Annotated in this window: 98 protein-coding genes, 1 other RNA gene and 5 pseudogenes (1 of these 104 running past the window's edge); 26 read left to right on the forward strand and 78 right to left on the reverse strand. The window is 42.7% G+C overall.

The genetic code is table 11. The features are described from left to right. Window positions 1-204: the 3' portion of a helix-turn-helix domain-containing protein gene (locus tag PSI14_RS09725; RefSeq protein ID WP_273575794.1), read on the forward strand. 48 nt of this gene lie to the left of the window's left edge; only the last 204 of its 252 coding nucleotides appear in the window; the start codon falls outside the window, past its left edge; the stop codon is at window positions 202-204. 49 nt (window positions 205-253) lie between these two features. Here the strand turns inward: PSI14_RS09725 and PSI14_RS09730 are convergent, their stop codons facing one another. Next, on the reverse strand, window positions 254-616 hold the full coding sequence (locus PSI14_RS09730) for a hypothetical protein (RefSeq protein ID WP_273575712.1): 363 nt from the start codon (window positions 614-616) through the stop codon (window positions 254-256). Between the two features lie 366 nt (window positions 617-982). Between PSI14_RS09730 and PSI14_RS09735 the strand changes: the two genes are divergently transcribed. The 5 genes from PSI14_RS09735 to PSI14_RS09755 all read left to right on the forward strand — a co-directional run bounded on the left by PSI14_RS09735 (window position 983) and on the right by PSI14_RS09755 (window position 5,657). Beyond that, window positions 983-1,327 carry an HNH endonuclease signature motif containing protein gene (locus PSI14_RS09735; protein WP_273575713.1) on the forward strand — a complete coding sequence of 115 codons (345 nt, stop codon included), beginning with the start codon at window positions 983-985 and terminating at the stop codon, window positions 1,325-1,327. Between the two features lie 323 nt (window positions 1,328-1,650). Further along, window positions 1,651-2,559 carry an oxygen-dependent coproporphyrinogen oxidase gene (gene hemF / locus PSI14_RS09740; protein WP_273575714.1) on the forward strand — a complete coding sequence of 303 codons (909 nt, stop codon included), beginning with the start codon at window positions 1,651-1,653 and terminating at the stop codon, window positions 2,557-2,559. Window positions 2,560-2,805: 246 nt separating this feature from the next. Continuing rightward, window positions 2,806-3,870: a M4 family metallopeptidase gene (locus PSI14_RS09745; protein WP_273575715.1), complete on the forward strand. Its 1,065-nt coding sequence runs from the start codon at window positions 2,806-2,808 to the stop codon at window positions 3,868-3,870. Between the two features lie 213 nt (window positions 3,871-4,083). Continuing rightward, window positions 4,084-5,142: a M4 family metallopeptidase gene (locus PSI14_RS09750; RefSeq protein ID WP_273575716.1), complete on the forward strand. Its 1,059-nt coding sequence runs from the start codon at window positions 4,084-4,086 to the stop codon at window positions 5,140-5,142. 272 nt (window positions 5,143-5,414) lie between these two features. Next, a complete protein-coding gene (locus PSI14_RS09755) occupies window positions 5,415-5,657 on the forward strand; it encodes a protealysin propeptide domain-containing protein (protein WP_273575717.1) in 243 nt (80 codons plus the stop codon). A 466-nt stretch (window positions 5,658-6,123) separates the two neighbouring features. Here the strand turns inward: PSI14_RS09755 and der are convergent, their stop codons facing one another. From der to trmJ, 25 genes are all read right to left on the reverse strand, one after another. After that, window positions 6,124-7,614: a ribosome biogenesis GTPase Der gene (gene der / locus PSI14_RS09760; RefSeq protein ID WP_273575718.1), complete on the reverse strand. Its 1,491-nt coding sequence runs from the start codon at window positions 7,612-7,614 to the stop codon at window positions 6,124-6,126. Window positions 7,615-7,776: 162 nt separating this feature from the next. Then, complete coding sequence (gene bamB / locus PSI14_RS09765) at window positions 7,777-8,949, reverse strand: outer membrane protein assembly factor BamB (protein ID WP_273575719.1); 1,173 nt, start codon at window positions 8,947-8,949, stop codon at window positions 7,777-7,779. Between the two features lie 16 nt (window positions 8,950-8,965). Next, window positions 8,966-9,586 (reverse strand): YfgM family protein, encoded by a 621-nt coding sequence (locus PSI14_RS09770; RefSeq protein WP_273555073.1) that lies wholly within the window; start codon window positions 9,584-9,586, stop codon window positions 8,966-8,968. Between the two features lie 12 nt (window positions 9,587-9,598). Continuing rightward, window positions 9,599-10,876 (reverse strand): histidine--tRNA ligase, encoded by a 1,278-nt coding sequence (hisS, locus tag PSI14_RS09775; RefSeq protein ID WP_273575720.1) that lies wholly within the window; start codon window positions 10,874-10,876, stop codon window positions 9,599-9,601. A 170-nt stretch (window positions 10,877-11,046) separates the two neighbouring features. Then, the gene (gene ispG / locus PSI14_RS09780; protein WP_273575721.1) at window positions 11,047-12,168 is read right to left on the reverse strand and encodes a flavodoxin-dependent (E)-4-hydroxy-3-methylbut-2-enyl-diphosphate synthase; all 1,122 of its coding nucleotides are present in this window, start codon (window positions 12,166-12,168) and stop codon (window positions 11,047-11,049) included. 139 nt (window positions 12,169-12,307) lie between these two features. Continuing rightward, complete coding sequence (gene rodZ, locus PSI14_RS09785; RefSeq protein ID WP_273575722.1) at window positions 12,308-13,366, reverse strand: cytoskeleton protein RodZ; 1,059 nt, start codon at window positions 13,364-13,366, stop codon at window positions 12,308-12,310. Window positions 13,367-13,487: 121 nt separating this feature from the next. Then, window positions 13,488-13,850: a fimbrial assembly protein gene (locus PSI14_RS09790; RefSeq protein ID WP_273575723.1), complete on the reverse strand. Its 363-nt coding sequence runs from the start codon at window positions 13,848-13,850 to the stop codon at window positions 13,488-13,490. A gap of 129 nt (window positions 13,851-13,979) precedes the next feature. Further along, window positions 13,980-15,158 (reverse strand): dual-specificity RNA methyltransferase RlmN, encoded by a 1,179-nt coding sequence (gene rlmN / locus PSI14_RS09795; protein ID WP_273575724.1) that lies wholly within the window; start codon window positions 15,156-15,158, stop codon window positions 13,980-13,982. A 242-nt stretch (window positions 15,159-15,400) separates the two neighbouring features. Next, entirely contained in the window at window positions 15,401-15,829 is a 429-nt protein-coding gene (gene ndk / locus PSI14_RS09800; protein WP_273575725.1) for a nucleoside-diphosphate kinase, read from the reverse strand. Between the two features lie 415 nt (window positions 15,830-16,244). Further along, on the reverse strand, window positions 16,245-16,562 hold the full coding sequence (locus PSI14_RS09805; RefSeq protein ID WP_273575726.1) for a hypothetical protein: 318 nt from the start codon (window positions 16,560-16,562) through the stop codon (window positions 16,245-16,247). A gap of 67 nt (window positions 16,563-16,629) precedes the next feature. After that, window positions 16,630-16,836 carry a helix-turn-helix domain-containing protein gene (locus PSI14_RS09810; RefSeq protein WP_273575727.1) on the reverse strand — a complete coding sequence of 69 codons (207 nt, stop codon included), beginning with the start codon at window positions 16,834-16,836 and terminating at the stop codon, window positions 16,630-16,632. An 8-nt stretch (window positions 16,837-16,844) separates the two neighbouring features. Next, the gene (locus PSI14_RS09815; RefSeq protein WP_273575728.1) at window positions 16,845-17,405 is read right to left on the reverse strand and encodes a DUF2975 domain-containing protein; all 561 of its coding nucleotides are present in this window, start codon (window positions 17,403-17,405) and stop codon (window positions 16,845-16,847) included. Between the two features lie 224 nt (window positions 17,406-17,629). Further along, window positions 17,630-19,963, reverse strand: a complete 2,334-nt coding sequence (pbpC, locus tag PSI14_RS09820; RefSeq protein ID WP_273575729.1) for a peptidoglycan glycosyltransferase PbpC — start codon at window positions 19,961-19,963, stop codon at window positions 17,630-17,632. Between the two features lie 57 nt (window positions 19,964-20,020). Beyond that, entirely contained in the window at window positions 20,021-25,123 is a 5,103-nt protein-coding gene (locus PSI14_RS09825) for an alpha-2-macroglobulin family protein (RefSeq protein ID WP_273575730.1), read from the reverse strand. Window positions 25,124-25,430: 307 nt separating this feature from the next. Then, a complete protein-coding gene (locus PSI14_RS09830) occupies window positions 25,431-25,859 on the reverse strand; it encodes an enhanced serine sensitivity protein SseB C-terminal domain-containing protein (protein WP_273575731.1) in 429 nt (142 codons plus the stop codon). Between the two features lie 182 nt (window positions 25,860-26,041). Next, window positions 26,042-27,337: an aminopeptidase PepB gene (pepB, locus tag PSI14_RS09835; protein WP_273575732.1), complete on the reverse strand. Its 1,296-nt coding sequence runs from the start codon at window positions 27,335-27,337 to the stop codon at window positions 26,042-26,044. Window positions 27,338-27,514: 177 nt separating this feature from the next. Next, window positions 27,515-27,709, reverse strand: coding sequence for a Fe-S cluster assembly protein IscX (gene iscX / locus PSI14_RS09840; RefSeq protein WP_092519081.1), 195 nt, complete (start codon window positions 27,707-27,709; stop codon window positions 27,515-27,517). A gap of 14 nt (window positions 27,710-27,723) precedes the next feature. Next, window positions 27,724-28,059 (reverse strand): ISC system 2Fe-2S type ferredoxin, encoded by a 336-nt coding sequence (fdx, locus tag PSI14_RS09845; RefSeq protein ID WP_047962953.1) that lies wholly within the window; start codon window positions 28,057-28,059, stop codon window positions 27,724-27,726. Between the two features lie 2 nt (window positions 28,060-28,061). After that, complete coding sequence (gene hscA / locus PSI14_RS09850; RefSeq protein WP_273575733.1) at window positions 28,062-29,909, reverse strand: Fe-S protein assembly chaperone HscA; 1,848 nt, start codon at window positions 29,907-29,909, stop codon at window positions 28,062-28,064. Between the two features lie 128 nt (window positions 29,910-30,037). Further along, the gene (gene hscB / locus PSI14_RS09855) at window positions 30,038-30,559 is read right to left on the reverse strand and encodes a co-chaperone HscB (RefSeq protein WP_273575734.1); all 522 of its coding nucleotides are present in this window, start codon (window positions 30,557-30,559) and stop codon (window positions 30,038-30,040) included. A gap of 78 nt (window positions 30,560-30,637) precedes the next feature. After that, window positions 30,638-30,961, reverse strand: coding sequence for an iron-sulfur cluster assembly protein IscA (iscA, locus tag PSI14_RS09860; protein ID WP_092519085.1), 324 nt, complete (start codon window positions 30,959-30,961; stop codon window positions 30,638-30,640). Between the two features lie 108 nt (window positions 30,962-31,069). Beyond that, window positions 31,070-31,456, reverse strand: a complete 387-nt coding sequence (gene iscU, locus PSI14_RS09865) for a Fe-S cluster assembly scaffold IscU (RefSeq protein ID WP_099113763.1) — start codon at window positions 31,454-31,456, stop codon at window positions 31,070-31,072. 24 nt (window positions 31,457-31,480) lie between these two features. Then, complete coding sequence (locus PSI14_RS09870; RefSeq protein ID WP_273575735.1) at window positions 31,481-32,695, reverse strand: IscS subfamily cysteine desulfurase; 1,215 nt, start codon at window positions 32,693-32,695, stop codon at window positions 31,481-31,483. Window positions 32,696-32,764: 69 nt separating this feature from the next. Beyond that, window positions 32,765-33,256 carry a Fe-S cluster assembly transcriptional regulator IscR gene (gene iscR, locus PSI14_RS09875; protein ID WP_273555056.1) on the reverse strand — a complete coding sequence of 164 codons (492 nt, stop codon included), beginning with the start codon at window positions 33,254-33,256 and terminating at the stop codon, window positions 32,765-32,767. Window positions 33,257-33,521: 265 nt separating this feature from the next. Continuing rightward, a complete protein-coding gene (gene trmJ, locus PSI14_RS09880; protein ID WP_273575736.1) occupies window positions 33,522-34,256 on the reverse strand; it encodes a tRNA (cytosine(32)/uridine(32)-2'-O)-methyltransferase TrmJ in 735 nt (244 codons plus the stop codon). Window positions 34,257-34,381: 125 nt separating this feature from the next. On the opposite strand from trmJ, the gene suhB reads away from it, so the two are divergent. Next, window positions 34,382-35,185 (forward strand): inositol-1-monophosphatase, encoded by an 804-nt coding sequence (gene suhB, locus PSI14_RS09885; RefSeq protein WP_273575737.1) that lies wholly within the window; start codon window positions 34,382-34,384, stop codon window positions 35,183-35,185. Between the two features lie 91 nt (window positions 35,186-35,276). On the opposite strand, the gene PSI14_RS09890 is transcribed toward suhB, so the two are convergent. Next, window positions 35,277-36,518: a 3-phenylpropionate MFS transporter gene (locus tag PSI14_RS09890; protein ID WP_273575738.1), complete on the reverse strand. Its 1,242-nt coding sequence runs from the start codon at window positions 36,516-36,518 to the stop codon at window positions 35,277-35,279. Window positions 36,519-36,607: 89 nt separating this feature from the next. Continuing rightward, window positions 36,608-37,861 carry a serine hydroxymethyltransferase gene (gene glyA, locus PSI14_RS09895; protein WP_273575739.1) on the reverse strand — a complete coding sequence of 418 codons (1,254 nt, stop codon included), beginning with the start codon at window positions 37,859-37,861 and terminating at the stop codon, window positions 36,608-36,610. A 344-nt stretch (window positions 37,862-38,205) separates the two neighbouring features. Between glyA and hmpA the strand changes: the two genes are divergently transcribed. Then, complete coding sequence (gene hmpA / locus PSI14_RS09900) at window positions 38,206-39,411, forward strand: NO-inducible flavohemoprotein (RefSeq protein WP_273575795.1); 1,206 nt, start codon at window positions 38,206-38,208, stop codon at window positions 39,409-39,411. A gap of 201 nt (window positions 39,412-39,612) precedes the next feature. Here the strand turns inward: hmpA and glnB are convergent, their stop codons facing one another. The 6 genes from glnB to PSI14_RS09930 form a co-directional block, all read right to left on the reverse strand. Continuing rightward, window positions 39,613-39,951 (reverse strand): nitrogen regulatory protein P-II, encoded by a 339-nt coding sequence (gene glnB, locus PSI14_RS09905; protein WP_045958055.1) that lies wholly within the window; start codon window positions 39,949-39,951, stop codon window positions 39,613-39,615. A gap of 15 nt (window positions 39,952-39,966) precedes the next feature. Next, window positions 39,967-41,589 (reverse strand): NAD+ synthase, encoded by a 1,623-nt coding sequence (locus PSI14_RS09910; protein WP_273575740.1) that lies wholly within the window; start codon window positions 41,587-41,589, stop codon window positions 39,967-39,969. A gap of 161 nt (window positions 41,590-41,750) precedes the next feature. Beyond that, on the reverse strand, window positions 41,751-43,088 hold the full coding sequence (gene glrR / locus PSI14_RS09915) for a two-component system response regulator GlrR (protein WP_273575741.1): 1,338 nt from the start codon (window positions 43,086-43,088) through the stop codon (window positions 41,751-41,753). Between the two features lie 2 nt (window positions 43,089-43,090). Continuing rightward, the gene (qseG, locus tag PSI14_RS09920) at window positions 43,091-43,978 is read right to left on the reverse strand and encodes a two-component system QseEF-associated lipoprotein QseG (RefSeq protein WP_273575742.1); all 888 of its coding nucleotides are present in this window, start codon (window positions 43,976-43,978) and stop codon (window positions 43,091-43,093) included. A gap of 6 nt (window positions 43,979-43,984) precedes the next feature. Further along, window positions 43,985-45,424 (reverse strand): sensor histidine kinase, encoded by a 1,440-nt coding sequence (locus tag PSI14_RS09925; protein WP_273575743.1) that lies wholly within the window; start codon window positions 45,422-45,424, stop codon window positions 43,985-43,987. Between the two features lie 1,025 nt (window positions 45,425-46,449). Further along, complete coding sequence (locus tag PSI14_RS09930) at window positions 46,450-46,788, reverse strand: hypothetical protein (protein ID WP_273575799.1); 339 nt, start codon at window positions 46,786-46,788, stop codon at window positions 46,450-46,452. 620 nt (window positions 46,789-47,408) lie between these two features. Between PSI14_RS09930 and PSI14_RS09935 the strand changes: the two genes are divergently transcribed. Then, entirely contained in the window at window positions 47,409-47,696 is a 288-nt protein-coding gene (locus PSI14_RS09935) for an E492 group microcin (RefSeq protein WP_273575744.1), read from the forward strand. A 163-nt stretch (window positions 47,697-47,859) separates the two neighbouring features. Here PSI14_RS09935 and purL read toward each other — a convergent pair whose 3' ends face one another. Next, a complete protein-coding gene (purL, locus tag PSI14_RS09940; RefSeq protein ID WP_273575745.1) occupies window positions 47,860-51,747 on the reverse strand; it encodes a phosphoribosylformylglycinamidine synthase in 3,888 nt (1,295 codons plus the stop codon). Between the two features lie 266 nt (window positions 51,748-52,013). Between purL and mltF the strand changes: the two genes are divergently transcribed. Then, window positions 52,014-53,492 (forward strand): membrane-bound lytic murein transglycosylase MltF, encoded by a 1,479-nt coding sequence (mltF, locus tag PSI14_RS09945; RefSeq protein ID WP_273575746.1) that lies wholly within the window; start codon window positions 52,014-52,016, stop codon window positions 53,490-53,492. Between the two features lie 66 nt (window positions 53,493-53,558). Here mltF and tadA read toward each other — a convergent pair whose 3' ends face one another. From tadA to PSI14_RS09960, 3 genes are all read right to left on the reverse strand, one after another. Then, the gene (gene tadA / locus PSI14_RS09950; protein ID WP_273575747.1) at window positions 53,559-54,086 is read right to left on the reverse strand and encodes a tRNA adenosine(34) deaminase TadA; all 528 of its coding nucleotides are present in this window, start codon (window positions 54,084-54,086) and stop codon (window positions 53,559-53,561) included. Window positions 54,087-54,359: 273 nt separating this feature from the next. Then, a complete protein-coding gene (locus tag PSI14_RS09955) occupies window positions 54,360-55,181 on the reverse strand; it encodes a DNA-3-methyladenine glycosylase family protein (RefSeq protein WP_306309256.1) in 822 nt (273 codons plus the stop codon). 155 nt (window positions 55,182-55,336) lie between these two features. Continuing rightward, the gene (locus PSI14_RS09960; RefSeq protein WP_273575749.1) at window positions 55,337-55,981 is read right to left on the reverse strand and encodes a hypothetical protein; all 645 of its coding nucleotides are present in this window, start codon (window positions 55,979-55,981) and stop codon (window positions 55,337-55,339) included. 358 nt (window positions 55,982-56,339) lie between these two features. Here PSI14_RS09960 and PSI14_RS09965 point away from each other — a divergent pair, with 358 nt between their 5' ends. After that, entirely contained in the window at window positions 56,340-56,600 is a 261-nt protein-coding gene (locus PSI14_RS09965; protein WP_273575750.1) for a YfhL family 4Fe-4S dicluster ferredoxin, read from the forward strand. Window positions 56,601-56,602: 2 nt separating this feature from the next. On the opposite strand, the gene acpS is transcribed toward PSI14_RS09965, so the two are convergent. The 12 genes from acpS to trmN form a co-directional block, all read right to left on the reverse strand. Continuing rightward, complete coding sequence (gene acpS, locus PSI14_RS09970) at window positions 56,603-56,983, reverse strand: holo-ACP synthase (protein WP_273575751.1); 381 nt, start codon at window positions 56,981-56,983, stop codon at window positions 56,603-56,605. After that, the gene (gene pdxJ, locus PSI14_RS09975) at window positions 56,983-57,714 is read right to left on the reverse strand and encodes a pyridoxine 5'-phosphate synthase (RefSeq protein ID WP_273575752.1); all 732 of its coding nucleotides are present in this window, start codon (window positions 57,712-57,714) and stop codon (window positions 56,983-56,985) included. The genes acpS and pdxJ overlap by 1 nt, the downstream gene beginning before the upstream one ends. A 68-nt stretch (window positions 57,715-57,782) precedes the next feature. Continuing rightward, on the reverse strand, window positions 57,783-58,520 hold the full coding sequence (gene recO / locus PSI14_RS09980) for a DNA repair protein RecO (protein WP_273575753.1): 738 nt from the start codon (window positions 58,518-58,520) through the stop codon (window positions 57,783-57,785). A gap of 9 nt (window positions 58,521-58,529) precedes the next feature. Further along, window positions 58,530-59,435, reverse strand: coding sequence for a GTPase Era (gene era / locus PSI14_RS09985; protein WP_273575754.1), 906 nt, complete (start codon window positions 59,433-59,435; stop codon window positions 58,530-58,532). Then, window positions 59,432-60,112, reverse strand: a complete 681-nt coding sequence (rnc, locus tag PSI14_RS09990; RefSeq protein WP_273575755.1) for a ribonuclease III — start codon at window positions 60,110-60,112, stop codon at window positions 59,432-59,434. Before rnc ends, era begins: the two co-directional genes overlap by 4 nt. Window positions 60,113-60,329: 217 nt before the next feature. Beyond that, complete coding sequence (gene lepB / locus PSI14_RS09995; protein WP_273575756.1) at window positions 60,330-61,301, reverse strand: signal peptidase I; 972 nt, start codon at window positions 61,299-61,301, stop codon at window positions 60,330-60,332. Between the two features lie 20 nt (window positions 61,302-61,321). Further along, on the reverse strand, window positions 61,322-63,118 hold the full coding sequence (gene lepA / locus PSI14_RS10000; protein WP_273575757.1) for a translation elongation factor 4: 1,797 nt from the start codon (window positions 63,116-63,118) through the stop codon (window positions 61,322-61,324). A gap of 212 nt (window positions 63,119-63,330) precedes the next feature. Next, the gene (gene rseC, locus PSI14_RS10005; protein WP_273575758.1) at window positions 63,331-63,795 is read right to left on the reverse strand and encodes a SoxR-reducing system protein RseC; all 465 of its coding nucleotides are present in this window, start codon (window positions 63,793-63,795) and stop codon (window positions 63,331-63,333) included. After that, window positions 63,795-64,754: a sigma-E factor regulatory protein RseB gene (gene rseB / locus PSI14_RS10010; protein WP_273575759.1), complete on the reverse strand. Its 960-nt coding sequence runs from the start codon at window positions 64,752-64,754 to the stop codon at window positions 63,795-63,797. The genes rseC and rseB overlap by 1 nt, the downstream gene beginning before the upstream one ends. Window positions 64,755-64,843: 89 nt before the next feature. After that, a complete protein-coding gene (gene rseA, locus PSI14_RS10015) occupies window positions 64,844-65,488 on the reverse strand; it encodes an anti-sigma-E factor RseA (protein ID WP_273575760.1) in 645 nt (214 codons plus the stop codon). Window positions 65,489-65,520: 32 nt separating this feature from the next. Then, window positions 65,521-66,096: an RNA polymerase sigma factor RpoE gene (gene rpoE, locus PSI14_RS10020; protein WP_273575761.1), complete on the reverse strand. Its 576-nt coding sequence runs from the start codon at window positions 66,094-66,096 to the stop codon at window positions 65,521-65,523. Window positions 66,097-66,515: 419 nt separating this feature from the next. Continuing rightward, window positions 66,516-67,298 carry a tRNA(1)(Val) (adenine(37)-N(6))-methyltransferase TrmN gene (gene trmN, locus PSI14_RS10025; RefSeq protein WP_273575762.1) on the reverse strand — a complete coding sequence of 261 codons (783 nt, stop codon included), beginning with the start codon at window positions 67,296-67,298 and terminating at the stop codon, window positions 66,516-66,518. Between the two features lie 143 nt (window positions 67,299-67,441). On the opposite strand from trmN, the gene srmB reads away from it, so the two are divergent. Beyond that, window positions 67,442-68,788 carry an ATP-dependent RNA helicase SrmB gene (gene srmB, locus PSI14_RS10030; RefSeq protein ID WP_273575796.1) on the forward strand — a complete coding sequence of 449 codons (1,347 nt, stop codon included), beginning with the start codon at window positions 67,442-67,444 and terminating at the stop codon, window positions 68,786-68,788. A gap of 126 nt (window positions 68,789-68,914) precedes the next feature. Here the strand turns inward: srmB and PSI14_RS10035 are convergent, their stop codons facing one another. Then, window positions 68,915-70,012 (reverse strand): Tle-like phospholipase domain-containing protein, encoded by a 1,098-nt coding sequence (locus PSI14_RS10035; RefSeq protein WP_273575763.1) that lies wholly within the window; start codon window positions 70,010-70,012, stop codon window positions 68,915-68,917. A 221-nt stretch (window positions 70,013-70,233) separates the two neighbouring features. After that, window positions 70,234-70,617, reverse strand: a complete 384-nt coding sequence (gene grcA, locus PSI14_RS10040; protein WP_273575764.1) for an autonomous glycyl radical cofactor GrcA — start codon at window positions 70,615-70,617, stop codon at window positions 70,234-70,236. A gap of 332 nt (window positions 70,618-70,949) precedes the next feature. Between grcA and ung the strand changes: the two genes are divergently transcribed. Next, entirely contained in the window at window positions 70,950-71,639 is a 690-nt protein-coding gene (gene ung, locus PSI14_RS10045) for a uracil-DNA glycosylase (protein WP_273575765.1), read from the forward strand. A 94-nt stretch (window positions 71,640-71,733) separates the two neighbouring features. Here ung and grpE read toward each other — a convergent pair whose 3' ends face one another. Beyond that, window positions 71,734-72,315 carry a nucleotide exchange factor GrpE gene (grpE, locus tag PSI14_RS10050; RefSeq protein WP_273575766.1) on the reverse strand — a complete coding sequence of 194 codons (582 nt, stop codon included), beginning with the start codon at window positions 72,313-72,315 and terminating at the stop codon, window positions 71,734-71,736. Between the two features lie 124 nt (window positions 72,316-72,439). On the opposite strand from grpE, the gene nadK reads away from it, so the two are divergent. From nadK to bamE, 3 genes are all read left to right on the forward strand, one after another. Continuing rightward, window positions 72,440-73,318: an NAD(+) kinase gene (nadK, locus tag PSI14_RS10055; protein WP_273575767.1), complete on the forward strand. Its 879-nt coding sequence runs from the start codon at window positions 72,440-72,442 to the stop codon at window positions 73,316-73,318. Between the two features lie 134 nt (window positions 73,319-73,452). Then, on the forward strand, window positions 73,453-75,126 hold the full coding sequence (gene recN / locus PSI14_RS10060; protein ID WP_273575768.1) for a DNA repair protein RecN: 1,674 nt from the start codon (window positions 73,453-73,455) through the stop codon (window positions 75,124-75,126). A gap of 112 nt (window positions 75,127-75,238) precedes the next feature. After that, entirely contained in the window at window positions 75,239-75,583 is a 345-nt protein-coding gene (gene bamE / locus PSI14_RS10065) for an outer membrane protein assembly factor BamE (protein ID WP_273575769.1), read from the forward strand. Window positions 75,584-75,634: 51 nt separating this feature from the next. On the opposite strand, the gene PSI14_RS10070 is transcribed toward bamE, so the two are convergent. Together PSI14_RS10070 and PSI14_RS10075 are read right to left on the reverse strand one after the other, a co-directional pair. After that, window positions 75,635-75,928, reverse strand: coding sequence for an RnfH family protein (locus PSI14_RS10070; RefSeq protein WP_273575770.1), 294 nt, complete (start codon window positions 75,926-75,928; stop codon window positions 75,635-75,637). Beyond that, entirely contained in the window at window positions 75,921-76,355 is a 435-nt protein-coding gene (locus PSI14_RS10075; RefSeq protein WP_273575771.1) for a type II toxin-antitoxin system RatA family toxin, read from the reverse strand. The genes PSI14_RS10070 and PSI14_RS10075 overlap by 8 nt, the downstream gene beginning before the upstream one ends. 157 nt (window positions 76,356-76,512) lie before the next feature. On the opposite strand from PSI14_RS10075, the gene smpB reads away from it, so the two are divergent. From smpB to PSI14_RS10095, 4 genes are all read left to right on the forward strand, one after another. Continuing rightward, window positions 76,513-76,995, forward strand: a complete 483-nt coding sequence (gene smpB / locus PSI14_RS10080) for an SsrA-binding protein SmpB (RefSeq protein ID WP_273575772.1) — start codon at window positions 76,513-76,515, stop codon at window positions 76,993-76,995. A gap of 50 nt (window positions 76,996-77,045) precedes the next feature. Then, window positions 77,046-77,409, forward strand: a transfer-messenger RNA (tmRNA) gene (gene ssrA, locus PSI14_RS10085). A gap of 538 nt (window positions 77,410-77,947) precedes the next feature. Further along, window positions 77,948-79,231, forward strand: coding sequence for an integrase domain-containing protein (locus tag PSI14_RS10090; protein WP_273575773.1), 1,284 nt, complete (start codon window positions 77,948-77,950; stop codon window positions 79,229-79,231). Continuing rightward, a complete protein-coding gene (locus PSI14_RS10095; RefSeq protein WP_273575774.1) occupies window positions 79,221-79,976 on the forward strand; it encodes a hypothetical protein in 756 nt (251 codons plus the stop codon). Before PSI14_RS10090 ends, PSI14_RS10095 begins: the two co-directional genes overlap by 11 nt. A gap of 23 nt (window positions 79,977-79,999) precedes the next feature. On the opposite strand, the gene PSI14_RS10100 is transcribed toward PSI14_RS10095, so the two are convergent. The 7 genes from PSI14_RS10100 to PSI14_RS10130 form a co-directional block, all read right to left on the reverse strand. Beyond that, on the reverse strand, window positions 80,000-82,867 hold the full coding sequence (locus tag PSI14_RS10100) for a DUF927 domain-containing protein (protein ID WP_273575775.1): 2,868 nt from the start codon (window positions 82,865-82,867) through the stop codon (window positions 80,000-80,002). Continuing rightward, window positions 82,867-83,082, reverse strand: coding sequence for a hypothetical protein (locus PSI14_RS10105; protein WP_273575776.1), 216 nt, complete (start codon window positions 83,080-83,082; stop codon window positions 82,867-82,869). The genes PSI14_RS10100 and PSI14_RS10105 overlap by 1 nt, the downstream gene beginning before the upstream one ends. A 71-nt stretch (window positions 83,083-83,153) precedes the next feature. After that, window positions 83,154-83,363, reverse strand: coding sequence for a helix-turn-helix transcriptional regulator (locus tag PSI14_RS10110; protein ID WP_273575777.1), 210 nt, complete (start codon window positions 83,361-83,363; stop codon window positions 83,154-83,156). Between the two features lie 268 nt (window positions 83,364-83,631). After that, the gene (locus tag PSI14_RS10115) at window positions 83,632-83,979 is read right to left on the reverse strand and encodes a hypothetical protein (RefSeq protein ID WP_273575778.1); all 348 of its coding nucleotides are present in this window, start codon (window positions 83,977-83,979) and stop codon (window positions 83,632-83,634) included. Further along, complete coding sequence (locus PSI14_RS10120; RefSeq protein WP_273575779.1) at window positions 83,979-84,542, reverse strand: hypothetical protein; 564 nt, start codon at window positions 84,540-84,542, stop codon at window positions 83,979-83,981. Before PSI14_RS10120 ends, PSI14_RS10115 begins: the two co-directional genes overlap by 1 nt. Next, window positions 84,535-84,777 carry a hypothetical protein gene (locus PSI14_RS10125; RefSeq protein ID WP_273575780.1) on the reverse strand — a complete coding sequence of 81 codons (243 nt, stop codon included), beginning with the start codon at window positions 84,775-84,777 and terminating at the stop codon, window positions 84,535-84,537. Before PSI14_RS10125 ends, PSI14_RS10120 begins: the two co-directional genes overlap by 8 nt. Next, window positions 84,770-85,282 carry a host cell division inhibitor Icd-like protein gene (locus PSI14_RS10130; RefSeq protein WP_273575781.1) on the reverse strand — a complete coding sequence of 171 codons (513 nt, stop codon included), beginning with the start codon at window positions 85,280-85,282 and terminating at the stop codon, window positions 84,770-84,772. Before PSI14_RS10130 ends, PSI14_RS10125 begins: the two co-directional genes overlap by 8 nt. Before the next feature lie 668 nt (window positions 85,283-85,950). Between PSI14_RS10130 and PSI14_RS10135 the strand changes: the two genes are divergently transcribed. Continuing rightward, window positions 85,951-86,220, forward strand: a complete 270-nt coding sequence (locus PSI14_RS10135) for a hypothetical protein (RefSeq protein WP_273575782.1) — start codon at window positions 85,951-85,953, stop codon at window positions 86,218-86,220. Window positions 86,221-86,355: 135 nt separating this feature from the next. On the opposite strand, the gene PSI14_RS10140 is transcribed toward PSI14_RS10135, so the two are convergent. After that, window positions 86,356-86,787, reverse strand: a complete 432-nt coding sequence (locus tag PSI14_RS10140; RefSeq protein WP_187651270.1) for an antiterminator Q family protein — start codon at window positions 86,785-86,787, stop codon at window positions 86,356-86,358. A 637-nt stretch (window positions 86,788-87,424) separates the two neighbouring features. Between PSI14_RS10140 and PSI14_RS10145 the strand changes: the two genes are divergently transcribed. Further along, window positions 87,425-87,916 carry a hypothetical protein gene (locus PSI14_RS10145; protein WP_273575783.1) on the forward strand — a complete coding sequence of 164 codons (492 nt, stop codon included), beginning with the start codon at window positions 87,425-87,427 and terminating at the stop codon, window positions 87,914-87,916. A 1,402-nt stretch (window positions 87,917-89,318) separates the two neighbouring features. On the opposite strand, the gene dinQ is transcribed toward PSI14_RS10145, so the two are convergent. The 6 genes and pseudogenes from dinQ to PSI14_RS10170 all read right to left on the reverse strand — a co-directional run bounded on the left by dinQ (window position 89,319) and on the right by PSI14_RS10170 (window position 93,140). Next, a complete protein-coding gene (gene dinQ / locus PSI14_RS20170) occupies window positions 89,319-89,471 on the reverse strand; it encodes a damage-inducible type I toxin DinQ (protein WP_370688841.1) in 153 nt (50 codons plus the stop codon). Window positions 89,472-89,969: 498 nt separating this feature from the next. Continuing rightward, window positions 89,970-91,521: pseudogene (locus PSI14_RS10150) on the reverse strand (hypothetical protein). Next, window positions 91,518-92,057 (reverse strand): baseplate complex protein, encoded by a 540-nt coding sequence (locus PSI14_RS10155; protein ID WP_273575784.1) that lies wholly within the window; start codon window positions 92,055-92,057, stop codon window positions 91,518-91,520. Before PSI14_RS10155 ends, PSI14_RS10150 begins: the two are co-directional and overlap by 4 nt. Further along, window positions 92,029-92,757 (reverse strand): hypothetical protein, encoded by a 729-nt coding sequence (locus PSI14_RS10160; RefSeq protein ID WP_273575785.1) that lies wholly within the window; start codon window positions 92,755-92,757, stop codon window positions 92,029-92,031. The genes PSI14_RS10155 and PSI14_RS10160 overlap by 29 nt, the downstream gene beginning before the upstream one ends. Then, a pseudogene (locus PSI14_RS10165) lies at window positions 92,757-92,942 on the reverse strand (tail fiber assembly protein); the annotation flags it as partial. The pseudogene PSI14_RS10165 and the gene PSI14_RS10160, both read right to left, overlap by 1 nt. A 15-nt stretch (window positions 92,943-92,957) precedes the next feature. Further along, a complete protein-coding gene (locus PSI14_RS10170; RefSeq protein WP_273575786.1) occupies window positions 92,958-93,140 on the reverse strand; it encodes a hypothetical protein in 183 nt (60 codons plus the stop codon). 161 nt (window positions 93,141-93,301) lie between these two features. Between PSI14_RS10170 and PSI14_RS10175 the strand changes: the two genes are divergently transcribed. Beyond that, entirely contained in the window at window positions 93,302-94,186 is an 885-nt protein-coding gene (locus PSI14_RS10175) for an IS982 family transposase (protein ID WP_273575787.1), read from the forward strand. 55 nt (window positions 94,187-94,241) lie between these two features. Here PSI14_RS10175 and PSI14_RS10180 read toward each other — a convergent pair whose 3' ends face one another. The 4 genes from PSI14_RS10180 to PSI14_RS10195 form a co-directional block, all read right to left on the reverse strand. Beyond that, window positions 94,242-94,586 (reverse strand): hypothetical protein, encoded by a 345-nt coding sequence (locus tag PSI14_RS10180; RefSeq protein WP_273575788.1) that lies wholly within the window; start codon window positions 94,584-94,586, stop codon window positions 94,242-94,244. An 11-nt stretch (window positions 94,587-94,597) separates the two neighbouring features. Next, complete coding sequence (locus PSI14_RS10185; protein WP_273575789.1) at window positions 94,598-95,743, reverse strand: peptidogalycan biosysnthesis protein; 1,146 nt, start codon at window positions 95,741-95,743, stop codon at window positions 94,598-94,600. After that, on the reverse strand, window positions 95,737-96,531 hold the full coding sequence (locus PSI14_RS10190) for a class I SAM-dependent methyltransferase (protein WP_273575790.1): 795 nt from the start codon (window positions 96,529-96,531) through the stop codon (window positions 95,737-95,739). The genes PSI14_RS10185 and PSI14_RS10190 overlap by 7 nt, the downstream gene beginning before the upstream one ends. A gap of 397 nt (window positions 96,532-96,928) precedes the next feature. Then, window positions 96,929-97,087 (reverse strand): hypothetical protein, encoded by a 159-nt coding sequence (locus PSI14_RS10195; RefSeq protein WP_273575800.1) that lies wholly within the window; start codon window positions 97,085-97,087, stop codon window positions 96,929-96,931. Here PSI14_RS10195 and PSI14_RS10200 point away from each other — a divergent pair. Further along, a pseudogene (locus tag PSI14_RS10200) lies at window positions 97,058-97,325 on the forward strand (transposase family protein); the annotation flags it as partial. The gene PSI14_RS10195 and the pseudogene PSI14_RS10200 overlap by 30 nt on opposite strands. A 516-nt stretch (window positions 97,326-97,841) precedes the next feature. On the opposite strand, the gene PSI14_RS20175 reads toward PSI14_RS10200, so the two are convergent. Both PSI14_RS20175 and PSI14_RS10205 read right to left on the reverse strand, forming a co-directional pair. After that, on the reverse strand, window positions 97,842-97,916 hold the full coding sequence (locus PSI14_RS20175; RefSeq protein ID WP_370688842.1) for a hypothetical protein: 75 nt from the start codon (window positions 97,914-97,916) through the stop codon (window positions 97,842-97,844). A 94-nt stretch (window positions 97,917-98,010) separates the two neighbouring features. Next, window positions 98,011-98,108: pseudogene (locus PSI14_RS10205) on the reverse strand (IS6 family transposase); the annotation flags it as partial. A gap of 166 nt (window positions 98,109-98,274) precedes the next feature. Between PSI14_RS10205 and PSI14_RS10210 the strand changes: the two are divergent. Together PSI14_RS10210 and PSI14_RS10215 are read left to right on the forward strand one after the other, a co-directional pair. Further along, entirely contained in the window at window positions 98,275-98,988 is a 714-nt protein-coding gene (locus PSI14_RS10210; protein WP_273575797.1) for a hypothetical protein, read from the forward strand. Then, window positions 98,981-99,295: a YjeO family protein gene (locus PSI14_RS10215; protein WP_273575791.1), complete on the forward strand. Its 315-nt coding sequence runs from the start codon at window positions 98,981-98,983 to the stop codon at window positions 99,293-99,295. The genes PSI14_RS10210 and PSI14_RS10215 overlap by 8 nt, the downstream gene beginning before the upstream one ends. Before the next feature lie 32 nt (window positions 99,296-99,327). On the opposite strand, the gene PSI14_RS10220 is transcribed toward PSI14_RS10215, so the two are convergent. From PSI14_RS10220 to PSI14_RS10230, 3 genes and pseudogenes are all read right to left on the reverse strand, one after another. Then, window positions 99,328-99,807, reverse strand: coding sequence for an Hcp family type VI secretion system effector (locus tag PSI14_RS10220; RefSeq protein ID WP_273575792.1), 480 nt, complete (start codon window positions 99,805-99,807; stop codon window positions 99,328-99,330). Window positions 99,808-100,096: 289 nt separating this feature from the next. Then, complete coding sequence (locus tag PSI14_RS10225; RefSeq protein WP_306309261.1) at window positions 100,097-100,357, reverse strand: transposase; 261 nt, start codon at window positions 100,355-100,357, stop codon at window positions 100,097-100,099. Then, window positions 100,345-100,535: pseudogene (locus tag PSI14_RS10230) on the reverse strand (hypothetical protein); the annotation flags it as partial. The pseudogene PSI14_RS10230 and the gene PSI14_RS10225, both read right to left, overlap by 13 nt.

Consider the following 100,535-nt stretch of genomic DNA (forward strand, 5'->3'; position numbering starts at 1 on the left):
TTACGTAAGCGTGGTACGATCTTAGCGGCTGTTTCTCGTGAGGTGGGACTCAGTTCATCGACATTAGCGAATACACTGTCACGCCCTTGGCCTAAAGGGGAATGGATTATTGCGGATTATCTCGGTATACATCCCTCAGAAATCTGGCCTAGTCGGTATTTTGATGCTGATGGGCAGTTGATTGAACGTAAGGCTCGCAATTAATACATAGGTTAGCTGTTATGCAGCCAGCATTATTGCTGGCCGCTGTTGGCTAATGTGCTAATCGATAATTAGGATCGTCATTATGAGTGAAATGAGTCTGAATAATTTCACATGTCCATGCTAAAACTAAGCATAGACCTGAATTTTTGATTCCCCATTTTCTAGATTCATTTCCTACATATACACTGTATAGATCGTTCATTCTCTTTTCGTAATCTTCTTCAAACCTAAAATGCTCATCAAGGTGTAAGCTCAGATCTATATCTTTACCACAACTTTGTTTAAGAAATTTTAATAATTTCTTTTGGTAAATAGCATCATGGACTTCGTCAATAGTAATGTCATTATATTTTCCTGAATCAATAGCTGAGTTTAATTGAAGAATAAGTAAAGTAACAAATGAACTTTTCATTTATAAAAAACCTCAAAAAATTATCAAAGGATTATTATAAGATATTAGATATGTCCTTCAAGTAATAATTACTGTTGTATTTAACTGTAATGACTGATTGGTTTTATTTATTTAAAATCAATTAATTAATTATTAAGCACAAAATATAATTCATTCCTAATGAAGTTGTTTAAATTTTACACAGAGACGTTTTTTTGGCTGTAAAATAATAAATTTTAAATTATAATACCGCCTTGTTGAATTGATTGTGTGATAGCGTTCTATTTTTTTATGATATGTGAATGCTAATTAATTTTTTGTTTTTCATAAATTATGGAATATAGTTAAATAATAACTATAGTCTATGATTAATTTAAGGAACTAATAATGTCATTTTCACCACAAATCATAAATCAGGTTTGGAATAAAGCATATTTTGTTGATTCAACCAATGAAGCCAACGGGTATAGAGAAGATCAATGTGGGGCTTGGATACAAAAAAATGCGTATGGAAATAGAAATGATAAATATGGATGGGAAATAGACCATATAACACCTAAATCTAATGGTGGAACTGATCAATTATCTAATCTAAGGCCTTTACATTGGGGTAATAATGCGGCTCGTCAAAATGGAAGGCTAAACACAAACAAGCCTGCAGTGAGAGCCAATGGCACAAAAAACGAGAAATTGACACAAGCGACTTTCGGTGAGGTGTATTTTGAAATGTGAAATTAAGTGACCCTGTTTCTGTTTTTTGACTCTCCTTCGGGCAGGGATATCAGTTAATTGTAACTTCGATCTATCAATAGATTCCGACGGAATTCGTTGCAAACCCTTCACAAGGTCAGAACGCTTAGCGTACTGACCTCGTTTTATTGATCACAAATTCACTCTTATTCTTTCCTTTCTTTTCTTTTACACTGTTCTTATCTTATGTCTTGTTTATAGGCTTGTTCAGCGTTCTATGTATAAACAATTGCATAAACAAACAAAAATAAAATCGTTAAATAATTGTAATTATTTAAATAATATCAAAGAGTTATACTTTAATTATGAATATACCTAATATATATCAAGTGAAGAATTTTTTCCTCTTATTGCAGGATCACATCTGCAAGCAACTGGAACAGCTTGATGGTCAATCAACTTTCATGGAAGACTGTTGGCAACGAGAAGAAGGCGGCGGCGGGCGGAGCCGTGTGCTGACTGAAGGTAAAGTTTTTGAAAAAGCCGGGGTGAACTTCTCACATATAGCAGGGGCTTCAATGCCTGCTTCCGCCACAGCCCATCGTCCAGAATTGGCGGGTCGCAGTTATCAGGCTATGGGTGTTTCCCTTGTCATTCATCCACTTAATCCCTATGTTCCAACGAGTCATGCAAATGTGCGTTTCTTTATTGCTGAAAAAGAAGGTGAGACTCCTGTATGGTGGTTTGGTGGTGGTTTTGATCTCACGCCTTATTATGGTTTTGAAGAAGATGCCATTCATTGGCACACCGTCGCCAAAAATTTATGTCAGCCTTTTGGCAATGATATTTATCCAAAATATAAAAAATGGTGTGATGATTACTTTTTTATAAAACACCGAAATGAACCTCGTGGCATTGGTGGTTTATTTTATGACGATTTAAATACGCCCAATTTTGATACCAGCTTTAGTTTCACACAAGCTGTCGGAAATGGATTTTTATCTGCTTATTTACCTATTGTAGAACGAAGAAAAGATATCGCTTGGGGTGATCGTGAAAGACAGTTCCAGTTATATCGCCGAAGCCGCTATGTTGAATTTAACCTTGTCTGGGATAGGGGAACTCTCTTTGGCTTGCAAAGTGGTGGAAGAACTGAATCAATATTAATGTCCATGCCCCCATTAGTACGTTGGGAATATGGTTATTCTCCAGAAGCTGACTCTCCTGAATCTGAGTTATACACTTCATTTCTAATAAAAAAAGATTGGGCATGACAATTAAAAACAGGAATATAAGGAAATTTCTTTATTCCTGTTTTTAATTTTTTTAAAAAAATAATTTTAAATTCCTAACGTATTTATCATAATACTGATAAAAAAATTTATTATTTTTCATTAGCAATACCCTGCCATAAAAAATCAATACTCATACTAATGACTCGTCTATTAATTACAGCTAGTATTCGATCCGGGCCCGAGAAAAAACACACACAACATCTAAAGACAAAAAAGGGTATTATTATGAGCGATAATCAAACCAATATATATAGCTTAATTCCTCCATTTGTTTTAGAACATATCTCTGACGATTGTGATACATGTACGAATCAATATGTATTAAAAACATTAGATCATGTTTATCAATTAATGCATACTCCTGCTGAAGAAACTATATCTCAACAGGAAAACCTAGTAGGAAAAGATGATAAACTGCACCGTACTATCTATAATGCCAAAAATAAAGAGAAGTTCCCTGGGGAAGAATTATCTCGTAGTGAAGGCATGTCAGAAAATTCAGATGTTGCGGTTAATGAGGCGTATGATTATCTTGGCAAAACTCATGAGTTCTATAAAACAGTTTTCGGCCGCAATTCTCTTGATAACGAAGGGATAAAGTTAGTTGCTACAGTACACTATGGTACAAACTATCTGAATGCATTCTGGTCCAGAAAACAAATGGTATTTGGCGATGGTGATGGAAAATACTTCAATCGTTTTACCTCTGCCATTGACATTATAGCCCATGAGTTGACGCATGGCGTCATCGAAAGTGAAGCAGGACTGGATTATATCTACCAATCTGGTGCGTTGAATGAATCTATCGCAGATGTATTTGGTATTATGGTTAAACAATATTTCGATAACCAAAAAGCCGATGAGTCAAATTGGTTATTAGGCGAAGGTTTACTAGGCGAAAAGTTTAATCCAGATAATAAACCTAATGTCGCTTTGCGCACCTTTATCAAACCAGGAACAGCATTTTCTGGAGATAAACAAGTTGGTCATATGGATCAATATGAAGAACTTCCTTTTACAATTGACAATGGAGGCGTTCACATATATTCAGGCATTCCCAACAGAGCATTTTATTTAGTGGCGATGGAATTGGGGGGCTATACCTGGGAAAAGGCGGGCAAAATTTGGTATGAAACGCTATTGGATAATCGCCTGTCTTCAGATGCAGATTTTGAAGATTTTGCCAAACTTACGGTTGATAATGCAAAGCATTTATTCGATAAAAAAATTGCAGATGTCGTCAATAACGGCTGGGAAGAAGTTGGTATTCTACTTCCAAAAAGAAATTAAATTAATTAAATATCAATTAAAATTATAATCAGTAACATCAAGATAATACTGAAAAATAGATAATAAAGGGTTAAGGACAACCCTTTATTACATTCATAAATTAATATATTAAATCCCCAAAAAAATCATTCATTAGTAGCCAATGACACCATTTAGATTCATAATTAATATAGGCTACAATATATTTATAACATCTAAAATAAGGATATTATTATGCGTAGAAGTCAAGATAAACTAAACAAATCCGGTATCATTCCACCATATTTATTAGAATATGTTGTTAAAATCTGCGGTCAAGTCGACAAAGCACACATATTAAAAACATTAGATCATGTTTACAATCTAATGAATAACCCTGTTGAAATAGATACTTTAGCTCATGGATATCAGCCAGGCTCTGATAATAAATTAAATCGAACTATTTATAATGCCGAACATAATGATCAATATCCAGGTAAAATATTAATTTTACGTGAAGGCATGACTGTAATCAATGACATTCCAGCCACTGAAGCTTATAATTATCTTGGTAAGACATATGAGTTTTATAAGGAAATTTTTGGCCGTAATTCAATTAATAACCAAGGTCTTAAATTAGTTGCCACTGTTCATTATCAGAAAAATTATATGAATGCATTTTGGGATAATAATCAAATGATCTTCGGTGATGGTTATGCTCCCTACTTTAATCATTTTACATCGTGTATTGATATTACTGCGCATGAATTAACCCACGGAGTAATTGAAAGTGAAGCAAATCTTGATTATGCCTATCAGTCCGGTGCATTAAACGAATCTATCTCAGATGTATTCGGTATTATGGTGAAACAGTATGCTAATAACCAAAAAGTCAGCGAATCTGATTGGTTGATAGGCCAAGGGATATTTGGTCCTGCACTTAACCCGGACAATGACCCTAACATTGCCTTGCGCTCATTCAAAAACCCCGGGCTAGCAAACCCAAAAGATAACCAAGTTGATCATATGGATCAATATCAAGATTTATCTGTCAGAGATGACAACGGGGGTGTCCATAAATATTCAGGCATTCCTAATAAGGCATTCTATTTATTGGCAATCGCGTTGGGAGGATATTCATGGGAGCAAGCCGGAAAAATTTGGTACAACACATTATTGGATAAACGTTTATCCCATAAAGCCAGCTTTAATGATTTTGCACAGCTGACCGTTGACAATGCTAATATATTATTTGATAAGAAAATTTCAAATATTGTGACTTATTCATGGAATCAAGTCGGAATACTGCTCTAATCATTAAAGACCAGGGAAGGTCTTGATTATATTTATATATCCTACACTTCCTCTACTCATACCTACCGCCTGAGCCAGATTTTCAATTTTTTCAAACTTGCAAATCATCAATAAAACACCATTCTCTATTTAATGAAATTAATTATTTCACTGCTTCATCTCACATTATAAAAATTTACATTTTTAGTAGTGACTAACATGGTTAATTTAGTTACCATTTAGGTTAGTCTAAATATAAACCAACACGACAACATGTACAAAAAGGTATTATCATGAGTAAAAATAAATCGAGCAAACAAAATATAATCCCTCCTTATTTATTGGAGTATATTGCAAAAACCTGTGATGCTAATGATAAAGAGTGTATTTTGAATACATTAGATCATATTAATAAACTAATGGAAAAATCAATCAATGAAGCCTCCTCAGCCCCTAAAGATGACCCTTTGCTCTATAAAAATAGAAGTATTCCTAAATCAGAAGGCGAAGGCAGCTATCAATCATCAGGAAAATAAATTTAGGAAGAAGATTTTTTAAAATAAATCTTGTTTTAGAAAAGCATTCCATCAGAGAAACAAATAAAGAATGCTAAAAAAATTTAGTTGAAGTAAAGTAAAATATAGTATTATTAATTGATTTACATACTAATTAAGCTAGACAATAATAAAAACACCCAAATTAATTCAGCAGACTTACCATAAATTAATTGATATTCTTGAAGTTTCTTTCAACTAATTAATTTTGCTTTTAACATTATTTTTAATGTTTATGATAGTCAAATTCTTTTCTTAGAAAAAAGAAATCGAAAAATCACAAGGTCATAATTTTCTATTTAACAAGAAAAAATTATGAATTTACTCAATAATAAAGGGCTGAAACAGCCCTTTATTTATATACCCTTTGTCTTTCTCTTTCAAGTTGCCTCTTTGTTGACTGTGACACACCTTGAAATCCATTGGATATAGCAGTATTTTTAAATAATTAACGTTTTTTCAGATGTTCCATCAAGCGCTTACGTTTACGGAGCTGAGTTGCTGTTAATGTATTTTTCTTATCCGCATAAGGGTTGGCCCCTTCTTTAAATTGGATGCGGATAGGTGTTCCCATCACCTTCAAAGAACGACGGAAATAATTCATCAGATAACGCTTATAAGAATCCGGTAAATTCGTCACCTGATTACCATGGATAACCACGATAGGCGGGTTATATCCACCAGCATGAGCATATTTCATTTTCACTCTGCGGCCGCGAATCATCGGTGGTTGATGATCATCTTCTGCCATGCGCATTATACGGGTCAATAAGGAAGTGCTAACGCGGCTGGTAGCGCTTTCATAAGCTTCCAGAATTGACTCAAATAGATTCCCAACACCGCTACCATGTAATGCAGAAATAAAGTGAACACGAGCAAAATCAACAAAGCCAAGACGCAAATCAAGCATATCTTTAACGTGATCTTTATCTTCCTGACTCATGCCATCCCATTTGTTTACAGCAATAACCAGAGAACGACCACTGTTAAGGATAAAACCAAGCAGCGAGAGATCTTGATCAGAAATGCCTTCACGAGCATCCACGATCAGCAACACAACATTGGCATCTTCAATCGCCTGAAGTGTTTTAATTACAGAGAATTTTTCAACTGTTTCAGTGACTTTCCCACGCTTACGAACGCCTGCTGTATCAATTAAAATATATTCACGGCCATCACGTTCCATGGGGATATAAATGCTGTCACGAGTTGTTCCCGGCATATCATAAACAACAACACGTTCTTCACCTAGGATACGGTTGGTTAATGTGGATTTACCCACATTAGGGCGGCCAACAATCGCAAGTTTCAGAGGCAAGGTTGTAGGATCAAATGCCTCCTCTTCTTCCTCTTCAGCAGAAGCATCCAGCTCAGCTTGCTCCATTTCTGCCCAATAAGCGGCATTAGCTTCTTCTTCAGTCAGTTCTACTTCTTCCGTTTCTTCTTTATCAGAAAACGGCAACAGCGCATGTTCAATCAGCTGTGTCACGCCACGACCATGAGAAGCAGCAATGGAATAAATATCTCCCAGCCCCAGTGAATAAAATTCAGCTGTAGAGGTGTCAATATCAATACCATCTGTTTTATTCGCCACCAAGAAAGTTGCTTTTTCACGGCTACGCAGATGCTTGGCAATCGCATGGTCAGCAGGCATCAGACCCGATCTTGCGTCAACCATAAAGAGAACAATATCAGCCTCTTCTATGGCCATAAGAGATTGCGTAGCCATATGCGTTTCTACGCCATCTTCTGTACCATCGATACCTCCCGTATCAATGATGATGAATTCCTGCCCTTCAACCTCTGCCCGTCCATACTTACGATCACGGGTTAAGCCAGGGAAATCCGCTACCAGAGCATCTCTGGTTCGGGTTAATCGGTTAAATAAGGTGGATTTTCCAACATTGGGGCGCCCAACCAGCGCAACGACAGGTATCATTTTTTTGATGCCTCATGACTAAATTTAAATCGATATCCTGCTGAAAGTGACCTCTCAATGTTGTTCACCATAGCAAGATACAAAGATACTAAAAAGACGAAACGGCCCCTGTTACTATTCAGGAGCCGTATAATTTCGTGTTAATTAAAACACACTCTGGAATTAGCGAGTATACAGGTAAACTGTCCCGTCCTTCGCTTGTACCATCAGTTTATCGCTGGCAACAACCGGGCGGCTCAACAGGCCAGAACTATCAACCTTATGCTGCGCCACAAATTTGCCATCAGCCATATTCAACCAATGCAGGTAACCTTCACCATCACCAACAACCAGATAACCATTATACATTTCTGGAGCTGTCAGGTTACGGTGCAAGAGAGCATTCTGCGACCATAAAGTCACACCATCACTCTTGCGCAGGGACAAGATACGGTCATTTTGATCAACAATGAAAATATTGCTGTCAGTGATAACCATATCATTCACCGATCCTAGTTCACGTTTCCAAATGATCTGACCTGAACGCATATCCATTGCCACTAAATTGCCGTTATAAGCAATGGCATAGATAATATTGTCAGAAATGACCGGAGTCATATCAACATCATTCAGGCGAGCTATTTCGGTAGAACCCGTTACCTGAGAAATACGCTGTTGCCAAATCAGTTGCCCCTGAGACAACAAAACGGCACTGATCCGGCCATTGTCTCCACCTACAACGGCCGCACCATAAGCCACGGCAGGAGCAGATTCACCACGAACTGATAATGAAGGCGTATCCATGTTAACTGACCAAGCAACGCTACCATCAGTTTCTTTCAATGCCTGCAACATACCATTGCCAGTATGAATCAAGACAAAGCCATCACTCACTACAGGACGGGATAACGCTTCACCAGCAACCGTTGATTCCCATTCAACTTTGCCGTTCGTTGTATCCAACGCAACGACTTTTGCCTTTTCTGTTCCGACATATAAGCGATTACCGGATACAGTCAAACCACCAGAAAGCAACGCTGGCAAGCGAGATGATAGTAAACCTGCTTTTTTTGACAGATCCGTTGCCCACAACTCTTTGCCGCTGTCTATATCAAGTGCTTTGATAACCCCATTACGATCAGCAACGTAAACCGTTGAACCCTGCCAAGCTGGTGATAAATGAGAGTAATACTGCCCAGTGCCATTCCCAACGGACTTATCCCAAACGATACGAGGTTTGAATTGACTTTCAACCTTCGGCAACGGTGACATTGTTACCGTATCCTGTTCGCTGGAACAACCTGCCAGCAGAACAGAAGCAACCAGCCCAACCAAGAGTGTTTTTCGCAGTTGCATTATGAAGTTGACTCCCTTAGTTGGATAAATTATTAAGTTTAATTTTCATGAATTCTTTGATTACCTGAGGGCCATCAGATCCAAGCCCCATGGAATATGCGGCACGCGCGCCAGCGATATCTCCTTTTTTGGTCAGAATATCCCCACGAATATCCTCAACCATCACTTGCCATCCCTTGCCTTTGACCAGCTCCAGCGTTTTCAACGCAGCATCCGTTTTATCTTCCGCCAATTGAACCCGAGCCAAACGAATGTTAGACAAAGCTTGCATATCCTTATCTTTGGCTTTACCAGAGGCTACCAGCAAATTTTTCTCTGCCTGAGCCAAATCATTTTGGGTAATAGCCTGTTTTGCCAGCTCCAGATCCGCCATAACACCGTAGACATTATTCGTTTCATTAGCGAATTTTTCTGCGGCAACAACGCTTTCTTTCGACCCCGATGCCAATGATTTGTTCAATTTTTCAAATACTGCCGCCGTGCCATGTAATTGGTTTGTTTGATGAGTCTGCCAGTAACGCCAACCAATCAACGCACCAATGCCTAACACTAAACCAACAGCGAGGTATTTACCGTTGGTAGATAAAAAACGCTTTATCGCGTCAACTTGTTCAGTTTCAGTGGTATAGACTTGCACTAGAGTCTCTCCTTAGCCTAACAGCTCGCTCAAACGCGCTGCGACCGTTTGTTGTGACAACGTTTCTTGCTCACCGTTTCGTAAATCTTTCACTGTGATATTGCCAGCTTGGATCTCATCTTCCCCAAGGATCAAGGCAACTTTGGCACCGTGTTTACCCGCGCGCGCCAACTGCTTCTTAAAGTTGCCTCCGCCATGGTTGGTCATCAGACGCAATTCTGGCAGTTGATCACGGATTTTTTCTGCCAATATCAATGCTGCTTGCTGGCTGCTTTCACCAAAGGAAGAGAGATAAACATCGGCAACTGTCAGATCAGCAACAAAATCAGGATTAACTTCCTGCACTAACAGAACCATACGTTCCATGCCCATTGCAAAACCAACTGCTGGTGTTGCCTTGCCGCCCAATTGTTCAACCAAGCCATCGTAGCGACCACCTGCACAAACAGTTCCCTGCGCACCCAAAGCAGATGTCACCCATTCAAAAACAGTACGGTTGTAATAATCAAGGCCGCGAACCAGACGTTGGTTGATACGGTATTTGATACCTGCGCTATCAAGTATCTGGCACAGCCCATCAAAATGTTCTTTTGATTCGCCATCAAGATAGTCAAACAGCTCCGGTGCATCATTAAGAAGTTGCTGAATTTCAGGATTTTTGGAATCCAATACCCGCAGTGGGTTGGTATACATACGGCGCTGGCAATCTTCATCCAGCTTCTCTTTGTGCTGTTCAAGGAAAGCGACCAGTGCTTCACGATAATTGGCGCGGGCTTCCAGTGAACCAATGGAATTCAGTTCAAGTGTAACGTGATCAGCAATACCCAGTTCACGCCACCAGCGTGCTGTCATCAGAATCATTTCAGCATCAATATCCGGCCCTTGCAGACCAAACACTTCAGCTCCCAGCTGATGGAATTGACGATAACGGCCTTTTTGTGGACGCTCATAACGGAACATAGGCCCGATATACCATAAGCGCTGTTCCTGATTGTACAGCAGACCATGCTGAATACCGGCACGGACGCACCCTGCCGTATTTTCCGGGCGCAGGGTTAAGCTTTCACCATTGCGGTCGTCAAAGGTGTACATCTCTTTTTCGACAACATCGGTCACTTCCCCAATAGCACGTTTGAATAACGGGGTCTGCTCTACAATCGGTGTCCGTATTTCGCTAAAACCATAACCTGACAGCACGCGCTTCACCGTAGATTCAACTCGTTGCCAGATGGCCGTTTCAGCAGGAAGACAATCGTTCATGCCACGAATAGCTGGGATATTTTTTGTCACGTTTTATCTCTTATTAATATTTATTTAATGCCGTCGATTATAAAAGCGAATGTTTGTCTTTCAAGTTGCAGCTTGGTTATCTGAAACTCAAAATTCATTGGATTATAGGTAAAGGGCATAAGATAAAAGGCATAGCTGGTGCATGATAACATGCGCCAGCATTAAGCATCTTATTCATCAAGCTGATTGACGCTAATCCGGTTGTTCACATCCAAGACAGCTGCCTTCGCTCGAATTTTTGCTTCAAGCTGATCAATCATATTTTTATTATCAAGACGCTCTTTTTGACGAATCCCATCTTGATAAAAGCCGCTTTTTGTTCTCGCTCCCGTTACGCCAATTGTCGAAACTTCTGCTTCCCCGGGACCATTCACGACACAACCAATGATAGAAACATCCATCGGTGTAATTAAATCTTCAAGACGCTGCTCAAGTGCATTAACCGTACCAATAACGTCAAATTCTTGACGCGAACAAGTTGGGCAAGCAATGAAATTAATGCCCCTTGAACGAATACGCAATGATTTCAGTATATCAAAACCGACTTTAACTTCTTCTACCGGATCTGCGGCCAACGAGATGCGCAGAGTATCGCCGATGCCTTCTGACAATAAAATGCCAAGACCAATTGAGGATTTCACCGCGCCAGCACGGGCACCACCTGCCTCAGTAATACCGAGATGCAACGGTTGATCAATTTTTTGTGCCAGTAAACGATATGCGCCAACCGCCAAAAAGACATCAGATGCCTTGACGCTCACCTTAAATTGGTCGAAATTCAGGCGATCTAAAATATCAACATGACGCATTGCTGATTCAACCAATGCTTCTGGTGTAGGTTCGCCGTATTTTTCCTGTAGATCTTTTTCCAACGATCCACCATTGACCCCAATACGAATTGGAATGTTATTGTGGCGGGCACAATCCACAACCTGACGGATACGTTCTTCGTTACCGATATTGCCGGGATTGATGCGCAGACAGTCAACACCATATTCCGCGACTTTTAATGCAATGCGGTAATCGAAATGAATATCGGCCACAAGAGGAATATTGACCTGCTGTTTGATAGACTTGAACGCTTCGGCTGCATCCATTGTTGGAACTGAAACACGAACGATATCAACACCAACACGCTCTAACGCCCTAATTTGATTGACTGTCGCCTCAACATCAGTTGTCCGTGTGTTCGTCATTGATTGCACCGCAATCGGTGCGCCATTCCCTATGGGCACATTACCGACATAAATACGCGTAGATTTACGTCTTTTTATCGGTGATTCATTATGCATTTTTACATTACTCCCCTACATCCCTGTATTTTGTTTATAAAAATTACAACTATGCTGTGGTGAATAATACACGCTGTGATAAATAATACACACAGGCAAACATGAATTCTTATTCAATGTTTGCCCAAATTTAAGGGGTTTATTTCAGTTGCAATTTAGTAGTGGCATTTTTCTTCACAAATGAACTTAGATCCACTGGTTTTCCTTGAAACAGAACCTCAACCTCAGAAGGCGCGCCAATCGTCAATGAGTAAAGCGATTTACCGGAAAATTTCAGGCTATTACCTTTCTTTTTGATGCCGCTGAACAGCACCTTGCCTTTAGCATCTACAACTTGCAGCCAGCATTCCCCTTTGAAATTCAGAACTAATTCATTGTTGCTCACCGCACTGATATTACTCACATCAACCGATGACGGACTTACAACAGAATTTTTCGCCTCTGCATTAGTGGAAGAAACCATATTTTCTGATATTGCATTTGTTGCTGGCTGAGCTAACTGATTTGTTACCGATTGATTAACAGGCAATGACTCTGCTTTAGGTATGGAAGATACCGGAACATCGCTGCTTACATTTTTGTTTACTACCGCACCATTTACTTCTGCTGGTGACGTTTTTTCTTGAGGTGCATTATCTTGGGAAGCTGCCCCGGATTGGCTGTTTTTAGCAGGAGCGGATATATCATTCCCTCCCGCACCTGGAGCTACCGAACTCTTTTCAGAACCTGTTACCTGAGCACTCTTGGCACCAGATTGTTCAGATATTGGAGACTGGGCTGTCTGTTGTGCTTTATAGTCCTGCCACCACCACAAGACTGTCATTCCTAATAACAAAATGATAACAACCCATGTTATCTTCATTAACCAACCATCACGCCTCTTGCGTTTTTTCCCTGCTGAAAAACTTTGCATAGGAGACGTTTTTATAGCCTTGGATGGCATCTGTTTATCCAAAACACTCAAGATTTCAGACTCAGGTACTTGAACCAATTTTGCATAGGCACGAATATACCCACGCAAAAATGTCGGTGAAATATTTGACGGGATATTATCTTCTTCAATATCACGAACAGTGGACAGTTTAAGACACAAGCGATCTGCCACAGTTTGCTGAGAAAGCTCATGCTTTTCACGAGCCTGACGCAAAATCTGACCTGTTGTCAGATTGGCTTCTTCTGGGTAAGTTTCAGTCTTCATTATTAGCTAGGGACACTGGTACTGTTCTGGGTTTAAAGAATTTACACAAATTAAATTAATAGAACACATCACTTAATTTGAGTAGTGAAATCATCTAACGACTGCGTCGAATGTAAAAAAATCATCTATCACAGCTATAACGGCTTGTGCTATTTTTCATACTTTCCGCGATCAATTGCTCCGCTTTTTCATACTGCTTTTGTTCACAAAGAAAAATATAGTAGTGATGCACTACAGTATCACTTCCAGCCGTATACTGCATAGCCATTCTATAGTGCTGACTGGCGGTTTCTGGTCGGCCTGCATATTGTTCATGCAATGCCATGCCTAGATGTGCTTCTGAATGAAGAGGCTCCGCCAGCAAGACTTTTTGAAAATGATATTTAGCGGCCGGTAAATTTCGTTCCGACAAATAAGCCCTCCCTAGCTGCAATCGTGTATCTATGGCAACAACCTGATGAGCACGATGCGTTGCTGGTTCCACACATCCCGTTAACAGGTTAAAACAAACTATAGTCCAAATTATTGATTTCCGTATCATACCATTTTCATTTATAAGATTATGTCAAACTTCGCCAGATTTTTAGCCATTAATCGATATTAAAACAGAAAATTAGACTGCTTTTACCTGAATAGGTTCACCTGTCAGACGTTTTTTCAGTGTTCGTTTTGTTCTATCAATCACATCACCGGCAAGCTGCCCACATGCGGCATCAATATCATCTCCCCTCGTTTTACGCACGATGGTCGTAAAACCATATCCCATCAGGACCTTGGAAAAACGATCGATTCGGCTGTTCGAGCTGCGCCCATAAGGTGCGCCCGGGAACGGGTTCCACGGAATCAGGTTGATCTTGCTAGGGGTATCTTTCAGGCATTCCGCCAATTGATGGGCTTGTTCAACGCTGTCATTGACATGGTCAAGCATTACATATTCCACCGTAACACGTCCCTGATTCGCATTGGATTTTGTCAGGTAACGACGCACGCTGGCCAGAAACTCTTCAATATTGTACTTACGGTTAATGGGTACGATTTCGTCACGAATGTCATCAGTAGGTGCATGCAAGGAAATTGCCAGTGCAACATCGATCATCTCACCCAGTTTATCCAGTGCAGGAACAACGCCAGAGGTTGACAATGTCACACGGCGTTTTGACAGACCAAAACCAAAGTCATCCATCATGATTTCCATTGCTGGCACGACATTGTTCAAATTGAGCAATGGTTCTCCCATGCCCATCATCACCACGTTGGTTATGGGGCGACGGCCACTGGATTTCAGTGATCCGATAATCTTGGCGGCACGCCAGACTTGACCAATAATTTCAGAGACTCGCAGATTGCGGTTAAAGCCCTGCTGAGCAGTAGAACAAAATTTACACTCTAAAGCACACCCCACCTGAGATGAAACACACAGTGTCGCACGATCATCTTCTGGGATATAAACCGTTTCAACCTGTTGATCACCTACAGTAATCGCCCATTTGATTGTGCCATCAGAGGAGCGTTGCTCTTCTGCAACTTCTGGTGCTTTGATTTCAGCAACTTGTTGCAATTTCGCCCGGAGCACTTTGTTGATATCGGTCATCAGCTCGAAATCGTCATAGCAATAATGGTAAATCCATTTCATGACCTGATCGGCACGAAAAGGTTTTTCTCCCATATCGATAAAGAATTGACGCATTTGTTTACGGTTAAGGTCGAACAAATTGATTTTACCGTTTTTCTTTTCAGGTATGACGGATACAGCGGAGGTTTCAGGTGGTACGGTTTCGTTAAGTTGGGACATTTTTACATCGCCTCGTTGTTACACTTTCGGCTCTATGCTGATCTAATTTCAGCACTAAGTTTTCATGCGGTAACTGCCAATTCAATGATCATTCTCTTTTTAGGCCAGATTGCATTTGAGCCAAATTGAATGAACATTGAAATAAAATAATAAACGCCCCGCTGAATCAAATCAGTGGGGCGTATCATTGTACAAACTTTACTGTTTATATGCTACTGAGATGCTACATGTAGCTAAGGGCTTTAAAAGCGAGGAAAAACTTCATCATCACTGAAAAAGTAAGCAATCTCGCGACTTGCAGATTCCACAGAGTCTGAACCGTGAACCGCATTTTCAGTAAAGCTGTCTGCATAGTCTGCACGCAGAGTACCTGCCAAGGCATTATCAGGATTAGTGGCGCCCATCAGATCACGGTGACGTTGAACCGCATTCTCGCCTTCCAAAACTTGTACCATAATTGGGCCAGAAGTCATAAACTCCACCAGACCATCAAAGAAAGGGCGGCCTTTGTGTTCAGCATAAAAACCTTCCGCCTGCTCACGAGTCAAATGCAGCATTTTGGCCGCAATGATTTTAAACCCTGCGCTTTCAAAACGAGCATAGATAGAACCGATAACATCTTTCTTAACTGCGTTGGGTTTAATAATGGAAAAAGTACGTTCAATTGTCATTGGGTAACCTCTTTGGCACTTTCAGCGATGATTCGATGATTTGTTATAATTTTTATGTCCCACACAAAACCGGAGGGACAGCTCTACCCTGTATCAGATATCTGACAGGAATAAAAATAGGCGTTGATTATAGGAGGAGACTTTCTGCTTGCCTACAAAAAACACAACATTTTATTAAAACTTTCTTAGCGAAAATTATCATTTTTTAGCATAAATCACATTTTTGCTTGATTACATCCTACAAGTTAAACTGATTTACTAATATTTAACCTTAATATCGGATAAAGTATCTGCATTGTATGTTGTTCTCTCATGCTCTGTTAATTCTATAAAATAATGCCTATTCAGGCGAATAAATCCCAAATAGGCATTCTGATCAGGATCATTGAATTGGTGTTTTTTAACTGAATATCAATTACAAAACTGTATCTGTGACACATTGAACAAAAGGTTTAACCACATCGGTCATTTCCTTATTTAATGGTTTATTAGTTTCATCAGAAACTTTAAGTTCCCCTTTTAATCGCTCATTAGTATCTTTGGTTGTTTTATCCAATGTACCAATAATGCTAATGGTATATTTACGGTCTATGGGTAATAAATCTGTACATTTTATCAATGCTCCCTGTTGGACAGGCTCTTGGTTATGTTTAATACTTGTCACTGATGTATCAGCAAAAGATGCAGGAATATAAAATGCTCCCAGCAATAAAACATATGAAAAATATTTCACCTTATTTCCTCACTGTTGACGTTTAATTAATCTCTCAATCTATTGGGTATAATGATTGAATCACTGACTAATCTTCTTTAAACTCCAATATATCCCCAGGTTGGCAATCCAAATATTGACAAATGGCATTCAGGGTAGAAAATCGAATACCTTTAATTTTCCCTGTTTTCAGCAGGGAAAGATTCTGTTCAGTAATACCAATGGCTAGAGCTAAGTCTTTAGATTTAACCTTACGTTTTGCCATGACCACGTCAAGATTAATAAGAATTGCCACGGTATCCCCTATAAAATACTCTGATTTTCTTCATATATATCACATGCTTGATAAAGAATACGCGAGATAATCGTCAGACAAACTGAAATGAAAATCGCAACAAAATGGCTGGAAGTTAAGCTTACTGAAATAAAGCGTTCACCTACTGGCGCAGATATTGTTAACCACAACGTTAATAGAGGTTGACACAAAATGTCTAAGATACTCCATAAAATCACTCCCCAACCTGCATATTCTAAATATTTAACCGTACCTTTGGAGAAATAATCACCTTTTCTATAATTGCCGAACAATCGATAAAAAGCCCAAAAACTGCCAACTAACGATAATAGTGGGATGGTTGATATCAATATTCCTCCCATTAACTTCCATGCACCAAAAGTGTCCTTATCAAAATGGGATAATATTCTCCCAGTCAGTGCAAGCTCCAATCCATATTTTTCCAAAATTAATTTTGGTTCCAGCCAGCTAAGAACATTCGCCACCATCACGGCAATAATAATCAATAACGATAATTTAGACATCAGCAAACTAAGTGTCGTTATTCGTGTGAGTTTTGAATTGTGCATTATGCATATTATCCATTTTTGAATTTAGATCAAATTATAAACGAAGATTATCGTAAAACAATAATTTTTTATCGTTAAATATGAAATAAACTGCATGTGGAAACAAAAAACATGGCTAACACCATGTTTTTAATGAAATTATTTATGGGGAATTTAATGTCAAAAGAAGTTTAATGCCAAAAACAATGCTGAGATCACTTCAACACAAGTCACCTCAACATGAGTCACTTCAACACAAAATTGATTGAGCTGATTTGTCCACTCAAATCCAAGATACTGAGCTGATATTTACCTGGTTGTGATAAAGTCTTACTCCAAGATTGGTTATTTTTTGTCACAGCAACTTGCTCACCATTCAAAAACCACCATTGCTTACCACTGCCTCCTTGTGTCGTAATCCGCAAGTCCAAATCCTTTTTACCCGGAATACGCTTCAATACTTCTCCTTCACGAATTCCAATAATCAATAATGGTGCTTGATCCATTTTCATGGGTGGGCATTGTTGGTTAATGGGAGGAAGCCGATTTGCACGACGTTCGTTAATGGGTAACCATGCTTCTAACGAGATTGGCCACAGGCTTATCGTTTCAAGATGGGCATCAGGACAATCAGGCGCAACACGCAAGCCATTTTTATCCAGCCATATCCGTTCGTTGATCCCTGAAATACCTTCCTGTTCCACGGCAGATAGTGTTGGGGGAATCGTATTATCCAAAATCCAGCTCAAACGACGCTGCCGACAGTTATTGCTACCTTGGGACAGGATAGTTCCGCTCGGCCAGCAAATGATTGCTTGCGTGACACTGGCTGGTCGAGGATCAATAGGAATACGCATTGAGCTATAACGCAAATTCTCCATTAATAATCCATTGATTTGATTCATGATTGGTATCGCCGTGGCATACCCGAACTGACCAATAACAGGAGTTCCGTCTGGTCTGCCGACCCAAACACCTATGGTATAACGCGCATTCAGGCCAATTGCCCATGCATCTCTATAGCCATAGCTTGTACCTGTTTTCCATGCCAGCGGGACACTGGCGGGCAAAATATTATCGGGTTGAGGGAGTCCTTCTCCCGCCATAATCCTTCTGACAATCCAAGCCGCCCCGGCAGAGAACAATTGCCTGTTCCGTACTTTTTGTTGCGGTGTAAAACGCAGTGGAGATACTTTTCCCTGACGGGCAAAAGCACTGTATGCCGAAACCAATTCATCCATACGAGCGGCAGTCCCTCCTAAAATAAGGGATAAATTCGGTTCGCTGCCCAATGGGAAGCGCAGTTTCGTTCCCACATTGCGTAAATTAGCCGTAAATCGTTTGGCACCATAGGCTTCAAGAAGTTGTACAGCGGGCAAGTTCAACGATCTGACCAAGGCATCACTAGCACTCACCGGCCCATTGAATCCACTGTCAAAATTACCGGGTCGATAGTCATTAAAGAGACGAGGAACATCCTGCAATAAAGACTCAGCATGAATTAACCCATCATCCAACGCCATAGCATATAAAAAGGGTTTCAATGTGGAGCCGGGCGAACGCCACGCGCTTATCATATCCACATGCCCAAAACGACTGTCATCCTGAAAATCTACAGAACCAATATAAGCTTTAACAGACATGTCAGAGTGATCCACAACTAATACGCCAATTGATGTTTTGGCTGCCAACTGATATTTCCAGTTGAGTACTATGTCTTCCAATTGACGTTGTAGACCAGTATCAATGGTCGATTGGATCACTTCCTGCTGATTTTCATTCGTCATTCGCCTTGCTAATAATGGCGCAAGATGAGGAACCTGACGTGGAGCCAACCATATGTTTTCCTCTTTGATATCAGCCACTTTCTTCTCTGACCAAACATGATACTGCGCCAGTCGCTGCAATACCTTATCACGTGCTGCTTGTGCTCGTTCTGGATAGCGATCCGGCCGTAATCTGCTGGGGGCTTGTGGCAATACAACCAATAACGCCGCCTCTCCAGACGAAAGTTCTGACGGTGATTTCCCTAAATAAGCCCAGCTTGCAGCTCCAACACCCTGCAATGTGCCACCAAAAGGCGCTCGATTCAGGTACATCTCCAAAATTTCATCTTTTGAATAGTGCCATTCCAACTGCAATGTGCGCCAAATTTGTTTGAATTTTCCCGCAAAAGTACGTGGATGTGGATCTATCAGTCGGGCAACCTGCATGGAAATGGTACTGCCCCCTGATACTATTTTTCCTGCGCGAAGATCTTGCCATGCAGCCCGTAAAAGGGAGAGCGGATTGATACCGGGATGTTTATAGAACCAGCGATCTTCATAAGCCAGTAGTGCCTGAAGATATTCTGGAGAAACTTGATCTAAGGTGATGGGATAACGCCAAATCCCCTCGCTGTCAGCAAAACGCCACAACGGTGAGCCATCAGCTCCCACCACTACACGCGCCATTTTGACGTTATATATGGGCAACGGCCAGATTTTATCTGCCAACCACATTGTGGTGGAGGAAACCAACACAATAGCCAGCGTAACCGTCAAGATAAGCAGATAACTTCGGGAGAATAATTTTCTCATTAAAACCGTATCCGAAAAGAGATAGCCCCTATCTTCCGGGATAGAGGCTGATGATGATTAACGGACAACTTCCAGTCTTGAGTCGGTTTCACCCACGGCACGCCAGTTAGGGACATACATGGATTCAACCTGTGGTGCTGGTACTTGATAAACTCCTGGTGCAACTGCACGAGCCAAATACAGTAATGTCACTGATTTATAAGATGGCACAGCAACAGCGGCAACAAAGCGATCATCACGGTATTCGATGTGACGGATATCCGCATTTTGCATTTCTTCAATAAAATCTTTCAAACCCGTCGCACTGTCATTCAAGCTGGCACTGCTGGCTGCCAGGTTTTGGTTTTCAATCTCCAATCCGGCTGGCAGTAAATCTACTATCAATGCATCCGGCACTGATTGGCTTGCACTGACTTCCAACTTAACAACGATCATCTCCCCACTTTTCATATGTCCGATGTGGGCTGTATGACCTTCTAAGTCAAAGTAAGTACGCTTAATTTTCAAAACATTTGAGTGCGGTTTAGGGGTATTCAGTAGATATCCCACTATATTCAAGCGCGAGTACAGTGTACTGTCACCACGGTTGCTGATATCCACACCTTTTGAAAGCTGGTCTGCCGTTAATGTCTCAGTCAATGCACTATCACGGTTAATTGGCGGCATTTGCTGGTTAATTGCTGCTTTCCACGATTGTTCAGTAGCGCCAATAAAGTAACGTCCAGCCAGATACAGCGAATTACTCTCCTGTGTTGAGAAGTAACGGTGACTAGACAATTCATTGGATAAATTAAGCAATTTTTCGTCACGATCCTTCTGCAACATATTGTGCTCTGTCAACAGGGCAACAATCAGCGCATTATCACGGATAACACTGCCATAGTCACCCAACCCATAACCAGGTTCGCGGGGTTTATTAACGCCCAAACGAACGGCATCATTGCCACGGGTATTATCACCCATCATTTTCAGTGCAATTCCCAATTGAACCAGAGACAAGCCACTTGCTGCCTGCCCCCGACGTTCATAAAGCTGTCTCAACCCACTCAACGGTGCTTTCTGCTGATTAGCCAAGACCAAACCTGCATAGGCCTGCACAGAAAATTGTGTCGCTATACGCGAACCATTGTAGCGATCAGTGATAATGGTTCTATCTTGCAGGTAACGCAGTAAACGGTTATTAGCTGTTTTCAGGGCATCAGCGGGAACGCTGTATCCCTGCTGGGTTGCACGAAACAGAAAATCCGTCGTATAAGCAGTCAACCAGAACGCTTCATCACCATTACGATTCCACAACGAAAAGCCGCCATCATGGCGCTGCATGCTCAGCAAATGTGTAATCCCCGCCTCAATGGCCTTTCTGCGCTTTTCATCACTTTGAGTATTGATACCCAGCTTTTTCAATTCAGCCTCATTGGAATAGAGTGACGGATAAAGCCCGCTCACTGTCTGCTCTAAACAACCATAAGGATAAGCATATAATTCACGAATATAACGGGCGATTTGCAATGGTGGACTGCTGGTCAGTAATAACTGTCCTTCTACCGTTTCTGGAGCCAAATCTGAAATGGCTGCCAGTGGTAATTGCCAATTTTGACCTTGGTGAATCACATCAGAAAATTGGATAGTTTTGGCCGGATATGCAGGGCGAACACCTATTTTCCAACTGTTTTTATACTGCGTCAGTTTTTCGTCAGGCAGGTTCAGGCCATCAATGGTCAGGGAGACTTCGCCCTGTCCAAATCCATAATCTGCTTTGACCGGAATTTTAACTGTTGTACGTTTCCCTTTTTCCAATATGAGTTTTTTGCTTGTCACACCTTGTAATTTGACCAATCCTTCAGCAGTAAACTTCAATGTCAGGACTTGAGGTTGCTCAGTTGAATTGGTGATATCCAACGACAGTTGGGACTGATCGCCTCCCGCCATAAAGCGAGGCAATGACATTTGAGTAATGACCGGTGCTGCGACAATGATTTTATGTTCATTGTGACCATATTCATCACTACTCCATGCCTGTGCCATCAATCTGAGTTCTCCATTGAAATCTGGAATAGGCAGGGTAATCTCACCTTCCCCATCAGCATTCAAAGTAACTGGCTTGGCTTGCTCTGCAATAATTTTGACTTCCGTTAATGGTTTTTTACCCCCTCGCTCCAGAGCACTATCATTCCCATCTCCACCAAAGCGCAGATTTGCCTGACGACCTTCCGCTTCAATCAGATGACCGTAAACATCATATTGATCAACGCTATAGCGTTTACGACCAAAGAACGCTTCATAAGGATCGGGAGTTTTAAAGTTAGTAATACTTAATACCCCTGAATCTACCGCTGAGAGCAGAACATTAACTTGTTTAGGAAGTTGTTGCCCCTGCTGAGGAGTTACTTTGATTTTGACTGTGAGATCCTGATTTGGACGCATCTTATCAGGTGCATTCAAGGCTAAGTTCAGCTTACGCCCCTCATCCATCAGTGGCAGATGTAATACACCGATTGCCCGCTTAGGTGTTGCCTGACGGGATTTATCACCTGGACGCACTACAACCGCAGTAAGATACAAATCATGGCGTGCCCACGCCTGATTAATGGGAATCTCAACATCCAAACCCTTTTCTGGAACATCTATTTCCTGCCACCACAACGGGCCATCACTGGATTCTACCAACAAATAACCTTTACCCTCTTGTGGTGCAACCAAGCGCACTTTCACTTTCTCGCCCGGTTTATAGGCAGGTTTATCCAGTGACAATTTGACTTGATCCGGGCGTACTGCCCCAGTACCTCCAGTATTATCCTGCCATGAATAACCCGCCCAGAAATTTAAGCTAGTAACGATCTGATTTTGTGGATTTACAACTTCAATTCGATAAGCTCCCCAATCCACAGGGAAACTGATTTTAGCTGTACCATTTTCCGCAGTCTGAACATGTTCATCAGCCATTACCAAATCTTTCTGGTCATAACCCGAATCCCAACCAGTACTGTCAGACCAACGCCAATAGTAATCACGACGTTCATATATCAGACGCGCCCTTAATTCTGACGCAGCATATTTTTTACCACTGGCATCCACATAAACTATTTCAAATTCTGCCAGTGAATTTTCATCCACGTTATAGCGGTGTTCATCATGGCCAGTGCGATAATTATAAATTACCTTTTTATTGAACAACGGACGTATACCAACCAATTTTTCAGCAGGCCAGACAGCCTGTTCAGCCCGGCGTGTCACCGGACGCCCGCCAGACTCCAGCAAACTGGCCTGTACAATGACTGTCACCGGAGATGTGACGGATTTCCAGTTACTACTGCTGACAGAAAGGTTGGTTTTCCCTTCACTGTCTAAGGTTAAGTCAAATTCATCCAGTGTCCGCCTCAAATCCGTTTCTTTTACAGAGCCAAATTCATATCCCGGTAATTTTGCCACGGCATTACGGGCAGGACGCAAGAACAATTGCCCTTGCAAACGATTATCAGTAGCAGGAGCGCCATACAGGTAACGACCCGTTATGGCGAATTCAACATTTTGATCGGTCAATACAGGCTGATTATTAACGTTTCCTTTAATCTCAAGTGCCATTCGTTCAGGCATGAAATCTTCAACGTTAAATTTGTAATATCGTGGCACGTTATCACCTAAGTCAAATCGCAGTGACCACATCCCTGTTTCGGCCTCACGGGGAATCGAGTAACGATATTGGTACAAACCGTTTTCCGCTTGCCAGACAAAACTGCGAACAACCTGGTTATCTGCTTTCAATACATCCACTTTAACTGGCTGTGATTTAAGCGGATGACCATCAGCATCACGCAGTAAGCCATTAACGATCAATGTTTCTCCTGGTCGATAAAGATCTCTTGGACCGAATACGAAAAACTGTTTGCTATATCCTTGTGGCCCACCAATATCAAATTCAGAGAGATCCAATGCTGGTGAATCCAAGTCGATCATACTGGTATGTCCATTCTGGGTTGCCAGTAATAATTTTGCTTTGTCACTTTTTTCCAGCGAAGCATGTCCATCGCTATCTGTCGTTGCTTTTGCCACCGGTTGCCCTTTGGCGTCCAATAAACGAACTTCAACGCCTTTCAGGCCAGAGCCTTGTTCCAGTGATTGGGTAAAGACATCAATTCTGTTCAGATAACTGTGCATGGAGACGCCAATATCACTCAATGTGAACAGGGTTATTGGATTACTATAGGTATATTTTCCCGCCTGTTGCATAACTGCCAGGTAAACGCCATCTTTTTGCAGTTCTTTGATATTACTGAGCGGCAGCAATATTTTTTCACGGGTATTAACGATAGGGTTGAGATCAAAACGCCCTGTATAGACTAATTCAGTTTCTTGCAATAATTCCTTGGAGTTCCAATAACTCATGTTACTGCGGTATTGCCAGTTGGCGATAAATGAAGGCAATGCTTCATCTTTGATGCGGAAAAAATTAACATCTACGCGATCAACATTGAGGGCCAGAACAGGTAATCCTTCTGCTGCCTTGCTGGGTAGCAATAAGCCTTTGCTGGCAAAGCCAACGGTAGGAGTGATAGGCGCTGTATTAAATTTTTTCTGATAACCTGTCGTCAATCTACGCTCATTGATGCCTTTTATACCTTCATCAACCGTTAATCGTAATTCACGGGAAGGCGGTAAATGGCGCAATCTGAGTTCCATCTGGTTATTGGAAAGCTCCCATGCACCATCCAATTTTCCCGATTTCACATCAACAAGGTGCATTTTTTGTGAGAAATTTTGGTTAGGCTCCAGAGGAACGGAGAATGTCACCACCATTGCGCTGGCACCATCCAATTGCAGTTCGGAAGCATCCAAGATGGTGACATCTTTACCTGCATAGCGTTTTGCCAGCGTTCTGATATCTACTATAGATTCTGTAGCCTTGGGTTCCTCGGCCTTAGGTTTCACAATTTTGGATTCTGTGTATTTGGATTCTGCAACTTTATCCGTCGATGCTTCTGATTTAGCTTTTGCATCTTGAGAGTTGCTATTTTGAGATAATGATGTGTGCAGCTTATCTTTTTCAGGGTTTTCGGATTGATCGCATCCAGATAGCGCGAATAATGAAAATAACATGGCGAACATCACCGCCAGATATCGCTTTCTCCTTATCACCCATTGCCACAATTGTCGTTGATACATAACCATAATCCTTATCAATTTACCCGATATGCCGGAGTATTCTTTTTTGGATGTTCATTATGGTACTTCTTATCTTTCATAACCAAAGAGTAGAAAAAAATAACTAAATTTCTGATCAAAGAGAAATGCGTCTTATATTTATACCCCATGTTCTTGCCGATTTTCGATGCTCCTCGCAATATTCGTTTAGCAAAAATTATCAAATTACAAGGAAAGTAGAACGCAAAAGTAGATCGTAAAAAAGTAGATCATAAAAACCATGGGGTAAAATTGGTGAAAAATAGTGCCATGTTACAGAATTCAACCACTATTGATTGACAACAGGAATGGTATCACGCAACCAACTACCTAATTTACGCTGATAAAAAGGTTGAGTATGCTGAATCAAGTAATGGCTAATACCTCGTTCTTTTTCATCCAGCAAGCAGAAATCGACAGATTCGTCTTCATCGAGATATTCGCAAGCCAATTCACCTGCTTCTTGAAGCAAAAAATTAATCTCACTGTCTGTCAATGTCGCACTGAATTCCAAACCAATTAACAAATTGGGTTTTTCATCCACATTTTTATCATGGGCCATGACTAAAAAAGCTCGCCGAACAGATTTATGCTGTTTGAATAAATCAATCAGTGACTCAATAAGCTCAGCTGGCTGTTCTTCTGGCTGACTCAGAGTAATGCGGCTTCCGCTAGGAACCTTTATTTCGGTAGAGATAGGCCCATTTGATAAACTCATGAAAATCTCCGAACAATGTTGTTTAACTAATTGTTGTTTAACTAAATGTTGTTTAAATAAATATTGTTTAAATAAATGTTGTTTGAGTTAATGCTGTTTGAATTGAAGTAAAACCATTAAAAATTTCAACAATAGCTCCCCATAAAAGGAGCTATTAAGAAAGCTATTTTTAATTTATTCCATTATCTTGCTTTTGCCAGCAATAAATTAGCAATCGTGCGCACACCATAGCCTGTTGCACCCGCAGACCACTGTTCAACAGATGATTTACGGTAAGTTGCTGAACAATCGATATGTACCCAACCTTTTTTGTAATTTTCTACAAAGTGAGACAAGAACGCTGCTGCTGTGCTTGCTCCTGCCGAATGTGCGGGTGACGCAATATTATTCAGATCAGCAAAATTGGATGGCAGTTGGCTACGATGGAATTCCGCCAGAGGTAAGCGCCAGAATAATTCATTTTCATTATCTGCTGCCGCCATTAAGTCAGATACCAATTGATCATCAAAGCTCAGTACTGAATGGTAATCATTGCCTACTGCTATTTTTGCTGCGCCAGTCAAGGTAGCAGCATCAATAATAAGTTGCGCTTTTTCCGCGCTGGCATCAATCAAACCATCAGCCAGAACCAGACGACCTTCCGCGTCCGTGTTCATCACTTCAACCGTTTTGCCGTTTCGATAGTGAATGATATCTCCCAATTTGAAAGCATTACCACTCACCATGTTATCAGCGATACTCAAAAACAGTTTTACGCGATGTTTCAATCCACGGCTGATTGCCAGAGCCAACGCTCCCGTTAATGTCGCAGAACCACCCATATCTGATTTCATAGATTCCATGAAATTCGAAGGCTTGATACTGTATCCACCGGAATCGAAGGTAATGCCTTTACCAACCAAGCAGGCAAAAACAGGTGCTTTTGCATCTTTTGTCGGATTGAAATCTAAGGCCAAGAACACAGGGTCACGGGAAGAGCCGCGACCGACAGTATGTACACCGGCATATCCCTGTTCATGCAATTCATTTCCTTTGATGATTTGATAACTAACGGCATCTTCCGCTACATCAGTCAGTAAATTAATCGCTCTCTGGGCAAGCTGTTCTGGCCCCAAGTCTTCTGCCGGAAGGTTGATGGTATCACGTACCCAATCAATGAATTTGATCCTTCTTTCCAGTTCTTGTTTTTCCATCGCGGGTAATTGCGGCCACTCAATTGTGCGCAATCCCTTAGGTGAACGGAAACCCAACCAGAATGCCCAACTTTTTTCCAGATCCCAACCATCACCCACTAAAGCAATATTGCGAATTCCTTGCCCATCAATTTTACGTCCAGCGCGTTGAATTGCACCCAGCTTTCCATTGCCTTCCAAATGGATAGTGATTCCCTGCTCGCTTGAACTAATTAATGCTCTTTCACCCCAGCAAGCGCTAGCTGGCTCATAAGACAGTGTTATTGGCATGATTTGCTTTGTCATTTTTTCTCACTTCTTATCTTATTTGTTCACTGTGTCACATCGCTCACTGTTTCACAGTAAGGGTTTATTGATATAAAAAAACTGGCGATTGCCAGTTTTCCATTAAATTCAGACTATGCCAAGTTATTGAACAAGGATCGGTGAGCTTGCGCTATTTTTTCTTGGGCAAATTTCGCACTACTCGTATTCATCCAACCATACTAGCAAAATAGCTTCCAATATTTTTTCATTGGATTTCTGTGGATCATCATCAAAACCATCCAGCTCACAAATCCATTCATGCATATCGGTGAAACGTACTGTTTTAGGATCTAAATCAGGAAATTTATCATACAACGCTTCGCCGATATCACGACAGTCAGACCATTTCATTTTCCGCTCTCCTGTCAGTGTTCACGCGCATGGTTAATGGTGTATTTAGGGATTTCAACAACTAAATCCTCATCGGTAACTTTGGTCTGGCAGCTCAATCGGCTTTCCGGCTCCAGCCCCCATGCCTTATCCAACATGTCATCTTCCAGTTCAGTGCTTTCTTCCAATGAATCAAAGCCTTCTCTGACGATACAGTGGCAAGTGGTACACGCACAGGATTTTTCACAAGCATGTTCAATTTCAATGCCATTGCGTAATGCAACATCCAAAATTGACTCGCCTTCCTTAGCGTCCAATACTGCTCCTTCAGGGCAAAGTTCGTTATGAGGTAAAAATACAATTTTAGGCATAATTAAATCTCATCCACAGAATGACCCGCCAAAGCCCGGCGGATTGATGTGTCCATACGGCGCGCTGCAAATTCCTGCGTTTGTTTGTCCAATTGTTTAATTGCACTTTCAATCGCATCAGGGGATGTCCCTTGAGCACTTTCAATTAATACTTGTGCGGCAGCATCAATGGCCGTTTGTTCTTCTTGAGTCAGTAAATCCGCATCTTTTTCCAATGCACTGGTTAAACTTTCCAACACCCGAGCCGCTTCGACTTTCTGTTCAGCCAATTTACGTGCCTGGATATCTTCCTGCGCGTTAGTCATGGAATCTTTGAGCATGTGAGCGATTTCTTGATCCGACAAACCATAGGAAGGTTTCACCTGAATGGAGGCTTCAACGCCCGTGGATTTTTCCAGTGCGCTAACGTTCAACAGACCATCCGCATCGACCTGAAAGGTCACACGAATGTGTGCTCCACCAGCTGGCAATGGTGGAATACCACGTAGTGTGAAACGCGCCAGTGAACGGCAATCATTGACCAATTCCCTCTCGCCTTGCACCACATGAATGCTCATCGCGCTTTGACCATCTTTGAAAGTGGTAAATTCTTGCGCTTTTGCAATGGGAATAGTGGTATTACGTGGAATGACTTTTTCCACCAGCCCTCCCATTGTTTCCAAACCCAGTGACAGCGGGATAACATCAAGTAACAGCATTTCGCTGTCTGGTTTGTTGCCTACCAGAATATCGGCTTGAATTGCAGCGCCAACAGCGACAACTTTGTCTGGATCGATAGAAGTCAGCGGCTCACGGTCAAAAAATCCGCCTACCATAGTGCGCACCAACGGAACTCGCGTTGAACCGCCAACCATGACAACCTGCAAAACCTCATCAGTTGTCACGCCCGCATCTTTCAGCGCCCGACGGCAAGAGAGTAGTGTGCGTTTGACTAAAGAAGTAATCAATTCATTGAATTCGGAGCGGGTAATACTGCTCTGCCAGTCAGCAATGCTGATTTCTGCCCGATCTGCCTCACTCAAGGTAATTTTGGCTTGAGTGGCAATATCCAGCAACTGACGCTGCAATTTGTGGTCGTTATCGCTGATTCCAGCCTGATCACGTATCCAATTTGCCAGCAGTGAATCAAAGTCATCACCACCGAGGGCGGTATCTCCCCCTGTTGCCAGCACTTCAAACACTCCCCGGCTAAGGCGGAGAATGGAGACATCGAATGTTCCACCACCAAGATCGTAAACGGCGATTACACCCTCCTGACCGGAGTCAAGGCCATAGGCAACGGCTGCCGCAGTAGGTTCATTCAAGAGGCGGAGAACATGCAAGCCAGCTAAGCGAGCAGCATCTTTAGTGCCCTGACGCTGTGCGTCGTCAAAATAAGCGGGAACCGTGATCACGACACCATCAAGTTTACCATCCAAGGTTTCTTCTGCCCGTTGTGTCAACGATTTCAATATTTCAGAAGAAACCTGAATAGGATCGACGAATCCCGCTACGGTATTGATCAATGGCAAACCATTTTCACTTGCCTGAAGCTGATATGGCAGGTTGGGATAACGTTTTTGAATGTCTGCCAAAGAGCGTCCCATCATACGCTTGACTGAGCTGACAGTATTGACAGGATCAGATGCAGCTTGCTGACGCGCCTGCCAACCGACTTGAATGTCTTCTTGACGATATTGCACAACAGAGGGAAGCAAGTGACGGTTATCACTGTCTGCCAATGTTTCAGCCTGACCGCTACGGACAGTCGCAACCAAAGAGTGAGTTGTACCAAGATCAATCCCCGCAGCCAGCCGACGCTGGTGTGGTGCAGCAGATAAACCAGGTTCGCTGATTTGTAATAAAGCCATGTGTGCCCCTATAAATCTATATCATCCGAAATCTATATCAGCCAAAATCTATATCAGCCAAAATCTATTCAACTGAAATCCATTCAGCCAAAAATTATTCTGAACAATATGATTCAGCTAAAAGTCAGTTAAAAGTCATCCAATAACCGTTCTTCCAGTTGTTCAACCTGCTGCTGTAATCTATCCAGAAAGCGTAATTTACGGACTGTATCGGCTGCAATTGACCATTCGGCAGCATTTAGTTGCTGTTCCATCTGCTCACTACGCGTTTTAATCATTTTATTCAAGCGAGATGAAAAACCGTTCAATGCTGTTTCTGGATCCACGCTATGTTCAATGGCATCAAGCTCTTCACGTAACTCCAACTGCTGCATTAGAAAAGCCGTATCTTGCATCGTGTGCTGTTCGTTGGATAGATCAAATCCCTGCTGAGATAGTATGTATTCAGCACGTTTCAAGGGATGTTTTAGCGTCTGATAACCGTCATTGATAGTAGCGGCTTGTTGAAGTGCCAGCGTTTTTTCACGTTCTGGCTGGTTGGCAAAACGATCAGGATGAAACTGGCGTTGCAATTCCTGATAGCGGGTCGCCAACTGTTCACGATCAATCGCATAACGTGTGGGCAGCCCAAATAAAGTAAAATAGTCCATAAGTTACTCTTGTTTTGCAAATACAATTAGTTTCGCAAAATACAATTAGTTTCGCAAAATGTGGGTAAAAAAATGGGATTAAACGTGGAAACTTTCCCCACAACCGCATTCGCTGGAAACATTGGGGTTGTTGAATTTAAAGCCTTCATTCAGACCTTCTTTAACAAAATCCAACTCAGTACCATCAAGGTAAAGGATGCTTTTACCGTCAATGATGACTTTCACGCCCTTATCTTCAAAAATTTGGTCTTCTTCATTAATTGCATCAGCAAATTCAAGTACATATGCCATACCAGAGCAGCCGGAAGTTCTCACTCCCAAACGCAACCCGACACCTTTTCCTCGATTGTCAAGAAAGGCCAAAATACGTTGGGCTGCACTTTCTGTCAGGGAAATTGACATACAACACCTCACTTTAAAACTAGTAAAGGTGGATATTGCAGCAATATCCACCAGAATTATTTTCTTTTTACGAATTCTTTTTTGCGAATTCTTTCTTTATGAAAAGCGTTATTTGGCTTGGCGCTTGCTCTTGTAATCAGCAATAGCTGCTTTGATAGCATCTTCTGCCAAAATAGAGCAATGGATTTTCACTGGTGGCAGTTCCAATTCATCAGCAATCTGAGTATTTTTAATCGCCTCAGCCTGTTCCAATGATTTACCTTTCATCCATTCTGTTACCAAAGAACTGGATGCAATTGCAGAACCACAACCATAGGTTTTGAAACGCGCGTCTTCGATGATACCTTCATCGTTGACTTTAATTTGCAGTCGCATAACGTCACCACAAGCGGGTGCACCTACCATTCCACTACCCACTGAAGGATCTTCGCTGTCGAATGAACCAACATTACGTGGGTTTTCATAGTGATCAATTACTTTGTCGCTGTAAGCCATATCGTTACTCCTGAAACCGTCTGATTAATGATGAGACCATTCGATGGCGCTGATATCCACGCCCTGTTTGAACATTTCCCATAATGGAGAAAGATCGCGCAGGTGACCAATCGCGTTGTGAATCAACTTGATTGTATAGTCTATTTCTTCTTCTGTGGTAAAACGCCCCAAAGAGAAACGAATAGAACTGTGTGCCAGTTCATCATTCATGCCCAGTGCACGCAGGACATAAGAAGGCTCCAGACTCGCTGAAGTACATGCTGAGCCGGAAGATACCGCCAAATCTTTCAATGACATCATCAATGATTCACCTTCAACATAGTTGAAGCTGACATTCAAAATGTGTGGCGCACCCAGTTCCAAATCACCATTCAGGTAAACTTCTTCAATATCTTTGATGCCGTGCCACAAACGCAGACGCAAACCACGCAGACGTTCTGCCTCTGATTCCAGCTCTTCTTTCGCAATACGGTAAGCTTCACCCATGCCAACAATCTGATGGACCGGCAATGTACCTGAACGCATGCCGCGCTCATGACCGCCACCATGCTGTTGTGCTTCGATACGCACACGTGGTTTACGGCGAACATACAGCGCCCCAATTCCCATCGGGCCATAAAGTTTATGAGCAGAAAAAGACATTAGATCAACTTTCAGCTTGCTGATGTCAATCGGTAATTTACCAACGCTTTGAGTTGCATCAACATGGAAAATAATGCCACGGCTACGGCACATTTCACCAATGGTCATGATGTCCTGAACAATACCGATTTCGTTGTTGACATGCATGATGGAAACCAGAATTGTATCTTCGCGCATGGTAGCTTCCAGCTCTTTCAGATCAATCATGCCATTGCTCATTGGTGCCAGATAAGTGATCTCAAAGCCTTCGCGCTCCAGCTGGCGACAAGTATCTAAAACTGCTTTGTGTTCAGTTTTGCTGGTGATGATGTGCTTGCCTTTCTTCTGATAAAATTTTGCAGCACCTTTAATTGCGAGGTTATCTGATTCTGTTGCACCTGAAGTAAACACGATTTCACGCGGGTCTGCTCCAATTAAATCAGCAATTTGATTACGCGCAATATCAACCGCTTCTTCAGCTTGCCAACCAAAACGATGTGAACGGGAAGCCGGATTACCGAAGATCCCGTCAATAGTTAAATAATTCATCATCTTTTCAGCAACACGTGGATCAACTGGTGTTGTTGCTGAATAGTCCAAATAAATGGGTAATTTCATTGCTCACATGCTCCGTAAGACACTTTTAATACTTTCATTGCCACATAAGTATTTGTATTTGCCGCAAGGTTACGCTCGCAGGTTAACGTTAATCATCTCTTGAGACCTACCGTTGGTACGGCGTTTATCGCTGTCTTGACGATCAGCAACATTTAATACTTCTTGGTTATTCACTAATTCTTCTAAACTGATGCTACTCAGAAAACTCGTGATGCGATCACTGAGGTCACGCCACAAGGCATGAGTCAAACACCGATCGCCACCTTGACAGCCTTCCCTGCCCTGACAACGAGTGGCATCAACGGATTCATCAACAGCTGAAATCACTTCGGCAACGAAAATTTTACCGGTATCTCTACCCAATAAATAACCGCCACCTGGACCACGGACGCTAGAAACCAGACCATTTTTACGCAGGCGGGAAAACAACTGCTCAAGATAGGAAAGGGATATTCCCTGACGTTCAGAAATGTCGGCTAATGGCACCGGCCCTTCTTGTGAATGCAACGCCACATCCAGCATGGCTGTTACTGCATAACGTCCTTTTGATGTCAGTCTCATAACAAAAACTCCGTGGTGAAATATGGGTAAAATTGTGGCATTCCTGACTATTTTAGTCAACTATTTAACCAAGTAATTTACTCAACTATTATTTGGCTGCCTTTTACTTTTCTCACCTACCTACTTTCGGCTTTCCAACGGCTTTCCGCTATATTTCCCAGTGATTTCTTTCTGTCATTTCCTACTATATTTTTTAATCACACCAATATTTTTTGATCACACCAGCATTTTTTGATCACACCGGTATTTTTTATACCGCATCAGTTTATTTTTTATCCCACTTTTCCATCGAGGTCAGTATACCACGCAGGATATTCAGTTCTTGGGTTTCTGGACGTGCGCGGGTATAAAGACGTCTTAACTTATTCATTATCTGACCCGGATGTGCTTTGCGGATAAAGCCAGATTCGTGCAATACTTGCTCAAGATGCTGATAAAAACGTTCCATATCTTCGACAGGCGGATATTCTACCCCGTGCTCTGGAGACGTTGCTTCTTCTGGCTGTTCTTGAGCCGCAAGGTGTGCCATGCGAATTTCATAGCTAACCAATTGAACAGCCATAGCCAAATTCAACGAACCGTATTCTGGGTTGGTTGGAATATAAAGGTGATAATTACACTTTTGCAGCTCTTCGTTAGTCAAGCCTACACGTTCACGACCAAAAACAACGGCAACCGGAGAGTGACTGGCAGTTTTGACACAACGCTCGCCACATTCACGTGGCTCAACCATTGGCCAAGAGAGAGTTCGGGAACGGGCACTGGTTCCAATGACCAACTCACACCCAGCCAATGCCTCATCCAACGTATTCACGATCGTTGCATTGCCGATAACATCACTTGCACCGGCTGAAAGTGCGATAGCGTGAGAATCAGGCTGGACAAGAGGATTCACCAGATATAGATTGGTCAATCCCATCGTTTTCATGGCCCTAGCGGTTGATCCCATGTTACCCGTATGGGAGGTTTCTACCAGAATAATGCGGATATTCTCTAACATGACGGCTTTTAAATTCAGTATAAGAGCCGAATATCTTAACACAGCATTAGTCATTTTGACGAACTACTGCTATAATGTGCGCCGATTTGTTTCTCGTTCTTTAAAATTCTGGTGGAAGATACCCCATGCATCCGATGTTAAACATCGCTATACGCGCTGCGCGTAAAGCCGGCAACTACATTGCCAAAAGCTACGAAACTCCTGATGCTATTGAAGCAAGCCAAAAGGGCAGTAACGATTTCGTCACCAATGTTGATCATGAAGCAGAAAAGCTGATCATTGACATCATCCGCAAATCTTACCCTAAGCATACAATTATCACCGAAGAAAGTGGTGAGCACTTAGGAGAAGAAGACGATTTCCAATGGGTTATCGATCCACTGGATGGCACCACCAACTTTATTAAACGTCTTCCCCATTTTTCTGTTTCGATTGCCGTGCGTATTAAAGGCCGCACTGAAGTGTCCGTTGTTTACGATCCAATGCGCAATGAACTGTTCAGCGCAACTCGTGGTCAAGGCGCTCAATTAAATGGCTACCGTCTGCGTGGTGCCAATGCCCGTGATCTGAATGGAACTATCCTTGCAACTGGTTTCCCATTTAAAGCCAAGCAGCACTCTATTCCTTATATGAATGTGCTGGGTAAATTATTTGAACGCTGTGCGGATTTTCGCCGCACTGGCTCTGCGGCACTGGATTTGGCGTATGTTGCTGCGGGACGCGTAGATGGCTTCTTCGAAATTGGCCTGAAACCGTGGGATTTCATGGGCGGTGAACTGCTGGTACGTGAATCAGGTTGCATCATCACAGATTTCGTTGGCGGCCATAACTACACCAACTCCGGCAATATCGTTGCGGGCAGTCCACGTATCGTTAAAGACATTCTGTCTGAAATGCGTGAAGAATTGACGGAAGCACTGAAACGTTAATTCGTTGATTATTAAATAAATATAATTTGGGCAATGTTATTTTCAGGGCACCTATTTGGTGCCCCTTTTCTTATCTTCTCTTCGCGTTTAATCAGTTTGCAAGTGCATGGGCTTCAACTTTTGGTCTCAGAAACAGGGCTGGCAACGCAACCAGCGCCATAACCCAAAATATGCCACTTCCTATATGTTCATACATGAAACCAGCAATTATACTCATGACGGCAATACCGCCTCCCATGGCTAAAGCAGAGTAAGTTGCCTGCAACCGGATAATTTCGTTTTCTTTTCTGGCACCAATAAAGCGCATCGCTGCCAAATGGCAAACAGTAAAAGTGCCGCAATGCAGGATTTGAATAATAATCAATACGGGTAATTCGGTCGATATTCCCATTAATCCCCAACGAATAACACCACAAACTCCTGATAACAGCAGCAAATTACGTGCACTCCAACGGCGGAATAGCTGTTTGCTGAAAGTAAAAATTACAACTTCCGCCACAACTCCCAACGACCAGAGATAACCAATGGTTGATGAGGAATAACCTGCCTGCTCCCAATAAATGGAGCCAAAACTGTAGTATCCCGCATGGGCAGCCTGCAATAAAGTTACGCATACTAAAAACTGCCACACTGATTTTTCGGACAAGAGTTCTTTAAAAGAAACAGTATTCGTATTTGCAGCCTTAATTTTACCTACCGGCATGACAGAAGGTTTCAACATCATTCCCAGTAGCATGGCTGTGATACTGAATAACAACAAAGCAAGAATAATACGATGTGTTCCAAATAATTCGCTGCCAATCCAGTCATTTAAACTGCCAAAAGATATATTCCAACCAAAATCCAAATTACTGACTGAGAAATTTATCCCATCGGCAGACATTAATATGCCTGTTAACGAGGAACTAATAATAAATGCAATTGATCCCCAAACTCTTACCTTGCCATAATCAAACGTAAATTGTTTTTGCCATGTTCCAGCCAAAGCATCTGATAAAGGGACTAGTGGTGAGAAAAATAAGTTAAAACCTATCATGACAAAGAAAAGCCATGCCCAGTGACTACCGAATACAAAGCCAGTGGCAAAAAGCAATGCCAACAATGCAAGGAAGCGCAGAGCATTAATTAATTTAGACGGATCTTTTATCGTAGGAGAGATCACTAGGCTACCGATAAAACGGGAAACTAATCCAACACCTAACAATATTCCTATCATTGAAGCTTCAATACCTTCACCTTTTAACCAGACAGACCAAAAAGGCAAAAATATTCCAAAAGAGAAAAAATAGGTGAAATAACCCAATCCTAGCCAAAATGTTGATGGAACAACCATCCAAATTCCCCCATTTTTTAATGCAAAAAAACCCGCTCAAAACTAACGTTATGAGTCGGGCTTAGTACTAAACTACATTTTATTTTAAATTATGCGTAAACCGGATATTTTGCGCAGATATTCAATACGTTTTGCTTAACACTTTCAATGATCGCTTCATCATTGATGTTATCCAGCACATCACACATCCAGCCTGCCAGTTCGCGAGTTTCAGCTTCCTTGAAACCACGACGGGTAATTGCAGGCGTTCCGATACGAATACCAGAAGTGACGAATGGGCTACGCGGATCGTTAGGCACACTGTTTTTGTTAACAGTGATATTGGCACGCCCCAACGCAGCATCAGCCTCTTTACCCGTAATGTCTTTATCCACCAGATCCAGCAAGAACAAATGGTTTTCGGTTTCCCCGGAAACAACTTTGTAACCACGTTGCAGGAATACTTCTACCATTTCTTTCGCGTTCTTGGCGACTTGATGTTGGTAAACCTTAAATTCAGGCTCCATCGCTTCTTTCAATGCAACTGCCTTACCAGCAATAACGTGCATCAATGGGCCGCCCTGAGAACCAGGAAAAACAGAAGAATTCAGTTTCTTGTAAAATTCTTCATCGCCACCTTTTGCCAAAATCAAGCCACCGCGCGGGCCAGCCAGAGTTTTGTGCGTTGTAGTTGTCACAACATGCGCATGAGGAACAGGGTTTGGATAAACACCAGCAGCTACCAGACCCGCCACGTGAGCCATGTCAACGAACAGGTAAGCACCAATTTCATCGGCAATTTCACGCATCTTCGCCCAATCAACAATACCGGAATAAGCAGAGAAGCCACCGATAATCATTTTAGGTTGATGTTTTTGTGCCTGAGCACGAATATCTTCGTAGTCGATTTTGCCAGCATCATCAATTCCATAAGGAACGATATTATAAAGTTTACCGGAGAAGTTAACTGGAGAGCCGTGAGTCAGGTGGCCGCCGTGCGCCAGATTCATCCCTAAAACAGTATCGCCGGGTTTTAGCAATGTCATATACACCGCAGCATTTGCCTGAGAACCAGAGTGCGGCTGGACATTAGCATAATCTGCACCAAACAGCTCTTTTGCGCGGTCAATCGCAAGTTGTTCAACTACATCGACATATTCACAGCCACCGTAGTAACGTTTACCCGGATAGCCTTCCGCATACTTGTTAGTGAGCTGAGATCCTTGAGCCTGCATAACTCTTGGGCTGGTGTAGTTTTCAGAAGCAATCAATTCAATGTGTTCTTCTTGACGACAAACTTCCTGTTCCATCGCTTGCCACAGTTCGGGATCGTAATTCGCAATATTCATTTCACGCTTTAACATTTGGTTCTCCTGACTCAGCTACATCTCTAAAAAATACCCCTGAGGGCCAGAATGTTACACAGTGTAAACTCTTTTTATCGAATGAGATAGTCTTGACAAAACAAATTACGCAAACGTTTGCATTGCGCATTAGTAGCCCATTGGAAGCTGAATACCCTAGTATTGAGCCAATGATTTCAGATTTATCAATGATATTTGTGATCTTGATCGAGATTTACATTGATATAAATTCTAATTTTTTGATTTAAATCAATATGATTATCTTTTCTCAGATTGATATATTCCCAAACCCAATAAGTTGCATTTAAAATACAACTTATAAACTACGGCATCATTTGAGAAATATTCAGGAGTTCCCCATGCTAGACAGTCAGGTCATCGCAACCATAAAATCCACCATCCCGTTAATTGTTTCTACAGGCCCTAAACTAACTGCGTATTTTTACGAGCGCATGTTCAAGTATCATCCTGAATTAAAAGATATTTTTAATATGAGCCACCAGATCAATGGTGATCAGCGTGAAGCTCTTTTCAATGCTCTTTGTGCATATGCTGCCAATATCGATAATCTGTCAGCGCTATTACCCGCCGTAGAAAAAATTGCCCATAAACATACCAGCCTCAACATTCAACCCAAGCATTATCAAATTGTAGGTACGCATCTTCTGGCAACACTTGATGAAATGTTTCATCCTGGTGACGAAGTTCTTGATGCTTGGGGAAAAGCCTACAACGTATTGGCTGGTGTATTTATCAATCGGGAAGAGGAAATTTATCAAAGTGGTGAGTCGTTGGAAGGCGGTTGGCGTGATGTACGTCAGTTCCGTGTTAGCCGGAAACAGCCACAGAGTGAAGTCATCACTAGCTTTGAGTTTGTCCCTGTTGATGGTGACAAAGTGATGGATTACAAACCAGGGCAATATTTGGGCGTCTATATAGAAGATTCAACATTTGAAAACCGCGAAATCCGTCAATATTCACTGACTGCCGCACCAAACGGAACCAGTTATCAAATTGCCATTAAACGTGAATCTCAGGGCAAGGTTTCAAATCACATGCATGATAATGTACAGGAAGGGGATATCGTAATGTTGGCAGCACCACGCGGTGATTTCTTCCTTGATGTGCAAACTGATACGCCAGTGACACTGATTTCTGCGGGTGTTGGTCTGACTCCAATGATGAGTATGCTTCAATATCTGCATCACCAACATCATACTGGCTCAGTAAATTGGTTCCACGCAACAGAACATGGCGGCTACCACGCTTTCGCCAATAAAGTCAATGAGATGTCTGAATCCATGCCTGATTTGTATTCACAAGTTTGGTATCGTGAACCAAGAGATACCGATCAGAAAGGCATTCATTATCAACACATCGGGCTTATGGATTTATCTCTTGTGAAAGACGCAATAATGGTGGAAGGGATGCAATTCTATTTCTGCGGACCCGTGGCTTTCATGCAACATATCGCCAAGCAATTGTTGGCAATGGGCATTGATGAACAACATATGCATTATGAATGTTTTGGCCCACATAAAGTAATTTAATACAGCTTGTTTAATACACAAAAATAAGTGATAACGGTTTCATTATCGGATATTCCACACTCCATCTCTCATTAGGATGTGGGCTAACCGACAATGTTTCCGTTATCACTGTTTTCAGATGATTTAGTTTCAGATGATTTAATGCAACTGATTCAGTTTCAATTGATGCAGTTTCAATTGATGCCATTTCAATTGATTAAATTAAATCGCTTCTTCGTCCTGCTCACCCGTTCGAATGCGTACAACACGGGCAACATCGAAAACAAAAATTTTGCCATCGCCAATTTTGCCTGTTTGTGCAATCTGCATAATTGTCTCGACGCAGGTATCAACAATATCATCCGGTACAACAATTTCTATTTTTACTTTAGGCAGAAAATCCACCATATATTCTGCACCACGATACAACTCAGTATGCCCTTTCTGACGACCAAACCCTTTTACTTCTGTCACGGTCATACCAGTGATACCTACTTCAGCCAGAGCTTCACGCACATCATCCAGCTTGAAAGGTTTGATAATTGCATCAATCTTTTTCATGAAGTTTTCCTGTTATTACCAGTTTTTACGCCCGAAACCAGAAGTAATCGGGTAGCGCCTGTCTTTACCAAAATCACGCTGTGTAATGCGTGGGCCAATAGGTGCCTGACGACGCTTATATTCATTGATATCAACCAGCCGGATCACCTTACGGACGATGGTTTCATCAAAACCTTCAGATACCAAATCAGTCACTGATTTGTCTTTTTCAACATACCCTTCAAGAATAGCATCCAGCATGTCATACGGAGGAAGGCTATCCTGATCCAGTTGATCCGGCGCCAACTCTGCTGATGGAGGACGATCAATCACACGCTGAGGAATAGCCGGAGATACTGTATTACGATATTTAGACAACGCAAATACCATCGTTTTAGGAACATCTTTCAAAGCATTAAAGCCACCAGCCATATCACCATATAGGGTTGAATACCCTACTGCCGATTCACTTTTGTTGCTGGTCGTCAATACCAAGCGGCGACGCTTATTAGACATCGCCATCAAAATCACTGCACGGCAACGTGCCTGCAAATTCTCTTCTGTCGTATCTTTTTCTGTTCCCGCAAACATCGGTTCAAGCTGTGTCATAAACGCATCAAACATAGGTTCGATGGAAACAACGTCAAACTCAACACCCAATAATTCTGCTTGTTCTCTGGCATCGTGAATACTCATTTCTGAGGTATAGCGGAATGGCATCATGACCGCCTGCACATGATCTTTCCCTAAAGCATCCACGGCAATCGCCAATGTTAGCCCTGAGTCAATCCCACCAGACAAACCAAGCAAAGCACCTTTAAAGCCGTTTTTCTGCACATAATCGCGCACAGAAAGCACCAAGGCCTTATAGATTTGCGCCAGTGGTGGCAATTGAGGGATAGGAGCCGCCATTGGCTCAATATTCATATCATTGAAACGGCATTGTTCAATATGTTCCTCAAACGCCGCCATACGATGGGTAATTTCACCATTTGCATCAAAGACTTTAGAACAACCATCAAAAATGAGCTGATCTTGTCCCCCTACCTGATTGAGATAGATGATTGGCAGTTGGGTGCGCTGACAGTGAGACTTAATTAATGTACTGCGGATATTCGGTTTTTCACGATTATAAGGAGAAGCGTTAATAGATAAGATGATTTCTGCGCCAGCCTGTTTCAGGGCATCAATCGGAGCGTCAAACCACAAATCTTCACAAATCAATAAACCGAGGTTATAACCCTTGAATGATATAACGCAGCTTTGATTCCCCGCTTTAAAATAACGCTCTTCATCAAAGACACCATAGTTTGGCAGTAACTGTTTGAAATAACGCGCCACAACTCCCCCTTTCCAAAACAGGGAAAGTGCGTTATAGAGTTTGCCATCCTGTTGCCACGGATGCCCTACCAAAATACCAACCTGAGAACTTGCTTCTTGCAAACGAACCAATTGTTCACGGCAGCGCTGATGTAAATCAGCGCGGAACAACAAATCCTCTGGAAAATAGCCAGACAGCGCCAGCTCAGAAAACATAACCAGATCAGCACCTTTTGCCTGCTGTTCCTGAACTGTCTGCAACATACGTTCGCTGTTGCCTTCAATGTCTCCTACCAGCCAATTTAACTGGGCAAGAGCGATATTAAGAGTACGACTCATAGAATGCGGCTCTCCTAGGCCATAAATCATCTATCTACTTTACTGAGCTTCAGCAGCAAAGCAATTCATCTCTATACCCTATATTTTTCAAGCTGAAATTTGAAACTTATAGGGGTGTATAATTTCTATTCAGTGTAAGAATTTCTGGGGTTGCAGAAAAATTATTCCTTAAAATCGTTCGCCTCCAACTCGTGTCGTGCCAACAACTTATAAAACTCTGTCCGGTTACGTCCTGCCATGCGAGCGGCGTGGGTCACATTACCTTTGGTTATTTGCAACAATTTGCGCAGGTAATTCAATTCAAATTGCCCACGGGCTTCCACAAATGTCGGCAAGGCCGTGTTTTCTCCTTCCAATGCCTGAGTAACCAAAGCATCACTAATGACTGGAGTCACCGTCAATGCTACACATTGTTCAATAACATTGACCAATTGACGAACATTGCCCGGCCAGCTTGCTGCCATCAGGCATTTCATGGCGTTAGTAGAAAAACTGCGAACAAAAGGCTTATGGCGTTTGGCTGATTCACGTAACAGGTGATTCGCCAATAGAGGAATATCTTCTGAACGTTCGTTCAAGGAAGGAATTTTCAAGTTAACAACGTTCAATCGATAATAGAGATCTTCTCGAAATTCATTACGCTGCATTGCTTTAGGCAGGTCACGATGAGTAGCAGAAATAATTCTGACATCAATGTCTATATTCCGGTTACTCCCCAAAGGACGAACCTTGCGTTCCTGCAACACTCTCAACAGCTTAACTTGCAACGCCATCGGCATATCACCGATCTCATCAAGGAACAATGTTCCTCCTTGCGCTGCTAAAAATAGCCCTTCCCGGCTACTGACTGCACCCGTAAATGCACCTTTGGCATGACCAAATAATTCAGATTCAAGCAATTGTTCAGGTAAAGCACCACAGTTAATTGCAATAAAAGGCTTCTTCGCCCGGGGGCTAGCACGATGAATAGCTTGGGCCAGCACCTCTTTACCGGTTCCACTTTGCCCATTAATCAGAATACTAACGTCAGATAGGGCCACCATCTTTGCCTGCTCCAATAGACGCAACATCAGAGGACTTCGAGTGACAATCTTCTCGCTCCATTGTCCATCTATAGCTGGTGTTGACAGTTCCAACGCATCATCAATCGCTTTATAAAGTGCATCACGATCAACGGGCTTAGTCAGAAAACTAAATACACCCTGCTGCGTTGCTGCCACAGCGTCAGGAATAGAACCATGTGCAGTCAGAATAATAACTGGCATACCGGGATGCTGTTTCTGAATTTCTGCAAACAATGCCATACCATCCATTTCATCCATGCGTAAGTCACTGATCACGATATCTACTTTTTCTTTTGTCAGTATGCGTAGCGCTTCATTTCCACTCTCTGCGGTCGTGACACGAAATCCTTCACTGGTCAAACGCATTCCCAATAGTTTTAGTAAGCTAGGATCATCATCAACTAAAAGAAGATGGGCGGGATTGCGCACTGTCATTATTATTCAGCTCCTTTTTCTTCTGAGGGATTGGCTTTCGCTTTAGCATCCATGTTTGCTGCCGATGGGTCTTTCGGTTTTGCTTGATTATTCAATGAAGCACCAATATTGGATGAAGTGCCAGTATTTGATGAAGCGCTTGTACTGGATATAATATCCGCGCCATTCACTTGCCCTACTCCACCTTGAGTGGCAACATTATTTTGTTCTTGTTTGCGGGAGGAAAGTTGGCGTTCAATATCTGTCAGATGTTCTAGTTTGCGGGATATTTCATTAAATTCACTTTCTAAACGTACCCGCGCTTCTTTCAATCGGTCAATTTTATTCTCGCTGTCAAGCTGAAAGCGCTGGAATTTAGCCTTTTCTTCGGCAAGATTAATTTTCAGGTATTGCTGCTCACGCCACAATTGGAGTAATGGTCGCAAAGCAACAGGAAATTGAGCGCTATACTGATTAAAGTTTTCCACAATTCTCTTGCGTTCAGGCAATCCAGAAGTCGCCCTGCCCATCAAAATGCTTTGTTTAAACACTTGATGCCAATCAGTCGGAGTAACTGGGGTTAAACGTCCCTCCATCTCACGAGCTTCTGCCGCAGACAATCGATCCGTGCAATCTATAAATCTCAGCCAATAAAGCCCGTTTCCCATCGCCGATGGTTTCGTTATATCCCAGATTAAATGACAATCCTTAAGACGATAATCCGTGACACTTTGTTCAGGCCGGATAGACTGCGTAATCGTCGCTAAATTGCCTGAGCCACTAGTTCCAACACAGCCGGCCAGTAAACAGGGAACAAACAATAGCAACATAGCACGAAAACGTAGGGTCGAAACATATGCCAGAATAGGCTGCATCTCCGTCATAAAGCGGTAAGTAAACCTGTTATACATAATTATTTAGTCATTCTCCGCAGTTAATGGCAGTTCAACCCGAAAACATACGTCAGCAAACTCGGATTCTATCAAGTGGAGTCCTCCCTGCATCTGTTTAATACAATCTTGCGCGATGCTTAAGCCAAGACCACTTCCTTTAACTGCACCTTTTCGTTGCAGCTTTCCTTGGTAAAATGGCTCAAAAATCATGCTTTTTTCTAATTCAGGGATAGGTGTTCCTGTATTGGCAATGTCAATCTGAAGATTTTTACCCACTTGCCGACTAAAAATCCAAATGTTACCGGATTCAGCTCCATAGTGCACTGCATTGGAATAGAGATTATCAATCACCCGTGTCAATAAATTAGGCTCGACCCAACAATAATCCATATCCATTTGAATTTCTGTGTGAATATTTTTAATCCGCGCAGGTAATTGGTGTGACAATACGACACCATCCACAATTTCTTTTAAAGAGACAACCTGATGCTCAGCAGGACCATCCGCTAATTTACGATTATATTCAAGTAATTGTTCAATGAGCCGTTGTAAATGCTTACTACTACTATTCAAGATACTGACAACTTCTTTTTGATCCACCGTCAAAGGCCCTGCAATTTCATCAGCCAATAACTCCGCCCCTTCACGCATACTTGCCAGAGGTGTTTTCAGTTCATGAGAGATATGACGCAAAAACTCATGACGCTGAGACTCAAGCCAGGATAAACGCTCACTCAGCCAAATAATGCGCTGAGCCAATGATCTCAATTCCCGAGGCCCTTTAAAGGAGTCAATCTGATTTTCCAATGACTGCCCTTCTCCCAGCCGATTGATCATCCGCTCAATACCTTTTACTGGCCCAATGATCATACGCGTAAACAAAGCTATCAAGAAAGCGCTTAACAAGAATAAGATAAGGCTTTGCCAACCAAAAAATCGCCCTTTATCAGCGATACTTTTTTGCAGTTGTTCACCACGACTGAAAATAATTTTACGGGTTTCCTGCACCATTAAATTATTAGTCTCGGAGAATTCTACAAGTAATTTAAATGAAGTGGGTTCTGGCGAGCCATTCTTACAAGAAATATTGACCAGTCCCGATAATAGCTTATCAAATTTCTTCGTGTACTCCGCATTAGCCAACACTGCCATCTGGTTGCCTAGCATATTCATGTATTGTCGGTATTGGCGTTGATAAAGCTTTTTCAGCCGATCATCCCCTAATACGCAGTATTGACGATAACTACGCTCCATCTCAAGGGCTATTCCAACCATCGCTTCGCTACGGTGGGCATCTGACAAAGTTGAGCTATTAATTTTAGCTGCTTTGGTGCTGAGTTGATCAAGACTTTGATAAGCCTGATAAGCCAGAACTAACAGTGGCAATAACACTAACCAGAAAGCCATTACAACTAATTGGCGCAATGAACGTGGAAATAAACGCCATTTTTTCAAAGAAATCATCTTATAACCTGTTTACATTGAAGCTAACCGACATCAGCCGGAGGATAAAGCCTGCCAGATGATAAATGCTATATACCCTTCGTCTTTCAAGTTGCCTCTTTGTTGGCAGCGCTCACTCACCCCAGTCACCGTTGTTATGAACATAGAGTGATCTATGCTCCCGGGGATTCGCTCCCTGACCGCCGCGACACAGCTTGAAATCCATTAGGTATAGTCACTTTATTCTCTTATTTGAAAATGGTCGAAAATAAAAATAATAGTTGAAAGCAGTGGATAATTGAAAGCAGTAGATAACTGAAAGTTATGCGGATGCATACATAAAACACGACGGACAGGAATAACCTGTAATAATGACGGCGGGATAGTAACGTTTTTACTATCCCGCCAATGAGGATCCTTCATGCTGCCCAATGAGCATGTAGGTGGTGCCTCACTCCACGTGTCGCCCTGTGTTTGATAAAGCCCGAAGGCGAGTATCATGAAGTTGGACGGTAGGCACCTTACTTCGGCGTCATTCTGGGCTTATGTGGCATGTTTCCACCTGATTGTGGGCCTACATAAAAAGTTGAATGAGCAACTGCCTATTATTATGCACATTACGTGCCAACTTGCAAATAAATTCTTTAACCAGTTGATTTAATGTAAAATTAATAAAAAAATCAAATTCATTTAATTTTTTTATTAATATTTCCTAATGGTTGATAAGGATTAGTGTCGCCTATTTATGACAACTAACCACAGAAAAATATTTTAATAATAATATCAATTAAATAAATGTCTCTTATTTGAGACATTATAAAATAGTGTTGTCGCAATATAGAGACACTGCCATAAGATTCATTAGTAACATCAAATTAACAAGTATTCTCAAATAGGGTCACCGCAGAAAACGGAATTTAAAGCGCTATAGGGGCTTCCCCAAATAGTCAACATCGGTTTGTTTTTTTCTGGGCGGTTCATCATTGAAGTCAATGCGCTTGTGCCAAAGCTGGAATTAGTGTGACAAAAATTTCGGCGGTTCCGGATTAGAACCCCTGTAACGAAATCACCTTATCTACTGACGCAATCGTTGTTTCCCTGTATGCAATAATTACACGGGTTATATTCAACGCTTTTATCGCTTGATTAACGTAATTTTCACTTTCTTTATCTAATGCACTAGTGGCTTCATCCATAATGGCCCCGACAATACTGGTCGTAAACGTGTTTTGTAGTGTCTCTAATGAATTAAGACGGGATTGAATATCTCCGAGCTTACATCTTTCAAAATAATCCAACGGTATTTTTAACAGATATTTGAATAGGCTTGATTGCCATTGTATGTTGATAAATGTTGCTGGGCAAAAAACATCAATCTTTTCCATCTGAAAGGAATATTTTACACCAATCAGTGATTGATATCATGACCTAAATGTTTGGTAAATAAAAATATGATATGACTTGAGCGACAAATAATTTTTATATATAAATTTAAATAACAAAGGCCAGTAATTCAAATGAGTGCATTGTAAATGAGTAAGTTATTTACCCTGGATTTATTGAAAAAAGGAATGTGGTATATTCAGCTATTATTAAAGCTCATGAACGTGAGCAGGTGAGAGGGGTTAAAACCTCCCTTGTTATTTATTTGAATTCAAGTATATGGTTAGGGTGTAATTATGATCCACCTCCATATTAAAATGATTGAGAATTAAAGTAAGGGGTTTTATGACATTTTTCTCTTTCGCATCTGATCCTGTTTTCTTATCGGTTTTGTTATATGTAGTATATATACATAAGCATGTAAAAAAAGATGGTTTTAAAAAACAAATCATAAGTTTGCTGTCAGTATCTTTGTTTGTTTGTTTAGCTTGCCCGTTAATTAATATTTTTATTTTTTCTAATTATCAAGTGTTTGATGGAATTATAATCTTCTTTATTATGTCAATTATTATATCGATAATTATAAATTTTTTCGTTCTTTTTGTTTATAGGAGAAGTAATTATGAAAGATTTATCCCAAAATGAGTTAAGTTTTATTTCTGGCGCTGGAGATGCAGTTGATGAAGCCAACAAGAAGTTAATGAAAGACCTTAGTGAAAGTATTGCGTTGGGAGCTGGAGTGGGTGCCATAACAGGAGGGGGGCCTGGAGCTATTGTGGGAGGTACAGGTGCGGCAGTTAAGACCATAATTAAGGAATCTATAAATCATTTTCCTGTCAATGTTCCAATTCCTAATCTACCAATGTCTCCTTCTTGGACTCGACCGCCGCAAAAAATTAAATCTTATTAAAGCTAAGATGGAGTATACAACAGAGCACATATCCCTTTGCTGAATTACTCCCAGAAAGCTAGGTAGTTTTATAAGGTTTATAATAAAAATAAAGGCCCTGATGAATTATCAGGGCCTTTATCAATAAAAATTAAATAAAGTAAAATTTAAATAGTTAGAGGATTCAGCCTAATTGTTTGCGTGCATTACGGAAAATACGCATCCATGGGCTATCTTCTCCCCATTCTTTAGGATGCCAAGAGTTGCTGACAGTACGGAATACCCTTTCAGGATGAGGCATCATCACCGTGACTCTCCCGTCAAGGCTGGTTACAGAGGTAATTCCGTTCACAGAACCATTTGGGTTTACTGGATAGTTTTCCGTCACTGAACCGTAATTATCCACAAACCGCAATGCCACTTGCTGATGTTTTTCAAGTTCCATCAAACTCAGGCTATTTCTAAATTCCACCTGCCCTTCGCCATGAGCCACTGCTATCGGCAAGCGAGAACCCACCATATCTTTCAAGAATAGTGAAGGGCTGTTAGCGATTTCAACCAAACTAAAGCGGGCTTCATAACGCTCTGAACGGTTACGGACAAAACGCGGCCAGTGTTCTGTCCCCGGAATCAAGTCATGCAGATTAGATATCATCTGACAACCGTTACACACGCCGAGGGTCAAAGTATCCGACCTCGCAAAGAAACCGGCAAAATCATCACGTACCCGTGAATTAAACAGAATGGATTTCGCCCAACCTTCACCCGCACCAAGCACATCCCCATATGAGAAGCCACCACAAGCAACCAATGTTTGGAATTGATCTAATGTGATACGCCCATCCAATAAGTCACTCATGTGGACGTCCACAGCCTCAAAGCCAGCTCGATGGAATGCAGCCGCCATCTCAACGTGAGAGTTAACCCCCTGTTCACGCAGTACAGCAACTCGCGGTCGCGCCTGTTTCGAAATATAACAAGCAGCAATATCTTCTGCGGGATCGAAAGATAATTTCACATTCAGGCCGGGATCATTCACATCCTGTTTTGCTTGATGTTCTTGATCCGCACATTCTGGGTTATCACGCAGACGCTGCATTTGCCACGTTGTTTCTGCCCACCACAAGCGCAATGTGCTGCGATTCTGACGATAAACTTCCATATTGTCGCTGGATATAACGAAATCATCGCCTGCCTGAGCTTTCCCCAGATAATGTACGCATCCACTCAGACCACACTCTGCCAACAGATTTTCAACTTGCTCTCTGTCAGTCTCACGAATTTGAATCACTGCACCCAATTCTTCATTAAACAACGCAGCCAAAATATCTTCATCAAATGCACTGATATCGATATGCAATCCGCAGTGGCCTGCAAAAGCCATTTCAGCCAATGTCACCAGCAACCCACCGTCCGAACGGTCATGATAAGCCAGCAATTTTTGTTCCGAAATCAAATGCTGGATCGCATTAAAGAAACCAGCCAATTGCTCGACGCTACGAACATCGGCAGTTTTATCTCCAAGTTGACGATAAACTTGCGCCAATGCAGTCCCACCCAGCGCGTTTTGTCCTTTCCCCAGATCGATCAGCAGCAACGCATTATCATCTTCAATAGACAATTCTGGTGTCACTGTGCGACGCACGTCTTCTACCCGAGCAAACGCACTGATCACCAATGAAAGTGGTGAAGTCATTTCACGTACTTCCCCGTTTTGGCTCCAGCGTGTTTTCATTGACATCGAGTCCTTGCCAACCGGAATGGTCAATCCCAACGCCGGACATAACTCTTCACCCACTGCCTTCACTGCGGCATATAAGCCCGCATCTTCACCGGCATGGCCTGATGCCGACATCCAGTTCGCTGACAATTTCACTCGTTTCAGATCCTGAATATAGGCTGAAGCGATATTGGTCAGTGCTTCACCCACCGCCATACGTGCCGATGCTGCAAAATTCAGCAATGCAATGGGTGCACGTTCGCCTATTGACATGGCTTCGCCATAATAGCTGTCTAAACTGGCGGTCGTAACAGCACAATCTGCTACTGGGATTTGCCAAGGGCCAACCATTTGATCACGGGCAACCATGCCTGTTATGGAACGATCGCCAATCGTAATCAGGAATGTTTTTTCAGCAACAGCAGGTAAATGCAAGACGCGTTTTACTGCTTCTGCGAGATCAATGTCCCTGCGATCCAAATTTTGCCCCTGTGCTTGCAAAACCTGCGCATTTTTCAGCATCTTCGGCGTCTTACCGAGCAACACATCCAACGGCATATTGATTGGCTGATTATCAAAATGGTTGTCATTCAGCAGTAAGTGCCGTTCTTCCGTTGCCTCCCCAATAACAGCATAAGGAGCACGTTCACGACGGCATATGTCTTCAAATAGAGACAACTGTTCTGGTGCTACAGCCAAGACATAACGCTCCTGGGATTCATTGCACCATAATTGCAATGGGCTCATTCCCGGTTCATCATTAAGAATATTGCGTAACTCAAAGCGCCCACCCCGGCCGCCATCACTGACTAACTCAGGCATGGCATTTGACAAACCGCCAGCCCCTACGTCATGGATAAACAAAATTGGATTTTTATCACCCAATTGCCAGCAACTATCAATAACTTCCTGACAACGCCGCTCCATCTCCGCATTATCACGCTGTACAGAGGCAAAATCCAAGTCCGCATCCGATTGACCGGACGTCATTGAAGATGCCGCACCTCCGCCCAAACCGATATTCATGCTTGGCCCGCCCAACACAATTAATTGTGCACCGACCGAGATATCACCTTTCTGGACATGCTCTTCACGGATGTTTCCGATTCCCCCTGCCAGCATGATGGGTTTGTGATAACCACGCAATTCTGTACCGTTATGGGAATAGACTTCTTCTTCATAAGTTCTGAAATACCCAAGCAATGCCGGACGCCCAAATTCATTATTGAACGCAGCACCTCCCAGTGGGCCTTCCAGCATGATATCCAATGCACTGACAATCCGATCAGGTTTACCGAAGTCTTCTTCCCATGGCTGTTCAAATCCAGGAATTCTCAAGTTTGAGACCGAAAAACCAACTAATCCGGCTTTGGGTTTGGCTCCTCGCCCAGTTGCGCCCTCATCACGAATTTCACCACCTGAACCCGTCGCTGCGCCGGGCCAAGGCGAAATCGCTGTTGGATGGTTATGGGTTTCCACTTTCATCAAGATATGGGCTGGCTCTTGGTGGTAATCATAAATTCCAGTGGCAGAATCAGGAAAAAAGCGGCCAACATGAGAACCTTCCATAACAGCCGCGTTATCTTTATAAGCAGAAAGCACATAATCCGGCGTCTGTTCAAATGTATTTTTGATCATTTTGAACAAAGACTTGGTTTGAGTCTTGCCATCAATAATCCAATCTGCATTGAAAATTTTGTGGCGACAATGTTCAGAATTTGCCTGAGCAAACATATAGAGTTCAACATCCGTTGGATTACGTCCCAACGTCTGAAAAGCGCTCATCAGATAGTCCATTTCATCCGCAGCCAGAGCCAATCCCAGTTCAATATTTGCCGCTTCCAGTGCTGCCCGCCCTGATTGCAGGATATCAATCTGTTTCAACGGCGCAGGTTGCTGGTGAGAAAATAGGGCTTCAGCCTGTTCAAGCTGAGTGAACACACTTTCCATCATGCGATCATGCAATAATGCCGACAACGTTTGCCATTGCCCAGCATCCATTCCGGTACTCAGAATATAATAGGCAATTCCCCGTTCTAAACGGACAATCTGGCTCAGACCACAATTGTGAACAATTTCTGTCGCTTTCGATGACCAAGGAGATATCGTGCCCGGACGAGGCGTAACTAATATTAGTTGTCCTTTAGGCTCAAGTTCGGCCAGAGAGGGACCATATTTTAATAATTTATTTAATTTCTCTTGTTCATCTTCTGTAATTGGGGCGTTAACCTCTGCAAAATGCACATATTCTGCATAAATTTCGGTAACAGGGAGATGGTTATCTTGACACTGGGAAAGGAGCTTAGTGATACGAAATGCTGATAAAGCAGGTGAGCCACGCAGAATTTCCATAATAATAGGTTCTCTCATCTTAGAAGCAAAGCCTGACTGACGCCTCAGGGGAAACTGCAAGCATTATAGAGGAATGTTTCTTTCGACGAAACCGTTTGCGTGGTTATTTATCAAGCCAACAATACACTCATTGAAGTGCCAAAACTGATTTAATAAGGTTGCACATCCGCATTTTGTTACGCAAAATTCTCGATTACTGGAAATTTAACCATGATATCATCTTGCATTTCACGCGGGGCTCAATCGTTCTGGAAAGAGATAACTATTTGAATAAAGTAAAGATAAATTATTTTGTTATCGTGATTATCGCGCTCCTCTCAGCGGCTATTATTGGTCTCAATATCAATTGGTCCAATAAACAGCAGGAGCAAATAAACAAAATTCTGGCACGAGGAGAGTTACGAGTGAGCACTATTAGCTCCCCTCTAATCTCTCTTAACAGTAAAAATGAACTAACGGGGTTCGACTATGAACTAGCCAAGCAGTTTGCTGATTATCTGGGAGTTAAACTTGTCATCAAGTTTCGTTCTAATATTAACCAGCTTTTTGAAGACTTAGAAAACGATAAAGCCGATTTTTTAGCTGCTGGACTTATCTATGATAAAGACAGGCTGGATCAAACACGCACTGGCCCTACTTACACTACGGTCGGACAACTACTGGTTTATCGTAAGGGGGCAACACGCCCACGCTCGTTTAGCGACTTAAAAGGCAAATTAATCGTCACGGCAGGTTCTACCCACGTCAGCGAACTGAAAAAGTGGAAAGAAAAGTCTTATCCTGAGTTAACCTGGGAAGAAACGTCACACGAAAATACACAACAATTGCTTGAACAACTCTCTGAAGGGAAAATCGACTATACAATTAGCGATTCCATCAGTTTAGCCTTGCAACAGCGCATTTACCCCAATCTGGCCATTGCTTTTGATGTCAGTGTAGAGCGTCCCCTGACTTGGTATTTAAAACGCAATGGCGATTATAGCCTCCACTCCGCTATGCTTGATTTTTTCAATGACTTGGCTAAAAAAAACACCATCGCGCAGTTACAAGAAAAGTATTTCAACCATGTTGGTTCATTCAATTATTTAGATACCATTTCATTGATTCGCGCCATCAATAAACGTTTGCCAATATATCAGCCAATTTTTCAAAAATACGCAGGTGCGCTTGATTGGCATTTAGTCGCGGCCATCGCGTGGCAAGAATCGCATTGGGACCCATTGGCGACTTCACCCACTGGCGTTCGTGGTCTGATGATGCTTACTCGTCCGACAGCAAAATGGGTAGGGGTCAACGATCGGCTCGATCCAGAAGAGAGCGTAAGGGGAGGAGTCGCTTATCTGAACCATCTGATAGAGCGTATGCCAAAAACCATTCCTGAGGATGAGCGTATCTGGTTTGCCCTCGCAGCTTACAACATAGGATATGGGCACGTCCTTGATGCTCGTAAATTAACTGTTGAACAAAAAGGTAATCCAAATAGCTGGGTCGATGTTAAAACTCGTCTTTTGCTGCTCAGCAATAAAAAATACTACCCCAAGACTGCAAATGGTTATGCTCGTGGTCATGAAGCTTATCTATATGTTGAAAATATTAAACGTCATCATGCGAGTCTGGAAGGATACCTTAGTGCAAAAGCCAGACGCGAGAAAACAGAGGAAAATGACAAAGTGGAGGATGCCAAATTGAAAAGCACTCACGCTGAATCTCACGAAAAAGCGCCGGAGAATAAAACACCGGCGTAATCTGAAAAACCTAAGCCATAGCTGATCTTATAACCGCGATTGAATTAAACTGTAACTGTCAATTAATTATGACATTCCCTGTTGTTGGGATTTCAATTTTCTCAATGCCTTATGTTGCTCCCTACGTTGTTTAAAAAAAGAACTCAACATAGCGGAGCACTCTTCCGCCAGAACACCAGCGGTAATTTCAATTTGGTGATTCATGCCCGGATGACGCAATATATCAATCAATGATCCCGCAGCTCCCGTTTTCATATCGCTGGCACCATAAACCAGCCGCTGTATTCGGCTGTGTACCATCGCTCCTGCGCACATGACACAAGGTTCCAAAGTGACATACAGTGTCGTATTCAGCAGACGATAATTCTGCGATTGAATTCCGCCTCTCCGTAATGCGATGATTTCTGCATGGGCGGTAGGATCATGGTCTGTGATTGGATGATTAAAACCTTCAGCAATAACCTTATTATCAGCGACTAATACAGCACCAACAGGGATCTCGCCTTTTGCTTGTGCTTGCATTGCCAAATCCATTGCCCGACGCATCCAATATTCATCACTATAATTTTCAGTCACTGTCTCTATTTTTGTCACTGCACATTCTCTTACTTATGAAAATTCCGCTTATTATACTCAATCGGTTTCGAGTTGCAGCGCACCAACAAAGCCATAACTTGAAAGGCGAAAGGTATAACGGGGTCATACTCATATTGCTCGCTCAGCTCAATTTGCTGGTTCAGCCTGAATCTCATCAAGAAAAGCATCAAGAAATAATTTCATGCGCTCTGTCCTTTCGCTTGCCAGCCGCCTTGTAGCTTTAAGAAAAACGCCTTATGAGGGATTGGAAGGTATTAAATCCTTTTGTTATCAATATCCACTACTGGATTGCTGCCGCCATAAGTGCGCCCCGACCAACGCCTTCCAGGGAGAGAAATCTGCCAGCCATTTTTCTGCCTGCTCAGCGCTAACTTTGTCTTCCTGCCTGAGCAGATGTTGGAGATTACGCCTTACGGCAACATCACCATGCAATGAGCCATCCAAGTAATTGAATCCCCGTAGCAGGGCATAATTAATTGTCCACATACCAATGCCCTTAATGACAAGCAAGCTATCCGTCAATCGCTCCACTCCATCTTCTCTCTCTGGAATGTTTAGCTCCATTACACCAGAATCAATGAGTTGGCAAACATTCAATAAAGCATTGGCCTTAGCCACAGAAAAACCACACTGGCGTAGCTCATGTTCTGAACATTGCATCACCTGCTTATGATTTGGGTGGCATAATAATCCTGAAGAGTGCGGGATACCCACAGCCTGAATAAAACGCCGCCTAATGGAAATTGCTGCACTTAAACTAATTTGTTGTCCGATAATCGCCCAACTAAGAGCTTCAAATGGTGTTGCAGATTGGTAAATTCGTAAACCCGCTTGCCTGGTAACCAACTCTCCAATAACGGGATGTTCTTGATATACGGATTCGAATACTTCAACAGATTGTTTCAAACCAAGCATATGTGAAGCCAGAGCCGATAACGCTTCATGTTGTGAAGAACAAACTTTATCACCATCAATATCAAGCTGTATTTTTGCTCTATTTTTTTCAATTTCAATTGTCAAGAGAGCTGGTTTTTCATGCCAAATAATCCCTTTTTTAATTTGATTTTGTTGTACGGTTTCAGAAATGCCCATTTCATCCCTTTGATGAAAGGCTAAAAAGTCCCTCATATGATAATTATTGGGTAATATAATTTCCGTTAAACAGCTTGCTTTCATCAGAGCAACTCCAGAGATACACAGTATTAAGATAATTATCTAACAGACTTTAAATTTATACCCTTCGTCTTTCAAGCAATATCTTCAATTTTACATTTAACCAATTCTTCATTTAAACATTTTATTTGATATCTTGACGGACTCAATAATAATAGATAGATACCCATTCCCATAAATAAAATCATACTTAAAATCACCAAAAATAAATCCAAAGCACTCCCAGCCGTATTATTCAAGACACCTGCTTTTAATAAAAACACAACCAACACAGAAAATGCCAATGTGAAGAAATATACTGAAAATATCTTTTCAAACCAATAACTAACATAATAAAAAGAGCCAATATTGACTTGAACTACGCCAGAATTTAAAACAGTAAATGATCTCAATTTCCTGAGGCTATCTATACACTCTGAACTCAATCCATCTTGTTTCAGCTTGATAAAGATACTCCTAAATTTATCAGATTTTATTTTCGTGATATCGAACATTATCTCAGATGCAATTTCGTATTTAATATAGTTTTTACTTTGTTCATCCAAATAAGCATTATACTCATTTAGATACTTAATATACTTTATTGCTCTTCTCTCTCTAAAAACACTTACGTCTGCATAAAGTTTCTTTAATATAGATAAGATAATACCAATAAAAGTCCCAATAGATCCCAAGACTTTCACGATATCATTACCATGTTTTACGATGTATTCAATCATGTTTTTACTCTAAAGAATATAAAGCATACTTAAGTATAGGCCATGATAAATGAACTGGATCGCTTTCTGATCTATGAATAAAAACTCTTCATCAGTGCTACTGAAAGAGCACAAAACTCCGAAAGCAGTCCATTGCATTGATGCTAATCAAACAGATAAAGACACTCTTAATCGCTGTGAAAATCCCAGATGTGCTAACATACGCCCCAGATAGTTTTCTTTGTAAAATGCTTTTCTTTGCGAAATATTCATCTTTATAAGATATATTGTATGAAATAATAAAGGACAATCTAGAGCAACAAATCAGGAAGAAAATTAAGTCTTTTGATTGAAGACTTAATTTATACAAGAGGTTGAAATGGCACTATTAATTACCAAACGCTGTATCAATTGTGATATGTGTGAACCCGAATGCCCTAATCAGGCTATCGCAATGGGCGCAGAGATCTACGAAATTGAACCTGATCGTTGCACCGAGTGCATCGGACATTACGAAAAGCCAACTTGTCAATCTGTCTGCCCGATTACCAATACCATTATCCTTAATCCTAATCATCAGGAAACCGAAGAGCAGTTATGGGATAAGTTTGTACTGCTACACCACGCTGATAAAATCTGAACTTAACTTTCCAATATCACTGTCGCACAAGCATAACGTCGTTCATCTGCCAGTGTGACATGGATGGATTTGACATTCAGTTTGTTAGCCAGCGCTTCAGCCTCTCCATGAAGTTTTAACATGGGTTTCCCCAGAGGATCATTAATCACTTCAAACTGGTTAAAGGCCAATCCATTGCGGATGCCTGTTCCAAGCGCTTTGGCTGCCGCTTCCTTAACTGCGAAGCGCTTCGCCAAAAAACGGATAGGCTGGTTATGTTGTTGATATTGTTGCCACTCTCCGGCGCTCAGAACACGCCTTGCCAGACGTTCGCCTGAACGCCCGACAATTTCTTCAATACGGGATATTTCAACAATATCTGTGCCTAATCCAATAATGGCCATTAACGGCGCGCTTCCCGCAACAAAGTTTTCATATCTGCAACAGCGGCAGACAAACCACTGAATACAGCGCGGCCAATAATGGCGTGCCCTATATTTAGTTCATAAATTTCAGGTAAAGCTGCAATACGCTGCACATTGTGATAAGTCAATCCATGACCGGCGTTGACTTTTAGGCCCTTAGCGGCCGCGTAGGTAGCCGCTTCTTTGATACGCTGAAATTCTTTTTCTTGCTGTATCTCATTCTCTGCATCAGCATATGCACCAGTATGAATCTCGATAAATGGTGCTCTGACTTCAACAGCTGCATCGATTTGTTGGTGATCCGCATCAATGAACAAAGACACCAAAATTCCCGCTTCTGATAAAGTTTTAACAGCCGCAGCAATGTGCTCCTTTTGCCCAAACACATCCAATCCCCCTTCGGTTGTTACCTCTTGACGCTTTTCAGGTACTAAACAACAGAAAACAGGTTTGATTTGGCAAGCAATCCCCACCATCTCATCTGTTACCGCCATTTCAAGGTTCATACGGGTTTGAATTGTTCTTTCTAATAATTGAACATCTCTGTCAGTAATATGGCGGCGATCTTCACGCAGGTGAACCGTTATACCATCAGCTCCCGCCTGCTCTGCAACAAATGCAGCCTGAACCGGATCGGGATATTGTGTCCCACGGGCATTACGTAAGGTTGCAATGTGATCAATGTTGATACCTAACAATACCTCAGCCATTTTTAGCTCCTGCAATAACATAAGATTTAGTAAAGTCTACACTCTTCATCATGAAAAAGTGGCCTACTTTAGTTTTCATTTTTCTTGTTGGGGTTATCAGTTTTTTTACGTGCGAATTGACGAAATAGTTCACGGCTTTTTAACGGTTTTCCTCCCAAATAAGGCTTTAAAGCAATGCGAGTAAAACGTTTTGCCGCTTTCAAAGTCGTGTGATCAGGAAATTCGCCAATTGCCAACGCCTTTAGTTCATAACCAGTAAAGCTGTAGTGATCCACAACCAAACTGGCAGTAAACCCTTTTTCTTCACGATAACGGTAAGTCATTGTATCCGCTACAGGTTCACCACTTCCTGCACAGTGAAGATAATCTACACCGTATCCCATATTGGTTAGTAACGCTAATTCCAAACGACGCAATGCATACTCCGGCGTATATTCACTCGCCGCAAGAATTTGTAAACATTGGAGATAATCAAAAAAAAGTGCGGGATATGCCGTTCCTTGCTCAAGGACTCGGGACAAAAGCTCATTCACATACAAACCGCTGTAGAGCACACTTCCCGATAAGGGGAGAACCAATGAAATAGGCTCTGCATCTCTTAATGTCTTGATTTCCCCCCGCCCACTCCAACGAATGAGCAGCGGGGTGAAAGGCTGCAAGCAACCTTTTAGATTGGAGCGACGGCTGCGTGCCCCTTTCGCCAATACTCGTATGCGCCCTTCATTTTCAGTAAATATATCCAGTAGCAAACTGGTCTCACTGTAAGGGCGCCCATGAAGCACAAAGGCTCTCTGCCAGCCGTCCACATATTAGCCTTATAAGTCGTCGATGTAACCGAGGCTGCGAAGCGCCCGTTCATCATCAGCCCAACCAGCTTTCACTTTTACCCACAATTCTAAGTGGACTTTCATATCAAACAGCTTTTCCATATCTTGACGGGCTTCTGTGCCAATCGTCTTGATTTTGCTGCCTTTATTACCAATCACCATTTTTTTCTGGCCATCACGCTCAACCAGAATCAAACCGTGGATCGTATAACCACCCCGTTCATTGACAACAAATTGCTCAATTTCGACTGTCACAGAATATGGGAGTTCATCACCCAAAAAACGCATCAGTTTTTCACGGATGATTTCTGATGCCATAAAACGCTGTGAACGATCGGTGATGTAATCTTCAGGGAAATGATGCTCTGCCTGTGGTATATGGTCACGCACTAATTTGGCAATAGTATCAACATTCATGCCTTTTTCCGCACTAACCGGCACAACATCGATAAAATTCATCTGCTGGCTGAGAAAACCGATATGTGGCAGAAGAATAGTTTTATCTGTCACATTGTCCACTTTGTTAATAGCCAGTAAGACAGGGCAACGTAAATGGCGCAACTTGTTCACCACCATTTCATCATCAGGTGTCCAGTGCGTACCTTCCACAACAAAAATAACCAGTTCTACATCACCAATAGAGCTGCTCGCCGCACGGTTCATCAATCGGTTGATTGCACGCTTTTCTTCAATATGAAGACCCGGTGTATCAACATAGATGGTTTGGTAAGCTCCTTCCGTATGAATCCCCATGATGCGATGTCGCGTCGTTTGAGGTTTACGGGAAGTGATAGATACTTTCTGACCCAATAACTGATTCAGTAAAGTTGATTTACCGACGTTGGGCCGACCGACTATTGCAACAAATCCGCAATAGTTTTTTTCTTCGCTCATTCAAGCTCCAGTTGTTTTAATGCTTGTTCCGCAGCCGCCTGTTCTGCCTTGCGGCGACTGGAACCGACTCCTCTGACCGGCTGTTCAAATCCACTGACCTGACAGTGAATTGTAAATTCCTGATCGTGTGCTTCCCCACGAACTTGAACAACCAGATATGTAGGCAATGGCAAATGACGCCCTTGCAAATATTCCTGTAAACGTGTTTTAGGATCTTTTTGCTTATCGCCCGGGCTAATTTCATTCAAACGAGTTTCATACCAATTCAGGATAATCTTTTCGATGGTCTGAATATCGCTATCAAGAAAAATAGCGCCAATTAAGGCTTCAATGCTATCCGCCAAAATGGATTCGCGACGATGCCCCCCACTTTTTAACTCACCCGGCCCCAGCCGCAGGCATTCACCTAATTCAAACTCTCTGGCCAATTCCGCCAATGTATTGCCACGCACCAATGTTGCTCGCATACGGCTCATATCCCCTTCATCAACACGGGGGAAACGATGGTAAAGCGCATTGGCAATGACAAAACTCAGGATTGAGTCACCAAGAAATTCCAGACGTTCATTATGCTTACTGCTGGCGCTGCGGTGAGTCAACGCTTGAAGCAACAAATCGTGCTGTTTAAAGGTATATCCTAGCTTATGTTGTAACCGATTCGTTATTATGGAGTTCATGTGCTACCAATTCAGTTAGAATTCATCAAATAAAAGCACACGCAACAGACCTGTGAGGCTAGACCTATCTAGCAATATTCACCTTGCGGCAAACCTTACAAAACTGTTGCGTTTGCACTGGCTCCCAAAGACATTCATCATCTTGGGAACCAGTCATCTCGTTTGAAAGAATATTCTACACTGTGAGATAAATTAATGCTGCGCTAATATATAAATATTAGTGAATTCCACCAATTCGACTAAAGCGCACGCCAGTAGGCCACTTGCCTTCCTGTTTTTCGAAACTCATCCAGATGGCGGTTGCACGACCTACCAGATTTTTCTCCGGGACAAATCCCCATGAACGGCTATCGTCACTATTGTCACGGTTGTCGCCCATCGCGAAATATTGGCCTTTGGGAACGACCCAAGTACCAACTGACAAGCCATCTTGGCGGAAGCCAGGGATGCGTTGAATTTCAGGAATGGTCAAAATATGGTGTGACACATTACCTAAATTTTCTTTTCTTTCATTCTGACGGAGAGTATTCGGCCCTAATGGATCATTAACGGGAATTTGATAAACTCCACTTATACGAATCCCTTCTGACGTCACATCTTCTTTTATCGTCCATTCACTTGGGAATGTGTTCTTATAAGTAACAGGTAAATCCCCCTTGCATTCCGCATTCCAACCACAGCCCGGGTAAATCTGAAGCTCTTTTTTACTGTAATCGTAAACGATCTTATCTCCGGGCAAGCCAATGATTCGTTTTACAAAATCTATGCTTGGGTTTTTCGGATATTTGAAAACAGCAACATCTCCACGCTTAGGCTCACCGGTTTTTATTAAGGTTGTTTGCGTAAGCGGGTCTTTTAAACCATAGGCAAATTTTTCAACCAGAATAAAATCCCCGATCAACAATGTCGGCATCATTGAACCAGAAGGGATCTGAAAAGGCTCATAAACAAAAGAACGCAGAACCAACACAATGGCTAACACTGGAAAGACAGATGCAAGTGTTTCAACCCATGAAGGTTTGTTAAGCTCTTTAGCCAAAACTTCCTGACCTTCTGCGCCTGCCGCCTGTGCCTGAATGTGGGCAAGCTTTTTCTTACGTTCAGGAGCGAACTTGAATCGCTCCAGGCACCAGAGAATACCGGTGATTAACGTTGCTAACGTTAATACCAAGGCAAAAGTGTTAGCCATTTAAGCTCCTTACGACCTCGTTAATTATCTTTGCCAACATGCAGAATCGCTAAGAAAGCTTCTTGAGGCAGTTCAACATTTCCGACCTGCTTCATGCGTTTTTTACCTTCTTTCTGTTTCTGCAATAGCTTTTTCTTACGACTGACGTCACCACCATAACATTTCGCCAGTACGTTTTTACGTAACTGCTTAATGGTAGAACGCGCAATAATGTGAGTTCCTATGGCAGCCTGAATTGCAATGTCAAATTGCTGGCGTGGAATCAGTTCTTTCATTTTCTCCACCAGCTCACGTCCACGATATTGAGAATTGTCACGGTGAGTAATCAAAGCCAGAGCATCAACGCGCTCACCGTTAATCAAAACATCCACGCGAACCATGTCTGAACTTTGGAAGCGGATAAAATTATAATCCAGAGATGCATAACCACGAGATGTTGATTTCAAGCGGTCAAAGAAATCCAGAACAACTTCAGCCATTGGGATTTCATAAGTCAGTGCAACCTGATTGCCGTGATAAACCATATTGGTCTGCATACCACGTTTTTCCACGCAGAGTGTAATGACATTACCAAGATATTCTTTCGGCAATAACATATGACATTCTGCAATCGGTTCACGCAGTTCCCCAATATTATTTAATGCTGGCAACTTGGATGGACTATCAACATAGATAATATCACCACTGGTTGTCTCAACTTCATAAACAACTGTTGGAGCCGTTGTGATCAAATCAAGATCATATTCACGTTCCAAACGTTCCTGAATGATTTCCATATGCAGCAATCCGAGGAAACCACAGCGGAAACCAAAACCCAATGCGGTAGAGCTTTCTGGTTCATAGAATAATGAAGCATCATTTAAGCTCAATTTACCCAATGCATCACGGAATGCTTCATAATCATCAGAACTAATTGGGAACAGCCCCGCATAAACTTGCGGTTTAACCTTTTTAAAACCAGGAAGTGATTTTTCCGCAGGATGGCGGGCAGTTGTCAATGTATCCCCAACTGGTGCCCCCAGAATATCTTTGATGGCACAGACCAACCAACCTACTTCACCACAATTCAATACATCACGATCAATGCGTTTCGGTGTGAAGATACCCAGACGGTCAGCGTTATATACCTGCCCTGTGCTCATTACTTTGACTTTATCACCTTTACGCAAAGTACCGTTTTTAATGCGGACAAGTGAAACAACGCCAAGGTAATTATCAAACCATGAGTCAATAATCAGAGCCTGCAATGGTGCATCAGGATCGCCCTCTGGTGAGGGTATCTCTTTCACCAGACGCTCAATAACGTCTTGTACACCTATACCTGTTTTTGCAGAACAACGAACAGCATCTGTTGCATCAATACCAACAATATCTTCGATTTCTTCAGCAACACGCTCTGGTTCAGCAGCAGGGAGGTCAATTTTGTTCAGAACTGGAACCACTTCCAGATCCATTTCGATGGCGGTATAACAGTTAGCCAATGTTTGAGCTTCAACACCCTGACCCGCATCAACAACCAACAATGCACCTTCACAAGCAGCCAGTGAACGGGAAACTTCATAAGAGAAGTCAACATGCCCGGGCGTATCGATAAAGTTTAATTGATAGACTTGCCCGTCATTTGCCTTGTAATCAAGAGTTACACTTTGTGCCTTGATCGTGATTCCACGTTCACGTTCAAGATCCATTGAATCCAGTACTTGTGCTGCCATTTCGCGATCGGACAGCCCCCCACAGATTTGAATAATCCGGTCAGATAGCGTGGACTTACCGTGGTCAATGTGGGCGATAATGGAGAAATTTCGTATTTGCTTCATTATTTAATCTTTTTTGCCTTAATATTTCTGAATCATTCGCCTATGGACACACTGATGGACATAAAGCGACAATTTATTGGTTCGGCCACTGGCCTGAGGAGCCGTATTCTACATGCCAAACCAGTGAAAACCTAGTCATGCCTGTGGTTTTCAGTATGACCCAGTAGTTTTCAGTATGATAAATAAAGTTGAAACACGTATGGTAAAACAGATTATTCTTGCTGTAGCACCTTAACCGCATCAGGAGGTAAACCAATTTGCAACACTACAGGCTGGTACGTTTGCAGATTATCCCAATACGCAGCAATCTTGCGAGCAATGGAAAAACCAGTGACCCCACCGCCCATTCCTCCTAAACATATCCATAATTGATCAGTCGTCCAAAATTGGAAAAGAGCGGCTCCCAAAAACAGTCCCAATAACGGTGTCAGATAAACCAACATGGCTGAACGCAGCAGGCTGCTTTCAGGAATACCGACTTCAACTTTCTGACCCGGTTGAAGTGGTTGAGGGATCTCCAGTTCTAACTGATGGATGCTTTCTGGCCCTATTTTCTCCAGTAAATAAGAGCCACAGGCTGCTTTAGCCTGACAACTGCCGCAACCTGAAGATGAACCGTAGCGTAATAATGCACGGCCTTTTTGCCAACGGACAACAGTTGCCCATTCTTTAACCATCAGTTTTCTCCTGTAAACGTCACGTTTGCTGCAATTTTTTCGGCTGTTGCGAAAGGCAGTTCACCAATGACGGTTATACTATTTTTACCTCTGGCCAGAGTATAAACCGTTCTCCTGCCTTGTCGAAATAGTTGTTTATCAACCACCTTTTTATTTGAATTCATGACATTTACAGAAAAATTAAACAATCCATCACTATACATGATGGATTGTAACCATTCTGTCTCTGATAGCTTCCGGCTGTTACGAAAAATTTCTTTGAAGCCATCAGGCATTCCTCCAACCAGCCAATTAAACGTCAACTTATCAGAAGGTGGGATAAGTAACATAGGAGGTAATTTCAAATCTGTAATCGCGCTTAACTCCGTTTTAATATGGTCATTCACGGCTGATGACACAACACGGAATTGCTCGATGACTGTTGTATTATCCCTATCCAATAGGTCTATCAGCAGGGGAAGGTGATTTTTATCATCAATCAGAAGATTATAGTTATAGCGGGATTCATCTTTCGAGATGATGCGTACAAAACTCACGGGATGGTCACCAACGTGCGTACTTCCCGCATCAATGAAGCGATAAAATTTCTGCAATTGTGCAAAATCAGCGAAGATAATCGGTGGAAGATAGTCAACAATATGAGTGCCACGGATACTAAATGAATCCAGCCCCGGCTCGTAATAACTGATTTGATTACCACGCTGGATAATTTCCCTACGTGAACCATCCATTTGTATGATTTGGGCAATAGCCTGCCCGTCAATAATGGCATGACGGTAGCGCAAGGGTACGAGGAATCGCCGCTCCAAGTTGATGAAACCAAGCTCATAATCCAGCGTCTGTACTGCCTTACTCATATCCTGCAACAAAGCCTCAGCGCTGCTTTGCTGCGCTGAGGCTCTTAGAGGATTAATCAGGCTACTTGATAATAAAAAAACGAAAAGCCAAATACGTTTCATTACTGTTATCGTGAACCATTGTTGTGGACTATTTATTGTGAACTATCACTGTTAACTAACTATCACTGTTAACTAATTATCACTGTTAACTATTGCTGTGATTGTGGTGATACTTGCTCTCCAAGAGGCTGATTAGCCTGTGTGACATCACGATTTTTTTCAAAGTGAATGCGGCGGTCGAGTTCATATTGTTGCAACATCGCATCAATTCGTTTATTACTTTCACGCACTTGCATATTCAAATCACTACCGAAAGTTTCTTCTTCGGCTGGAGTTGCTAAACCAACTGTTGAAGTTGTACCCATCACAGGCAATGTATTAAAAGCCGGTGCCTCAAATTGGTTCTCTGTTTCAGAACGACTATCGTTATTATAGTGCTGGACGCCGATAATCACGCTCAGGGATACACAAGCAGCAACACCAATTTGTGTAATTTGGCTCTTCCATGTGCGGATTTTGTTCCAGAATGGCATGTTCGCCCATGTTTCGGGCTTTGGCTGAGATTCAGGAACAGCCGCTGGATTAATGTGAACGGGTTCTTTTTCAAGAGCCAACGCTACTCGACTCGCAATATCCAAATGTAATACATCCCCCACATCACCGCGCAGCACATCACGTACAAGATGATATCTTTCCCACTGTTTCTGCATGATCGCATCTTCAGAGACCAAATGAACTGCTTCACTATCAAGAGCTTCTCCATCCATTAATGCGGAAAGTTTCTCTCTTTGCATGCCAAAGTACCCTTAAATATTGTTTTGTCCCACTACTGTTGGATCAGTGGTTGAACTTTATTATCAATGGCTTCCCTTGCCCGGAAAATTCGTGAACGTACAGTGCCTACAGGGCATTCCATGATGTCGGCTATTTCTTCATAGCTCAACCCATCCAACTCCCTCAATGTAATCGCTATCCTCAAATCTTCCGGGAGCGATTCAATAGTGCGGAAAACCACTTCCTTTAATTCTTCAGACAACATTAAGTTCTCAGGGTTCGAAATTTCTTTTAATGAACTTGATGTATCATAATTTTCTGCGTCGTTGGCATCCAGATCATTGGATGGTGGGCGACGTCCCTGAGCAACTAAATAATTTTTCGCAGTGTTAACGGCAATACGGTACAGCCATGTATAAAAAGCACTCTCTCCCCGGAAAGAAGGGAGTGCCCGATAGGTCTTAATGAAAACCTCTTGAGCGACATCAGGTACATCGCCTTGAGGTACGTAACGAGCAATCAGGCTCGCTACTTTGTGCTGATATCTCATCACCAGCAAATTAAATGCTTTTTGGTCACCCTTCTGGACCTGTTCAATCAGCATTTGATCCGTTAACTGCTCGCTCATCCGAGGTTCACTCTCCTGAGGTAAAACTCCACATTTATACTTAAAATAAACCAATATGATGTTCTGATTTCCCGAACAAGCATGGCTTTGAGTATCAGTTCACTGTGAAGTTCAACTTTAGTTGTAATTTTATATTACAACCACCTGTTATTCTCGTATTGCATTTACTGTATGCCACTGATTATAAATGAAATAATTTTTCATGATATTTACTCAACGTCGCGTTGAAGTACACAATACGAAGTGCACAATATGAAACATACAATATGAGATATACAATCTACTGGAATCTATTGGATACCTAGTACAAATCATAGTCTCTATTTCAACAGGGTACGTGATTTTAATCTGAGAAAAAGAAAATCCTTATTCTATTGTACCGAAAAATCCGATTCATCATCTCAATAGTGCTAACATTATCAATAATAAAGATAAAAATCTGTTATTAACTGACGGAATTCGTCTGAATATGCGCCATCCAAGGAGCGAATAGTTAATTCACTCACTTGCACTTCCTGTTCTTGCAGGGATAACCCCAGCAATAGGCGATGCAATGGCTTATCCTGCCTATCACGAACATTAACTCGGAAATGGGTAAACCATCCCAAATCTGACGCCATGTTTTCAAATTGCTCACCAATCTCATAAGGCAGTACCAGACAAAATAACCCTGTCGGTGTAATCAATGCTTGCACACATTCCAATAATCCCTGATGTGTCAATGATGATGTATAGCGGGCCTGATTGCGTGCTTCGTTTCGACATGCAATAGCAGGCTCAAAATAGGGTGGATTGCTAACAATCAAATCGTATTGGGAGCTCATTTCACGTAATTCATTTTGTGCTAACTCATTTTGTTGCACATGCCGTCGCATGAAATCATGAATATCCTGCTGATGTACTGTAATTCGGGAAGGCCACGGTGATTGCTGCATATTATCAACTGCCTGCGTTGCAGCAAGAACATCCAGTTCCACCGCATCGATAATGATATCTCCTTTTGTACGCTGAGCTACCATCAAGGCAATCAAACCGCTGCCACATCCGATATCCAGACATCTTTTCCTGTTATATACTGGCGCCCAGGCTCCCAACAATACACCATCCGTCCCGACTTTCATCGCACATTTATCATGTCCAACAAAAAACTGTTTAAATGTAAAACCACCACGGCGAAAAGCGGGTTTCTGTATCGATGCCATAACATATATCTGCTGAAATTAAAATTTGTCATAGCATAAATCTTATGGCCGAAGGATAAAAGCAACCTGCTCATCGGATGTTTTTATAGGATGAAGAATGCGCCCAACCTGTTTATAATCGGCGGCCCAAACAGAGGTATATGATGACTGCAACAAATTTTTCCGAATTCGAACTTGATGAATCCCTGCTTGATGCACTGAATGAAAAAGGCTACGAACGCCCGACTGCCATTCAAGAGGCTGCCATTCCTGCTGCTATGGATGGACGCGATGTACTAGGCTCAGCGCCAACCGGCACAGGTAAAACCGCCGCTTATCTATTGCCGGCACTACAACATTTACTGGATTTCCCCCGCAAAAAATCGGGGCCTCCACGTATCCTGATTTTGACTCCAACCCGTGAGTTGGCAATGCAAGTTGCAGAGCAAGCAAAAGAATTTGCGGCACACACACACTTGGACATTGCCACAATAACGGGTGGTGTTGCCTATATGAATCACGCGGAAGTATTCAGTGAGAATCAGGATATTGTTGTCGCAACGACAGGGCGTTTGCTGCAATACATCAAAGAAGAAAATTTCGACTGCCGTGCAGTGGAAACACTGATCCTTGATGAAGCTGACCGTATGCTGGATATGGGATTCGCCAATGATGTCGAAACTATTGCGGGTGAAACTCGCTGGCGCAAACAAACATTATTATTCTCTGCAACCCTGGAAGGCGAATCCATCCGTGATTTTGCCGAGCGTCTGTTAACTGATCCTGTTGAAATCGATGCTGAACCTTCTCGTCGTGAACGTAAAAAAATTCAGCAATTTTATTATCGTGCTGATACGTTAGAGCATAAAACAGCTTTGCTGTGTCAGCTTCTCCAGCAACCTGACGTTACCAAATCGATTGTTTTCGTACGCAAACGAGAACGTGTACGTGAACTTGTTGATTGGCTGAGTCAAGCAGGTATTCAGGCTAGTTTCCTTGAGGGCGAAATGGTACAAGCCAAGCGTACAGATGCCGTGAAACGCCTGAATGATGGCAAAGTCAACATTCTGGTCGCAACCGATGTTGCTTCCCGTGGATTGGATATCGAAAACGTCAGCCACGTTTTTAACTTTGATTTACCCCGTACCGCAGATGTTTACCTGCACCGGATTGGCCGTACTGCTCGTGCAGGCCGCAAGGGAACAGCCATTGCTCTGATTGAGGCACACGACTATCCTCTTTTGGGCAAAATCAGCCGTTATCTCAAAGAACCTTTGAAAATGCGGGTCGTTGATGAACTTCGTCCGCAAACCAAAGCGCCAAGTGAGAAAAAAAGCTATAAGCCATCCAAAAAAGTGTTGGCAAAACGCAAAGAGAAGAAAAAAACAGAAGATACAAAGAGCAAGAACAGCCGCGTGAAAGTTCGTCATCGCGACAGTAAAAATATCGGTAAACGCCGTACTCCTTCAGGGAATTCCAAGCCAGAAGTCACTGAATCCACTAACGATTAATTGTCAGAATAGAATATGGGCGAAGTCATTCAATGGCTTCGCCTCCAATTCATTCATGATTTACTTTAAAATAACACATTCAAAACATCATACAGTGTAATTCTGCTCATGCTGCTGTGATGCAATTTACTGATAAACCGCTTCAAATTGCTCCCTAATTGCAGAATCACCCATACTCATTGCCAATGATCGCAAGGAAATTATATTCTCACCATCCTCTTCATTTTCATCGGCACTATCGGCTGACGCCAGCATAGTATCGTGATTATTCAACCAAGGCTTTTGGTCTGTCATTAATTCCAGAACAGCTTCCAAAAAGTGAGCCTTAAATGAATGCAATCCATATCGATGAGGTAAAACATCCCAGATGCTATCCAGTTCATATTCATATTCGAGTTCTATGGTATTTCCCATCGGTTGAGGGACGGGCAATTTCTTCTGCAAGATATTCAACCAATCGTGCTGGACGGCATAGTGCCGTATCAAACCATTATCTGCCAATTCATGCGCAACTTCAGGTGATACCCCCATACGTTTCAATGTCTCATCTGAAACACCAGCCGCATTATAAATAACAGCAGGCTTCCCTGTTGCTAATGCAGCCACTGTTGCCAATCCGCCTCCCAATGAATGCCCCGTGAAAATGACATTTTCCCCGAAGATTTTTAATGCCTTATGTGCTAGTTCCAACGCTTGATTATATTGTTTTTCATCATAGCCAAGCCCCTGACGAATGCTTACCATGAAATCTTTTAATTCATTCGAACCTGTGAAAGAAACAATATATAACCCATTATTTTGGTATACCCCGGCTTGAAACCCTGTTGAATAATCATTCAACGTTTCAGGGTCAATACCTACTTTCGATAAATCATCATCAGACAGACGCACATAACCGCCAATCCCTAAACTGGTCTCCCGATAAACATCACGGGTGACCAGTGTCAGAGAATAATCGATCAGTTGAGAATGTTTTCCAGCAATATCATTGGCTTTCAATCCGGGTGCCGCCATTGCACTCGAATTTAAATTATTAATCAGTGATTGATAGAGCGCATTAGCCTGTTTAGTGTTTTCTGAAAGTGAAATGCTTGAAGAAGAAATGTGATCAGCTTTGTCTGGTGGTGACCGGACTGGAGAATTAGTTTGAGGTTGCAGAGAATTCCCTTGTAATGGGTAAGTCCCTAATTCGCTGAGAAAACTGGTGTTAATTGATAAGGCCATAAAATTCTCCTACAGATTATTCAGGTTTGGAATAGTTTAAAAAACCCAAATTCTCTATCGGCAGAATATTTAACAAATTAAGAACAAATTTAATTTTTAATTAACAAAACATAATTCCATATTAAAAAAGGGAGTATTAATTCTCCCTTTAAACTTTTTGCTTGATACGCTTTTTACTTGATACGCTTTTTACTTGATACGCTTTTTACTTGATATAAAAGTTACAGGCTTTCTGTAAAAGTACGCGCAATAACATCACGCTGCTGTTCTGGGGTCAATGAGTTAAAACGTACAGCATAACCAGATACACGAATAGTGAGCTGAGGGTATTTCTCGGGATGTTTTACCGCGTCTTCCAAGGTTTCACGACGCAAGACATTAACATTCAGATGTTGCCCACCTTCAACACGCACCGTTGGTTTGACTTCCAGCTGAATCTCACGATATTCAAACTGCCCCAATTCCTCTTTGGCAACAATCTGGCCTTCATCGTAATCCGCTTTGGTACAGATACAACGCGCTTCATTTTTTTCATCATCCAACAGCCAAAAAGAATTCATCAATGCAGCATTGTCAGATTGGGTAATTTGAATCCCAGTAATCATTTATACCTCCAACTTCATCTTGGTTATTTAGTCAAACCATTATTTAATCAACCATCGTTCTTAATTTCCTGTATACCAGCACAAATGAGAATATTCTTTGATAGAAATCAACTAACTTTGTAAGGTTATTAACAATAAATACATAACCATTTGTTTTTAATCGTCTTTTATATAAGGATGTGATAATATTTTTTTGTGTTTTTTCAAAAAAACTTATAAAAACAGATTTTCATTCTAGGCGTTAAGTACGGATTGAGTTCAGAGGGTTTCCCTATTCCTAGGGAATCGGTAAGCTTAGACTTATCTGATAATCATCTAGAAAGGGATTGGCTATGTCCGCACCATCCACACCTCTCACATGGCACGATGTCATCGGCAATGAAAAAAAGCAGCCTTATTTTGTTGATACATTGTCTTATGTTGCCAACGAACGTCAGGCTGGAAAAACTATTTATCCGCCTCAGCAAGATGTTTTCAACGCATTCCGCTATACCGAATTAGCTGATGTAAAAGTGGTGATTTTGGGACAAGATCCTTACCACGGACCGAATCAAGCCCACGGTCTGGCTTTCTCTGTACAACCGGGCATTCCTGCACCCCCTTCTCTTGTTAATATGTACAAAGAACTGGAATCAGACATTGCTGGATTTACTCGCCCCAATCACGGTTGTTTGATCAGCTGGGCAAAACAGGGGGTATTGTTGCTCAATACCGTGCTAACCGTTGAGCGCGGTAACGCACATTCCCACGCTAATTTGGGATGGGAAACATTTACTGACAAAGTTATTGCAGCAATCAATGAACATCGCAGCGGAGTTATTTTCTTGCTTTGGGGGTCTCATGCCCAGAAAAAAGGTCGTTTTATTGATACCCAGCGCCATCATGTATTAAAAGCACCGCATCCTTCCCCTTTGTCTGCTCATCGTGGATTTTTAGGCTGTAAACATTTTTCACAGGCCAATACGCTGTTGGAAACTCAAGGGTTGTCTCCGATAGATTGGACGCCTCTATTGCCCCAATAACATTATCTTAATAGCATTATCTCAATAACTAATTTCTACTTACAAAAATGCCGCCTTATAAGTGGCGGCATTACATCACAAGGATACTGTGATTTTATTTAGAAACGGCAACCATTGCAGGACGCAGCAAACGACCATTCAAGGTATAGCCTTTCTGCATCACCAACATAACTTGATTAGGTTCATGCTGATCAGATTCCATCATGGTCATCGCCTGATGCACTTCTGGATTGAAAGGTACATTGGTGTCACCGACTACTTCAACACCAAACTTACCCACTGCATCAATAAAAGATTTCAGAGTCAGTTCAATTCCTTCAACCATTGACAGCAGCGTTTCATTAGTGCGATCAACCGCTTCTAATGCACGTTCCAGATTGTCGATAACTGGCAGAAGTTCATTAGCAAATTTTTCCAATGCAAATTTATGTGCCTTTTCTACATCCAGCTCAGTACGACGACGAATGTTTTCCACTTCAGCACGCGCACGCAACATCGCATCACGCTCGTTAACCTGAGCCTGCTTCAGTTGTTCTTCCAACTCAGCAACACGCGGGTCAACAATGTTTTCAGTCTCTGGCGCGTCTGCCTGTTCTGCATTCATTTGTTGCTCTAATACATTTTCTGTATTTTCTGAGACTTGCTCGTCAGGTGCTTTTTGGTCTTTACTACTCATGAATATCTCCGCGTATTTTGTATTATCTTCGCCATTCTCGCTTATTATGGGGATCAAAACGCGGGATTCAAGGGAACACATCATATTGTGAGGGCAAAACCATATGCTGAAGGAAATAACAGCAATGAATAATGAATTCAAATGCATCGGTATTGTCGGCCGTCCACGTCACCCTGAAGCGCTGGCCACCCATGAAATGCTGTATCACTGGCTGGTATCTAAAGGCTATTGCGTCATTGTGGATAGACAGGTCGCAAAAGACATTGGTTTAAAAGACGCTCAGGTTGGAGGGTTGACAGAAATCGGTAAAACTGCCGATCTTGTGATTGTTGTCGGTGGTGATGGCAATATGCTCGGTGCAGCCAGAGTATTATCACGTTATGACATCAAAGTCATTGGCATCAACCGAGGTAATTTAGGCTTTCTAACAGATTTAGATCCTGATAATGCTTTACAACAGCTATCCGAAGTTCTGGATGGCGAATATCGAGATGAAAAACGTTTTCTGCTTGAAGCACAAGTTACAAAAACAGGATATAAATCCCGACGTAGCACGGCATTAAATGAAGTCGTACTACATCCAGGGAAAGTTGCCCATATGATTGAGTTTGAAGTGTATATTGATGATCGCTTTGCTTTTTCACAACGTTCAGATGGTTTGATCATAGCAACACCTACTGGCTCCACAGCCTATTCATTATCTGCTGGCGGGCCGATATTAACCCCGAACTTGAATGCGATCGTGCTGGTACCGATGTTTCCGCATACTCTCTCAGCACGTCCTCTTGTTATCAGCAGTGAAAGCAGCATTCGCCTGAAGTTTGCCCAAAATAACAGTGACTACGAAGTCAGTTGTGACAGCCAGATAGTCCTGCCAATCCAAGATGGTGAAGAAGTGATCATCAAACGTAGTGACTATAATCTGCACTTAATTCATCCAAAAGATTACAACTACTTCAATACACTGAGCACAAAATTGGGTTGGTCGAAAAAAATGTTTTAAAAACGAAGCTGCCCTACTTTACTGTATAAAAAACCAGTTTATACTGTATGGAAGCACAGACATGTTTTTATGCACAGGAACGTGTTCTTATATAGTGGCGGTTTTTATATACAGCAAAAAGAAGGAGGAGCACGATGCTGACTCAATTGACCATCAGTAATTTTGCTATCGTTCGTGAACTTGAAATCGATTTCCGCTCAGGAATGACAGCAATTACAGGTGAAACCGGAGCCGGTAAATCCATCGCGATTGATGCGTTAGGTTTATGTCTTGGCAATCGCGGCGAAGCCAACATGGTTCGTCCAGGTGCTCCACGCACCGATCTTTGTGCTCGTTTTTCACTGACTGATGCTCCTTCTGCCCGCAAATGGCTTGTAAACCACCAGCTTGATGGAAGCTTTGATGATGATAATGAGTGCCTGCTGCGTCGTACAATCACCGCAGATGGGCGCTCTCGCGGTTTTATCAATGGCACTGCCGTGCCTCTTTCTCAATTACGTGAATTGGGTTCACATCTGATCCAAATCCACGGCCAACATGCCCATCAATTGTTGTTAGAAAATCGCCATCAAAGGCGCTTACTGGATATTTATACGAGCGATTTTGAACTTCAGCATGAAATGAAGCTGGCTTACCAACAATGGCGTCAAAGCTGTCAGGCTTTCTCCCAATTTCAACAACAAGCGCTTGAGCGTCGCTCACGTCAGCAATTGTTGGAATATCACCTGAAAGAACTGAACGAACTGTCACCGCAATCAGGTGATTATCAAGAACAGGACAACGAATACAAGAGGCTGGCAAACTGTGGGCAATTCTTGTCCGTCAGCCAAAACATTCTCCAGCTTTTAAGTGATAACGACGAACAGAATATTACCAGCCTTCTCAGCTATGCACGAAGTGAACTGACTGAGCTTGCCAGCATGGATCATAAGCTCAGTGGCCTGCTTAACATGCTGGAAGAAGCTGCGATTCAAATCAATGAAGCTAGTGACGAGTTACGCCATTACAGCGACCAACTGGAGCTAGATCCTAATCGTTTATTTGAACTGGAACAGAAAATCTCCCAGCAAATCAACATGGCTCGTAAGCATCATGTTACACCAGAAGAGTTGCCTGCATTACATCAACAGTTGTTGGAAGAACAGCATCAATTATCCCAGCAGGAAGATGATTGCGCCCACCTGAGTGAACTTGTCAGCCTCCACTATCAAAAAGCCCTGACGGTGGCGGAAAAATTGCACCATATTCGCCAGAAATATGCCGTAGAATTGAGCCAGTTGATAACAAACAGCATGCACCAGCTTTCTATGCCTCATGGTCGCTTCACCATTGATATTACTTTTGAACCGGAACATTTAAATATCGACGGAGCCAGCAAAGTCGAGTTCAATGTAACAACCAACCCCGGCCAGCCTCACCAACCGCTGGCAAAAGTGGCATCAGGTGGTGAACTTTCCCGTATTGCACTGGCGATTCAAGTCATTACAGCGAAAAAAATGGAAACACCTGCGCTCATTTTCGATGAAGTTGATGTAGGCATCAGCGGCCCAACAGCTGCGATCGTTGGGCGCTTGTTGCGTGAATTGGGGGAATCGACCCAAGTTATGTGCGTCACCCACTTACCTCAAGTCGCAGGATGTGGACATCAGCACTTTTATGTCAGCAAGCAAACAGATGGGGAAGAAACAGAAACCCAAATGCAATTATTGGATAAAAAAGCACGACTCCAAGAACTGGCGCGGCTTCTGGCGGGAAGTGAAGTTACAAAAAATACTCTGGCTAACGCAAAAGAGCTGCTAGCGGCATAAATTAATACAACTTTCTTGTATAATTGCAGTCATAGGTAAATGCGTAGAGGTTTTCAATCTCTTCATTGTTTATTATTATCGACGGCCTAACTCCTAAAGGAATGTAATTACTATGCGCTGTAAATTATTGACTGCCGCTACTGTATCACTTGTTATGCTGACTGCGGGTTGCTCCATGTTTGAGCGAGTTGTTTATCGTCCTGATATTAATCAAGGGAACTACCTTACGCCGGCTGCGGTATCAAAAATCCAGAAAGGAATGACTCAGCAGCAAGTCTCTTACACTTTGGGAACACCAATGCTGACTGATCCATTTGGGAGTCAAACTTGGTATTACGTATTCCGCCAACAACTAGGCCATGGAAAAGTAACTCAGGAAACCCTGACACTTACCTTTGATAGCAAAGGTGTGCTAACTGATATCAAGAATGAAAAGTCACTGCCAAAGAATCAGTGAAGTGTGTATTTTATTTATTCGCCAGTTTATCTACTGGCGAATAAATGGATTTTATTGCGCATTATTTTTAGCGCGCTCTGCTCGCTTACGCCGCATTTCTTTTGGATCAGCAATCAGAGGGCGATAAATCTCTACACGATCCCCTTCTTCCAACGTATCAGTCAATTTGGCCGGACGGCTATAGATACCAACTTTATTCTTGGTCAAATCGATATCATTACGTAGTGTCAAAAAGCCAGACTCAATAATAGCCTGTTCAACAGTTGCTCCTTGCGGTACTTGCACATTGCACAGATATTGCCGTTCAGGCAGAGCATAAACGACTTCGATATTGATCTCAGACACTGTAAACCTCACGGGCACGTTGGCTAAACGCCTGAACCATATTACCAGCCAACTCTTTGAAAACTTTACCAAAAGCCAGCTCAATTAACTTATTGGTAAATTCAAAATCGAGATGCAACTCAACCTTGCAAGCATCTGCACTTAGCGGAATAAAATGCCACCCTCCCATCAACTTACGGAAAGGCCCATCAACCAGCTGCATTTTGATGCTTTCATTATCAAATAACGTATTGCGCGTTACGAACGTCTTACTAATCCCTGCCTTAGAGACCTCAACGGAAGCCGTCATTTCGTTATTGCTACTGCTTATTACACGGCTACCCACACATCCCGGTAAAAAATCCGGATAAGACGTTACATCGTTGACCAATTTATACATTTGTTCCACGCTGTAAGGCACTAGCGCAGAGCGACTAATCTGTGGCATATCATTTCCTGTCAAACTTAACAGCGCTGAATATTATCACTTAAATGTGGTTAAATAAAAACCCGATGACATTTAGATCAATAAATGTGCACTTATTGCTAAATATCATGCAGAAGAGATTTCTTTCACTAACGCATACAGTATAATACAACTCATTATGACAAAGAAAAAAGCATACAAACCCGGTTCGGCAACAATTGCCATGAATAAGCGAGCCCGCCATGAATACTTCATTGAAGAAGAATTTGAAGCAGGCTTATCCCTACAAGGTTGGGAAGTCAAATCACTGCGCGCTGGCAAGGCTAACATCAGTGAGAGTTATGTTTTGCTCAAAAATGGTGATGCTTATCTTTTTGGTGCCACAATTACGCCATTGAACGTTGCTTCTTCCCACGTAGTTTGTGATCCGACACGGTTGCGCAAATTACTACTTAACAAACGAGAGCTTGATTCACTGTATGGTCGAGTCAATCGAGAAGGTTATACCATCGTCGCACTTTCCATGTATTGGAAAAATGCTTGGTGCAAAGTAAAAATTGGCGTTGCAAAAGGTAAAAAAGCGCACGATAAACGTTCAGATATTAAAGAACGTGAATGGAAATTAGACAAAGCACGAATTATGAAGAATTCCGGGCGTTAATCACTAGCATTATCACTCAATATTCTGATATACTTGCTTTTAACACACTTGGGGCTGATTCTGGATTCGACGGTATTCGCGAAACCCAAGGTGCATGCCGAGGGGCGGTTGGCCTCGTAAAAAGCCGCAAAACAATAGTCGCAAACGACGAAAACTACGCACTGGCAGCTTAATAACCTGCGCAGAGCCCTCTCTCCCTAGCCTCCGCTCTTAGGACGGGGATCAAGAGAGGTCAAACCAAAAAGAGATCGCGTGGATGCCCTGCCTGGGGTTGAAGCGTTAAATCCAATCAGGCTAGTTTGTTAGTGGCGTGTCTGTCCGCAGCTGGCAAGCGAATGTAAAGACCAGACTAAGCATGTAGTACCGAGGATGTAGGAATTTCGGACGCGGGTTCAACTCCCGCCAGCTCCACCATTCTTGTATTCGGAAATCATCGGAATACACCGAAAATAAAAGAAAAAGCCCTAAGTCATAATGACTTAGGGCTTTTTTATTGCCCGTTAGTATTCGTTTAGTATCGTTATAACTCGATAGTTTTGGTAGTATGTTTGGTAGTAAGTCGGCTACACTACAAAAACACTTACTACCAAAACTTAAATACCCAAGTGTCCAAGAGAAACTCATATATATAGTTAAGTTTTTTGCAAAAAATGATGTCCCGCTGTCCCGAAACACTTAACAATATGATTTATAAATATTAAATGGCGGGACGAGCCTGTCCCAGACATATTTTCTCACACGTCCCAAAACTTAAAAAATTACCATTAACCAATTGATTTAAATATAAAAAATACAACAGGGACGCTTAGACACCGAGGGACGCAGTACAAGGTTAAAGAGGTAAAAAGTTAGTAGTAACAGCCCAACTACACCAATAAACCGCTACTACTACCAACGGAAAACGCTTACTACTACCACAGAGAACACTTACTACTACGGTTAGAGGTGCCCGATGCCTAAAAAGATAACACCGCTTTCCCCTACAACGGTATCTAATGCCAAAGCCAAACTTGATAGCAAAACAGGTAAGCCTAAAGACACGATCTACCGTGACGGGGATAATTTAGAACTCCTCGTAAAAGCATCAGGCATTAAGCTCTGGTATTTCCGATACTACAAACCCTTCACCCAAAAGCGCACGATGATTGCATTTGGTGAATACCCCTCTATCAAGCTGGCTGACGCTCGCCGACTCAAAGACGAAGCAAAAGCGATGCTGGCTAAAGATATTGATCCTGTTGATTGGCGTAAACAGCAAGCAGCGGCAACACAGGAAGAGAACAGCAACACCTTTCGGAATATTGCTACCCGCTGGTTTGAGGTAAAGAAAACCACTGTCAGTGAAGATTACGCCAAAGATATCTGGCGCTCACTGGAAAAAGATATATTCCCTAAACTCGGTGATGTACCAATATCAAGCCTCAAAGCGCCTATGCTGGTGGAAGTGCTCAAGCCGATTGAAGCACGGGGCAATCTGGAAACTATTAAACGCCTGACGCAAAGAACGGTAGAGATCATAGACTATGCCATGAATTTAGGCGTTATTGATGCTAACCCTTTTACTACTGTCAGCAAGGCATTTCCTAAACCAAAGAAAAAACATAACCCGACCATTCGACCCGAAGAACTCCCCGGATTAATGCAAGCACTCTCCGTTGCACAGGTAGAACGGCAAACACGTTTAGTCATTGAGTGGCAACTATTAACGGCTGTACGCCCAGGGGAAGCGGTAAAAGCGCGTTGGTCAGAAATAGACTTTGAAAATAAAGTCTGGAATATACCCGCCGAAACGATGAAAACATCGCACGCTCATACTGTGCCTTTATGCCAACCGGCTTTAGATCTGCTTGAAATTATGAAACCTATTAGCGGGCATAGGGAATTTGTCTTTCCACACAGATCCACCCCAAATACGCACATGAACAGCCAGACCGCTAATATGGCGTTAAAGCGCATGGGGTATCAGGATATGCTTACTGCGCACGGCATCCGCTCAATTGTCAGTACCGCGATGAATGAGCAGGGTTTTATGCCCGATGCCATAGAAGCGGTATTGGCTCACAGAGAAAAGAACTCTGTCCGGGCAGCGTATAACCGCGCCACCTATTTAGAACAACGCCGGGTTATGATGGATTGGTGGGGGCTGTATGTAAAAGGCGCAGCAACGGGTGATTTAACGGTAGCCGGAAGTGTCAAAGGATTACGCATCGTAGGAAGTGATTACTATGTCGGATGATATTTTTATTCTTGAGAATGTAAATGCAGCACTCAAACATTACTCTATTGGAAATGGTATCGAAAACGGTTTATATCCCCACTCCCCGGCTTATTGGTGTGCTGAGAAAGTATCCAAATTAACCAATGATGAACGAAAAGCAGCACTGTTCAGGTTAAGTGTATGGGATTTGATTGATGTTGCTACTGTAACCATAACAAAACTCTGTCAGTCTGGCAGTGATGCTTGGCAGTATTCTATAGTCGAAACACTGGCAGACAGCAGTAAGAATGACTTACTGGTCAGCGCATGTGCTATATGGGGATGGGGGCTAACCGTGAAGTCTGATAGTACCTCATATCACCTAGCGGCCTCTAATCTTGTCTTTGCGGTTTTGGCACAAGAGCAATATGACAGTGATACATTGCATGAATTTGAAAATCTGGATATCAAAAATGCCCGGCGGAAAGCGGGAAAGATCCGCAGTGAACAACGAGACGGTGCGCTTAAAGATCAATGCATAAAATGGGCAGAAGATATTACCAAAGCAAAAGACTACATCGTTGGTAAAGAAGAGCTAGCCGAATCAGTTTATGACAAATATGTTACTTTTATTATCGAGAACCCTAAAGGCACTGATAATTACACTCTCCTGCACCCCATAGATAAACGTGGTATACACAGGCCGCAAATGGAAGATTACAGAACCATCTATAAATGGGTATCACACCTTACTCTGGGGAAACGGGCGAGGAAAAAGAAATAAGCCGGATTGCTCCGGCTCTCTTATCACTCAAATAGCTTACCTGCATCTATTCTGTAAAATCGGCGCTGGTCTTTATAACCAAGTGGATCACGTTTCTTAGGATTATAAACGGTACGGGGTTTACCGTTCTTGCCTATTTCCTCAGTTACACCAATAAGTACACCTTTTTTGTGTAGAGCGGCAATTGTCGTATCAAGATTGCAACCTGATAAAGCACGCTCTTTCAATGCTTCGGGCGTAACCCAATAAATACGCGATGGGAGGTTATTATCACTAGGTGTTGATTTATTGCTAGAATCAGCCAAATCAACAAACTCCTCATCAGAGGAAATAATATAACCATCAAAGGGATCTATATTTCTTCCGCTATTAGAGGAAGAGCGAAAACGCGATTCAGCATACGAACCAAGATACAAGCATAACCGCTCAATACCATTTGCTGCTTCCAAATCGCCAGTAGTCCCCCTAATATCTACATAGGCTTTGAAGCACTCACCTACGCAGCGTAGCGATTCCCCTGTATCCCATCCAGTAATACCCCATTCCGTCGCTAGCTCTCCCGCAGCAGCACATAGAGCAAACCGCTCTAATACTCGGTCTAACTGTGCTCCTGCATCGTCTGGCCTATAGCTTGACTTAAACTCAGTGATTAACTCTCGCAAGCGATCAACCAACTCCGAACGGGTAGAAGCGGTAAGCTTTTCAAGCCATGAGATACCGGCACAACCATAATATTTCGTTGTTAAAGCATTCAGCGAATCAGCAAATTCTTTTGCTGTGCCTGAACCGTGGAGGGTATCAAAAACGCCATTTTCATCGCTTACTATTGCTGGTATATCCACAAAGCGAGCTTGCTGACCTGCGGCAACGCTTTCACCCGAAGCCTTAAGATAACTTTCGAAAGCATATTCGCTTGATGCCAGCACCAGAGTTCGCCATTGTAGCGTTTCACGCAAAGTAACGTCTTTTGTGCCTCGTGCCTTTCCCTGCCCAAGAGCCAGCATATAAGCAACCTGACCCACCAGCTTAGGGTTAACGCTTTTCAGTTCATCCAGGATTAATGGTAAGTCATTATGCGCTGTGGCTAATACCTCGATCCCGACTAAGGTAGTATTGCAACTATGGGAATAACCACCTGTCGTTGCACCGCTCCCCCATACAGAGGCCGCGACATGCTGAGCCGTACTTTTACCTTTGGTTGAAGCCCCTTTCAGGCTGAATACACCACCATCAACTCCCAATATATTGAGTAAAGGAGCAGCAAAAGCAACACAGAGAGAAAATACTAACCGGGTATTACCGGCGCATTTCGCGCTGATATGTTTCTGCCAGTCGTCAAGAGATTCTGATTGCGCTAACTGGCTGCGTTCGCTCTTTTTACGCCCGGATAATTGGTACATTACTTTGCTGGTGGAGCTGCCTATTGTGCTTTCAGGCAGTACAAACAGGCGACCATTAAACCAGCCCGTGGAGGGGGCTAAGGTTATGCGCTCTTTTGCCGTTGTGATATTCAGATACCCCAATAAATCACGGCTCATGCCAGTACCAATATATAACCCTAATCTCGCCAAACTCTGAGGAATATCACTACCGGGCTTATGCAATTGCTCATCGGGTACAATGAATTGCTTCGTTTCCCTATCCTTGTCTTTAAATGAAATCAGCTTTCCCCAGTTATCGCTGTATACATCGCGGGTTAATCCCAGTACTGAGAACGGCGCGGATATCTTCCGAGCTACAATACTTTTTGCCTTACCTTTCCCCTCTTCAATATTCTTCATTAGACCGTCCTCGGTCATATAAAAACCGACTTTTTCCAAAGCCATATAAGGTCGAAGAATTTGGGGGTTTTCCCACCCAAGCGAGGCAGCTTGCGAAAATATCCATTTATAACTGGTGAGATCAGCACGGGAAGTATCCCAAGTTGATTCAAAGTATTCCGCATCAAATGCCGCTCCACCAGCCTCAGACCATTCCAGCGCCAACTGATAGGCATTATCTTCATAGGGTGTGTTTTTCAAACTACCAAGAGCAGCGATAACTCTCTGCCAATTTTGTCTGCCACCCTCTGATATCGCCAGCATCGCGGGGGAAAATAGCGCAGCATGTAAATCAGCTAATGTATGCTCATCCACTTCAAACCAGCGTTCTAAATCGGCATCACTATCATAATGCTGTACAGGCCGAGGAGTTGCCTTCGACACAAGCGGAGCCATTGCAAGATAGTTCTCTACGTCTGCCAATTCGCCGTCTAAACGGTGAATAATCGCATTAGTCACATCCTCCCCGCTTTTCGTTTTCCGGTGTACGGCGTTAACTATTGGCAAATAACATTGTTGCTCGGCACGATAGACAGACTCATCCCACCCAATGACAGGAGTCCACTCGCTGATCAAATCCTCTTCCGCGATTTGCTGTATCGCCGTTTCTATTTCATGGGCTATCATCTGGCAGACATGAATACCCACAGTGCGATCTACCTCAGAATCCAAGATAATAACAAAACGACAACGCGGAGCATCTGCGGTATAATTGAAAGTCGTATAGAGTACACCTTTAAACGTCTTTTTTAAGTAACTGACTAACGCATCAAACGTCTTGGGGCTGTCAAAACTATCGCAGTCAAACGATGCAAAGCGGCGTTTAGCCGCTAATGCTGAAAGCCTCCAGTTTTTGATACCCTGAAACTTCTCAGGGTATTTTTCTTTTGGGTCTTGGCCTTTTGGGTGTTCCCCCTGTTCCATTGCTGCACAAAAATATTGTTTCTTCTTGGCAGTCGCCGTATCAGTTATTAATTGCTCAATGAACTGATCTGTATTTTCGGCGCATCGTTGCTCAGGGGTAATATCGTATACATCCCGTCCACGGGAATAGTAAATTTTATCTGCCATTATTTGCCCTTACCCAAGTCACACATTCTCTTTGCCTCTATACCATGAAGTTTTTTCAATCTACGGCGGGTATGCCGGTTTGTGGCATAAGTTCCCGTTTCTCCATTAAGTGAAACTGGGCTGTTAATCATTGTTTGAAGATCTAACCGATCTACTTTTTGCTGGCATTCAATTAAATGAGTAAGGCTTGCCGAAGAGCGATGTTTACGCGGCATAATTACCCCCTTTAATAAAACTTTTTGGACGCGGTAAAGTGATAGTTATTTTGGGATGTGTTTTAACCATGTTATTTATCCTCCTGTCCACGGGTATTAAGACGGGATGCTATATATTCATTAACTTCACTTGCTGCCCATCCCACACGCCTTAACCCCAATTTCACAGACTTTGGAAATTCAGGTGTTCTTTTTAAAAACTCATGAAAGCCACTATCAGATTTATAGTGCAGTGCCGCTTTTACTTCTTTTTTAGTCAGCATCGATTCACTAATAGCCATTGCATTTTCTCCTGCGTTAAACGGTCATAAACGGATATAAACGCAAGCAACATAACCACTAAGGAAATAACAAATAAGCCCTTTACATGTGCAGACTGTAATAAGAAATACACTCTGCATATGCAGGCTGTAACAACAAAACACAGAGAGCCAATATGTAATTTTCTACGTATTGGCTATTATTCCGTGGAGGGGATGAGTGTTTATTTCGCTCTAAATTTGTAATGAGCTTCTTTTAGCGTTCGCGTTTATAACCGGTATGACTCAACTACCGGTTCCCTTTCTTTTTATTCTTCTTCCCTTGCTTACGCTTACATTTTTTAGACTTGGTTCCGGTATGCTTTGAGCCACCACTAAACAACATAGTTTTATGACCTTTAACCAACTGGGCACGTGGAGCATTTCGAGTCATGTTCTTTGTGAGTTTTCGACTACGTGATTGAGCCTTATTTTCTTCAAACGCCGCGATTGTTGACACAACTCTTGGCTCCTGAAAGTCTTCCCCGAAATCGATTTCTTTAACCATATCCATGACTCCCCCTGTTGTACCGATCTGCTTGTTCTCACAATCACTAACTGTTTCAGCTACAAAGCTGGTGGATTTAGATTTGTTCATCAGTGCATCACCCTCGGCTTGTTGGCTGCCATCTGAGGTAAACCCTCTTCAATAAAGTCGCGATGCAGATCGAACATGACTTCTCGACCAAAATCAGAAAGTGCTGCGCCTTGACCGGGGAAGCCCGTTAGCATATGCCAATAGAAGCTGGCAGCGTTCTCTAACCCTTGCTCGTGCCCGAATCGCCCAATCAACGCGCCCTCAACATTATTTTCCAATGCAGAACATTCAGTAGATAAGAACAGTGGAAGTATCACCGGGGAATTTTCCAGCTTAAAAATGGCGTTGCCGTTGTGCTTTTCCCTTTGCTCAATAATCCAGACATGCGCCACCAGCCAACGAAAGAAACGAATATCACCGACAGCTTGCCCCTCTGGATGTGTGGTTAGCCATGCCATCATTAGCTCTAAAGCGACATCACTCTGGTAGTCCCATTCTCCACCATTCACCCGGTCTAAAATAGATGTCACTGGCAGAGAAGCTACTATCATCTCTGGGCTGTTTTCGGATTGGCTGTACAGCGTCACAATGTCGTTTTCGATAACCGTTCTGTAATCAAGCATATTGCACCTCATTAGCATGGGTAACACAGGGGGCAGCCTCAGCCGTCCAGTAAGCGCTTTTGGCGTTGTCGGTATGCAGTTGTAAGAGTTGTTGCGCGTATTCCAGTAAATCGGCCTCGATATCCCTCGCTTCGGGGTCTAATCGCAGGTACTCCACGGCTTTAAGAAATACCGCAATAGGCTCCATCAGGTCGGCTGGGTGGGCATAGATATTTGCTAATGAACGATCAGACATGGCGCACCTCCTGAACAGGCAGACGGCCAGCGAAGAGCAGGACGAAATCACGTGAAAGGGCAGAACGGGCGTTGTGCTCGTCAGCGGCAATAGCCTCTATACGGCTGGGAATAGCGTCTAAATCTGCACGTTTGATGCTCAGAAACACGAATTTGAAATGAGTTGGGGTAGGGATAGTCGCCATAGTTGCGATCTCCTTGTACTTAGTAAAGGAGTCACCACCTGAGTTCTCACGCTCGGAAAGGGCGGTGACGCTAACAGAGGTGAGAATACTGGCGTACAAGGAAACCAGCCTACCTTTCGGTAGCTCTGAAAGCGCCACCATTGAATACGTATAGGCGAATACCGCCTTAAATGGTAGGTGCTGCGATGCTGTGACACAAAAAAAGACGCTTGGCGCGTCATGTGTCGCCTTGTACTCTTTACTCAGGTTCTCACGCCTGACACCAGATTTTGCTGATGCAGGGTCAATATAGCCAAAGTCCACCAGCAAAGGCAAGCACATTTTATTGAATAAAGATATTAATGTGATTGCTCCTATAGCTTTCCTCGGTTATCAGCAGGTAATCAATTGTTCTGTTTCAGCCCAATTAAGCCTAATCAAAAGGTTATTGATATATTTCTAACTTACCACCAATGGTGGAAGTATTGCCGAGGAATGCCTAACTAACTGAATAGACTTAATTCCGTGTGCTGTACGGAATCACGTTGCTGGTGGATTTACGGGCAAGATATGAATATGCAGCTTGGTTCAGAACAGCGCATGGAAAGATACACCTAACCCTTTGATATTCTCAGAAGCCTGCATTGCAGGAAGCCGGGCGATATGGGAATTTCCATAACGGTTCAAACTCTGCGTTTCAGGGTGTTTGAACTTTATCAATCGGTTATGAGGTCGGGTAAAAGTTTTCCGCGACCCTGTGAGCTAAACCCTAAAAAGGGCTTTGTATTGCCCGTCATACCTGAGCTTTGCCCCTGCAGGTTGGTGGTGTTTGGCGAAACATTATTATTACAACAGCCAATACGATCAGACTACTGAGTTTCATTATTGTTGTATTAATTGGATAAAAAACAATAATGAGAATCGCTTACATGGAATGTTATTGAAATAGAGTCGACAACATAAATTTTCTTATTTTTAACATATTACACAATTAAAAAAGAGAGGGTTTTATGAGAATAACGAATCTTTCAAATAATGCTGTTTCTGTTTGTGTTAATAAATGGAGTAAACATGGAGATACGGATTGGTACAGGTATACCCCTGGTTCGGGTGACACTTGGGATCGTAGCGATGAACGGGGTTTTATAATGGGTATTATTAAGAATGGAGAAAGAAATTCTTATTTTATATTTGCTAACAGTAATGTCTTCATCTATGAGGATTACATTGAAGACTTTGGTAGAAAAATAAAACCAGCAACAGACCGCTACCTCTCATAAAACGTAATCAAAGATGCCCACGTATTCTTCTGTACTCTAAGTGGGCATCACGCCTTACCATACTGAATATATTAACCCTACCGCCATATTTGGCGGTAGCCGTTCGCGCAGGTATACGGGCAATGGGTAGGCTTTTTACTGTTGGGCGTTTAATGCTGAACTGGACAAATTCTCCCTGTTACCGTGGAAGCCATATATTAGGTCTATTTCTAATGGTTCGTCCAACACCTCCAGGCACCCAAGAATAAAACTTTCAGCCACCAGCATACGCTTTCTGACTTCGCTTTCACTAAGCTTGAACTTGCGGCCAATCGCACGTTTAGACATGCCGCTAACGTAGTGGTGCTCGATAAAATCACACTCCTGAGACATACCGACAGTACGCAGCTTGGCAACACAGCCATCAATGACCATCCCGTCCTCGTCACTGCACGATAATTTGTTGTTGCTGGTATAAGTCACCGCGTCTTTAAATCCAGCAGAAACAGACTTCCAACCAATGTTAACTCTCCCCTGCACTACCCACCCGCCCCAATGCAATAGTATTTTCTGCATATCTCTGTGCATGATCTTTTATCCGCTTTGATTGTACTATGTAACTAGTACATATTAGCATCGGTTGGGGGTATAAGAAATAGATGCTCCAACTTTGGACTATGCTGATTTGAAAGGGCTTTTACTTCATTGGAGTAGAAGACAAGCCGTAAACAAAAGTTGGATTACCCTGATTTCAAAGGCCTTTTTAATTATCGTGAATCGCGAGAATTAAGCCTTATCAATAGCTTGCCGGGGAAGTGCTCATCGGGTTGGCTAACGGGCAAGTAATAATGATCGCGTTTTTGCTTCATGAGTAGAAACAGAGAGTTATCTGTAATTATGATGGTTGGTTTTTCAACCATCAATATAACCTATTGATTTAGTTTAATTCTAGCGAATCGCTAGAATTAATAAGCCCCTCGATTTTAACTGCCGGGATATCGGTAGTTTCCCCGGCATAAGGTGCTTATCTATTTGATATTGTTCGTAACGCAAGTTTGCTTTACGGATAACTGTTTGATTTTCATCATGAGGCGGGTTTTGGATCATGGTCAATTTCTTGACCATCAATATTAGCCGTTCAGCCTGTAGTATTTCACCCTCAAAGCAGGGCTTGATAAACTATTCCCTCACCCTTCTATAAACTAAATAACATCGATTACAAACTATGCAAAACGGACTTGTTAAATTAGCGACGGATACCCGAACAGTATTCGAGAAAGAGCACCAAAAAATAGACGATATGGGAATCCCTTTCTTTTATAGCTTTCCTAAAAACGCTTGCTGGGGGTCTTCTATCCTCGTCAGTATGGCTGTACAGCAATTTTTCCCCGATACCGATATTAAAATTGTTCTTGGTGGCAATCGAAAAAATGACGATTTCCATTATTGGTTGGAAATTGACAAAAAAGTCTATGACCTGACTGTTGACCAATTTATATCTTGGATAGACGAACAATATAATTGCCCTGATAAACCTATCTACGCAGAAAAGAAACATCCGCTGGCAAAATACTTTTTCTACAAACAGCGTTTTTCTCCGGTAGAAGCCTATTCAATTTGTTACAAGCAACATGCAAATGAAAGAGACGTTATTATTGCATATAGCTTTTTGAAAAATGAGCTTAACAAACTAGGCTGGGATATGCCGAGGAGTTGACACATAAGGCGGAATTCTGCCTTAACTCTTTGGTTAGGTTTAATTGCTCCGAAGCAGAGGAATCAGCACGCCGCCCGTAGCTCAATATCGAGCTACGGTTAACCACATGATTATGCTCATGATTCAAAAATTGGATCATCTCTGAGAGCAAAGAACACCGCCGAACGGTTCAATGAAGCTATGAGTAAGCAAAAGCGCGAGCCAACATCATTCAATTTTTTTCACATACCACTACAGTAAACTACAGAAAAATATTAACCGTTCCTAAACTACATCAAACTACTGGACTTGAAAGCCAAGAGACTACGCCCGGCGAAAAATCCCTAATGGATGGAGTAGCCAGACAGAAAAGAGGCCTCGATGTAGAAATTTTTCTCCTACAGACCTAAGCAAGAATTCCTGCTTAACTCTACCGCTAAATCTGGTATAGCCGTATAAACGCAAAAAGTGTTGCTCATTTCCGGGGAGGGCTTTATTGAAGCATCGGGACACCTATATTAGGTGTCGTCCCACTCTTGTCCCTCGTTTATACTGAATATGCATTTTATAAAATACCTATAACTATATAATATATATTATATTTTTATATTTATATATTTATATAAATAAGTAAGGGACACAGGGACAGCGGGACACATAAAAATACTGTTTATAAATATGAGCATATACAGCTAACCCCCTCCTCGGTCAAAAAGCAATCGCAAATGTTTTTGGTAGTAAGCTTGGTAGTAACAGGCCAATAATTAATTAATAAAAACATTATTTATCAATTAAGTACATAACCAGTTCAAATTCCGCCAGCTCAAGCAATCAGAGTGGTACACGCAGAAGAAGATAACTCATCGAAGCAATCAATTTCAGTTTCCCTTTTCCCTCAAAGCCGCACACACGCTGACTTCTTTAAAGTAATGTGGCTTTGTCTCGTGATCCACTCAACCCACGTAAAATAGAATTTTCCTTTTAATATTATTTAGTTGTATTTTTTTCCGTGATCCTCTTTTGATCCAAAAACTGAAATCCCCTGAAAAGCTTTTCACACTTTTCAGTTTACTATTTCTTCCACACGGCCAGTATTGGTGCGCTCCAGCGGTTCCCTTTGCAGGATTTTAAAACTGAAATAATTTTTTGATCCAAAACGTGCAGGCGGGTGCGGTGTAGTGCGTTTTACATCAGGTTTACGTTTATTTCGTGGGAATTGTGCGGCATGAGCGCAACGCAGGGACGCGATCCAAATTAATCGCAGAATAAAGCCAGCAGGTTTATGTGTGAATGGCGCTGTGTGCGTTTGGTGGCGTTATACAAAGGATAATAATTTGATGAATAGAGAATATTAATTGTGCACCTGAAATGTTAAAGGCCACCGGGCGGTTAACCCGATGGCCTTATCTACGTTTCCGTTATTCTATTTTAGGAATGTACGGATCAGTTCTAAAAACGCTACTAACGCTTTGAGAACAATGATTGCAGTATCAATAAATGCTTTCACCCGTTTGCTCCTGTTAAGGAGCGCGACTAAACCAGCTATTGCCTTTACACTGCCTGTCTGGTTGGTCATCGTAATTGTTAGTTTAGATGTGTCGCACTCTGGCCGAGGCACTGAAACCAACACCACTTGTATTTCAGCCAGGGCTTTGATACATCCCGTAAAATTTACGAAATGTTGAATTCCTTTTCTAAATAAAATACGGCCACAGTGCTTATCCAGCTAACAAGCATAGATTATAGGTTTATTTCAGGATGATTCAATCAATTCAAGTGATAAGCAGATAAAAACAAAAAAACCAACTGGTGAGGTTGGTTTTTTTGTTTTTACCCTTGGTGTAGGGTAATTGTCTGTATGCTATACGAGATTGGTAGCCTCGGTTCTAGCGCGACACATCTAAACTAACATCTTCAGTCTAATGCCTGTAGCATAAAATATCAACCTATGGTATGGCATAAAAAACCCCATACAATTGATCGGTATTAGCACGACATCTCTAAGCCAACATTATCACTCTACTGCCTGTCATGCTGGATATCAACCCACGCAGATGGAAAAGAGAAGTGATACTTACCCAATCACAGGCGAATACTTTTGTTTCAGCCCATCCGATTTATCAGCCGTGTTCCTTATCGCGCTGGCGTTCTCCGGTGTGCCAGTGTTGTGATGGGTATGGGCGGCGGTCAGTTCCGCCAGTTCCTTCACCACATCCAGCGTCTCTAACATCAGGGTCATCACGTTAAGTTGCTGGCTACCTACCCAAACCACAGGCGCAACAATTTCTTGCCTGACTCCGGCGATACTTCGCTTAAGCAGACCAATTTTCTCTATCAGCGTTTGGCCGACGTCGATATTGGCTTCTTTCCCGACACTGGCAACAAAATTTGATGAAGTCGCCACGCTGTAGTCACCCTCTGCGATTTGCTGAACAGCCCCCGCCAATAGTGTGGACGTTCCCAAAACGGTAGTTTTATCCGTCGCCTGTACCGTGGTTTCCCGGGCAACCACCGTGCGCGTTTCCGTGTCTGCCTTAACTTCACGGTGCATGGACGATTCATTAATGGTCTGGTCAGTCTGGCGTATCCAACTGCCCTCCTGCGTCACGCGCTGCGACACCTCTGACCCGTTCCGCCCTCGAACGCCATCTCAACCACGGTGCCAATGGGCGGATACTGGAACATCCCCGATTCACCGCCCGCCATCGGCAGGGGCAGAGGGACGGCATGATAAACCGGGGCGGCGGCGTCTTTACCGTCCGCATCCAGAATTGCACATCAACTGCATAGCGCGGGCGGAACGGGTCAGAGATATCGCCGCTGGCCGTGTTTTCGGTGTGTGTCTCTATGCGGGCAAATTGGGGTAAATGCAACCCGGCTGATAATTCGGGGTAAACCGCATCAATCTGGCGCTGCGTAGGCGTCTTGGTTTCCAACTGACCTGCTGATATCCATGTAATTGTCATGTTCTCATTGTTCAGATTGACCTTGCTCAGCCGTTGCTGATTAACCACAAAGCCGGGACGCAATGATTGAATCATGGGGATTGTCATGGCATTGCCAGCGGACTGGCTTTGGCTGAATTCATTGGGAATTTCGACAGGTTTTTCGGCAAACAGCGAATGCGCCCAACTGCCGACATACACCGAACCATCCGGCAACTGATGCCAGATATAATCCTCAATAGCAAAGACCTGTCCCAGATTCGCCAGCAACTGATAGCCCGTACCGTTATGGGTATAGTGCGGAATGGGCTTATCGGTATAAGGCACCTCCGGCAAGATGAACATCAGTCCGCTGTGTTCCTGCAACCAGTCAACAATCTGGCGCAGGGTGGGGTGCTGAAATGAGCACGGCCACGGGCGGTCAAACACGCCGACCAGCTCACGCACAAACAGGCGCTGATAGCCGTTCTGGGCAGGCTGTGCGCGCTCCACATAGCCCGTAAACCAGCGCAGCACCAAATCAGTGTAACCCACATCCAGTCGTACCAATTTTCCGGTGTAATCAGTAGTCGTTTCCGCCGTGATAAAGCCCCGGCCACAGGATGACAGTTCCAGCATAAGATTGGCGTCAACCACATGGACTTCATCGCCAGACAGGTAAAGCCGGTTAATCGGTTTCATTCTTTTGCTGGCGCCAAGCGGTCGTTTAACGGTTTGAGCCATTCCTTCTCAAAATAACTGAGTTTTTCATCCCCTTCGGCTAACGATTCTCCCGGTTTCATCGTTTGTTTTTTCGCGCTGATTTGGTTCATGGAACGGGCGTCGCGTTTTTCCGCCACGGACAGATGTTCCCGTAAGGTAAAAGTCACCTGCCATGCCTGCTTGCCGTCTACCTTACTGGCATCAATCGTGCCCGTAAACGTACCGATGCGAAAATTGATGGCCTGTGCGGTCAGGTTGGCGACCCGGTAGCGTTTCAGGTTACCGCCGTCTTTGGCTTCCGCCAGTGCAAACAGACGCGAGAGGGTTTTCTGTTCAGTAAAGGGAATAATGCCCGTGATACGCAGATCTTTCGGCTTGATGCCCTGTTCAGCGACGGCAGTACTGGAAGACTGGCCGCTCTGGTCTTGATCCTGAAACATCACAGAGGGCGTGACGGTCAGGCTTTTTAACGGAATAGCCTCGCCATCAAGGGCGAGGGTGATAATCTGGCTCATGGTGCAGCATCCTTTCTAATGGGCGGATATCGTCCCCGGCAAACAGGATCGCCAGCGTGTAAACCGCGTCCGGTTCGGGGATGTTCTTACGTAACTTCTCCGCCACGTGTGCGCCGTTCCCTTTCCCTGAGAACGTCCAGACACTGGCCGATTTATCCTTGATACTGCTCAGGGCATCCGTCACGTGTTGCAAGGCATTCTGCCTTGCCGTGGCAAACTCGCTTAATTGTGATTTTAATCCCGCAAGGCTGCTGCCCGCGCTGGCTTGCGCTTTGGCCTGTTCAATCAATTGGGCATTGACGGCCAAGCGGCTGGTTGCAGTTGACAAGGGCTGCGGCAACGGTAAACCACCGCTCGGTTTGCCCGGCAATTGCATTTTGGTAATAGCCAAACTGTCTGCCGTTGTTGCCATGCGCGTAACCTGTGCAAAAACCGGAAGCGGCAACACCGATGAAAATTGCGTGAGGTGTTGCATAAATTCATCGTGGGTTTTGGCGCACACCATCAGTATCAGGCTGTTGATATTTCCTGCTCTCATCACTTTATTTGCCAGAGTATCAATGGCGTTGGCCGGGCTTAGATAACGGCCGCTGTCGGTCTGTTGCCCTACGCCATAGAGAAACGGGTGAACGGGCACGATGGCGACCGATATCCCCGATAAAGTCGGGGACAGTTGCAGGGTTTTATGCTGCCAGTGCATTATGCGGGTTGCTCCGGCCAGTCAATATCAGGAGAGGCCGAACAATCTACACGGCTAAGTAATACTCTGTAACGGCGCCATTTAGTTAATACAGATTTATTTGCATTAGTGGCGATACCTAAATCAACGGCATCCAGCAATGGTGCAATTTTTTCGCCAGCCACATTCATTAGATATTGTTTTTTCGATTCAGTTTGGCTTTACAGTTCTTCCGGTGTATATGCCCGTGGTATAATCTTTCCATTACGATATTGCCAATCGCCATAGATATTAATCCCTTCAGGAACACTATTTTTATCAGCTTCTGCAATAGACAAACCATCAGGAAATAGCGCTGATACATCAAATGATAGCGAACGAATAACACCCGCACTGTCAAACAAAACCTTGAGGGTATCGGAGGCAAATTGCGCCTGAGAATCATACCAATCAAGCCCGTTCTCACTGATTAAATAACCTGAGATTCGTTTAAGAAGGGAACTAAAGTGCCTGAGGCACGATCAACGTTTTTGTCAAAGAAAACAAATCGTGGAGCCCCTCAGGCATGGTTAATTTAGAAGAACTTTACTGCTGCGTCGATGACTTTTGCCAAAAATTTATCCCTCTCTGGCATCAACAGCTCATTGAATGTGGATTACTCAAACGGCACCGCGAAGCGTCCCTTTCTCTCAGTGAAGTCATGACGATCCTCATTTTATTCCACATGGGCCATTATTGTAATTTTAAAATGTTTTATATTAAACATGTAAAACAATATCTTAAAACCGACTTTCCCGGGTTGGTCAGCTACACCCGTATGTTAACCTTAAAGCAAAGGGCGCTCATTCCTTTATGCGCTTTTCTTTCGTCACGCAAGGCTAAAACCCAAGGGATCGCTTTTATTGATCCCACCAAAATTGCCGTTTGTCATAACCTTCGCATTCCCCGTCATCGGGTATTTGAGGGGGCAGCACAACGAGGAAAAACCAGTACAGTCTGGTTTTATGGCTTTAAACTTCATTTGGTTATCAATGATTGCAGTGAACTTTTGGCTGTGAAATTAACCGCAGGAAATAAGGATGATCGTCATCCAGTCAACGCGCTGGCAAAAGGGTTAACGGGGTATTTATATGGCGATAAAGGATATTTATCACAGGCGTTATGCGATGAGTTGGAAGCGGAAGGGATCACGTTAATCACAAATGTCCGCAGTAATATGAAAGCAAAAGTGTTATCCCTTTGGGATAAGTTGATGTTACAAAGGCGATTTCTGATAGAGACGGTCATCGACCAGCTCAAAAATATTTCTCAGATAGAGCATTCAAGGCATCGCAGTCAGCTCGGTTTTCTGCTAGAAATCGCTGCCGGTCTCATTGCTTATACATTCCAACCTAAAAAACCGAGCTTGAATTTACGGGAGACTGATATTGCTATTCTTAAACGAAGCTGAGGTTTATTAAAAAAGTGACATATTATCCATTCACCGCTTAATGTGACAGAACCTGTTATTTCCTGGGGTTGACGATAAAAGGTGCATCGTTCAACAAACTTGAATCAAGGATTTCCCACCACAGATATTGCTCGGTGCGGATTTTTTCCCATTCAGGATCCTTGCAGAGTTTCGACACCGCCCTGCGGTATTGCCCCCAAGCTGCTTCATCGGCGAATGCAACGTAATGTTCCAGGCAATGGACATTATCGCCAATAGTGCGGACATACCAACGGCGTTCTCCAGTCATTTTGAGTGTGTGGTAGAACCATTCGTCACGTTTTTCCACCCAGTGCCAAAATGCAGCCATATCCAAATGGGCTTTTTGTGTCGGTTTCAGTAAATACATCAGATGCAGCATAAGGTTCTCCTTCAATTAAGCAGCGCCCAGTCGTGGGTCAGATGTGTGCCGAACTGTTGTTGGTAACGCTGGTAAAAAAGGTGGTTATAGTCTTTACATTCGCTTATTGATAAGGGGGCGGTATTTTCGAACAGCAACAGTGCTGCTAGCGGCTCTATTTTTGCACCACGCCGCGTTTTGGCTCTAAGTGCAGAAATGGACAGCCGACATTCACGGATACCGTTTTTCGCCGCATAATCTAACGAGCAGTAATAGGTCAGCACGAAATAACGAAAGTCGTTATCGTCTATCTGATAATTTGAACCGTAATAACGGGCATGAAGAGTTTCACCAAAACGGTAGAAGATGGTTACCCCTAGAATTTGCTTGTCGCGCTTGGCTACGGCAGCAATGGCAGCGTCGATGACCGAGGATTTTTTTTGTCCATCAAATATGCGCTGCATCCAGTCAATACCTTGATGGCTACCGTATTTTTCCCGGTTGTTGGCAATAAGTTTTACCGCCACCTCCAGTAGATAATCGTCCAGTTGGCACCATTCTACCCGATTCCCTAAGCGGGAAAAGGTGGCCAGTTCTGCGTTGGTTCTTACCCTTTGGTGGGAGCGTAATTGTTGTAATTGCGAACCAAGCCCACCGGCCGGTACAGATAGGGTCGCTTCCCCTGAATGCATCAATACCCGAGCATGGGGATAGTAACGAGCAACCTCCAGTGCCTGCTGCAGCGGCATAAAAGGCATAATAGTTGCGTAATATCCCCGGTTCCCGGCCAACTGGGCAAGCATTTCAGCCATGGTCGACAATGTTTCACCACGGCGCTCCCCCTGTACGCAGGGGATTTCATTGTGCGTGGAACGGCGGGCACCGCCCCACAAGAATGGTTGTTGCCAAGGACCTTCCAATCCGGGGAAGTAGTCTGGCAAATAGAACAACCCGGACTGATCTTCGCCATCCCAGAGGGCGCAACCGCCTAGCAATCCAGTATTGCCGTACAGAGTAAAAACGTCCCCCTTGCCCAAGGCGTAATCCAGCCCACCTAACCAGCCGTGGCTGTGAAAAAAGTCATTATCGGAGACCAACGCATCCCACTCATGCCGGTCGATATGCTCAATGCTGGAAACTAAAGGGGAGAAGGACGGCTGGCCAAAACTGATTAACATGCCTTCCCCCTGATACATTCAAGAATGGCGGCATGCGGGCATTGAACATAGGATGAAAGATTCGGGATCTGGGGGTTGGCCGACACATTCAACGGTTTCCAGTTTACAGTCTGAAAACCGACCTGTTGTAGCGCATTTTCCAGTGTCGGACGCGACCAATAGTAGGCCTGTATATTGATATCGTAAGGTGGCTGGCAGATGTGAAGCCGAAGGGAACTCCCGTCCGTGCGCGGCTGCACTTCAATCAGACGAAAGCCAAAGGGGCGATAATATTCGGGATCTGAATTGAAATCAGGGTGGATAGGGAGTGTGAGCAGCCGACCCCCCGATTTTAACACCCTGGCCATGGTTTGGCTCATCGCCATTAAGTCCTTGTAGTTAGCCGCATAAGGCATCACATAAACAGCAAGGACTATATCGAAATATACGTTGTAATCTTCATTAATCTTTGAAATATAGTGAATGCCGCGCGACTCTTTTTCCTCACGTCGACGGGCATAATTAAGCATGCCTTCGGAAATATCATGGCCGACAATGCGTTTTGCTCCCCGCTCATTCAACCAGCGTGAAATTACGCCAGGCCCACACCCGAAATCCAGCACATTTAAACCGGAGAGATCCCCAAGTAATTTTTCTAATGTTGGAAGCTCTAATTCCTTACGATAAGGCCAAGAAATCATTCTTTCATAGAGTCCTGCGTACTTATCAAACGTTGCAGGATCAAATTTAGGTAAATTGGCCTGTTTTTCCTTGGCAGATGAAAAGTCCGAAGATTGAGTTGAACGCATAATAACTCACCAATTACTCATGATAGTACAATGAATTAACAGTTTAATCTCTTACGGCTTCGCCTATTTTTGCTCAAGGCAGATCTGGGCCGGAAAGAGTAAGATCTGTCACCATTCCCCGGAGTAAATTAAAGAGAGAGAGAGAAATTAAATCTTCCTGATGACGTACGATCCGTATTCTATGGCTACATTCAAACCAATATACCTGAACTTCGTATAAGAAAGGAACTAAAGCGCCTAAGGCACAATCACAGTTTTTGTCAAAAAAAACAAAATAGTGGCGGTCTTCAAGCTATGGTTACTTTAGAAGAACTTTACTGCTGCGTCGATGATTTTTGCCAAAATTTATGCCTCTTTGGTATCAGAAGTTAAGCGAGAATAGTCGGGATTTAAATTCTTAGCCATCACCCGGGTTAATCGACACATCTACCGGGCAATTGGGGGAAAACGCGGAGAGGGTACTGGGGTTATGTCGCATTAACGGAACATCAGGTAAGCTCCCCTGTTCTTGAGCGAGTCCAGAACGATGTCCCTGATCCGAAACGCGTTTAAACACCGCCATTACCCTGTTGATATCATGGCCCAATGTGTCCGTTGGTATCTCGCTTATGCGCTGAGCTTGCGCAATCTGGAAGCAATGAGGGCAGAACGGGGGCTCTTCGTCAACCACGCCACATCGCTGGGTGTTACGTCTGGTGCCCCTGCTCAGCAAGGTTTTCCGACCACGCAAAAAGCCCGTTGGCTCCCGATGGCGGAGGGATGAAACTGATATCAAAGTGACAGGTCAGTGGAAAACGGCAGACCCGCCGCACTCACCCGACTCAATGCCGGGAAATCGCCGCAGGAGGTGAACGGTTATCCGTGGCTGAACAATTTTATCGTTTGGCAGTATAAAAAACAAACATACCTCATTATCGCTCAGGCTGATTCATTTAATGCGACAGAACCGTCTGTTGCACATTCCCATCGTATATTGATCTGTTCGTCGTTCTTGCGAAAACTAGTTATGCCTCGCGGAGTGTTATTTTTATTATTCAACCACCAGGGATTTTGGTGATGTCTCCAACCTTTTGAGTTATTCATGATTATGTTCCTTATTGGTTTATTTATCGCTTATATTCGTTTTTTACCTTTCCACAATTATTTTTTCACATGCAAGATATAGGTCAAAATATCGCGGGATTTCGTTCCGAAATTCTTAACAATAAACTTTTATAATCAAGCTGTTACGGTGTAAATTGGAACGGGACATTTCGGGATGTGATAATGTAGGCGTAAAAAAGCCCAGACTGGCTGGGCTTTACAGGGGCTTACTCGTATTGTTCAATGATAACCCGAATAGCCTCATCAATTTTGTCCTGTACTTCTTTGCTGATCCGGCTCAACTCGTGGGAAACCTTTCTTTCGCGTTGGTTTTCTTCCGTGCATAAACGCGGCGGTCATCAAACGTTCTGAGGGCTTCGGTTACTGGCTTGTTAGTCGCAGGCTGAGCGCATAGCTCAGATACCACCGGACGCATTGGCAATAATATCAGTGGGATAATGCAGGCGTTTGAACGTTTTTCGGATAAGGGGCATATCGGGTTCCATCCTGAGTTTTCACAACGATAAACCAAAATGCACGTTAATGCGACAGAACCCGGCTGGTTATATATCAAGGTTTAGCCTCTTAAATAATAATGGCGTTTTTTGTAGATTGCTGCAATATTATGCTAATAATTGAAACTACACGGACGGTATGAAAATGAGCAATCCTTATTGTGTTGTTGATGAATTAGGTTTTCCTCGCTTTGACGGCGTTGATTTTCTCAGATATAAGGCTCTACCGAATAATCCAAGGTATGTCACAGGAGAAAGTTATTTATGGGCTTATAAGGCGGCTTACCTGCAATATAATACAGAGCGAATAAAAAAATATGCACATGAGGCAAATATTCCGGTGCTTTTGCTGGCGGGCGTCGCCGTTGCTGAGGCAGGCGGTACACCCGATAGATTTAAAGCGTACGGCGTTCTGCAAATAAGACAGATGTTTTATGACACCTTTAATGGCAATAATAAAAAATCAAATGCCACCTCTGTGGGAGTGTTAGCCATCCAGTTAAGGGCAGCGGCTGAGACATTACGGATAGATCCTTCTACACTTACAACCACTCAGCAACTGCAACTTTCAAATTGCCTGTTAACTGATGATTTCAATATCAGAATTGTGGCATATCATTTAAGGGATTTAATCCACTTTGATAATCCTGATCTAAAAAATACAAGCCTGTTAAGTGATGAACAACTCATACTGGCTGGTTCCAGATATAACCGAGGAATAAAAAGAGATAAAAATGACATCATAAAATCAATCTCCTCGCCAGTTGGATCGCCAGACAGGGAATATAGCTCTTATGGCAGGAGAATTTTAGAAAAGAAAAAATCAATATATATGATCATGGATATTAAGGATGAATAAAAAGTTAAGCAACCTACTTTATCTAGTATATTATGTGTTATGCCTGCCAGTCATCTATTTATCCTCTTTTTTTGAAGAGGAAGCCTATATAGATGGTGTTGACATCAAGAACGCATGTGTGGCTCATAGGGCGCTTGTGGTTGATGATATCAGGGATGTGACAGCACCTATAGCGGCGTTATTCATCATACCATTGCTTTTTATCGCGGTGAAATTGAAGTGTAAATCATGGCTGGTCAATGTCATGGCATTATCATTAATCGCATATTGGGCATGGCGATTTTTTATCAGGATAATGCTGTGTTAACCCCTCCATAAGCGTTCAGAGGGGTTTTCGCATCAATAGACTCTATCTTCCCAGAAGCTATAACCCGACGTTCCGGCAGCGTGATGTTGCCATGTGATACTTTTATATTTAATAGAAATCATTTCTTCTGGCTGATGATTGTTGTGATTTATCGAATGAGGGTAATTAACATTTACCCTTTCGATAGATGCGCTTTTTAATTTCACGGAGTAATATAATTCATTCCCACCAGAAATGGATGTTCTGTAAAAGAAAAATTCGACTTCCAGTTCTTCATTATTATCTATTGCCACTCCCAGCAAGGGAGAGGATTTATCTATGGGTTTAATGAATGAGACTGGCCGATGATTTACATTACTCATTCTTGTTATTTCATGTTCAAAAGAAAGGATTAGCACTTCATCTTCATGACCCGCCTGATATTTATTGCCGATGGAATCAGCGGTAGAACACCCCGCAGATATCAAACCTTGTTTCTTTCCTTTTATCGTTGCGTATATTAAATTAGCCACACAAACTCCTTTCGATTATTCCTGCAATAAGTAGAGCTAATAATACAAAAACATCCCACTATAACGGGATATAAAAAAAATCAAACGGCTAATTTAATTTTTTTCACTTCTTTAAATTTATCGCTAGCGGCAGCTCCATGCACAGTAAACAGGTGCGTTTATTATTAAGTTCTCAAGAAAAATTAATTGCAAATTGATCACCATAACCTTCCAATAGCGTATTTAGCTCATACTCCATTGTATCTTGAGTCCAGGTGATAAAACGTCGCCAGTGGTATTTGGCTTGTTTCTAGACGATTTCAATCAGATTCAGCTCTGGGCTGTAGGCGGGAAGATAAAATAAAAGCATATTGTGCTCTTGTAACCAGCGATGTCTGATTTTTTCCGCGATCCCATGGTGGATACGCGCATTATCCAGCACTAAAAAAGTCAAACGGTTGTCTCCTTGTTTGGCGACCTGCTCTAAAAAATCAATCACATCAGCTCGCGTAATACTGCCTGAGGTTGTCTGGTAAAACAGCGTGTTGTCCGTGTAATTTAACGCCCCCAGAACTGACCATCTGCCATGGGCTGAGGCTCAGTCTCATGGGGGTTACCCCGTGGACTCCAGCCATATTGCACCGGAGGAGACGCGGCAAAACCGGCCTCATCAAAATAGACCAGACGGTAATGGCCTAATTGTGCCCCGGCCTTAATTTTGCTCAGCAAGGCGGATTTTTTCACAAACG

The organism is Xenorhabdus anantnagensis, from assembly GCF_028598555.1.
Taxonomy (GTDB): domain Bacteria; phylum Pseudomonadota; class Gammaproteobacteria; order Enterobacterales; family Enterobacteriaceae; genus Xenorhabdus; species Xenorhabdus anantnagensis.

Bases quoted from the DNA above. Each gene is read 5' to 3' on its own strand.
- PSI14_RS09965 (WP_273575750.1), top strand. From the start codon at position 56,340: ATGGCACTATTAATTACCAAACGCTGTATCAATTGTGATATGTGTGAA.
- PSI14_RS10105 (WP_273575776.1), bottom strand. From the start codon at position 83,082: ATGCCGCGTAAACATCGCTCTTCGGCAAGCCTTACTCATTTAATTGAA.
- rseA (WP_273575760.1), bottom strand. From the start codon at position 65,488: ATGCAAAGAGAGAAACTTTCCGCATTAATGGATGGAGAAGCTCTTGAT.
- PSI14_RS09830 (WP_273575731.1), bottom strand. From the start codon at position 25,859: ATGAGTTTATCAAATGGGCCTATCTCTACCGAAATAAAGGTTCCTAGC.
- PSI14_RS09935 (WP_273575744.1), top strand. From the start codon at position 47,409: ATGAAAGATTTATCCCAAAATGAGTTAAGTTTTATTTCTGGCGCTGGA.
- PSI14_RS09960 (WP_273575749.1), bottom strand. From the start codon at position 55,981: ATGATTGAATACATCGTAAAACATGGTAATGATATCGTGAAAGTCTTG.
- rseB (WP_273575759.1), bottom strand. From the start codon at position 64,754: ATGAAACGTATTTGGCTTTTCGTTTTTTTATTATCAAGTAGCCTGATT.
- PSI14_RS09755 (WP_273575717.1), top strand. From the start codon at position 5,415: ATGAGTAAAAATAAATCGAGCAAACAAAATATAATCCCTCCTTATTTA.
- PSI14_RS09925 (WP_273575743.1), bottom strand. From the start codon at position 45,424: ATGATTTCTTTGAAAAAATGGCGTTTATTTCCACGTTCATTGCGCCAA.
- PSI14_RS10095 (WP_273575774.1), top strand. From the start codon at position 79,221: ATGTCGGATGATATTTTTATTCTTGAGAATGTAAATGCAGCACTCAAA.
- grpE (WP_273575766.1), bottom strand. From the start codon at position 72,315: ATGAGTAGTAAAGACCAAAAAGCACCTGACGAGCAAGTCTCAGAAAAT.
- ndk (WP_273575725.1), bottom strand. From the start codon at position 15,829: ATGACAATTGAACGTACTTTTTCCATTATTAAACCCAACGCAGTTAAG.
- PSI14_RS10145 (WP_273575783.1), top strand. From the start codon at position 87,425: ATGCAAAACGGACTTGTTAAATTAGCGACGGATACCCGAACAGTATTC.
- rpoE (WP_273575761.1), bottom strand. From the start codon at position 66,096: ATGAGCGAGCAGTTAACGGATCAAATGCTGATTGAACAGGTCCAGAAG.
- PSI14_RS09745 (WP_273575715.1), top strand. From the start codon at position 2,806: ATGAGCGATAATCAAACCAATATATATAGCTTAATTCCTCCATTTGTT.
- PSI14_RS09730 (WP_273575712.1), bottom strand. From the start codon at position 616: ATGAAAAGTTCATTTGTTACTTTACTTATTCTTCAATTAAACTCAGCT.
- suhB (WP_273575737.1), top strand. From the start codon at position 34,382: ATGCATCCGATGTTAAACATCGCTATACGCGCTGCGCGTAAAGCCGGC.
- bamB (WP_273575719.1), bottom strand. From the start codon at position 8,949: ATGCAACTGCGAAAAACACTCTTGGTTGGGCTGGTTGCTTCTGTTCTG.
- hscA (WP_273575733.1), bottom strand. From the start codon at position 29,909: ATGGCTTTATTACAAATCAGCGAACCTGGTTTATCTGCTGCACCACAC.
- rseC (WP_273575758.1), bottom strand. From the start codon at position 63,795: ATGGTTAAAGAATGGGCAACTGTTGTCCGTTGGCAAAAAGGCCGTGCA.
- PSI14_RS10180 (WP_273575788.1), bottom strand. From the start codon at position 94,586: ATGCTGCATCTGATGTATTTACTGAAACCGACACAAAAAGCCCATTTG.
- PSI14_RS10115 (WP_273575778.1), bottom strand. From the start codon at position 83,979: ATGAACAAATCTAAATCCACCAGCTTTGTAGCTGAAACAGTTAGTGAT.
- PSI14_RS10125 (WP_273575780.1), bottom strand. From the start codon at position 84,777: ATGTCTGATCGTTCATTAGCAAATATCTATGCCCACCCAGCCGACCTG.
- iscR (WP_273555056.1), bottom strand. From the start codon at position 33,256: ATGAGACTGACATCAAAAGGACGTTATGCAGTAACAGCCATGCTGGAT.
- bamE (WP_273575769.1), top strand. From the start codon at position 75,239: ATGCGCTGTAAATTATTGACTGCCGCTACTGTATCACTTGTTATGCTG.
- rlmN (WP_273575724.1), bottom strand. From the start codon at position 15,158: ATGTCCCAACTTAACGAAACCGTACCACCTGAAACCTCCGCTGTATCC.
- PSI14_RS09815 (WP_273575728.1), bottom strand. From the start codon at position 17,405: ATGCACAATTCAAAACTCACACGAATAACGACACTTAGTTTGCTGATG.
- ispG (WP_273575721.1), bottom strand. From the start codon at position 12,168: ATGCATAATGAATCACCGATAAAAAGACGTAAATCTACGCGTATTTAT.
- PSI14_RS10090 (WP_273575773.1), top strand. From the start codon at position 77,948: ATGCCTAAAAAGATAACACCGCTTTCCCCTACAACGGTATCTAATGCC.
- PSI14_RS10185 (WP_273575789.1), bottom strand. From the start codon at position 95,743: ATGTTAATCAGTTTTGGCCAGCCGTCCTTCTCCCCTTTAGTTTCCAGC.
- purL (WP_273575745.1), bottom strand. From the start codon at position 51,747: ATGGAAATTCTGCGTGGCTCACCTGCTTTATCAGCATTTCGTATCACT.
- PSI14_RS09910 (WP_273575740.1), bottom strand. From the start codon at position 41,589: ATGAGTCGTACTCTTAATATCGCTCTTGCCCAGTTAAATTGGCTGGTA.
- iscA (WP_092519085.1), bottom strand. From the start codon at position 30,961: ATGTCAATTTCCCTGACAGAAAGTGCAGCCCAACGTATTTTGGCCTTT.
- PSI14_RS10215 (WP_273575791.1), top strand. From the start codon at position 98,981: ATGAATAAAAAGTTAAGCAACCTACTTTATCTAGTATATTATGTGTTA.
- PSI14_RS10190 (WP_273575790.1), bottom strand. From the start codon at position 96,531: ATGCGTTCAACTCAATCTTCGGACTTTTCATCTGCCAAGGAAAAACAG.
- PSI14_RS09825 (WP_273575730.1), bottom strand. From the start codon at position 25,123: ATGTATCAACGACAATTGTGGCAATGGGTGATAAGGAGAAAGCGATAT.
- PSI14_RS09955 (WP_306309256.1), bottom strand. From the start codon at position 55,181: ATGGGCATTTCTGAAACCGTACAACAAAATCAAATTAAAAAAGGGATT.
- PSI14_RS09870 (WP_273575735.1), bottom strand. From the start codon at position 32,695: ATGAAATTACCCATTTATTTGGACTATTCAGCAACAACACCAGTTGAT.
- smpB (WP_273575772.1), top strand. From the start codon at position 76,513: ATGACAAAGAAAAAAGCATACAAACCCGGTTCGGCAACAATTGCCATG.
- ung (WP_273575765.1), top strand. From the start codon at position 70,950: ATGTCCGCACCATCCACACCTCTCACATGGCACGATGTCATCGGCAAT.
- fdx (WP_047962953.1), bottom strand. From the start codon at position 28,059: ATGCCTAAAATTGTATTTTTACCTCATAACGAACTTTGCCCTGAAGGA.
- PSI14_RS10110 (WP_273575777.1), bottom strand. From the start codon at position 83,363: ATGGCTATTAGTGAATCGATGCTGACTAAAAAAGAAGTAAAAGCGGCA.
- PSI14_RS10120 (WP_273575779.1), bottom strand. From the start codon at position 84,542: ATGCTTGATTACAGAACGGTTATCGAAAACGACATTGTGACGCTGTAC.
- glrR (WP_273575741.1), bottom strand. From the start codon at position 43,088: ATGACAGTGCGCAATCCCGCCCATCTTCTTTTAGTTGATGATGATCCT.
- hscB (WP_273575734.1), bottom strand. From the start codon at position 30,559: ATGGACTATTTTACTTTATTTGGGCTGCCCACACGTTATGCGATTGAT.
- glyA (WP_273575739.1), bottom strand. From the start codon at position 37,861: ATGTTAAAGCGTGAAATGAATATTGCGAATTACGATCCCGAACTGTGG.
- lepB (WP_273575756.1), bottom strand. From the start codon at position 61,301: ATGGCTAACACTTTTGCCTTGGTATTAACGTTAGCAACGTTAATCACC.
- PSI14_RS10160 (WP_273575785.1), bottom strand. From the start codon at position 92,757: ATGCACTGGCAGCATAAAACCCTGCAACTGTCCCCGACTTTATCGGGG.
- PSI14_RS10140 (WP_187651270.1), bottom strand. From the start codon at position 86,787: ATGCACAGAGATATGCAGAAAATACTATTGCATTGGGGCGGGTGGGTA.
- srmB (WP_273575796.1), top strand. From the start codon at position 67,442: ATGACTGCAACAAATTTTTCCGAATTCGAACTTGATGAATCCCTGCTT.
- dinQ (WP_370688841.1), bottom strand. From the start codon at position 89,471: ATGACCAACCAGACAGGCAGTGTAAAGGCAATAGCTGGTTTAGTCGCG.
- PSI14_RS10210 (WP_273575797.1), top strand. From the start codon at position 98,275: ATGAGCAATCCTTATTGTGTTGTTGATGAATTAGGTTTTCCTCGCTTT.
- recN (WP_273575768.1), top strand. From the start codon at position 73,453: ATGCTGACTCAATTGACCATCAGTAATTTTGCTATCGTTCGTGAACTT.
- PSI14_RS10130 (WP_273575781.1), bottom strand. From the start codon at position 85,282: ATGTGCTTGCCTTTGCTGGTGGACTTTGGCTATATTGACCCTGCATCA.
- PSI14_RS10075 (WP_273575771.1), bottom strand. From the start codon at position 76,355: ATGCCACAGATTAGTCGCTCTGCGCTAGTGCCTTACAGCGTGGAACAA.
- PSI14_RS10100 (WP_273575775.1), bottom strand. From the start codon at position 82,867: ATGGCAGATAAAATTTACTATTCCCGTGGACGGGATGTATACGATATT.
- iscU (WP_099113763.1), bottom strand. From the start codon at position 31,456: ATGGCTTACAGCGACAAAGTAATTGATCACTATGAAAACCCACGTAAT.
- glnB (WP_045958055.1), bottom strand. From the start codon at position 39,951: ATGAAAAAGATTGATGCAATTATCAAACCTTTCAAGCTGGATGATGTG.
- grcA (WP_273575764.1), bottom strand. From the start codon at position 70,617: ATGATTACTGGGATTCAAATTACCCAATCTGACAATGCTGCATTGATG.
- PSI14_RS10155 (WP_273575784.1), bottom strand. From the start codon at position 92,057: ATGAGCCAGATTATCACCCTCGCCCTTGATGGCGAGGCTATTCCGTTA.
- trmN (WP_273575762.1), bottom strand. From the start codon at position 67,298: ATGGCATCGATACAGAAACCCGCTTTTCGCCGTGGTGGTTTTACATTT.
- rnc (WP_273575755.1), bottom strand. From the start codon at position 60,112: ATGAACTCCATAATAACGAATCGGTTACAACATAAGCTAGGATATACC.
- der (WP_273575718.1), bottom strand. From the start codon at position 7,614: ATGATACCTGTCGTTGCGCTGGTTGGGCGCCCCAATGTTGGAAAATCC.
- PSI14_RS09750 (WP_273575716.1), top strand. From the start codon at position 4,084: ATGCGTAGAAGTCAAGATAAACTAAACAAATCCGGTATCATTCCACCA.
- trmJ (WP_273575736.1), bottom strand. From the start codon at position 34,256: ATGTTAGAGAATATCCGCATTATTCTGGTAGAAACCTCCCATACGGGT.
- qseG (WP_273575742.1), bottom strand. From the start codon at position 43,978: ATGTATAACAGGTTTACTTACCGCTTTATGACGGAGATGCAGCCTATT.
- iscX (WP_092519081.1), bottom strand. From the start codon at position 27,709: ATGAAATGGTCTGACTGTCGTGATATCGGCGAAGCGTTGTATGATAAA.
- PSI14_RS10035 (WP_273575763.1), bottom strand. From the start codon at position 70,012: ATGGCCTTATCAATTAACACCAGTTTTCTCAGCGAATTAGGGACTTAC.
- PSI14_RS10135 (WP_273575782.1), top strand. From the start codon at position 85,951: ATGAGAATAACGAATCTTTCAAATAATGCTGTTTCTGTTTGTGTTAAT.
- nadK (WP_273575767.1), top strand. From the start codon at position 72,440: ATGAATAATGAATTCAAATGCATCGGTATTGTCGGCCGTCCACGTCAC.
- lepA (WP_273575757.1), bottom strand. From the start codon at position 63,118: ATGAAGCAAATACGAAATTTCTCCATTATCGCCCACATTGACCACGGT.
- pbpC (WP_273575729.1), bottom strand. From the start codon at position 19,963: ATGAGAAAATTATTCTCCCGAAGTTATCTGCTTATCTTGACGGTTACG.
- PSI14_RS10175 (WP_273575787.1), top strand. From the start codon at position 93,302: ATGGTTAATTTAGAAGAACTTTACTGCTGCGTCGATGACTTTTGCCAA.
- acpS (WP_273575751.1), bottom strand. From the start codon at position 56,983: ATGGCCATTATTGGATTAGGCACAGATATTGTTGAAATATCCCGTATT.
- hemF (WP_273575714.1), top strand. From the start codon at position 1,651: ATGAATATACCTAATATATATCAAGTGAAGAATTTTTTCCTCTTATTG.
- era (WP_273575754.1), bottom strand. From the start codon at position 59,435: ATGAGCGAAGAAAAAAACTATTGCGGATTTGTTGCAATAGTCGGTCGG.
- pepB (WP_273575732.1), bottom strand. From the start codon at position 27,337: ATGACAAAGCAAATCATGCCAATAACACTGTCTTATGAGCCAGCTAGC.
- PSI14_RS09890 (WP_273575738.1), bottom strand. From the start codon at position 36,518: ATGGTTGTTCCATCAACATTTTGGCTAGGATTGGGTTATTTCACCTAT.
- pdxJ (WP_273575752.1), bottom strand. From the start codon at position 57,714: ATGGCTGAGGTATTGTTAGGTATCAACATTGATCACATTGCAACCTTA.
- PSI14_RS09735 (WP_273575713.1), top strand. From the start codon at position 983: ATGTCATTTTCACCACAAATCATAAATCAGGTTTGGAATAAAGCATAT.
- PSI14_RS09930 (WP_273575799.1), bottom strand. From the start codon at position 46,788: ATGGAAAAGATTGATGTTTTTTGCCCAGCAACATTTATCAACATACAA.
- rodZ (WP_273575722.1), bottom strand. From the start codon at position 13,366: ATGAAGACTGAAACTTACCCAGAAGAAGCCAATCTGACAACAGGTCAG.